Source organism: Mesorhizobium sp. A623, from assembly GCF_054489405.1.
On the sequence record NZ_JBTMXB010000002.1, the window covers coordinates 227,311 to 336,733 of the forward strand.

General features: G+C 61.7%; 113 protein-coding genes, 1 tRNA gene and 1 pseudogene (2 of these 115 running past the window's edge). 53 read left to right on the forward strand and 62 right to left on the reverse strand.

The genetic code is table 11. The features are described 5' to 3' along the window. From ACX3P1_RS03335 to ACX3P1_RS03345, 3 genes are all read right to left on the reverse strand, one after another. A protein-coding gene (locus tag ACX3P1_RS03335) for a LysE family translocator (RefSeq protein ID WP_459078115.1) crosses the window boundary here: on the reverse strand, window positions 1-76 show its start. The gene continues 557 nt to the left of window position 1, outside the view; the window shows 76 of its 633 coding nt (coding positions 1-76); it begins with the start codon at window positions 74-76; the stop codon falls past the left edge of the window. A gap of 152 nt (window positions 77-228) precedes the next feature. Beyond that, the gene (locus tag ACX3P1_RS03340) at window positions 229-699 is read right to left on the reverse strand and encodes a MaoC family dehydratase (protein ID WP_459078116.1); all 471 of its coding nucleotides are present in this window, start codon (window positions 697-699) and stop codon (window positions 229-231) included. Continuing rightward, window positions 696-1,160: a MaoC family dehydratase gene (locus ACX3P1_RS03345; RefSeq protein WP_459078117.1), complete on the reverse strand. Its 465-nt coding sequence runs from the start codon at window positions 1,158-1,160 to the stop codon at window positions 696-698. The genes ACX3P1_RS03340 and ACX3P1_RS03345 overlap by 4 nt, the downstream gene beginning before the upstream one ends. Before the next feature lie 516 nt (window positions 1,161-1,676). Here ACX3P1_RS03345 and ACX3P1_RS03350 point away from each other — a divergent pair. Together ACX3P1_RS03350 and ACX3P1_RS03355 are read left to right on the forward strand one after the other, a co-directional pair. Then, the gene (locus ACX3P1_RS03350; protein WP_459078118.1) at window positions 1,677-3,740 is read left to right on the forward strand and encodes a putative bifunctional diguanylate cyclase/phosphodiesterase; all 2,064 of its coding nucleotides are present in this window, start codon (window positions 1,677-1,679) and stop codon (window positions 3,738-3,740) included. 259 nt (window positions 3,741-3,999) lie between these two features. After that, on the forward strand, window positions 4,000-4,440 hold the full coding sequence (locus ACX3P1_RS03355; protein ID WP_459078119.1) for a CopD family copper resistance protein: 441 nt from the start codon (window positions 4,000-4,002) through the stop codon (window positions 4,438-4,440). A 151-nt stretch (window positions 4,441-4,591) separates the two neighbouring features. Here the strand turns inward: ACX3P1_RS03355 and ychF are convergent, their stop codons facing one another. The 4 genes from ychF to ACX3P1_RS03375 all read right to left on the reverse strand — a co-directional run bounded on the left by ychF (window position 4,592) and on the right by ACX3P1_RS03375 (window position 8,663). Then, the gene (gene ychF / locus ACX3P1_RS03360; protein WP_459078120.1) at window positions 4,592-5,695 is read right to left on the reverse strand and encodes a redox-regulated ATPase YchF; all 1,104 of its coding nucleotides are present in this window, start codon (window positions 5,693-5,695) and stop codon (window positions 4,592-4,594) included. 86 nt (window positions 5,696-5,781) lie between these two features. Continuing rightward, on the reverse strand, window positions 5,782-6,525 hold the full coding sequence (gene pth, locus ACX3P1_RS03365) for an aminoacyl-tRNA hydrolase (protein WP_459078121.1): 744 nt from the start codon (window positions 6,523-6,525) through the stop codon (window positions 5,782-5,784). Between the two features lie 21 nt (window positions 6,526-6,546). Next, window positions 6,547-7,206 carry a 50S ribosomal protein L25/general stress protein Ctc gene (locus ACX3P1_RS03370; RefSeq protein WP_459078122.1) on the reverse strand — a complete coding sequence of 220 codons (660 nt, stop codon included), beginning with the start codon at window positions 7,204-7,206 and terminating at the stop codon, window positions 6,547-6,549. A 212-nt stretch (window positions 7,207-7,418) separates the two neighbouring features. Continuing rightward, window positions 7,419-8,663 carry an MFS transporter gene (locus ACX3P1_RS03375; RefSeq protein ID WP_459078123.1) on the reverse strand — a complete coding sequence of 415 codons (1,245 nt, stop codon included), beginning with the start codon at window positions 8,661-8,663 and terminating at the stop codon, window positions 7,419-7,421. Window positions 8,664-8,784: 121 nt separating this feature from the next. On the opposite strand from ACX3P1_RS03375, the gene ACX3P1_RS03380 reads away from it, so the two are divergent. After that, on the forward strand, window positions 8,785-9,600 hold the full coding sequence (locus tag ACX3P1_RS03380) for an AraC family transcriptional regulator (protein ID WP_459078124.1): 816 nt from the start codon (window positions 8,785-8,787) through the stop codon (window positions 9,598-9,600). 10 nt (window positions 9,601-9,610) lie between these two features. On the opposite strand, the gene ACX3P1_RS03385 is transcribed toward ACX3P1_RS03380, so the two are convergent. The 6 genes from ACX3P1_RS03385 to lgt all read right to left on the reverse strand — a co-directional run bounded on the left by ACX3P1_RS03385 (window position 9,611) and on the right by lgt (window position 15,302). After that, window positions 9,611-10,546: a ribose-phosphate pyrophosphokinase gene (locus ACX3P1_RS03385; RefSeq protein ID WP_459078125.1), complete on the reverse strand. Its 936-nt coding sequence runs from the start codon at window positions 10,544-10,546 to the stop codon at window positions 9,611-9,613. 123 nt (window positions 10,547-10,669) lie between these two features. Continuing rightward, the gene (locus ACX3P1_RS03390; RefSeq protein ID WP_459078126.1) at window positions 10,670-11,266 is read right to left on the reverse strand and encodes a hypothetical protein; all 597 of its coding nucleotides are present in this window, start codon (window positions 11,264-11,266) and stop codon (window positions 10,670-10,672) included. Window positions 11,267-11,318: 52 nt separating this feature from the next. Beyond that, window positions 11,319-12,470, reverse strand: coding sequence for a M24 family metallopeptidase (locus ACX3P1_RS03395; protein ID WP_459078127.1), 1,152 nt, complete (start codon window positions 12,468-12,470; stop codon window positions 11,319-11,321). Continuing rightward, entirely contained in the window at window positions 12,470-13,264 is a 795-nt protein-coding gene (gene pgeF, locus ACX3P1_RS03400) for a peptidoglycan editing factor PgeF (protein WP_459078128.1), read from the reverse strand. The genes ACX3P1_RS03395 and pgeF overlap by 1 nt, the downstream gene beginning before the upstream one ends. A 104-nt stretch (window positions 13,265-13,368) precedes the next feature. Next, a complete protein-coding gene (locus ACX3P1_RS03405; RefSeq protein WP_459078129.1) occupies window positions 13,369-14,451 on the reverse strand; it encodes a class I SAM-dependent methyltransferase in 1,083 nt (360 codons plus the stop codon). Then, the gene (lgt, locus tag ACX3P1_RS03410) at window positions 14,448-15,302 is read right to left on the reverse strand and encodes a prolipoprotein diacylglyceryl transferase (RefSeq protein WP_459078130.1); all 855 of its coding nucleotides are present in this window, start codon (window positions 15,300-15,302) and stop codon (window positions 14,448-14,450) included. The genes ACX3P1_RS03405 and lgt overlap by 4 nt, the downstream gene beginning before the upstream one ends. A gap of 130 nt (window positions 15,303-15,432) precedes the next feature. Here lgt and ACX3P1_RS03415 point away from each other — a divergent pair, with 130 nt between their 5' ends. The 3 genes from ACX3P1_RS03415 (at window position 15,433) to ACX3P1_RS03425 (ending at window position 16,904) form a co-directional block, all read left to right on the forward strand. After that, window positions 15,433-15,729 carry an accessory factor UbiK family protein gene (locus ACX3P1_RS03415; RefSeq protein ID WP_459078131.1) on the forward strand — a complete coding sequence of 99 codons (297 nt, stop codon included), beginning with the start codon at window positions 15,433-15,435 and terminating at the stop codon, window positions 15,727-15,729. Window positions 15,730-16,037: 308 nt separating this feature from the next. Then, on the forward strand, window positions 16,038-16,538 hold the full coding sequence (locus ACX3P1_RS03420) for a type III secretion system chaperone family protein (protein WP_459078132.1): 501 nt from the start codon (window positions 16,038-16,040) through the stop codon (window positions 16,536-16,538). Between the two features lie 6 nt (window positions 16,539-16,544). After that, window positions 16,545-16,904: a tRNA-binding protein gene (locus tag ACX3P1_RS03425; RefSeq protein ID WP_459078133.1), complete on the forward strand. Its 360-nt coding sequence runs from the start codon at window positions 16,545-16,547 to the stop codon at window positions 16,902-16,904. Between the two features lie 15 nt (window positions 16,905-16,919). Here the strand turns inward: ACX3P1_RS03425 and ACX3P1_RS03430 are convergent, their stop codons facing one another. From ACX3P1_RS03430 to ACX3P1_RS03440, 3 genes are all read right to left on the reverse strand, one after another. Continuing rightward, on the reverse strand, window positions 16,920-18,335 hold the full coding sequence (locus ACX3P1_RS03430) for an ATP-binding protein (RefSeq protein WP_459078134.1): 1,416 nt from the start codon (window positions 18,333-18,335) through the stop codon (window positions 16,920-16,922). A gap of 65 nt (window positions 18,336-18,400) precedes the next feature. Further along, window positions 18,401-19,120 (reverse strand): response regulator, encoded by a 720-nt coding sequence (locus tag ACX3P1_RS03435; protein ID WP_459078136.1) that lies wholly within the window; start codon window positions 19,118-19,120, stop codon window positions 18,401-18,403. After that, window positions 19,107-19,640, reverse strand: a complete 534-nt coding sequence (locus tag ACX3P1_RS03440) for a MarR family winged helix-turn-helix transcriptional regulator (RefSeq protein WP_459078137.1) — start codon at window positions 19,638-19,640, stop codon at window positions 19,107-19,109. Before ACX3P1_RS03440 ends, ACX3P1_RS03435 begins: the two co-directional genes overlap by 14 nt. A gap of 246 nt (window positions 19,641-19,886) precedes the next feature. Between ACX3P1_RS03440 and ACX3P1_RS03445 the strand changes: the two genes are divergently transcribed. From ACX3P1_RS03445 to ACX3P1_RS03455, 3 genes are all read left to right on the forward strand, one after another. Next, complete coding sequence (locus ACX3P1_RS03445) at window positions 19,887-20,780, forward strand: branched-chain amino acid aminotransferase (RefSeq protein ID WP_459078138.1); 894 nt, start codon at window positions 19,887-19,889, stop codon at window positions 20,778-20,780. A gap of 139 nt (window positions 20,781-20,919) precedes the next feature. Continuing rightward, window positions 20,920-21,228 carry a hypothetical protein gene (locus tag ACX3P1_RS03450; protein WP_459078139.1) on the forward strand — a complete coding sequence of 103 codons (309 nt, stop codon included), beginning with the start codon at window positions 20,920-20,922 and terminating at the stop codon, window positions 21,226-21,228. Between the two features lie 82 nt (window positions 21,229-21,310). Then, window positions 21,311-21,952: an MBL fold metallo-hydrolase gene (locus ACX3P1_RS03455; RefSeq protein WP_459078140.1), complete on the forward strand. Its 642-nt coding sequence runs from the start codon at window positions 21,311-21,313 to the stop codon at window positions 21,950-21,952. A 255-nt stretch (window positions 21,953-22,207) separates the two neighbouring features. Here ACX3P1_RS03455 and ACX3P1_RS03460 read toward each other — a convergent pair whose 3' ends face one another. From ACX3P1_RS03460 to gnd, 4 genes are all read right to left on the reverse strand, one after another. Then, window positions 22,208-22,612 carry a BA14K family protein gene (locus ACX3P1_RS03460; protein WP_459078141.1) on the reverse strand — a complete coding sequence of 135 codons (405 nt, stop codon included), beginning with the start codon at window positions 22,610-22,612 and terminating at the stop codon, window positions 22,208-22,210. 171 nt (window positions 22,613-22,783) lie between these two features. Then, the gene (locus ACX3P1_RS03465; protein WP_378223319.1) at window positions 22,784-22,996 is read right to left on the reverse strand and encodes a cold-shock protein; all 213 of its coding nucleotides are present in this window, start codon (window positions 22,994-22,996) and stop codon (window positions 22,784-22,786) included. 289 nt (window positions 22,997-23,285) lie between these two features. After that, a complete protein-coding gene (locus tag ACX3P1_RS03470; protein ID WP_459078142.1) occupies window positions 23,286-23,498 on the reverse strand; it encodes a cold-shock protein in 213 nt (70 codons plus the stop codon). Between the two features lie 368 nt (window positions 23,499-23,866). Then, window positions 23,867-24,883, reverse strand: coding sequence for a phosphogluconate dehydrogenase (NAD(+)-dependent, decarboxylating) (gnd, locus tag ACX3P1_RS03475; RefSeq protein WP_459078143.1), 1,017 nt, complete (start codon window positions 24,881-24,883; stop codon window positions 23,867-23,869). A gap of 299 nt (window positions 24,884-25,182) precedes the next feature. Here gnd and ACX3P1_RS03480 point away from each other — a divergent pair, with 299 nt between their 5' ends. Beyond that, the gene (locus tag ACX3P1_RS03480) at window positions 25,183-26,802 is read left to right on the forward strand and encodes a tetratricopeptide repeat-containing sulfotransferase family protein (protein ID WP_459078254.1); all 1,620 of its coding nucleotides are present in this window, start codon (window positions 25,183-25,185) and stop codon (window positions 26,800-26,802) included. Window positions 26,803-26,815: 13 nt separating this feature from the next. On the opposite strand, the gene ACX3P1_RS03485 is transcribed toward ACX3P1_RS03480, so the two are convergent. Both ACX3P1_RS03485 and ACX3P1_RS03490 read right to left on the reverse strand, forming a co-directional pair. Further along, window positions 26,816-27,169, reverse strand: coding sequence for a DUF1428 domain-containing protein (locus ACX3P1_RS03485; protein ID WP_459078144.1), 354 nt, complete (start codon window positions 27,167-27,169; stop codon window positions 26,816-26,818). 22 nt (window positions 27,170-27,191) lie between these two features. Continuing rightward, window positions 27,192-27,629 carry a VOC family protein gene (locus ACX3P1_RS03490; protein ID WP_459078145.1) on the reverse strand — a complete coding sequence of 146 codons (438 nt, stop codon included), beginning with the start codon at window positions 27,627-27,629 and terminating at the stop codon, window positions 27,192-27,194. A gap of 195 nt (window positions 27,630-27,824) precedes the next feature. On the opposite strand from ACX3P1_RS03490, the gene ACX3P1_RS03495 reads away from it, so the two are divergent. Continuing rightward, a complete protein-coding gene (locus tag ACX3P1_RS03495; protein ID WP_459078146.1) occupies window positions 27,825-29,090 on the forward strand; it encodes a Glu/Leu/Phe/Val family dehydrogenase in 1,266 nt (421 codons plus the stop codon). A 53-nt stretch (window positions 29,091-29,143) separates the two neighbouring features. Here the strand turns inward: ACX3P1_RS03495 and uvrB are convergent, their stop codons facing one another. Both uvrB and ACX3P1_RS03505 read right to left on the reverse strand, forming a co-directional pair. Next, window positions 29,144-32,170, reverse strand: coding sequence for an excinuclease ABC subunit UvrB (gene uvrB, locus ACX3P1_RS03500; RefSeq protein WP_459078147.1), 3,027 nt, complete (start codon window positions 32,168-32,170; stop codon window positions 29,144-29,146). Window positions 32,171-32,278: 108 nt separating this feature from the next. Beyond that, the gene (locus ACX3P1_RS03505; protein WP_459078148.1) at window positions 32,279-32,536 is read right to left on the reverse strand and encodes a SemiSWEET family sugar transporter; all 258 of its coding nucleotides are present in this window, start codon (window positions 32,534-32,536) and stop codon (window positions 32,279-32,281) included. A 205-nt stretch (window positions 32,537-32,741) separates the two neighbouring features. Between ACX3P1_RS03505 and ACX3P1_RS03510 the strand changes: the two genes are divergently transcribed. After that, on the forward strand, window positions 32,742-33,662 hold the full coding sequence (locus ACX3P1_RS03510; protein ID WP_459078149.1) for a diacylglycerol/lipid kinase family protein: 921 nt from the start codon (window positions 32,742-32,744) through the stop codon (window positions 33,660-33,662). Window positions 33,663-33,868: 206 nt separating this feature from the next. Here the strand turns inward: ACX3P1_RS03510 and ACX3P1_RS03515 are convergent, their stop codons facing one another. Continuing rightward, entirely contained in the window at window positions 33,869-35,080 is a 1,212-nt protein-coding gene (locus ACX3P1_RS03515; protein ID WP_459078150.1) for a mandelate racemase/muconate lactonizing enzyme family protein, read from the reverse strand. Beyond that, window positions 35,077-36,693, reverse strand: a complete 1,617-nt coding sequence (locus tag ACX3P1_RS03520) for a GMC family oxidoreductase (RefSeq protein WP_459078151.1) — start codon at window positions 36,691-36,693, stop codon at window positions 35,077-35,079. Before ACX3P1_RS03520 ends, ACX3P1_RS03515 begins: the two co-directional genes overlap by 4 nt. Before the next feature lie 166 nt (window positions 36,694-36,859). On the opposite strand from ACX3P1_RS03520, the gene ACX3P1_RS03525 reads away from it, so the two are divergent. Continuing rightward, the gene (locus ACX3P1_RS03525) at window positions 36,860-37,255 is read left to right on the forward strand and encodes an acyl-CoA thioesterase (protein WP_459078152.1); all 396 of its coding nucleotides are present in this window, start codon (window positions 36,860-36,862) and stop codon (window positions 37,253-37,255) included. Between the two features lie 6 nt (window positions 37,256-37,261). Here ACX3P1_RS03525 and ACX3P1_RS03530 read toward each other — a convergent pair whose 3' ends face one another. Continuing rightward, entirely contained in the window at window positions 37,262-37,633 is a 372-nt protein-coding gene (locus ACX3P1_RS03530; protein ID WP_459078153.1) for a winged helix-turn-helix transcriptional regulator, read from the reverse strand. An 88-nt stretch (window positions 37,634-37,721) separates the two neighbouring features. On the opposite strand from ACX3P1_RS03530, the gene ACX3P1_RS03535 reads away from it, so the two are divergent. Next, entirely contained in the window at window positions 37,722-38,321 is a 600-nt protein-coding gene (locus tag ACX3P1_RS03535) for an NADPH-dependent FMN reductase (protein ID WP_459078154.1), read from the forward strand. A gap of 189 nt (window positions 38,322-38,510) precedes the next feature. Here the strand turns inward: ACX3P1_RS03535 and ACX3P1_RS03540 are convergent, their stop codons facing one another. The 6 genes from ACX3P1_RS03540 to ACX3P1_RS03565 form a co-directional block, all read right to left on the reverse strand. Continuing rightward, window positions 38,511-39,824 carry a hemolysin family protein gene (locus ACX3P1_RS03540; RefSeq protein WP_459078155.1) on the reverse strand — a complete coding sequence of 438 codons (1,314 nt, stop codon included), beginning with the start codon at window positions 39,822-39,824 and terminating at the stop codon, window positions 38,511-38,513. 54 nt (window positions 39,825-39,878) lie between these two features. Continuing rightward, a complete protein-coding gene (locus ACX3P1_RS03545; RefSeq protein ID WP_459078156.1) occupies window positions 39,879-40,583 on the reverse strand; it encodes an LssY C-terminal domain-containing protein in 705 nt (234 codons plus the stop codon). Window positions 40,584-40,608: 25 nt separating this feature from the next. Then, window positions 40,609-41,415: an extensin-like domain-containing protein gene (locus ACX3P1_RS03550; protein ID WP_459078157.1), complete on the reverse strand. Its 807-nt coding sequence runs from the start codon at window positions 41,413-41,415 to the stop codon at window positions 40,609-40,611. A 118-nt stretch (window positions 41,416-41,533) separates the two neighbouring features. Further along, on the reverse strand, window positions 41,534-42,415 hold the full coding sequence (locus ACX3P1_RS03555) for an extensin-like domain-containing protein (RefSeq protein WP_459078158.1): 882 nt from the start codon (window positions 42,413-42,415) through the stop codon (window positions 41,534-41,536). A gap of 68 nt (window positions 42,416-42,483) precedes the next feature. Continuing rightward, a complete protein-coding gene (locus ACX3P1_RS03560) occupies window positions 42,484-43,194 on the reverse strand; it encodes an MOSC domain-containing protein (RefSeq protein ID WP_459078159.1) in 711 nt (236 codons plus the stop codon). After that, complete coding sequence (locus tag ACX3P1_RS03565; protein WP_459078160.1) at window positions 43,184-43,609, reverse strand: DUF3775 domain-containing protein; 426 nt, start codon at window positions 43,607-43,609, stop codon at window positions 43,184-43,186. Before ACX3P1_RS03565 ends, ACX3P1_RS03560 begins: the two co-directional genes overlap by 11 nt. A 144-nt stretch (window positions 43,610-43,753) precedes the next feature. Here ACX3P1_RS03565 and ACX3P1_RS03570 point away from each other — a divergent pair, with 144 nt between their 5' ends. The 3 genes from ACX3P1_RS03570 (at window position 43,754) to ACX3P1_RS03580 (ending at window position 45,867) form a co-directional block, all read left to right on the forward strand. Next, window positions 43,754-44,104, forward strand: coding sequence for a DMT family protein (locus ACX3P1_RS03570; protein WP_459078161.1), 351 nt, complete (start codon window positions 43,754-43,756; stop codon window positions 44,102-44,104). Window positions 44,105-44,280: 176 nt separating this feature from the next. Continuing rightward, entirely contained in the window at window positions 44,281-44,754 is a 474-nt protein-coding gene (greA, locus tag ACX3P1_RS03575; RefSeq protein WP_459078162.1) for a transcription elongation factor GreA, read from the forward strand. 33 nt (window positions 44,755-44,787) lie between these two features. Continuing rightward, the gene (locus ACX3P1_RS03580) at window positions 44,788-45,867 is read left to right on the forward strand and encodes a glycosyltransferase family 4 protein (protein WP_459078163.1); all 1,080 of its coding nucleotides are present in this window, start codon (window positions 44,788-44,790) and stop codon (window positions 45,865-45,867) included. A gap of 36 nt (window positions 45,868-45,903) precedes the next feature. Here the strand turns inward: ACX3P1_RS03580 and ACX3P1_RS03585 are convergent, their stop codons facing one another. Beyond that, window positions 45,904-46,383: an Lrp/AsnC family transcriptional regulator gene (locus tag ACX3P1_RS03585; RefSeq protein WP_459078164.1), complete on the reverse strand. Its 480-nt coding sequence runs from the start codon at window positions 46,381-46,383 to the stop codon at window positions 45,904-45,906. Window positions 46,384-46,607: 224 nt separating this feature from the next. On the opposite strand from ACX3P1_RS03585, the gene trxB reads away from it, so the two are divergent. Both trxB and ACX3P1_RS03595 read left to right on the forward strand, forming a co-directional pair. Continuing rightward, the gene (gene trxB, locus ACX3P1_RS03590; RefSeq protein WP_459078165.1) at window positions 46,608-47,582 is read left to right on the forward strand and encodes a thioredoxin-disulfide reductase; all 975 of its coding nucleotides are present in this window, start codon (window positions 46,608-46,610) and stop codon (window positions 47,580-47,582) included. 53 nt (window positions 47,583-47,635) lie between these two features. Then, window positions 47,636-48,532, forward strand: coding sequence for a LysR family transcriptional regulator (locus tag ACX3P1_RS03595; RefSeq protein WP_459078166.1), 897 nt, complete (start codon window positions 47,636-47,638; stop codon window positions 48,530-48,532). Between the two features lie 857 nt (window positions 48,533-49,389). Here the strand turns inward: ACX3P1_RS03595 and ACX3P1_RS03600 are convergent. Continuing rightward, a complete protein-coding gene (locus ACX3P1_RS03600) occupies window positions 49,390-51,441 on the reverse strand; it encodes an elongation factor G (protein WP_459078167.1) in 2,052 nt (683 codons plus the stop codon). 182 nt (window positions 51,442-51,623) lie between these two features. On the opposite strand from ACX3P1_RS03600, the gene ACX3P1_RS03605 reads away from it, so the two are divergent. Both ACX3P1_RS03605 and ACX3P1_RS03610 read left to right on the forward strand, forming a co-directional pair. Continuing rightward, on the forward strand, window positions 51,624-52,022 hold the full coding sequence (locus ACX3P1_RS03605; RefSeq protein ID WP_459078168.1) for a (R)-mandelonitrile lyase: 399 nt from the start codon (window positions 51,624-51,626) through the stop codon (window positions 52,020-52,022). Window positions 52,023-52,043: 21 nt separating this feature from the next. Next, window positions 52,044-52,913 carry a dienelactone hydrolase family protein gene (locus ACX3P1_RS03610; RefSeq protein ID WP_459078169.1) on the forward strand — a complete coding sequence of 290 codons (870 nt, stop codon included), beginning with the start codon at window positions 52,044-52,046 and terminating at the stop codon, window positions 52,911-52,913. A 100-nt stretch (window positions 52,914-53,013) separates the two neighbouring features. Here the strand turns inward: ACX3P1_RS03610 and ACX3P1_RS03615 are convergent, their stop codons facing one another. Then, the gene (locus ACX3P1_RS03615; RefSeq protein WP_459078170.1) at window positions 53,014-54,216 is read right to left on the reverse strand and encodes a pyridoxal phosphate-dependent aminotransferase; all 1,203 of its coding nucleotides are present in this window, start codon (window positions 54,214-54,216) and stop codon (window positions 53,014-53,016) included. Between the two features lie 200 nt (window positions 54,217-54,416). Here ACX3P1_RS03615 and ACX3P1_RS03620 point away from each other — a divergent pair, with 200 nt between their 5' ends. The 3 genes from ACX3P1_RS03620 (at window position 54,417) to ACX3P1_RS03630 (ending at window position 56,874) form a co-directional block, all read left to right on the forward strand. Further along, window positions 54,417-55,316 (forward strand): EAL domain-containing protein, encoded by a 900-nt coding sequence (locus ACX3P1_RS03620; RefSeq protein WP_459078171.1) that lies wholly within the window; start codon window positions 54,417-54,419, stop codon window positions 55,314-55,316. Continuing rightward, on the forward strand, window positions 55,313-56,185 hold the full coding sequence (locus tag ACX3P1_RS03625; protein ID WP_459078172.1) for an EAL domain-containing protein: 873 nt from the start codon (window positions 55,313-55,315) through the stop codon (window positions 56,183-56,185). Before ACX3P1_RS03620 ends, ACX3P1_RS03625 begins: the two co-directional genes overlap by 4 nt. Window positions 56,186-56,259: 74 nt before the next feature. After that, entirely contained in the window at window positions 56,260-56,874 is a 615-nt protein-coding gene (locus tag ACX3P1_RS03630) for a glutathione S-transferase family protein (RefSeq protein ID WP_459078173.1), read from the forward strand. 246 nt (window positions 56,875-57,120) lie between these two features. On the opposite strand, the gene ACX3P1_RS03635 is transcribed toward ACX3P1_RS03630, so the two are convergent. Next, entirely contained in the window at window positions 57,121-57,333 is a 213-nt protein-coding gene (locus ACX3P1_RS03635; protein WP_112396569.1) for a cold-shock protein, read from the reverse strand. A 286-nt stretch (window positions 57,334-57,619) separates the two neighbouring features. Between ACX3P1_RS03635 and ACX3P1_RS03640 the strand changes: the two genes are divergently transcribed. Next, on the forward strand, window positions 57,620-57,943 hold the full coding sequence (locus ACX3P1_RS03640; RefSeq protein ID WP_459078174.1) for a hypothetical protein: 324 nt from the start codon (window positions 57,620-57,622) through the stop codon (window positions 57,941-57,943). A gap of 39 nt (window positions 57,944-57,982) precedes the next feature. Here ACX3P1_RS03640 and ACX3P1_RS03645 read toward each other — a convergent pair whose 3' ends face one another. Further along, window positions 57,983-58,558 carry a methylated-DNA--[protein]-cysteine S-methyltransferase gene (locus ACX3P1_RS03645; RefSeq protein ID WP_459078175.1) on the reverse strand — a complete coding sequence of 192 codons (576 nt, stop codon included), beginning with the start codon at window positions 58,556-58,558 and terminating at the stop codon, window positions 57,983-57,985. Between the two features lie 170 nt (window positions 58,559-58,728). Between ACX3P1_RS03645 and ACX3P1_RS03650 the strand changes: the two genes are divergently transcribed. Continuing rightward, on the forward strand, window positions 58,729-59,451 hold the full coding sequence (locus ACX3P1_RS03650) for a transglycosylase SLT domain-containing protein (RefSeq protein ID WP_459078176.1): 723 nt from the start codon (window positions 58,729-58,731) through the stop codon (window positions 59,449-59,451). 562 nt (window positions 59,452-60,013) lie between these two features. Here the strand turns inward: ACX3P1_RS03650 and ACX3P1_RS03655 are convergent. The 4 genes from ACX3P1_RS03655 to ACX3P1_RS03670 form a co-directional block, all read right to left on the reverse strand. After that, window positions 60,014-60,469 carry a TIGR02391 family protein gene (locus tag ACX3P1_RS03655; RefSeq protein WP_459078177.1) on the reverse strand — a complete coding sequence of 152 codons (456 nt, stop codon included), beginning with the start codon at window positions 60,467-60,469 and terminating at the stop codon, window positions 60,014-60,016. Window positions 60,470-60,545: 76 nt separating this feature from the next. Further along, complete coding sequence (locus ACX3P1_RS03660; RefSeq protein WP_459078178.1) at window positions 60,546-61,235, reverse strand: hypothetical protein; 690 nt, start codon at window positions 61,233-61,235, stop codon at window positions 60,546-60,548. Between the two features lie 515 nt (window positions 61,236-61,750). Continuing rightward, window positions 61,751-65,248, reverse strand: a complete 3,498-nt coding sequence (gene carB / locus ACX3P1_RS03665) for a carbamoyl-phosphate synthase large subunit (protein ID WP_459078179.1) — start codon at window positions 65,246-65,248, stop codon at window positions 61,751-61,753. A 213-nt stretch (window positions 65,249-65,461) separates the two neighbouring features. After that, complete coding sequence (locus ACX3P1_RS03670; RefSeq protein ID WP_459078180.1) at window positions 65,462-65,809, reverse strand: ArsR/SmtB family transcription factor; 348 nt, start codon at window positions 65,807-65,809, stop codon at window positions 65,462-65,464. Between the two features lie 142 nt (window positions 65,810-65,951). Here ACX3P1_RS03670 and ACX3P1_RS03675 point away from each other — a divergent pair, with 142 nt between their 5' ends. Both ACX3P1_RS03675 and ACX3P1_RS03680 read left to right on the forward strand, forming a co-directional pair. Beyond that, window positions 65,952-66,188: a hypothetical protein gene (locus ACX3P1_RS03675; RefSeq protein WP_459078181.1), complete on the forward strand. Its 237-nt coding sequence runs from the start codon at window positions 65,952-65,954 to the stop codon at window positions 66,186-66,188. 405 nt (window positions 66,189-66,593) lie between these two features. Further along, window positions 66,594-67,772, forward strand: coding sequence for an MFS transporter (locus tag ACX3P1_RS03680; RefSeq protein WP_459078182.1), 1,179 nt, complete (start codon window positions 66,594-66,596; stop codon window positions 67,770-67,772). 80 nt (window positions 67,773-67,852) lie between these two features. Here ACX3P1_RS03680 and ACX3P1_RS03685 read toward each other — a convergent pair whose 3' ends face one another. Then, entirely contained in the window at window positions 67,853-68,452 is a 600-nt protein-coding gene (locus ACX3P1_RS03685) for a TetR/AcrR family transcriptional regulator (protein WP_459078183.1), read from the reverse strand. Between the two features lie 131 nt (window positions 68,453-68,583). Here ACX3P1_RS03685 and ACX3P1_RS03690 point away from each other — a divergent pair, with 131 nt between their 5' ends. Beyond that, window positions 68,584-68,859 carry a hypothetical protein gene (locus ACX3P1_RS03690; RefSeq protein WP_459078184.1) on the forward strand — a complete coding sequence of 92 codons (276 nt, stop codon included), beginning with the start codon at window positions 68,584-68,586 and terminating at the stop codon, window positions 68,857-68,859. A 67-nt stretch (window positions 68,860-68,926) separates the two neighbouring features. On the opposite strand, the gene ACX3P1_RS03695 is transcribed toward ACX3P1_RS03690, so the two are convergent. Both ACX3P1_RS03695 and ACX3P1_RS03700 read right to left on the reverse strand, forming a co-directional pair. Continuing rightward, window positions 68,927-69,532 carry a dihydrofolate reductase family protein gene (locus tag ACX3P1_RS03695; protein ID WP_459078185.1) on the reverse strand — a complete coding sequence of 202 codons (606 nt, stop codon included), beginning with the start codon at window positions 69,530-69,532 and terminating at the stop codon, window positions 68,927-68,929. 87 nt (window positions 69,533-69,619) lie between these two features. Further along, on the reverse strand, window positions 69,620-70,987 hold the full coding sequence (locus ACX3P1_RS03700; protein ID WP_459078186.1) for an Nramp family divalent metal transporter: 1,368 nt from the start codon (window positions 70,985-70,987) through the stop codon (window positions 69,620-69,622). A gap of 279 nt (window positions 70,988-71,266) precedes the next feature. Here ACX3P1_RS03700 and mntR point away from each other — a divergent pair, with 279 nt between their 5' ends. The 5 genes from mntR (at window position 71,267) to ACX3P1_RS03725 (ending at window position 75,656) form a co-directional block, all read left to right on the forward strand. Next, window positions 71,267-71,719: a manganese-binding transcriptional regulator MntR gene (gene mntR, locus ACX3P1_RS03705; protein WP_459078187.1), complete on the forward strand. Its 453-nt coding sequence runs from the start codon at window positions 71,267-71,269 to the stop codon at window positions 71,717-71,719. Window positions 71,720-71,807: 88 nt separating this feature from the next. Continuing rightward, entirely contained in the window at window positions 71,808-71,996 is a 189-nt protein-coding gene (locus ACX3P1_RS03710; RefSeq protein ID WP_459078188.1) for a hypothetical protein, read from the forward strand. A 213-nt stretch (window positions 71,997-72,209) separates the two neighbouring features. Beyond that, window positions 72,210-73,139 carry a KPN_02809 family neutral zinc metallopeptidase gene (ypfJ, locus tag ACX3P1_RS03715; protein ID WP_459078189.1) on the forward strand — a complete coding sequence of 310 codons (930 nt, stop codon included), beginning with the start codon at window positions 72,210-72,212 and terminating at the stop codon, window positions 73,137-73,139. Window positions 73,140-73,381: 242 nt separating this feature from the next. Beyond that, window positions 73,382-74,986 (forward strand): TadE/TadG family type IV pilus assembly protein, encoded by a 1,605-nt coding sequence (locus ACX3P1_RS03720; RefSeq protein ID WP_459078190.1) that lies wholly within the window; start codon window positions 73,382-73,384, stop codon window positions 74,984-74,986. Window positions 74,987-75,281: 295 nt separating this feature from the next. Beyond that, window positions 75,282-75,656, forward strand: coding sequence for a hypothetical protein (locus tag ACX3P1_RS03725; RefSeq protein ID WP_459078191.1), 375 nt, complete (start codon window positions 75,282-75,284; stop codon window positions 75,654-75,656). 131 nt (window positions 75,657-75,787) lie between these two features. Here the strand turns inward: ACX3P1_RS03725 and carA are convergent, their stop codons facing one another. Together carA and ACX3P1_RS03735 are read right to left on the reverse strand one after the other, a co-directional pair. Further along, complete coding sequence (carA, locus tag ACX3P1_RS03730) at window positions 75,788-76,978, reverse strand: glutamine-hydrolyzing carbamoyl-phosphate synthase small subunit (protein ID WP_459078192.1); 1,191 nt, start codon at window positions 76,976-76,978, stop codon at window positions 75,788-75,790. Window positions 76,979-77,178: 200 nt separating this feature from the next. Further along, window positions 77,179-77,622, reverse strand: a complete 444-nt coding sequence (locus ACX3P1_RS03735) for an SRPBCC family protein (RefSeq protein ID WP_459078193.1) — start codon at window positions 77,620-77,622, stop codon at window positions 77,179-77,181. 263 nt (window positions 77,623-77,885) lie between these two features. Here ACX3P1_RS03735 and ACX3P1_RS03740 point away from each other — a divergent pair, with 263 nt between their 5' ends. The 3 genes from ACX3P1_RS03740 (at window position 77,886) to ACX3P1_RS03750 (ending at window position 79,274) form a co-directional block, all read left to right on the forward strand. Then, complete coding sequence (locus tag ACX3P1_RS03740) at window positions 77,886-78,335, forward strand: GatB/YqeY domain-containing protein (protein WP_459078194.1); 450 nt, start codon at window positions 77,886-77,888, stop codon at window positions 78,333-78,335. 66 nt (window positions 78,336-78,401) lie between these two features. After that, window positions 78,402-78,755, forward strand: a complete 354-nt coding sequence (locus tag ACX3P1_RS03745; protein WP_459078256.1) for a DUF1801 domain-containing protein — start codon at window positions 78,402-78,404, stop codon at window positions 78,753-78,755. A gap of 51 nt (window positions 78,756-78,806) precedes the next feature. Beyond that, complete coding sequence (locus ACX3P1_RS03750; RefSeq protein ID WP_459078195.1) at window positions 78,807-79,274, forward strand: pyridoxamine 5'-phosphate oxidase family protein; 468 nt, start codon at window positions 78,807-78,809, stop codon at window positions 79,272-79,274. A gap of 28 nt (window positions 79,275-79,302) precedes the next feature. Here the strand turns inward: ACX3P1_RS03750 and ACX3P1_RS03755 are convergent, their stop codons facing one another. Then, window positions 79,303-79,770, reverse strand: a complete 468-nt coding sequence (locus ACX3P1_RS03755; RefSeq protein ID WP_459078196.1) for a DUF1801 domain-containing protein — start codon at window positions 79,768-79,770, stop codon at window positions 79,303-79,305. A 278-nt stretch (window positions 79,771-80,048) separates the two neighbouring features. Between ACX3P1_RS03755 and ACX3P1_RS03760 the strand changes: the two genes are divergently transcribed. Continuing rightward, window positions 80,049-80,813: a sulfite exporter TauE/SafE family protein gene (locus tag ACX3P1_RS03760; RefSeq protein ID WP_459078197.1), complete on the forward strand. Its 765-nt coding sequence runs from the start codon at window positions 80,049-80,051 to the stop codon at window positions 80,811-80,813. Window positions 80,814-80,867: 54 nt separating this feature from the next. Here ACX3P1_RS03760 and ACX3P1_RS03765 read toward each other — a convergent pair whose 3' ends face one another. Beyond that, entirely contained in the window at window positions 80,868-81,296 is a 429-nt protein-coding gene (locus ACX3P1_RS03765; protein WP_459078198.1) for a bleomycin resistance protein, read from the reverse strand. A gap of 8 nt (window positions 81,297-81,304) precedes the next feature. Then, window positions 81,305-82,969, reverse strand: a complete 1,665-nt coding sequence (locus ACX3P1_RS03770) for a Na/Pi cotransporter family protein (protein WP_459078199.1) — start codon at window positions 82,967-82,969, stop codon at window positions 81,305-81,307. 445 nt (window positions 82,970-83,414) lie between these two features. On the opposite strand from ACX3P1_RS03770, the gene ACX3P1_RS03775 reads away from it, so the two are divergent. The 8 genes from ACX3P1_RS03775 to ACX3P1_RS03810 all read left to right on the forward strand — a co-directional run bounded on the left by ACX3P1_RS03775 (window position 83,415) and on the right by ACX3P1_RS03810 (window position 92,192). Continuing rightward, the gene (locus ACX3P1_RS03775) at window positions 83,415-83,903 is read left to right on the forward strand and encodes an RcnB family protein (RefSeq protein ID WP_459078200.1); all 489 of its coding nucleotides are present in this window, start codon (window positions 83,415-83,417) and stop codon (window positions 83,901-83,903) included. A gap of 138 nt (window positions 83,904-84,041) precedes the next feature. Then, window positions 84,042-86,024 (forward strand): DNA primase, encoded by a 1,983-nt coding sequence (gene dnaG, locus ACX3P1_RS03780; RefSeq protein WP_459078201.1) that lies wholly within the window; start codon window positions 84,042-84,044, stop codon window positions 86,022-86,024. Window positions 86,025-86,340: 316 nt separating this feature from the next. Next, window positions 86,341-88,362, forward strand: coding sequence for an RNA polymerase sigma factor RpoD (gene rpoD, locus ACX3P1_RS03785; RefSeq protein ID WP_459078202.1), 2,022 nt, complete (start codon window positions 86,341-86,343; stop codon window positions 88,360-88,362). Between the two features lie 225 nt (window positions 88,363-88,587). Next, complete coding sequence (locus ACX3P1_RS03790; protein WP_459078203.1) at window positions 88,588-88,881, forward strand: GYD domain-containing protein; 294 nt, start codon at window positions 88,588-88,590, stop codon at window positions 88,879-88,881. A 202-nt stretch (window positions 88,882-89,083) separates the two neighbouring features. Next, the gene (locus tag ACX3P1_RS03795) at window positions 89,084-89,758 is read left to right on the forward strand and encodes a PadR family transcriptional regulator (protein WP_459078204.1); all 675 of its coding nucleotides are present in this window, start codon (window positions 89,084-89,086) and stop codon (window positions 89,756-89,758) included. A gap of 185 nt (window positions 89,759-89,943) precedes the next feature. Next, the gene (locus tag ACX3P1_RS03800) at window positions 89,944-90,795 is read left to right on the forward strand and encodes a DUF1194 domain-containing protein (RefSeq protein WP_459078205.1); all 852 of its coding nucleotides are present in this window, start codon (window positions 89,944-89,946) and stop codon (window positions 90,793-90,795) included. 120 nt (window positions 90,796-90,915) lie between these two features. Then, on the forward strand, window positions 90,916-91,209 hold the full coding sequence (locus ACX3P1_RS03805) for an HlyU family transcriptional regulator (RefSeq protein WP_459078206.1): 294 nt from the start codon (window positions 90,916-90,918) through the stop codon (window positions 91,207-91,209). Window positions 91,210-91,325: 116 nt separating this feature from the next. After that, on the forward strand, window positions 91,326-92,192 hold the full coding sequence (locus ACX3P1_RS03810; protein WP_459078207.1) for an SDR family oxidoreductase: 867 nt from the start codon (window positions 91,326-91,328) through the stop codon (window positions 92,190-92,192). Window positions 92,193-92,387: 195 nt separating this feature from the next. On the opposite strand, the gene ACX3P1_RS03815 is transcribed toward ACX3P1_RS03810, so the two are convergent. Then, a complete protein-coding gene (locus ACX3P1_RS03815; RefSeq protein ID WP_459078208.1) occupies window positions 92,388-94,250 on the reverse strand; it encodes an OmpA family protein in 1,863 nt (620 codons plus the stop codon). Window positions 94,251-94,481: 231 nt separating this feature from the next. Here ACX3P1_RS03815 and ACX3P1_RS03820 point away from each other — a divergent pair, with 231 nt between their 5' ends. After that, window positions 94,482-94,889 carry a YcgN family cysteine cluster protein gene (locus ACX3P1_RS03820; RefSeq protein WP_459078209.1) on the forward strand — a complete coding sequence of 136 codons (408 nt, stop codon included), beginning with the start codon at window positions 94,482-94,484 and terminating at the stop codon, window positions 94,887-94,889. 135 nt (window positions 94,890-95,024) lie between these two features. Then, complete coding sequence (locus ACX3P1_RS03825) at window positions 95,025-95,405, forward strand: hypothetical protein (protein WP_459078210.1); 381 nt, start codon at window positions 95,025-95,027, stop codon at window positions 95,403-95,405. 112 nt (window positions 95,406-95,517) lie between these two features. Here ACX3P1_RS03825 and ACX3P1_RS03830 read toward each other — a convergent pair whose 3' ends face one another. Next, window positions 95,518-96,228: an SIMPL domain-containing protein gene (locus tag ACX3P1_RS03830; RefSeq protein WP_459078211.1), complete on the reverse strand. Its 711-nt coding sequence runs from the start codon at window positions 96,226-96,228 to the stop codon at window positions 95,518-95,520. Between the two features lie 237 nt (window positions 96,229-96,465). Between ACX3P1_RS03830 and ACX3P1_RS03835 the strand changes: the two genes are divergently transcribed. Further along, window positions 96,466-96,541, forward strand: a tRNA-Ile gene (locus tag ACX3P1_RS03835). A 1,465-nt stretch (window positions 96,542-98,006) separates the two neighbouring features. Here ACX3P1_RS03835 and ACX3P1_RS03840 read toward each other — a convergent pair. The 3 genes and pseudogenes from ACX3P1_RS03840 to ACX3P1_RS03850 all read right to left on the reverse strand — a co-directional run. Next, window positions 98,007-98,283: pseudogene (locus ACX3P1_RS03840) on the reverse strand (chromate transporter); the annotation flags it as partial. A 669-nt stretch (window positions 98,284-98,952) separates the two neighbouring features. Further along, window positions 98,953-99,192 (reverse strand): helix-turn-helix transcriptional regulator, encoded by a 240-nt coding sequence (locus tag ACX3P1_RS03845; RefSeq protein ID WP_459078212.1) that lies wholly within the window; start codon window positions 99,190-99,192, stop codon window positions 98,953-98,955. A gap of 140 nt (window positions 99,193-99,332) precedes the next feature. Continuing rightward, window positions 99,333-99,590, reverse strand: coding sequence for a helix-turn-helix domain-containing protein (locus ACX3P1_RS03850; protein ID WP_459078214.1), 258 nt, complete (start codon window positions 99,588-99,590; stop codon window positions 99,333-99,335). Window positions 99,591-99,818: 228 nt separating this feature from the next. On the opposite strand from ACX3P1_RS03850, the gene ACX3P1_RS03855 reads away from it, so the two are divergent. The 3 genes from ACX3P1_RS03855 to ACX3P1_RS03865 all read left to right on the forward strand — a co-directional run bounded on the left by ACX3P1_RS03855 (window position 99,819) and on the right by ACX3P1_RS03865 (window position 102,920). Then, complete coding sequence (locus ACX3P1_RS03855; RefSeq protein ID WP_459078215.1) at window positions 99,819-100,178, forward strand: DUF6634 family protein; 360 nt, start codon at window positions 99,819-99,821, stop codon at window positions 100,176-100,178. Between the two features lies 1 nt (window position 100,179). After that, complete coding sequence (locus ACX3P1_RS03860; protein ID WP_459078216.1) at window positions 100,180-102,168, forward strand: AAA family ATPase; 1,989 nt, start codon at window positions 100,180-100,182, stop codon at window positions 102,166-102,168. A gap of 68 nt (window positions 102,169-102,236) precedes the next feature. Then, the gene (locus ACX3P1_RS03865; RefSeq protein ID WP_459078257.1) at window positions 102,237-102,920 is read left to right on the forward strand and encodes an ATP-dependent metallopeptidase FtsH/Yme1/Tma family protein; all 684 of its coding nucleotides are present in this window, start codon (window positions 102,237-102,239) and stop codon (window positions 102,918-102,920) included. A 461-nt stretch (window positions 102,921-103,381) separates the two neighbouring features. Here ACX3P1_RS03865 and ACX3P1_RS03870 read toward each other — a convergent pair whose 3' ends face one another. From ACX3P1_RS03870 to ACX3P1_RS03895, 6 genes are all read right to left on the reverse strand, one after another. After that, window positions 103,382-104,314, reverse strand: coding sequence for a DUF2865 domain-containing protein (locus ACX3P1_RS03870; RefSeq protein ID WP_459078258.1), 933 nt, complete (start codon window positions 104,312-104,314; stop codon window positions 103,382-103,384). A 4-nt stretch (window positions 104,315-104,318) separates the two neighbouring features. Next, a complete protein-coding gene (locus tag ACX3P1_RS03875) occupies window positions 104,319-104,624 on the reverse strand; it encodes a hypothetical protein (RefSeq protein WP_459078217.1) in 306 nt (101 codons plus the stop codon). A gap of 12 nt (window positions 104,625-104,636) precedes the next feature. Further along, a complete protein-coding gene (locus tag ACX3P1_RS03880; protein ID WP_459078259.1) occupies window positions 104,637-105,074 on the reverse strand; it encodes an SH3 domain-containing protein in 438 nt (145 codons plus the stop codon). A 71-nt stretch (window positions 105,075-105,145) separates the two neighbouring features. Beyond that, complete coding sequence (locus tag ACX3P1_RS03885) at window positions 105,146-105,586, reverse strand: DUF3597 domain-containing protein (RefSeq protein WP_459078218.1); 441 nt, start codon at window positions 105,584-105,586, stop codon at window positions 105,146-105,148. Window positions 105,587-105,625: 39 nt separating this feature from the next. Then, window positions 105,626-105,928 carry a hypothetical protein gene (locus ACX3P1_RS03890; RefSeq protein ID WP_459078219.1) on the reverse strand — a complete coding sequence of 101 codons (303 nt, stop codon included), beginning with the start codon at window positions 105,926-105,928 and terminating at the stop codon, window positions 105,626-105,628. A 41-nt stretch (window positions 105,929-105,969) separates the two neighbouring features. Beyond that, on the reverse strand, window positions 105,970-108,351 hold the full coding sequence (locus ACX3P1_RS03895; RefSeq protein ID WP_459078220.1) for an autotransporter family protein: 2,382 nt from the start codon (window positions 108,349-108,351) through the stop codon (window positions 105,970-105,972). Between ACX3P1_RS03895 and ACX3P1_RS03900 the strand changes: the two genes are divergently transcribed. After that, window positions 108,310-108,558: a hypothetical protein gene (locus tag ACX3P1_RS03900; protein WP_459078221.1), complete on the forward strand. Its 249-nt coding sequence runs from the start codon at window positions 108,310-108,312 to the stop codon at window positions 108,556-108,558. The genes ACX3P1_RS03895 and ACX3P1_RS03900 overlap by 42 nt on opposite strands. 630 nt (window positions 108,559-109,188) lie before the next feature. Here ACX3P1_RS03900 and ACX3P1_RS03905 read toward each other — a convergent pair. Beyond that, window positions 109,189-109,423, reverse strand: partial view of an SDR family oxidoreductase gene (locus ACX3P1_RS03905; RefSeq protein ID WP_459078222.1) — the 3' end only. Its footprint extends 626 nt past the window's final position; only the last 235 of its 861 coding nucleotides appear in the window; the start codon falls outside the window, past its right edge; the stop codon is at window positions 109,189-109,191.

Consider the following 109,423-nt stretch of genomic DNA (forward strand, 5'->3'; position numbering starts at 1 on the left):
AGAACATGTCCATTCCCGGCACGGCGATGATGCCGACCAGCAGGAGGAGATAAAGCCAGAGCGCGGTAGGGTCCATTGCCGTTCCTGTGAGTGGTGTGTCGTGAGGAATGCACACCACGGATGGCGCACGCCACCCGATAACAGATGCCTGCTGACATCGTGGCGTCAGGGGATGTGGCTTTGGCCGCTATTGCTGCCGGCAAGCGCGGAGGCCGGGAACGGTCGCGCCTACCGCGCCTTGACCAGCACCGCGCTCTCGAATTCGATCACCTTGTCGCCGGTGGAATCGAAGGCTTCGGCGCGGATGGTCAAGAGCCGCCAGCCGGGACGCGAGGCGAGGGCACGGTGGGCAAGCCCGGTGCGGGTAAAGGTCACGGTTTCGCCCGCATAGACCGGCTTTAGCCATTTCAGGTTCCTGAAGCCGGGCGAGGGGCCGAATTCGGGCCTTGCGCCGGGTCCCGCCCAACGCCCGCCGTCGGTGGCGGCAGGCGTTGCCAGGTTGTGCCGCATCCAGGTTGCGGCGGTGTGCCAGCCGGAAGCGCACAGGCCGCCGAGAACGGTTCCCTTGGCGGCTTCCTCGTCGAGGTGGAATATGTGCGGGTCGTATTTCCTGGCGAATGCCTTGATCTCGTCTGGCTCGAATTTATGCGAGCCAAGCGTCGTGGTGACGCCGATGCCGAAGAAGTCGTCGAGGCTCATGACAAGGCCGCCTCTCGCGTCAGAAACATGCCGGCGTTTTCAAGTTCGAAAACACAATCGCCGCGTTGGTTGAAGAGTTCCGCGCGCATGTTGACGAAGCCGAGTTGCGGTTTCGACCGGGACAGCCGCTTGCCCAGAACCGTGCAGCGGCCGCTAAGCATGTCGCCGGCAAGAACCGGCCTTTTCCACTTCACCTGATCGATACCGGGCGACCCCTGCGAAGTCGAATCAACGAGAATGCCGTCATACATCAGGCGCATGAACATGGCGCAGGTATGCCAGCCGGATGCCGAAAGACCGCCGAGGAGGCTGTTTCGGCCCGCTTCCTCGTCCAGATGCATCGGCTGGGGATCGAACTCCGAGGCGAATGCGACGATTTCGGCCGCCGTGACCTGCTTGCTGCCGAGATCGATCGAGGCGCCCTCGATGAAATCTTCATAGGCCCATCTCTTGGCCGCCATGGTCGATTTTCCCGTTCAAACTTGTACGGTTTACCATGGACCGGGCAGCGGAACCGCGCAACCCGGATGTGCCGGCGCTACCGCTTGCGGCGGCGGCGGCGGTTCCGCACTCCGTTGCCATTCCGGATTATCCCCGGCGTCGTCGAGGGTCGATCGTGCGGCGCACCGAATCGAAAAGATTAGTGTTGTTTCGACGTCATTTGGCGATGAAATGCGACGAGATCAGGTGTTGAACTTTATTCATATCGTTTCCAGCACTTTCAACCATTCGCCGTCGCTTGCATAAGTAGCGGTATTCGCTTGGCTATTCGTCGCAAGCGTCTACCCCTCATCCTATCCGTGCTGACCATTTTCCGGGCGCCAGCACTATGGTTTCCCGTTCCGGGTTTTTCCTTGGTCGAACCACAATAGGCGGGAAGCAGAACCCAGCAACCCGAGGTGTTTCAATCGGGTTAGGAGTTCGTTTCATATTTCGGAGTTACCGTACATTCGGGGTTTGTACTGAAAGGGCGGGATTTGTTCAAAGTCGTTTCATGTCTTGCTTACGAGCATGACTATTCGTTCGTCGTGGTCGCCGCGATCGTATGCGTCGCCAGCGCGGTCATGACCATCCGGCTTTTCGACCGCGCCCGGCGGTTGTCCAACGAGGCGCGCCTGTCGTGGATCATGCTGTCGGCCATGGCCTGCGGCGCGGCGATCTGGACGACGCATTTCGTGGCGATGCTGGGGTACCGGCTGCCGATGGATCACGCCTTCGATCCGGTTCTGACATTCGCATCGCTGTTGTTTGCCATCGCCTTCAGCGCCGGGGGCCTTTTCCTGGCCACCAGCGCAACCAAGGGCGTGCCGGGAGAATGCGGTGGCGTCGTCATCGGACTTGGCGTCGTCGCCATGCATTTTACCGGGATGGCGGGACTGGAAGTGGCGGGCCGCATCCAGTGGGACTGGACGCTGGTGACCGTATCGGTGGTGTTTGCGGTCTGCTTTGGAATGGCGACCACCCATATTCTCGCCAGGCACAGCTTCAGGTTCAGCCGGCCACTGGCGATGGGCCTGCTCGTGCTCGCTATCTGCACCATGCATTTTACGGCCATGGGCGCTGCAACGCTGGTGCCCGACCCTTCTGTTTTCGTTGAAGCCCGCACGATATCCAGTGAGTTCCTCGCCGTGCTCGTGCTTGCCGCAATGGCGATCATTGCCGGCCTCGCGCTCTACATCATAGATTCGCGTTCGCAGCGCGAACTCCTCGACGGTTTCCGGCACGCGGCGCTGCACGATGCGCTGACCGGGCTGCCCAACCGCGCCTTTCTGTCGGCCCACCTGCCCGGTATTCTGGAGCAGGACCACGCGAGCGGCATGCAGACCGCCGTGCTAGTCCTCGACCTGGATCGCTTCAAGGAAATCAACGACGTCCATGGGCACCATACCGGCGATTTCCTGTTGCAGGATTTTGCCCAGCGTTTCACGCGGCTTCTGGTCAAGGGCGAAATGATCGCCCGCGTCGGTGGCGACGAGTTCATCGCCGTCAAGCGGCAGGTCCGGGCGAAGGCGGAGGTGGACCAGTTTGCGCGGCGCCTCGCCGCCTGTGTGCTTGAGCCCCTGTTCCACAACGCCAGCACCTTGACCGTCGGTGCCAGCATCGGCGTCAGCCTGTCTCCGGGCGATTGTCGCGATGCGGAAGAACTGATAGGCGCTGCCGACCTTGCCATGTACCGGGCCAAGCGCGCGCTCGGCGACAAGGTACGCTACTACGAGCCGTCGATGGACGAAGGCCGGCGCGAGCGCAGCGCCCTTGCCATGGAGCTGCGCCACGCGATCGAGCGCGACGAACTGGAACTTTATTACCAACCCCAACTCGACGTTCAGTCGGGCCTGGTGAGCGGCTACGAAGCGCTGCTTCGCTGGCACCATCGCAAGCGCGGCATCATCTCGCCCGCCGAATTCATTCCTATCGCCGAAGAAACCGGCTTGATCATTCCGATCGGAGAATGGGTGCTGAAGACCGCTTGCGCGGAAGTGGCGGGCTGGGCGAAACCTTACAGGATCGCCGTCAATATCGCATCGGCGCAGCTTACCCAGGCCAATCTGCCTAAAATCGTGCATGAGACGCTGCTGGCGACCGGATTGCACGCTTCAAGGCTGGAACTCGAAATCACAGAGGCCAGCATCATAGAGGATCGCGAGCGGACGCTACATGTCATCCATCAGCTCAAGGCGCTTGGCGTGACCATCGCCATGGACGACTACGGAACGGGATATTCGTCCCTGTCGACCTTGCAGGTGTTTCCCTTCGACAAGGTCAAGATCGACCGCTCGTTCATCGACGGACTGATCAGTGACCCGACTGCGACGGCCATCGTCAAGGCGACCATTCTGCTTGCATCCAGCCTCAAGATGGCGGTGCTGGCGGAAGGGGTCGAACGCCAGGAACAGGCCGATTTCCTGCTGGCCGAAGGCTGTACCGAAGTTCAGGGCTTTCTCTTTGGGCGACCGCTGCCCCTGCCGGCGATTGCCGGACTGGTGGGACGCAGCGAGGGCAAAGAATTCGCACCGCAATCGGCGGCCATCCGTGCCGCCTAATCGGGGCGGAGCGCTCACGCTTACGCCATATCGGGAACATCGCCCGACGTAGGCAGCGTTGTTGGCGGGCCGTACTCGCCGATATCCGGGTTGGCTTCACGGCTCCGGGCGATCATGCCGGCATGTTTGTCAGCCTAAGCGGATAACGGGCGCGCTCATTGCGGGCCCCTTGTTGCATCTACACTGGTTCTACATTGCGGATTCGCAAAGGGCGCTGCATCGCAGCGGTGCATGGTCATGGCTGAAAGAGTTGATCGCCATGAGCCAATTTCTCCTTGTCACCCTGCACCTGTTCGCCGCCATCATGTTTGCCGGCACCGTCTTTTTCGAGATTCTGATCCTCGAAGGTGTCCGCAAGCCGGTTGGGCGCGACGTGATGCGTACGGTGGAGACCGCGATCGGCAAGCGTGCCCGACGCCTGATGCCGTTTGTCATCCTGGCGCTCTATGGCGCCGGCATCGGCATGGCATGGCAGTACCGTGATGTTCTGGCGCATCCCTTCGACAGCAGCTTTGCAACGCTGCTCTCGATCAAGATTGCCCTGGCGCTTAGCGTGCTCGTCCACTTCATCACGGCCGTGACGCTCGGCGCGCGCGGCAAGCTCAAATCACGGCATGTCAAATTCATCCACGTAAGCGTGTTCTGCCATGTGGTGCTGATCGTCTTTCTGGCGAAGGCAATGTTCTACGTCTCTTGGTGAAGCGGCCCCGGCTTGCCTTCTCTGGCAAATCGTTCATGATGGCGTATCTGCTTCCCCTGACGCCGGATGTACGCGCAGGGTGAGGCACCGAGGCCGGCCAGCGCGCCGGCCTTACCGTTTCCGGGTCTTTCGACGATCGAACGCGAGAAAATCAGGTGTTGAACCTGAACAGCAGCACATCGCCATCCTGCACGACATATTCCTTGCCTTCGTCGCGCGCCTTGCCGGCCTCCTTTGCGGCGACTTCGCCGCCGAGCGTGGTGAAGTCGTCATAGGCGATGGTCTGGGCGCGGATGAAGCCGCGCTCGAAATCGGTGTGGATGACGCCCGCCGCCTGTGGCGCCTTGGTGCCGCGCTCGATTGTCCAGGCGCGCGTTTCCTTGGGACCGACGGTGAAATAGGTGATCAAATGGAGCAGGGCGTAGCCCTCTCGGATCAGCCTGTCGAGGCCCGGTTCTTCCAGGCCGAGATCGGCCAGGAATTCCTGCGCCTCATCGTCGGGAAGCTGCGCCACTTCGGCCTCGATGGCGGCCGAGATGATCACGGTGCCGGCGCCCTGTGCCGTCGCCATCTGCTCGACGGCGCGCGTGTGCTCGTTGCCGGTGGCGGCGTCCGCCTCCGAGACGTTGCAGACATAGAGAACGGGATGCGAGGTGAGGAGGTTCAGTTCGCGCAGGATCGCGAGGTCTTCCGGCGCGATGTCATTCAGCATGACGCGGGCCGGCTTGCCGTCGTTCAGCAGCGCCAGGGCCTGCTCCATGACCGGCAGGACGGTCAGCGCTTCCTTGTCCTTGCTGGCGGCACGCTTGCGGAACTGCACGATGCGCCGCTCGAGGCTTTCGAGATCGGACAGCATCAGTTCGGTCTCGACGGTCTCGGCGTCGGCGACCGGATCGATCTTGCCCTCGACATGGGTGATGTCGTCATCCTCGAAGCAGCGCAGCACGTGGACGATGGCGTCGACTTCGCGGATGTTGGCGAGGAACTGGTTGCCGAGGCCTTCGCCCTTGGAAGCGCCGCGCACCAGCCCGGCGATATCGACGAAGGAGATGCGGGTCGGGATGATTTCTTTCGACTTGCCGGTTTCGGCCAGCTTTTTCAGGCGCGGATCGGGCACCGCGACCTCGCCGGTGTTTGGCTCGATAGTGCAGAAAGGATAGTTGGCGGCCTGCGCCGCCGCCGTCCTGGTCAGCGCATTGAACAGCGTGGACTTGCCGACGTTGGGCAGCCCAACGATGCCGCATTTGAAACCCATGGTCTGTGGTCCTAACGGAAAGCGATAATTTGGATCAGGCTATGGGCGAAAGGGCCGACCATCGTCAACCCCTTCGACCTGCCCGGTCATTCCTTGTTGCCGAACAGTTTTTTCAGCATGGCGGCCATCGGTCCGCTTTCCGGCAGCTTGGCCGGCGGCTGCGAAGGGCGCGCCTGACGGATATGGCTTTGAGCGCCGGCGGGCTTGGCCGGTTTCGGCGCCTTCGGCGGCGGCGTGTCGTGCGTGCCGGTCGGCTGGAGCTTGTCGCGGAGCGCGAGCGTCACGCGGTTCATGTAGCTGTTGTCGTCGCCCTTGGCGAGCAGCGGGGCGTCGTCTGCGATGGCGTCGAGCAGCACCTCCAGCCATTCGCGGTCGGCCTTGGCGAAATCGCCGAGCACATGGCCCTGCACCATTTCCTTGACGCCCGGATGGCCGACGCCGATGCGCACGCGGCGGTACTCCTTGCCGATATGCTGGTCGATGGAGCGGATGCCGTTGTGCCCGCCCGCCCCGCCACCGACCTTGACGCGCAGCTTGCCGGCGGCAAGGTCGATCTCGTCATAAAAGACCGTCACAGCGGACGGGTCGAGCTTGTAGAAGCGCAGCGCCTCTCCGACCGACTGGCCGGAAAGGTTCATGAAGGTTTGCGGCTTGATGAGGATGATCTTTTCGCCGCCGAGATTGCCCTCGGCGATCAGGCCGCGGAATTTCTTCGTCCAGGGCGAAAAGGAATGGCGGCGGGCGATAGCGTCCGCCGCCATGAAGCCGGCATTGTGCCGGTTGTTGGCGTATTGCGCGCCCGGATTGCCGAGTCCTGCGAAAAGCAGCATCGTCGTCTCCGGGCGACGAGGTTATTTCGCTTCTTTTTCCGCTGCCGACTCGGCAGTGGCGGCGGCAGCGACTGCCGCATCGGCTGCTTCATCCGCTCCGGACTTCTGCGCCGACGATCCGGTAATGGTCGCGATGGTGAAGTCGCGATCCGAAATCACCGGCTTCATGTTCGCAGGCAGCTTCACGGAAGAAATGTGCAGCGATATACCGATCTCCGTCCCATCGAGGTCAACGGTGATGAAGTCGGGGATAGCGTCGGCCGGGCAATTGAACTCGACCTCGTGGCGCACCACGTTGAGCACGCCGCCGCGCTTGATGCCGGGCGACTTCTCTTCGTTGATGAAGCGGACCGGCACGTTGACGTTGACGAGGGTGTTCTTGCCGACGCGCAGGAAGTCGACATGCATCGGGAAATCCCGGACAGGATCGAGCTGGTAGTCCTTGGGCAGAACCTGAATCTTCTTGCCGTCGACATCGATCGTGGCAATCGTGGTCAGGAAGGCGCCACCGTGGATCTTGTAGTAGACGTCCTTGTAGGACAGGGCGATCGCCAGGGGAGGCTGCTTGTCGCCATAGATGACTGCTGGTACTTTACCGTCGCGACGAACTGCACGGGCGGACCCCTTACCGACCTGTTCGCGTGCTTCGGCCTTGAGCTCATAAGAAGCGGCTTGGCTCATGGCATTTCCTTTCAAGGTTATTTGGAGCGTTCTCGGGCGGCGGACCGGGGCCGGAAACGTCGAAAGCCGCCACGGTTCGGCATGACGGATCATGCACATGAAAGTTCATGCACCGGGCGACATTCCCCCGCATTGCCTCCAAGGGTGTCTATGCGGGTGGCGGTTCTATAACGGAAGGCCGGTTGCGGTGCAAGCGCGGCCTGCACGGCGTATCAGGCGGTCTTTTTCGCTTCCTTCATATTGGGCAGGAAGATCGTCAGCAGGCCGAGAAAAGGCAGGTAGGAACAGATCCGGAAGACGAAGTCGATGCCCTTCATGTCGGCCACGATGCCGAGCAGCGCCGCCGCGATGCCGCCGACGCCGAAGGCGAGACCGAAGAAGATGCCGCCAATCATGCCGACGCGGCCGGGCACCAGTTCCTGCGCGAACACCACGATGTTGGAGAAGGCGGACGACATGATGAGCCCGATCAGGATGGTCAGGATGACGGTCCATTCGAAATTCGCATAGGGCAGGGCCAGCGTGAACGGCAGCACGCCGACGATCGAAAACCAGATCATCGCCTTTTGCCCGTAGCGGTCGCCGAAGGGGCCGCCGAGCAGGATGCCCAACGCGGAAGCGCCCATGAATACGAACAGCAGGATCTGGGACATCTGCATCGAGACGCCGAACCGTTCGATGACGTAGAAGGTATAGTAACTGGTCAGGCTGGCGATATAGGCGTTCTTGGTAAGCACCAGAAGGGTCAGGACAGCCAATGCCCAGCCCACTCTGCTTCTTGAGAAGGGCGAGACGAAGGCTGCGGCCTTGCTGTTCTTCATGGCCGTGCGCAAGCGTGCGTACCAGCCGCTGACACGCCACAGGACGAGAATGCCGATCAACGATCCGACGGCGAACCAGGCGATGCTGGTCTGGCCGAAGGGAACGACGATGAAGGCGGCGAGCAGCGGCCCCGCCGCCTGGCCGGCATTGCCGCCGACCTGGAACAAGGACTGGGCGAGGCCGTGCTTGCCGCCCGACGCCAGCCGCGCGATACGCGAGGATTCGGGGTGGAACACGGCCGAGCCGATGCCGATGAATGAAGCGCCGACCAAAAGCAGCCAATAGTGCCCGGCATAGGCAAGAACGACCAGGCCGATCAGCGACGAGGCCATGCCGTAGGGCAACGAATAGGGCATCGGCTTCTTGTCGGTCACGATGCCGACCACCGGCTGCAGCATCGACGCCGTCATCTGGAAGGTGAAGGTCAACAGGCCGATCTGCCAGAAGTCGAGGCCGTAATTGTCTTTCAGCAGCGGATAGATGGCCGACAGCAGCGACTGCATGATGTCGTTGATGCCGTGACAAAGGCTCACCGCCAGAATGACGGACAGCGCCGTCACCCGTGCCGGGGCGTGGCTGCTTGGTGTGGCGGTGGCGTCGGTCAAGGCAAACTCCCGATCATGGCAATGAGGCATGATGCAGCGCGCTTATAATCCTGTTGAGTGACGACTTCTTTCGTGGTTTGGTCCAATAGTTTCGCGTGTGGGCCATCCGATATGCTACTTTGCGACCATGAAGCACTCTAAGCTGAATTCCATGCCGGACATCGCCGCCGCCGATCTGGAGCGATGGCATCGCGAGAGGCTGGAATGGCTCGAGCGGATTCGCGGCCCCATCGTGGCCCTGCCGACCGAATATCCGAACGGCTACCATGTACCCGAGCATCGCCACAGCCGCGGCCAGCTTCTCTATGCGCCGACGGGCGTTGTCCTGGTGCAGACGCGGATTGGCCGCTGGATGGTGCCTCCCGACCATGCGATGTGGATTCCGGCGGGCATAACGCATTCGGTCGATATGCTCGGAGCCATCAGCATGCGTTCCATCTATGTGGCTCCCGGCGCCGTTGACGGCCTGCCGCCCATGGTGCGCGTGGTGGGCGTAACCGACCTGATGCGCAGCCTCATTGCGGAGGCTGTGCTGCTGCCTGTCGATCAGCCGCTGGAAGGCCGGGCCGGCTTGCTGATGAGCCTCTTGCTGCATGAAATCCCGAACCTGCCGGAAATGCCGCTGGGCCTGCCATTTCCCACGGATGCCAGGCTGGTTTCGCTGTGCCGGCGCTTCATCGCGGCCCCGTCGCCGCATGCGACCATCGACGAATGGGCGGACATGGCTGGCATGAGCCGCCGGTCGTTTACGCGGCTGTTCCATCGCCAGACGGGTTTGTCGCTGTCGACCTGGCGTCAGCAGGCGTGCCTGTTCGCGGCGCTGCCGCGGCTGGCGGCCGGCGAACCGATCACCCGCGTGGCGTTCGATCTCGGCTATGACAGCGTGCCGGCCTTCACCACGATGTTCAAGCGCATGCTGGGCACATCGCCGCGCAGCTATCTGCGCGGAGCGCGCGATGCGGCCTGACCGAAACGGTTCAATCGAACAGGCTGGAGACGGATTCTTCGGTTGCCGTGCGTGAAATCGCTTCGCCGAGGAGGTCGGAGATGGACACGACGCGGATATTGGCGGCGTCGAGCACGGCCTGGCTCGGCCGAATGGAATCGGTGATGACCAGTTCCTGCAATCTGGAGCCGGCGATGCGGGCGACCGCGCCGCCCGAAAGCACGCCATGGGTGATATAAGCGGTAACGCTCGAGGCGCCCTTTTCCAGCAGCGCGTCGGCGGCGTTGCACAGCGTGCCGCCCGAATCGACGATGTCGTCGAACAGCAGGCAATCCTTGCCGTCGACCGCGCCGATGACGTTCATGACTTCCGATTCGCCCGGCCGTTCGCGCCGCTTGTCGACGATGGCAAGCTGGCCGTCGATGCGCTTGGCCAGCGCGCGGGCGCGAACCACGCCGCCAACGTCGGGCGACACCACCATGACGTTGTGGATCTGCTTGTATTTCGCCTTCACGTCGCGAGCCATGACCGGCACGGAAAACAGATTGTCGGTCGGGATATCGAAGAAGCCCTGGATCTGCCCGGCATGCAGGTCGAGCGTCATGACGCGGTTGGCGCCGGCGCGGGCAATCATGTTGGCGACCAGCTTGGCCGAGATGGGCGTGCGGCCGGAAGCGCGGCGGTCCTGCCTGGCATAGCCGAAATAGGGAATCACCGCCGTGATGCGCCTTGCCGAGGAGCGCATGAAGGCATCGATCATGATGAGCATTTCCATCAGGTGATCGTTGGTCGGGAAAGACGTCGACTGGAGGATGAAGACATCCTCGCCGCGCACGTTTTCCTGGATTTCCACGAAGATTTCCTCGTCAGCGAAACGCCGGACACTGGCCTTGCCGAGAGGAATGTTGAGATAGCGGGCGACTGCTTCGGCCAGCACTCTGTTGGAATTGCCCGCGAAGAGTTTCATTCGTCGTTCCTGGAAGGGATTTTATCGGGCTTTTAGTCGCCTTGTCCGGTATTGCAAGGGTTGAGAGCCGGATTCAGCCGGCTATCTCAAAAAAACCGTTATCCCAAGGGGATTCGCGGTGGATTAGTTGGAAGACGTCTCCTGACCGGCACGGCTGGAGATCCACGCGGCAAGCTGCTCGACCGTCGAGTCGGCGACGGCCTGCATGGTCGCGGGCGGAACGGCCGGCCAGCCTTCGGCTCCCTTCACGGAAGGCGCCTTCTGCTGGCCATTGATGCGGTGCAGGCGGTTGCCGGCTGGATCATAGACGTCCCAGACATAGATGACAGTGGTGTCCGATCCTTCCGACACGACCGAGAAATAGCCCTTGAGCATGAGGGTTGGCGCTTGCCCTCCGGCGCTGCCGGCCAGCGTGATGCCGCGTTCGCGCGCGCGCAGGGCCAGCCTTTCCGTCAGCGGGGTGGCGGCCTCGACCGTCGCGCCGACGATGGGCGCGATCTGCAGCCGGGTCCTGGCGAGAGCGGCGGCGCTTTGCGCCGGCGAAACCGTCGAGGTGGGCGGCGGCGTGGCCGGAACCGAAAGATCGTTGCCTTGAACGGCTGACGTTGCCTGCGTCGCCGGTTTGATCGCCGACGGGTCGAGGACTTCATTGGCGCGGGTGCAGCCGCAAAGGACGGCTGCCATCAGCAACAACAGGGCTGTCGAATGTGGTCGCCTCATTGGCCGAAAACTCCCTGGCGCTGTCTTGCCCTTTCGCGAATTCCCCACGGGTTCACTGCACGATCAAGTCGAGATCATGGCGCGACAGCGGCTTCGGCTGTGTTTCCGTCGTCAGATAGGTGCGGCCGAGCGTCATTGCCGTTTCCGTTTCGGAGTCCATGATGATCATATGCGCGAAGAGCGTCATGTTCGGGGCGATCGGCTCGGGATTGCCCTGGTAGAACATCGGCATGTCCATCCAGGACGGCGTGAAGCGGGCTCCGACCGAGTAACCGCAGGCGTTCAGCCGGTGCTTGGTCAGACCGTGCGCCTCGAGCGCGCGCGCATGCGCGTCGAAAACGTCGCCGAAAGTGTTGCCGGGCGTCATTGCCTTCTCCACCGCAAGCAAAGCGGCGCGGGCGGCGTCGAACAATTCCTGATGGCGCTTGGAGACCTTGCCGGTCAAAATCGTGCGCATCATCGGGGCATGGTAGTGGTTGAAGACACCGGCCCATTCCAGTGTCAACTGGTCGTTCTTGTTGAGCTTGCGGCGGCCGGATTTGTAGCGGCAGAGCAGGGCGTCGACGCCGGAGCCGACGATGAACTCGTTGGCCGGGTAGTCGCCGCCGCCGGCAAGGATCGTGCCCTGCAACGCGGCGAGGATGGCGGCCTCGTCGCCGCCCTGTTTGATGAGCGGCAAGGCCGCGTCCAGCGCGTCGTCGGAGAGGCTCGCGGCCTTTTCCGCCTTGGCGACTTCGGCGGGGCTCTTGAACAGGCGCAGCCGGTTGACGATACCCGAAGCATCGGCGATCTGTCCGAATGTCTGCAAATGCTCATCGAGGCGACGGCCGTTGAAGGCGGTCAGCCCGTGGGTGTCGTATTCCACGCCGATCCGCTTGCCGAGCAGGTCGAGATCGTTGAGCAGGTTGCGCAGGTCGATGGCCGGATTTGCGCCGTCGCGGTCGGTCCACAGGACGATGTTCTCGATGATCGAGGTCTGGCGCGCCTGGCGCAAATCGGCCGAGCGGGTGAGCAGCACCATCGAGCCGTCCGCCTTGACCACCAGGCTTTGGAAGAAACAGAAGCCGAACGTGTCGTAGCCGGTCAGCCAGTACATGCTTTCCTGCGCAAACAGCAGCACGGCGTCGAGCTTCTTGTCGGCCATTTCGATCATCAGCCGGTCGCGCCGGGCGTCGAATTCGGAGCGCTCGAAATGCAGGGCCATTATTCTTTCTCCAAAACGATGACGGAAACCTGCCGCCCGTAATCCGGCTCGCCGCGATGTGTCCCGCGCCGATAGGAGTAAAAAAGGTCTTCCTCGGCATAGGTGCAGCGGCCAAGCCCCTGCGCCTGCACGCCCGCCTTCGCCAGACGGTCGACCGTATAGAGGTTGAGGTCGAACATCGAATGGCCGGGTTTTGCCGAGGGGGTGAAATAACGGGCGTTTTCCGCATCCGCCTCGATGAAACGGGCGACGAATTCCGGTCCGACCTCGTAGTTTTTCGGGCCGATGGAGGGGCCGAGCACGGCAACGATGCTGTCGCGCCGTGCGCCAAGGCCTTCCATGGCGGCAATGGTGTTTTCCAGCACGCCGGTGAACGCGCCCTTCCAGCCGGCATGGGCGGCGCCAATGATGCGGGCTGTTGCATCAGCAAACAACACCGGTCCGCAATCGGCGGTCGAAGCGCCGACCGCGATGCCCGGCCGGTCGGTGACGATGGCGTCGGCCTTGGGGCGCGGCCCGGCAAAGGGTTCACGCGCAACGATTACGTCGGGCGAGTGGAACTGGTGGGCGGTCAGGAAGTGGCTGGGCGCGACGCCCATCCATTCGGCCACGCGGCGTCGGTTTTCCGCCACCAGCGTTTGGTCGTCGCTGGAGCCTGTGCCGATGTTGAGGCCTTGGTAGATGCCTTCGGAGACGCCGCCAACCCGCGTGAAGTAACCGTGACGAATGCCACGGCCCTTCGCCTCGTCAAGCAGGGATGAACGGATCGGTTCCGGCTTGTTCTGATTCAGCATTGCCGCTTTGTTGTCTCCGCCGCCTGTTTCGTCAAGCGAAGTTTGGCCGGCCAGTCTGGTGGGCCCCGCGCGTGGTCGTCTGAATACCGAGCAAAACGCAATGATTATAACGGGAAGGGCGCGGTCGAGACGCCTGCCGGCAGGATTGCCAGAACCTTGAAAAGCTCACCCATGGCTTGCGGGCCGGCGAGGCGTTCGACCTCTTGCGCCAGCTTTTCGCGGCCTGCAGCGTCGGCCTTCGCCCCGAGACGGCCCGCGCGTTCAAGCAGGCCCATGCCGAGCAGGAATGCGCCTTGCGTCGTCAGGTGCGCGTCGAGCTGGTGCGTGCGTGCGATGGCGGCCAGGGCGGCGAAATCGACGTGGGAGGTCAGGTCGGCTTCGCCCGGACTGGCAAGAACGTCTTCATGCCGGTGCCGGCGCAAGGCTTGCAGCGTGTCGCCGATACCGGGGGTCAGATAACCATAGTCGATGAACAGGCCCGCGCCGCCATTGCCTTCTATGCGCTGCGTAATGGTCGTCATCAGCGCCGAGCGGGCCGGCGCAAGCTCGACGATAGCGCCTTGGCTCGCGTCGGCCGCGCCATCGGGCAGTAGCGACGGGTCGAGCGAGGCCGCACCCGCGAAGAAGGCCAGCTTTTCCTCGTCGTCGAGGCCGATCATGCGCTCGCGCCAGCCTTTCTGCGTGCGCACGAACTGTCGGATCGGAACCGCGTCGAACAATTCGTTGCCGACGATGAGGAGCGGTGTTTCCGGCAGGGATTCCACGGTTTCGTACCAGTCGGGCCTGGCTGCTGCGCCCGCCAGCGTCTTTTGTTGGATTTTGGCAAGGCGCGGGCTGGTTTCGATCATGGCGAAACTGGCGGCTTCGACGAAGCCGACATCCAGCCGCGACAGCGTGCGCAACATGTCCTTCATCAGCGTGCCGCGTCCGGGGCCGATTTCGGCGACGGTGACGGGCATCGGACGGCCGGCGGCCTGCCACGCCTGATACAGCCACACCGCCACCAGTTCGCCGAACATCTGGCTGATTTCAGGGGCTGTAATGAAATCCCCTTCGGTGCCGAACGGTTCGCGCGTGGTGTAGTAGCCATCGCGCGGATCGAACAGGCAAAGCGCCATGTATTCGCTGACGGGGATCGGTCCCAGCGCCGAAATCAGCTCGACGATACGCTGCTTGAGACGCGTCATGCCTGCCGGGGGGCTACCGCCGGCCTGGCGGTGGCCATGCACCAGATACCGAACAGCACCATCGGCAGGGAAAGCACCATGCCCATGGTCAGCCAGCCGGTGCCGAGCAGATAGCCGATCTGCTGGTCGGGCTCGCGGAAGAATTCCACGAAGATGCGCGACAGACCGTAGCCACAGATGAAGGCACCGCCGACGAAGCGCGGCGTCTTCAGCTTCAGGCGCGAATGGGTAAGGAAGCGCAGCACCAGAAACAGCACCAACCCTTCGAGCAAGGCTTCGTAGATCTGGCTGGGGTGGCGCGCAAAAGGCCCGCCATTGGGAAAGACCACCGCCCAGGGGGCATCGGAAAGCCTTCCCCAAAGCTCGGAGTTGATGAAGTTGGCCAGCCGCACCAGGCCAAGCCCGACCGGCACGCCGGCGGCGACGACGTCGAGCAGCGACCATGTGTGGATTTTTCGCGACCGCGCAAACAGCACCATGGCCAAGACGGTGCCCAAAAGACCGCCGTGGAACGACATGCCGCCCTGCCAGACCGCGAAGATGTCGAGCGGGTTGGCGATGTAGCGCGGCAGATCATAGAAAAGCACGTAGCCGGTGCGCCCGCCCAGCACCACGCCGATGGCCGCCCAGACGATGAAATCGTCAAGGTCCATGGGTTTCATCGGCAGGACGCCGTTCGCCCACAATTTCGGATTGGTGACGAGGCGCTTTGCGTACCACCATGCGAACAGGATGCCGACGATGTAGCCGACACCATACCAGTGGATCGCCAGCGGCCCGAGATGGACGATGACGGGGTCGATATTGGGAAAGGGCAGAGCCGCAAGCGGCAGGAGCAGATAGTCGCTCAACAGGGTTCTCCTGATTGCGGTCTTGTTTCGCGCCGGACCATGCGGCAGGGATTCGGCATCGTCAAGGCGAGGAGTTCTTGCAATCCATCTCGTAGGCAACTACGTCAATTCGACCAAGCGAGGTGATGCCATGTCGAACGGACCGAACCGCATTCTTGATGAATTCGCCAAGTTGATGACCGATGCTGCCGGTGCCGCGCAAGGGGTGCGGCGCGAGGTCGAGACGGCTTTTCGCGGGCAGGCGGAGCGCATTTTGAACACGATGGATGTCGTTCAGCGCGAGGAATTCGAAGCGGCGCGCGACATGGCGGCGAAGGCCCGCGAGGAAAATGCGCGGCTGAGCGCCCGCATCGATGCGCTTGAGGCACGGCTTGCAGCCGTTTCCGACGCCCCGGCGGCCTCGCCGAAGCGTCCCGCCAAAAAATAAACGTTAAACTTTTCCACAAAGCCAGACCTTGAAAAAGCGCTTTGCCGTGAATCCCTTACCGGCATTGCATGAATCTGCGTGACAGCGACTTTCCACATGCGAATGACGCGGTGTGAAAAAATAGGCTGGTCACGCGACTCCCGATCAATAGACTGAATTTGTTGCATGATTCGGAAACGAGTCAGGCAGCGGGCGATGGGGCCGGGGTTTTGTGTCGAGCGATCCTGATCGTCTGGGTTCAAGACAAGATTTGTTCGTGTGCGTTGCGCGGAGCGCGCGGTGACGTTCAAGAACGACAGGAAGCATTCATGGAACTTCTCGAACTCGAAGTCTCGCGCGACATCCATCCGGTCGACGTGATCGAGCAGGTGGCGCACAACAACGACTGGTCGTTCGAGCGCGCCGGTGACGACGAGATTTCCATATCGGTTGTCGGAAGCTGGGCCGAATATCAGGTTTCCTTTTCATGGATGGAGGATTTCGAGGCGCTGCACCTGGCCTGCGCCTTCGACATCAAGGTTCCCGAGAGCCGCGCGCTGGAAGTGATGCGGCTATTGTCGCTGATCAACGAGCAGATGCTGTTTGGCCATTTCGACCTGTGGGAGCAGGAAGGCGCGATCATGTTCCGGCAGTCGCTGCTGCTTGCCGGCGGCGTCGAGCCGTCGAGCCAGCAGGTCGAGGTGCTGCTGTCGTCGGCGCTGGAAGCCTGCGAGTGCTATTTCCAGGCGTTCCAGTTCGTCGTCTGGTCGGGAACGTCCGCCAAGGATGCGCTGGCCGGCGTTCTGTTCGAAACACTCGGCAATGCCTGAAACACGATGAGTTCGAACAGCGCCCGCAAGCCCGAGATCGGTTTTTCGGATTTCGACAAGGTCGATATCCGCGCCGGCACGATCGTGGAAGCCGAACCGTTTCCCGAAGCCCGCAAGCCGGCGATCAAGCTGAAGATCGATTTCGGCCCGGTTATCGGGGTGAAGAAGTCGTCGGCGCAGATCACCAAATATTATGCGCCCGAGACGCTGGTCGGCAGACAAGTGTTTGCCGTGGTGAATTTCCCCCCGCGCCAGATCGGGCCGTTCATGTCGGAAGTGCTGACGCTGGGCTTTCCCGATGATGAGGGGGCCGTCGTGCTCGGCGCCATCGAGCGTAAAGTGCCGGACGGCGGCCGGCTGTTCTAAGTTTCCCTATTATTGTCAGGCCGGTATCTTGATTACGGCGCGCAGGCCGCCGAGCGGGCTTTCGTCCAGGGTCACGTCGCCGCCATGGCTGCGGGCGATGTCGCGGGCAATGGCCAGGCCAAGCCCGGTGCCGCTGGCATCGAGGTTTCGGGCCTCATCCAGCCGCACGAACGGCTTGAACACTTCCTCGCGCTTACCCAGCGGAATGCCGGGACCGTCGTCGTCGATGGTGATGGTCAGCATGCCGCGCCGATGGACCGCGTAAATCTCGACTGCCTTGGCATAGCGGAAGGCGTTGCCCACGACATTGGACAAAAGGCGCGCGAAAGCGTTTGGCCGCACCTGCACGTCGCTGTTGCCCTCCATCTTCGTTGAAAGCTTGCGGCGGCGAAAGGCTGCTTCTTCGGCCAGTTTCTGGAAACAGGCGTTGAGATCGAAATGCCCGGTGTCTTCGGCAGCTTCGCCGCGCGCGAACGCCAGATAGCCGTCCAGCATCGACTGCATGTCGTCGATATCCTGGTTCAGCGCCTCAATGTCGGCCTTCCTGCCGCCGGCCAGCGCCAGTTGAAGCTTGAAACGGGTGAGAATGGTTCTCAAATCGTGGCTTACGCCGGTCAGCATGGCCGTGCGCTGCTCGATCTGCCGCTCGATGCGCTCGCGCATCTGGATGAAGGCAAAGCCGGCCCGGCGTACCTCCTCGGCGCCGCGCGGCCGGAAATCGCGCGGCATCGGCTGCCCCTTGCCGAAACTTTCGGCGGCGGCGGCCAACGTCAGGATCGGCCTGATCTGGTTGCGCAGGAAGGGAATGGCGATCATCAGCAGCACGACGGAGGTGCCGACCATCCACAGCAGGAAGACCTGCATGTTCGAGGCATAGGCCTGGCTGCGGCGCACGAAGACGCGCAGCACCTTGTTTTCCAGTTGGACGCGGACTTCGATGATGTTGGAGTTGCCGACGGTGTCGATCCAGAAGGGCCGGTTGATCTGGCGGGTTATTTCCGACGACAGCGGCTCGTCCAGGATGGAAAAGAACGGTTTTGGCCCGGGCGGCGGCAGCGGGTCCGGCGGCAGGAGATCGACTTTCAACTGCATCCGGTCCTGCGCGATGCGGATGATGTTGGCATAGTCGAGGTCGTGCGGATAGGTCTCGACCAGGTCGACGATGGCGGCGATGTCACGCACGACCGATTGCGACAAAAGCAGCGTCACGGTCTGCCAGTTGCGCTCCATGAAGACGAAGGCGACGACCGATTGCAGCAGGAACATCGGCGCGATGACGATGATCAGCGAGCGGGCATAGAGCCGCTTGGGCATGTAGAGCGAGACAAGCCGCCAGAAGCGGTGCCAGCCGCGGCGGAACGGTCTTGGAAGCCGTCGGTGATGCGTGGGCGGCGTGCTGTTTCCCGGCCGCTCCAACTCACTGGTCGCCATGGGCTACGACTCGCCTTCGGCCATCGGGGAAAGGCCGGCCGACTGCATTCTATTCCACACTCGGGCTATTCCACACTCAGGCGATAGCCGATACCGCGAACGGTCTGCAGCCAGACAGGATTGGCGGGGTCACGCTCGATCTTGCGGCGCAGGCGGTTGATCTGGACGTCGATCGTGCGCTCGCCGACCTCCGAATCGTCGCCGACCAGTTCATGGCGCGGAATGGTTTCGCCGGCGCGCGCGGCGAATATGGCCAGGATTTCCTGTTCGCGGTCGGTCAGCTTGAGAACCTCGCCGCCGCGCTTCAATTCGCGCTTGGCGAGATGGAACGTGTAGGGGCCGAAGACCAGTTGCTCGAGCTTGGTCGAGGAAGGCGGCCCGCCACGCCGCAGGATGTTGTTGACGCGCAGGATCAATTCGCGCGGGTCGAAAGGCTTTGGCAGATAGTCGTCCGCGCCGGCGGAAAGGCCGGTTACGCGGCTGTCGGTCTCCGACAGCGCGGTCAGCATGAGGATAGGCACGTCCTTTTCCGCCCGCAGCGATTTCGTGAGTTCGACGCCGTTTTCGCCCGGCATCATCACATCCAGCACCAGGAGGTCGAAATCCAGCCCGCGCAATTTGCGCCTGGCTTCGTCCGCATTGCCGGCGACCGTGACGCGGAAGCCGTTTTCGCTCAAAAATTGCTTCAGCAGGTTGCGGATGCGGGTATCGTCGTCGATCACCAGCAGATGCGGTGCATCGTCATCGGGCGCCGCCGATCGATCCAGGGTGTCATTCGTCTCCATGGCTGCATCCTGACGTGTTTGCGGGCACAATGTCGATCTGCGCCCGGAGTTCCGGATTGACCATTCCCTTCAGGAAATGCTCGATCGAAGCGCGATCGGATTGTCCCAGTCCTTCCAGTGCTGCATGGATACGGCTTGACTGTGGTCTTGCCAAGGCCAAGGCCAGCTTGCGCCCCTTCTCGGTCGGATAGAGTTCGCGCTGGCGGCGGTCGCGCGGACCCTGCACCTGCACGATATGGCCGGTATCGATCAACTGCTTGAGCACGCGCGCCAGCGACTGCTTGGTGATTTTCAGGACATCGAGCAATTCCGCGACGGTCAGGCCCGGCCGGCGATTGACGAAATGCAACACCCGGTGATGGGCGCGGCCGAAGTCGTAGTCGGCCAGGATCACGTCCGGGTCGGACGTGAAATCGCGATAGGCGAAGAAGAACAGCTCGATGAGGGCGAAGTCGATGCCGTCCTCGTTGCCGATCGCGGTCTTGATCGCTGCGGAACTGGGGTGGCTGGTTTCGGGCATGGCTGTCCTGAGTTGGGTCCCATAAATACGTCAGCACTATTGACATAGTTTTAGGCGGCTGATAATTTTTGGCAAGCTTTTGGGTCGATAGCGAACGAAAAGACATAGCAAGGCGGTTTTTCCGAAACTTCCTGAGTTTGCCACACTTCGGTTATCGGCCTAATTTCATGGTTTCGGCGCTTATCGCGAGCGAGAAGAGAGTTTCAACCCTTACAGGAAGGCGGGCAGAGCCCGCGGGAGGTTAGCATGGCATCCGTTCCCTTCGACCAGCTTGACGGCTATATCTGGATGAATGGTGAATTCGTCAAATGGGCCGACGCGAAGGTCCATGTGCTGACCCACGGTCTTCACTATGCCAGTTCCGTGTTCGAGGGCGAACGGGCTTACGGCGGCGAGATTTTCAAGCTGACGGAGCACACCGAGCGGCTGCATGAATCGGCGCGCATCCTCGGCTTCAAAATTCCTTACTCGGTTGCCGAGATCGACGACGCCTGCCGGACACTGCTGAAGAAGCAGGGTTTCAAGGACGGCTATGTCCGCCCGATCGCCTGGCGTGGGAGCGAGCAGATGGGCGTTGCCGCACAAAACAGCCGCATCAACCTGGCCATCGCTATCTGGCAATGGCCGAGCTATTTCGATCCGGCGCAGAAGCTGAAGGGCATCCGCCTCGACATCGCCGAATATTGCCGGCCCGATCCGCGCACCATTCCCTCGAAAGCCAAGGCTGCCGGTCTCTACATGATCTGCACCATCTCCAAGCACGCCGCCGAGGCCAAGGGCTATGCCGACGCGATGATGCTCGACTGGCGCGGCCGGGTCGCGGAAGCGACGGGCGCCAACATCTTCTTCGTCAAGGACGGCAAGATCCATACGCCGACGCCCGACTGTTTCCTCGACGGCATCACGCGCCGCACCGTCATCGGCCTGGCCAAAGACCGCGGCCTGGAAGTGATCGAACGCGCCATCCTGCCGGAGGAACTGGAAGGTTTCGAGCAGTGCTTCCTTACCGGGACGGCGGCCGAAGTGACGCCAGTTGCCGAGATCGGCCCGTACCGATTCGAGGTCGGCGAGATCGCCAAATCGTTGATGGAGGCCTATTCGGCGGCCGTACAGCCCAAGCATGCGATTGCCGCGGAATAGCTGAAACGCCAGTTTTCTGTGCAACAGGGGCGGTTTTCGAGCCGCCCCTTTTATTTCAGCATTTGCGCATTTGACTTTCGCCGAATTCGCGCCTGATGATGCGGTGGCCTTGAGGCTGGCTAGAGAGGGACTAACAATTATGGAAACACTTCTTCCGATCATTGTTCAGGTAGTTACAGGTATCATAGGCGGGCAGGCCGTCGGAGCGGCGGTCAAGCAGGCGGCGATGGGCCAGCTTCCCAAACTTCTCAGCGGCGCTATCGGCGGCGTTGGCGGTGCTGCCATTCTCGGCAGCCTGCTTGGTGGTGGCATCGATCCGGCAGCAGCTTCGGCAGCCGTGGAAGGGGTGGGCAGCGCGCTCAACCTCAACAATATCGTTGGCGGCGTTGGCGGCGGCGCGATCCTGACCGGTATCGTCGGTGCCGTCATGAACGCGATGAAGAAGTAGATTTTCAGGACGCTTTACGTTCAAACCTTGATGGGCGGCTTCGGCCGCCCATTTTGTTGAAAACGACGACGGAAGAAAAGCCATGGGCCAACTCAACGCCATCATCGTCCCGGTGACGCCGTTCCAGCAGAATTGTGCGATCCTGTTCGATTCAGACGACAAGGTCGGCGTCGTGGTCGATCCCGGCGGCGACGTGGAGAACATCCTTGCGGCGCTGAAAGAGAACGGCATCACGGCAGAGGCCATCTGGATCACGCATGGCCATATCGATCACGCCGGCGGCGCCATGGCGCTGAAGGACGCGCTCGGCGTCGACATCGTCGGTCCGCACGAGGCCGACCTGCCGCTGCTCTCCAATCTCGAAGCCCAGGCGCAGCGTTTTGGCCTGACCGGCGCGGTGCGCAACTGCGTGCCGGACCGGTTTCTCACCGAAGGGGAGGTCGTTTCTTTCGGCCAGCATGTATTCGAGGTGCTTCATTGTCCGGGGCATGCGCCGGGCCATGTGGTTTTCTACAACCGCGCGGCCAAGTTCGCCCATGTCGGCGACGTGCTGTTTCGCGGATCGGTCGGGCGCACCGATCTACCGGGCGGCGACCACGCCGCGCTCATCCACTCGATCAAGGAAAAGCTGCTGCCACTCGGCGATGACATCGGCTTCCTGTGCGGCCATGGGCCGGGTGGCCGTTTCGGCGATGAACGGCGTACGAATCCGTTTCTGGTGTGAGAGTTTACACACTTTAGAAGCATCCCCACCGCCGTCATCCTCGGCCTTGTGCCGAGGATCTGCCGACCCTACTCAAATGGCTGAAAATAACCGATTATTCGGCGACGTGCACAGATGCTTGGGACAAGCCCAAGCATGACGGCGAGAGAGGTCACCGCCCGCCTGACGGTAGCCCCGGCGTCTACCGGCAAGGTGCGCGCTGCCGTGGGGCGGCGGCGTTTATCGGCGAGTTGCGCGCCCCGTAAGGCGACGCTGTCAGTTGGCGGTGCAGAAATGTTCCTGCCCGTCATAGCCGACGAATGTGCCGCTGCGTGCGTCGAAGCTGCGATAGCGGTTCGAGCAATAGCGAACCCATTCGCGCGTCCACGGCTCCACGGCATAGTCGCTCCGGTAAATGACCCGTGGGCGCACACGCACGTAACGGCGCTGTTCGTAATAGTCGTCGCCGTAATAGCCGTCATCATAGGCAGGGCCGGGATTGGCGAGCGCGCCGCCAATCAGGGCGCCGGCTGCAAGGCCTAGCACGCCGGCCGCTACGGCGTCGCCGGAACGATGGTTATGCCGATGCCGCCAGTCGCCGGCATTGGCCGCGGGCAGGGCCGCCAGCGTCATTGCGGCAACGGCGGCAGACAAAATCGTGGTCTTGAAAATCCTGTTCATGACGATCTCCTTCGTGTCGGTCCGCTCGCGGTCGAGGGTCGCGGGGCCGTTCTGAAGCAGATAACTACAATTCCGTGGCTGAACGGTGGCTGAACAGACCGGCGCTTGCGCCAAAACACCCGATCGCAAAGGGCATCGGCCCAAAAAGGTATCCAACTTTAAAATGGCTCGTCAGCCGATGGTGAGGTTGACCGCCTTGGGGCCTTTGCCGCGCTTGTCCGGCTCGGTGTCGAAGGTCACCTTTTGCCCATCCTCAAGTCCGGGAAGCCCCGATGCCTGTACGGCAGATATGTGGACGAATACGTCCTTTTCCCCGTCATCCGGCGTGATGAAGCCGAAGCCTTTGGCGTGATTGAAGAATTTGACGGTGCCGGTCTGCGGCATGGGAATCTCCTCTGATCCCGACAGGTCCATCTTGGGCAATCTCATGCCCTATGCGGAAATTTGTCCTTTATTTTCCGGCTATCGGCAAGCAAAATCTTTGGGTGCCCGGCATGAAATGCTTCAGAGCATCGGACCGAAAAGTGGCGACGGTTTTCGGATTGTTCCGATGCTCCATCATGGCGGGAGCGTCCTTTGTGTGTTCAAGCGGGCGCACGGCGCTCCAACGAAAAAGGCGCGATGGAGGGCCATCGCGCCTTCAAATTCGTGGGATCGCAATCGGGACGATCGATTATTCCGCGCGCAGATTTACCGCCTTCGGACCCTTGCCCATGCGATCGGGCTCGACGTCGAAGGTTACCTTCTGGCCGTCGACCAGCGTGCGCAGGCCGGAGGCTTCGATTGCCGAGATGTGGACGAACACATCCTTGGCGCCGTCGTCTGGCGTGATGAATCCGAAGCCTTTTGTGGCGTTGAAGAATTTAACGGTGCCGGTCTGGGCCATTTGGGGAAACTCCTTCACCCGTTCAGTCATTGCTCCTGCCGCCGCCTGTCGCCGGTAGCAGGTTCCGGTAGTTGCATTGGCGGTCATGCATTCGCGCACGTTAAAACCCCCCGCCAAAAAACGGGGCCGTCAGAGATTCACAATATCGGGGAAAGGTCGCGCCAAACGTTCCAGTCTCCGGGTCCGCAAATGCCCGAACGCGAAATTTATGACACGGAAATGTGAGACTTGCAAGATAGCGCGCACCTGTGGCGTGCTTCGGGACGAATGCCCGCAAGCTACCTCTATAGCCGGCTGGCCGAAAGGTCATCGGCCAACTGGCGCCAAAGCATGGGTGCAGGCAAACACCGAGGGGCCGGCACCCGTGCCTATTTTGCGTCCTTTGGCTTTTCCACGTGCCCGCCGAAGGCGAGGCGCATGGCCGACAGCATCTTGTCGGCGAATTCGGATTCGCCGCGCGAGGCGAAGCGGTCGAACAGGGCCGACGCCAGCACCGGGGCCGGCACGCCGGTGTCGATCGCGGCCTTGAGCGTCCAGCGCCCTTCGCCCGAATCCGATACCCGCCCGCCGAATTTAGTCAGGGCGGAATCTTCCTTCAGCGCGCCCGCCGTCAGGTCGAGCAGCCATGAGCCGATGACGCTGCCATGGCGCCAGACTTCGGCGACGGCAGCGAGGTCGATGTCGAACTTGTAGTATTGCGGCTCATCCAGCGGCGTCGTTTCGGCGTCGGCGGTGCGCGTTTCAGCGCCGGCATTAGCGGATTTCAGGATGTTCAGGCCTTCCGCATAAGCGGCCATGACGCCATATTCGATGCCGTTATGAACCATTTTTACGAAGTGGCCGGCACCGCTCGGGCCGCAGTGCAGGTAGCCGAGCGGCGCGGTGCCTGCACCGGCCCCAGTCGAACCCGCCGCCGTATCCGGATCGGGGGCGAGGGTGGCGAATACCGAATCCAGATGCTGGACCGCCGTTTTCGGCCCGCCGATCATCAGGCAGTAGCCGCGGTCCAGACCCCAGACGCCGCCGCTGGTGCCGACATCGACATAATTGATGCCCTTGGGGTCCAGCTTTGCCGCCTGATCGACGGCGTCGCGATAGTTCGAGTTGCCGCCGTCGACGATGATGTCGCCCTTTTCCATCAAGGCGGCAAGTTTTTCGACATTCTGCCCGGTGATGGCAGCCGGCAGCATCAGCCAGGCAGTGCGCGGCTTTTTCAGCTTCTGCACAAACTCTTCCATCGAGGCGGCGGCAAACGCGCCTTCCTTGGCGAGTGCCGCCACAGAGGCCGCGTTGATGTCGTAGACGACGCATTCATGGCCGTCGCGCAGCAGCCGGCGCACCATGTTGGCGCCCATCCTGCCAAGCCCGATCATTCCGATTTGCATGGTTTTGTCCCTGTCTGTTGGCGGGAGCACGGCCGCGAGCGGTCCTGTGCACTCCTTTTCCGACATATGGCCACGGTTGGGAAGAACCGATTGGGATCGACTTGTGACAGTGTCGTGATCGCGCCGGTGTGGTTGCGCTGAAGGGACCGGCCCATTATTACGCTTGGCAAACGGCAAGAAATGGCAGGTTCATCATCAACAGGGCATTGAGACGACGGGACGGGGCCAAGGCAGGCGGCGGATCGGGTTCCGGCCAGCCGCCGCGCGGCAATCTGGACCAGCATGTCCGCCAAGCCCTGATGCACCATCAGGCAGGCAGGGTGCAGGAGGCCGAGGCGCTCTACCGGCAGGTGCTCTCAGTCAAGGCCGATCATGCGGCGGCACTGCATTTCCTCGGGCTTTTGCTGCATCAGGGTGGGCGGAGTCAGGAAGGCCTTCCGTTGATCGAGAAGTCGATCAGGGCGGAGCCGAAGAGCCCGGATTTCCTGAACAATTTAGGCACCGTGCTTCGCGATCTTGGCCACGGCCAGCCGGCGCTGGAGCATTTCCGCAAGGCCGTCGCGCTCAAGCCGGACCATGGCGCGGGGCGTGACAATCTCGGCTTCCTGCAAAAGGACATGGGGCAGTTTTTAGCGGCGGAAGAGACGTTTCGCGGCACGATGGGGCGCAATCCCTTTTATATGCGCGCGCGTGTCGGGCTGGCCGAGACGCTGCAGGAACTGGGCCGGCTGGGCGAGGCTATCGCCGTCTTTCGCGAGGCGCTGTCGATCCGCCCGAATGATGCCGAAGTGCTGCACGGGCTTGGCGTCGGGCTGATGGAGAAGGGCGACCTGACAGAGGCGGCGGAAATGTTGCGGCGCGCGCTGGCGGTTGCGCCAAAGCAGGCCAAGTCGTGGCTGATGTTGAGCCAGGTCAGCCGGCAGCGCGAAGCCGATGCCGAACTTGCCGCCGTCCAGGCGCTGCATGGGCAGGTCGAGACCGGCAGCTTCGACCGGATGCAGCTTTCCTTCGGGCTGGGCAAGCGCAACGACGATCTGAAGGCCTATGAGCGCGCTTTCGATTATTTCGCCGAGGCCAATACGATCCGCCGCAAGGGCATAGCCTATGACGGCGACAGGACGCGTGCCGAATTTGCCGCGATGAAAAAGACCTTCGACGCCGCGTTCTTCGAAAAGCACCAGCCGAGCGCGATCAGCGACGATACGCCGATCTTTGTCGTCGGCATGCCGCGTTCAGGCACGACGTTGGTCGAGCAGATCATCGCCAGCCATCCGCAGGTTTTTGGCGCGGGCGAGTTGACCATCCTGAAGACGGCGGTGGGCAAGGGATTTCCGCTCGACATGAAGGGCGGGTTTCCGGCCGGCATCCGCGACCTGCCCGACAAGGTCTTCTCGAACGCGGGCCAGGACTATCTGGACATGCTGCACAAGCGCTATCCCGGCTACAGGCACGTGACCGACAAGATGCCGGGCAACTTCCTGCTGATCGGCTTCCTCCATTTGATGCTGCCCAAGGCCAGGATCGTCCACTGCGCGCGTAACCCGGTGGCGACGTGTCTGTCGATCTACAAGACGTTCTTCCGTGGCGACGGCCATCTCTACAGCTACGATCTTGGCGAACTGGCCGATTTCCACAATATCTATGCGGACATGATGGCGCATTGGCATGCGGTGCTGCCGGGCGTGGTGCACGATGTGCGCTACGAGGATTTCGTTGCCGACCAGGAAGGGCAGACGCGCGCGCTGATCGCCTATCTCGGCCTGCCGTGGAGCGATGCCTGCCTGAATTTCCACGAAAGCGATCGCGCGGTGCGCACCGCGTCGGCGGCGCAAGTGCGCCAGCCAATGTATCAGGGCTCGGTCGATCTCTGGAAACGCTATGGCGACAAGCTGAAACCGTTGATCGACCGGCTGGGGTGAGGGCTGCCGTCCGCTACAGCCCCATGAACGGCTTGAAGCCGCCGAAGATCATGCGCTTGCCGTCGAACGGCATGTTTTCCATGCCGGGCTGCATGCGGGGATCGGCCATGACCTTGGCCATGACGGCGTCGCGGCTCTCACGCGATTCGTAGACGATCCAGGAAAAGGCGACGACCTCGTCGTCCTTGGCCTGCACGGAACGCGGAAACGAGGTCAGTTCGCCATAGGGAACATCGTCGCCGATGCATTCCACATAAGCCAGTGCGCCATGTTCCTTCCAGACCGTGCCGGCCAGATGGGCGAGATCCTTGTAGGCATCGAGCTTTGCCTTCGAAACGGGAACGACGAAACCATCGACATAGGCCATTGTTGTCTCCTTCGGTTGGGTTTCAGGCGGCATTCACGGGGGCGTTCATGGCCCAGTCGACGCCGAACGGATCGCGTAGCGAGCCCCAGCGGTCACCCCAGAACATGATGGCGAGCGGCGTCGTCACTTCGCAGCCGGCATCGACCGCGCGCTTCCACCAGAGGTCGATCTCGCTCTCCTTGAGATGCAGTTGCAGCGTATAGCCTTGCGGTTTCAGCGCCGGGTGGCCGTGCTCGGGGTAGCCGTCCGACAGCATCAGCGTGGAACCGTTGACATGGAGATGGACGTGCATGGTCCGCCCCTGTTCGTCGGGCGGAAACATGAAGACCGTTTCAGCGCCGAAAGCCCTGCCGTAGAATTCGGCGGCCTTCAGCGCGCCGCTCACCGAAATATAGGGCGTCATGCCGCCAAGCACTTTCGCGGGGGCTGGCTGGTCGGCTTGCCGTATCGTGTCGTTCATTGCTGTATCCTCCAGATGTACATGACACGCCAAGGACGAACGGAGGCGGCGCGTTCCTACAACGCAGGAGATTTTTTGGTCCGGCATTGGGTCGGATGCGTCTGGTTCGAGCGCTCTATGCCGTTTTAACCATTGCGCATGCGGGGCCTACAAATTATGCAGGCCCGTATCCCACACTCATTCTCAGAGGGTTCCATGACAGAAGTCAGTCTTCTCGACCACGCGCTTGTCCGGTTGGACGAGGCCGCCGCCCATCTCAATATCGACGCGGATGTGATCGAGAAACTGAAATACCCGCGAGAAACGACCAAAGTGCGGCTGATGATCCGCATGGATGACGGATCGCGTAAATCCTTCATCGCCTGGCGCTGCCGCTATGATGACACGCGCGGCCCGACCAAGGGCGGCATCCGCTTTCATCCGGACGCCACCGAAGACGAGGTCGAGACGCTGGCGTTCTGGATGACCTTCAAATGCGCGGTGATGAACCTGCCCTATGGCGGCGGCAAGGGCGCCGTACAGGTCGACCCTCGCCAGCTTTCCAAGGCTGAACTGGAGCGGCTGTCGCGTTCCTATATCCAGGCTTTCTCGCGCATCATCGGCCCGGATCGCGATATTCCCGCGCCCGACGTCTACACCAACGCGATGATCATGGGTTGGATGGAAGACGAATATTCGCAGATCGTCGGCCAGTCTTCGCCGGCCGTCATTACCGGCAAGCCGATTGCGCTCGGCGGTTCGCTCGGCCGCGGCGACGCCACGGCGCGCGGCGGCTATTACCTGGTGCGCCATCTGGCCAGCGATCTCGGCCTTGGCGACAATATGCGCGCTGCCATTCAGGGCTTCGGCAATGCGGGGCAGCATATGGCCCGCCTGCTGGTCGCGGACGGGCACAAGATCGTCGCCGTCTCGGATTCGGAAGGCGGCGTGTATTCGCCCGTCGGGCTTCACGTCGACCTTTTGCTGGAAGCCAAGGCGCAAGGGCGCTCGGTCGTCTCGACCATCGGGCAGGGCGGCCACGAGCATCTCGCAGCCGGCACGCTGGTCGGCGTCGATTGCGATCTCCTGGTGCCCGCCGCGCTGGAAAACATGATCCATGAAGGCAATGCCGCCACGGTCAAGGCCAAGCTGATCCTCGAACTTGCCAACGGCCCGCTGACTTCGGAAGCGGACGAAATCCTCGCCAAGAAGGGCGTCGTCGTGCTGCCGGACATTCTGGCGAATGCGGGCGGCGTGACCGTTTCCTATTTCGAATGGGTGCAGAACCGTCAGGGCTTCTACTGGACGCTCGAGGAAATCCACGGCCGGCTGCGCACCATCATGGAACGCGAAGGCCGCGCCGTCTGGGACCTGTCGCGCGAAAAGGGGATTTCGGCGCGCACCGCCGCCTATGTCCACGCGCTGGGCCGGCTGGCCGAGGCCATCGAAGCGCACGGCACGCAGAATTTCTTCGTAAGCTGAAGAATTCTTACACCCGCACGAGCCTTCGTGCGGGTGTGCTTTTCCCGACAAATCTATTTCCCCGGACGGCCGGTCTTGCCGGGGCGGCGTTTCTGCCGCGCTGCCTCGCCCGGATCCTCATAGGAACCGACGCCGACACGCTGGCGCACGATCGGCTTTACGTCTTCCGGCTTTGCTGGCTTCACGCCCTCTACCGGCTTTTCCGTGCGCCGCACGGTCATCTCATCCAGCGAGTTTTTCCTGAACAAGCTTTTGCCGCCTTCGGGAATCCCGAAATCCGAGCCATGCGCCTCGCTGGCCGATTGTTTCTTGAACAGCGAGCGTGAAACCGCGCCGGCCGGCGTTGGCATGTCCGTGCCCGGGCCCATATTGTCGAGATCGGGCTTGGCGAACAGGGACCTGCCGGTAGCGGCGCGTTGTTTCGTGCGCGCTTCCTGCGGCGATGGCGCGTTGTCGTCTACCGCCTTGTGGATGGCGCGGCCCTTGTTGTGCTTGCCTTTTTCACGGCCCGACACCGGGCTTTCCATATCGGCGTATTTGGCCAGCGGGTCGTCGGAAATGGCCATTTCCATCTCGCGCAGTCGCTTGATCTCGTCGCGGATGCGGGCTGCCTTCTCGAAGTCGAGATTGGTAGCGGCATCACGCATCTGCTTTTCCATCGCCTCCAGATGGGCTTTCAGATTGTTGCCCATCATCGCGCCGGCGCTGTCGGTGAACTGCGAGATGTCGGCGCGGACATGGTCCTTCTCGTAAACCGAATCCAGAATGTCGGAGATGCGCGACTTGACCGATTCCGGCGTGATGCCGTTGGCGGTGTTCCATTCGACCTGCTTTTCGCGGCGGCGGTTGGTTTCCGCCATCGCCCGCTCCATCGAACCGGTGACCTTGTCGGCGTAGAGGATGACCTTGCCGTCGACGTTTCTGGCGGCGCGGCCGATGGTCTGGATCAGCGAGGTTTCGGAGCGCAAAAACCCTTCCTTGTCGGCGTCGAGAATGGCGACGAAGCCGCATTCGGGAATATCCAGCCCCTCGCGTAAAAGATTGATGCCGACCAGCACGTCAAACGCGCCTAATCTCAAGTCGCGTAAAATTTCGATGCGCTCCAGCGTGTCGATATCGGAGTGCATGTAGCGAACGCGCACGCCCTGCTCGTGCAGATATTCGGTGAGATCCTCGGCCATGCGCTTGGTCAGCACCGTCACCAGCGTGCGGTAGCCCTTGGCCGTCGTTTCGCGGATTTCGCCGACCACGTCGTCGACCTGCGCCTTGGCGGGGCGCACTTCGACCGGTGGGTCGATCAGGCCGGTCGGGCGAATGACCTGCTCGGCGAAGACGCCGCCGGCCTGTTCCATCTCCCAGCCGCCGGGCGTGGCCGAAACCGCCACCGAAAGCGGGCGCATGGCATCCCACTCCTCGAAGCGCAGCGGGCGGTTGTCCATGCAGGAGGGCAAGCGGAAGCCGTATTCGGCCAGCGTCGCCTTGCGCCGAAAGTCGCCGCGATACATGCCGCCGATCTGCGGGATGGTGACGTGGCTTTCGTCGACGAAGACCAGCGCGTTATCGGGAATGTACTCGAACAACGTCGGCGGCGGATCGCCCGGCGAACGGCCGGTGAGATAGCGCGAATAGTTCTCGATGCCGGCGCAGGAGCCGGTCGCTTCCAGCATTTCCAGGTCGAAGCGGGTGCGCTGCTCCAGCCGCTGCGCTTCCAGAAGACGGCCAGCCTTTTCAAGCTCTTGCAGCCGTTGCTTGAGTTCCGCCTTGATCGACTTCGTGGCCTGATTCAAGGTCGGGCGCGGCGTCACATAGTGCGAGTTGGCGTAGATTTTTACGCTTTTCAGTTCGCCAGTCTTCTGGCCGGTGAGCGGGTCGAATTCGATGATGGACTCGATCTCGTCGCCGAACAGCGAGATGCGCCAGGCGCGGTCTTCAAGGTGGGCCGGGAAGATTTCGATAGTATCGCCGCGCACGCGGAACGAGCCGCGCACGAAGTTGATGTCCTGCCGCTTGTATTGCTGGGCGACGAGGTCGGCGAGCAGCGCGCGCTGGTCGAGCCGGTCGCCGATCTGCATCTGGAAGGTCATCGCCGTATAGGTTTCGACCGAGCCGATACCGTAGATGCAGGACACGGACGCCACGATGATGACGTCGTCGCGCTCCAGCAGCGAGCGCGTGGCCGAGTGGCGCATGCGGTCGATCTGCTCGTTGATCGAGCTTTCTTTTTCGATGAACGTGTCGGTGCGCGGGACGTAGGCTTCCGGCTGGTAATAGTCGTAGTAGGAGACGAAATACTCGACCGCGTTTTCCGGGAAGAATTTCTTGAACTCGGCATAAAGCTGCGCGGCCAGCGTCTTGTTGGGCGCGAGGATCAGCGCCGGGCGCTGCGTTTCCTCGATCACCTTGGCCATGGTGAAGGTCTTGCCGGAGCCGGTGACGCCGAGCAGCACCTGGGTGCGGTCGTCATTGGCGATGCCTTCGACCAGATCCTTGATCGCGGTCGGCTGGTCGCCGGCGGGCTCGAAGTCGGACACCATCTTGATGGCGATGCCGCCTTCGGATTTCTCGGGGCGGGCAGGCCGGTGCGGTGTCCACAACACGCCGTCCTTGTGCAGCGGGTTGCCCGATTCGATCAGCGCCGACAGCGCTGCCACGGTGGCGGTGACGCCGCCGGAGGCCATGGTTTCGGCATCTTCCAGGGAAATGTCGAGGCCGGCGACAGGATTGAGACCGGCGGCGGTGCGTTCCCGCGCCGATGCCGCCCCGCCCATCGAGGTGCCGCGCGAACTGCGCGAGGGGGATGACGAGCGTTCGGGGACTTTTTTAGAGGGCTTTGGCGATTTGCCGGTGTCTGCCTTGGGTGCACGCCCTTCGTTTTCCGCTTCCCGTTCAATCCGCTCGGCCCAATCGGCGATCGAGCCGGACAGCGGCGTGCCCGAAAATTCCGCCTGCGGGGCTTCGGCAAAACCCTTGCGCTCCAGCGGTTCGGACGCGTCGTGGAAATCCGTCATCGTGCTGCGCCGCTTGGGCGAAGCTGCGCGGTCGTCGTTCGCCGGCGTTTTGGTATCGGGAGATTTGGCCATGGCCTGAATATGGGTGGAGTCCGCCGAAATGGAAAGTGGGCATCGGGTCCGGCGCGGCCGCCCATGGCACATCCTGACAGAAGGTTGTCAGGAGCCGGTTCGCCGTTCTCAGCCGAAGCGCAGTTTCAGGCCGACGATCACGACGATGAACAGGAACGTTACCGCGTTGGAGAGGACTACCGGCAGCGAGCCGATGGCAAGGCCGTAGACGATCCACAGGAAGACACCGGTGGCGAGTGCTGCGGTAGTGACCAGCGAGATATCGCGTGCCTGGCGTTCGCGCAGAATTTTCACGATCTGCGGCAGCCATGCGAGCGTGGTTATGACGGCTGCAATCGAGCCGACGACTTCGAAGAGGGGGTGCAAGGTGGTCGCTTTCCAATGCGCACGGTGCGCAATCCGCGCTATGCCAGATTTGTCCATTTCTGTGAAGCGGGCGGATGGCTGGACCAAGAACAAAGGCAAAAGCATTGCCTCTGGCTGCGTACGATTTGTGCTTGCGGGCGCGCCGTGGCCACGCTTCAATGGCCGGCAGCCGGATTCGGGGAAGGGCTCTTGCTTGAAGGTAGGCGTGATCTTGAATCCCGTCGCCGGGGGCGGCGGGCTAAAGCGAAACTGGCCGGAAGTGGCTGCCGCGCTCATCCGGCATTTCGGTGCGTTCGAACTGCATGAGACGCAAGGCTCGGGCGACGCCGCCCGGCTGGCTTTCGACCTTTCGGCCGAAGGGTTCGATCTGGTGATCGCGGCCGGCGGCGACGGCACCGCCAGCGAAGCGGCGGACGGGTTGCTGCAGGCGTCGATTGAAGGCCGGGGCACGGCGGCATTGGCCTTGTTGCCCTGCGGCACCGGCATCGATTTCGCGCGTGGCCTTGGCCTGTCTGGCGATCTCGAAGCCTCGCTCAAGCAGATAGAAGAAGCGAAGGGCCGCCGGATCGATGCCGGCCGCATCTCCTATGTCAGCGACGACGGCGCGCTGGCCAGCCGGCATTTCATCAACATCGCCAGCCTCGGCCTTTCAGGCGCAACCGACCGCGCCGTCAACGCCGACAAGCGCAAGGGCAGGGTTTCCGCCAAGGCGCTGTTCTTCTGGCGCACCGTGTTCGAGTTCATCCGCTACCGTTTCCAGAGCGTGCGCATCACCATCGATGACGGCGAGCCGGTCGAGGCGAAAATGGCGCTGGTGGCGGTCGCCAATGGCCGCTTCTTCGGCGGTGGCATGATGATCGCGCCCGACGCCCTGCTTGACGACGGCCAGTTCGACATCGTCATCCTGCGCGCGGCCAGCAAGCTGAAGCTGATCCAGGATATCCGCCTGCTCTATGGCGGCCGGCACCGCGATCATCCTTCCATCACCATTTTGCGCGGACGAAAGGTGGTGGTCGAACCTGTCGGCGAAGGGGACAGCGCGCTGGTCGACATAGACGGGGAATCGCCGGGGCGCATTCCCGCGACATTCGAGATTCTGCCGGGGGCGCTGAGGTTGAGATGTTGATTCGGGTGTTTGCTGTAGCTCGTTGATTTTCAGCTATATTTCCCGTCATTCGCGGCCGCGTGAGCGACCGTAGGGAGTGGAGCGTGTCGGGAATCCATGCCTCGACATTGACAGGTAACGGCATGGGTCCCGGACAGCCTCGCCATCGCTACGCTCCGACGCTGGCTTCCGGGATGACGGTGGTCGGGTATTTCACCGCCTACCCATCACGGCATCAGCGGGTCCTGCATCATCTCCAGATGCAGCGCCTTGCCGTCATAGGGATGCGCCTCGCAGACCGCCTCGTCCAGTTCGACGCCGAGGCCGGGTTCCTTCGACGGGATGACGTTACCGTCCTGCCATTCGATTTTTTTCCTGAGCAGCGTGGCATGGAAACCGTCCCACTGCTTCAGCGATTCCAGGATGAGGAAATTCGGCAGCGTCACCGCAAGCTGGATGTTGGCGGCGCCGACGATGGGGCCGCAATAGCAATGCGGGGCGATCTGGATGTGATAGGCCTCGGCCATCGCCGCAATCTTCTTGGTTTCCAGAATGCCGCCGGAGCGGCCTAGGTCGGGCTGCAGAATCGCCGCCGCGCGGTTCTCGATAATTCGGGCGAATTCGAACTTGGTGGTCAGGCGTTCACCGGTGGCGATGGGGATGCGCGTTCCGCGCGCCACTTGCGCCATCACTTCGGGCATGTCCGGCGGCACCGGTTCCTCGAACCATAGCGGATCATAGGGCTCGATCGCCGCCGCCATGCGCAGCGCGCCCGACGCCGTGAACTGGCCATGCGTGCCGAACAGGATGTCGGCTCTGGTGCCGACCGCCTCGCGGATCGCCTTCATCATGCGCGCCGACAGGTCGATGTCGGCAAGGCGCGGCTGGTGGCCGTCGAAGGCGGTGTAGGGACCGGCGGGGTCCAGCTTTACGGCGGTAAAACCCTGCTCGACGTAGCGGACCGCGCATTCGGCAGCGAGGTCGGGGTGGTTGTAGACATTCTTGCCTGAAACATCCTCGGTATGGACGCTGCCGCTGTGCGGGTAGAGATAGGTGTAGGTGCGCAGTTTCTCGTGCACCTGCCCGCCCAGCAATTGATAGACCGGTTTGCCTGCTTCCTTGCCGATGATGTCCCAGCAGGCAATTTCGAGCGCGGAAAAGCAGCCCATGGCGGAAACGTCGGGGCGCTGCGTGAAGCCGGACGAGTAGCAGCGGCGGAAGAAGGTTTCGATGTCGTGCGGGTCGCGGCCGACCAGATAGCGCTCGGCCATGTCCTCGATCATGCGGGCGGTGACATGGGCCGAGAAGGTGGCGTTATAGGCCTCGCCATAACCGACGACGCCGCCATCGGTGGTCAGCTTGACGAATATGAAATACTTGCCGCCGATGCCGGGGGGCGGGTTGCCGACGACGAAGGTTTTTACGTCGGTGATTTTCATGTCTGATCCTCCAGAACCATTTCCGCGCCTTTCCAGCCGGTCATGGTCGATGCGGCGTTGGTGTTGCCGGAGATATTGTCCGGAAAGATCGAGGCGTCGATGATGCGCAGGCCGGAAAGCCCGTGCACCTTCAGGCGCGGGTCGACCACGGCGCGCGAAGCGTTCGGCCCCATGCGGCAGGTCGAGACCGGGTGATAGACCGTTCCCGAACGGCGGCGGAAGTCTTGAATCAAATCGGCGTCCGAAGTGGTTGAAGGGCCTGGCAGAATTTCCTCGACGATATTTTCCGCCATGGCCGGCATCGAGGCGATTTTCCGCACGAATTTTACCGCCGCCAGCATCTCGGCCACGTCATGCTCGGTCGAGTAGGCATTGGCGACGATCTTGGGATAATCGTGCGGATTATTCGTGCGGATCATGATCTCGCCGCGGCTCGACGGGCGGCAATTGGACAGGCCGATGGAAAAGCCGGGCCATGGGTCGGGGGTCAGGATCGGGCGCTCGCCGCTCTTGGGGATGACGGTGGAAAACGCCTGGAAGTAAAGCTGCATGTTCGGCCGCGCTAGCGCCGGATCGGTGCGGAAGAAGCCGCCGGCATTGTTCATCGACAGCGACAGCGGGCCGGAGCGCAGCAGAAGGTACTGCATGCCGACCGCCAGCTTGCCCCACCATGGTCGCAGGATCTGGTTCAGCGTCGCCGTGCGGCCCTTGTAGGTGTAGTTGATGCCGACATGGTCCTGAAGGTTCGCGCCGACATTTTGGTTGGCGTGGACGACGGGAATGCCCAACCCTTGCAGCAGTTCTGCCGGGCCGATGCCGGAAAGTTGCAGCAATTGCGGCGTGTTGATCGACCCGCCCGAGACGATGATCTCGCGGCCGGCGCGGGCGCTTTTCGTTTCGCCGTTCTGCTCATATTCGACGCCGACCGCGCGAGTCCCCTCGAACAGGATTTTCGTCGCCAGCGCGTTCGTCTCGACGCGGACGTTCCCGCGCTTCATCGCCGGACGCAGGAAGGCGCGCGCAGCCGACATGCGACGGCCGTTGCGGGTCGATATCTGGTAGATGCCGACGCCTTCCTGGGAAGCGCCGTTGAAATCGGGGTTGAGCGGCAGGCCGACCTGCTGCGCCGCCGCCAGATAGAGCTTGCTCAGCGGGTGGACCGCAGCCGTGCAGTCGGTGACGTGGAGCGGGCCGCCGACCCCGCGCCATTGGTCGGCACCGGCCTGGTTGTCCTCGATCGCCTTGAACGCCGGCAGCACATCGTCATAGCCCCAGCCCGGATTGCCGGCCGCCGCCCAAGCATCGAAATCGTCGCGTGCGCCCCTGATCCAGACCATGGCGTTAATCGAACTCGAGCCGCCCAGCAATTTTCCGCGCGGCCAGTGATCGGCGTTACCGGCAAGGCCGGGGTCCTGCTCGGTCTTGTAGTTCCAGTTCACGGCCGGGTCGAAGAAGGTTTTTCCATAGCCGAGCGGCATCTGGACGAAGAAGCGGCGGTCTGTGCCGCCGGCCTCCAGCACGAGCACGGAAAAGCGGCCGGATGCCGACAGCCGCTCGGCCGCGACCGATCCGGCCGAGCCGGAGCCGACGACGATGAAATCATAGGTCTGCATGGTTGAGGGGCGCTCCAGAGTCCTGCCGCCACCCTAGCCACCGCGCCTTGGCCGCGTCACTGTGTCATCGGCGTTCTCTGTGAAAAAAGCGACCGGCAAACGCGTTGACGGCTTCTTGCCATGGCGGTACGCCGTAGTTGGAACACCGATGTCGAGGGGAAGCCGAATGGTCCGATATGCCGACGGGAGGCCGCATGGCGAACTGACGCTGCGAACGCTGGCCATGCCTTCGGACGCCAATGCGGCCGGCGACATTTTTGGCGGCTGGGTGATGGCGCAGATGGATCTGGCCTGCGGCATCCGCGCCGCCGAGCGGGCGAGGGGCCGGGTGGTGACGGCGGCGGTCAAGGAAATGGCCTTCGCCAAGGCGATGAAGATCGGCGACACGCTGTGCATCTACACGCATGTGGAGCGCGTCGGCCGCACGTCGATCACGCTGAAGGTGGAGGCGTGGGCGCAGCGCTACCTTTCAGACCTGATGGAAAAGGTCACCCATGCGGATTTCGTCATGGTGGCGCTGGACAAGGACGGCAAACCGGTGCCGGTACCGCCCGAAAACTGAGCGGACCTACGCGGCCGCCGCACCGTCGAAGCGTTCGCGCGCTTGCCGCACACGAGCGGTATTGATGCGCGCCCATTCTCCTAAGGCACTGACGGGAACCAGCAATTCATGGCCGAGATCGGTTAGCTCATAATCGACTCGCGGCGGAATCGTCGGGAAAACCGTGCGCGTGACAAAGCCGTCGCGCTCCAGGGCGCGCAGCGTCGTCGTCAGCATTTTTTGTGAAATACCGCCGACAGCGGCGCGCAATTCGTTGAAGCGCATCGAGCCGTCGCCAAGCTTGCCGACGACCAGAACCGTCCATTTGTCGCCGACCCGTTGCAGGATTTCGGAAACGGCGCGGCAGTCTTCGGTGTTGTGCAGGTGCCTAGGTTTCAAAAAGGTGCCTCCTTGCGCTCAAAATTCCCAGTCACCTATATAGCGCCAGTATCCAATCTATACCAGTACCCCGAATAGGAGACTTCGAATGTCCAAGCCCAAGATCGGCATCATCGTCGGTTCGACCCGTGCAAGCCGGTTCGCCGACAAGCCAACCGAATGGATTGCCAACATCGCCAAGGCGCACACCGATCTCGATTTCGAGGTGGTGGATTTGCGCGACTATCCGATGCCTTTCTTCGAAGAGGCGACCTCGCCCGCCTGGGCGCCGTCGCAGAACGAAGTAGCCCAGCGCTGGCAGAAGAAGGTCGACGAACTCGACGGCTATATCTTCATCACCGCCGAATATAATCGCGGGCCGACGGCCGTTCTCAAGAACGCGATCGACTATGCCTACAACGAATGGAACAACAAGCCTGCGGCCTTCGTCGGCTATGGCGGCGTCGGTGCCGCCCGCGCCATCGAGCAGCTTCGCCTGCACGCGGTCGAAATGCAGATGGCCCCGACCCGCGCCGGCGTCCACATCCTGATGCCCGATTTCGTCGCCGTGTTGCAGCAGGGCAAGAAGCTCGAGGAAATCGAGCATCTCAACCAGAGCGCCACCGCCATGCTGAACCAGCTGGCGTGGTGGGCCAAGGCGTTGAAGACGGCACGCGACGCCGACGCCCGCACGGCGCAGGCCGCCTGAGCGTCGGACCGACCTGTATCTGGAAAGGGCGTTCTACGGCACCTCGGATCGGTGTCAAAGTGCCGCGCCCATCGTCATCCTCGGGCTTGTCCCGAGGATCTACGCACGTTGAAGAAAAAATAGCTGCCAGTTTTCCGAGTCGGCAGATCCTCGGGACAAGCCCGAGGATGACGGTCGCTTTTCTATTGCCTAACGCCCGGCGTCGCGGTTCTCGCTGGCGATACGGGTGGCAATGAGCTTGTCGATGCGGCGGCCGTCCAGGTCGACCACTTCGAAGCGCCAGCCTTGCGCGTCGACCGTCTCGCCGGTTGCGGGCAAATGGTGCATGTGCGCCAGCACATAGCCGGCAACCGTTTCGTAGTCGCGGTGTTCCGGCAGATCGATGCCCAGCGTGTCGGCCATCTCGTCGGCCTGCATGTAGCCGGCCAGCAGCCACGAGCCGTCCTCGCGCTTGACGGCGTTTTCCTTCTCGTCGCCGGCATCGAGATCGGCCCGGAACACGCCGGTGATGGCTTCCAGAATGTCGGCCGGCGTGACGATGCCTTCGAAATGGCCGTACTCGTCATGGACGAGCGCCATCGGCACGTCGCTTTCCTTGAGCTTGGCCAGCACGTCCAGCGCATCCGCCTGGTCGTGGACGATGGGCGCGGCGCGGACATGCCGGCGCAGGTCGAAGCTGCGCCCTGCAAGGGCCGCTGCCAAGAGGTCGCGGGTCTGCACCACGCCGACCATGGCGTCGACGCCGCCGTCGGAGGCCGGCAGGCGCGAGTGCTGGGTTTCCATCAGCAGCTTGCGGGTCGCGGCTTCGTCCGTGCCAAGATCGATCCAGTCGACCTCGGTCCGGGGCGTCATCACCGCGCGCACGGCGCGGTCGCCGAGCCGCATGACGCCGGCAATCATGCGCCGCTCGTCGGATTCGATGGTGCCGTGATGCTCGGCCTCTGCGACCAGCATCTTGATTTCCTCGTCGGTGACTTTTTCCTCGCTTTCGCCCCTCTGGCCGAGCAACCACAAAAGCCCGCGGCCGGAAATATCGAGCAGCCACACCAGCGGGGCGGCTACCCTGGCGATCATCGCCATGGCCGGCGCGACGCGGGATGCGACCCTTTCGGGGTCGCGTAGCGCGATCTGCTTGGGTACCAGTTCACCCGCGATCAGCGAGAAATAGGTGATGACGGCGACGACGATGCCGACCCCGGTCGGGTCTGCGACGCTGTCGCTGACACCGAACGACCGCAGGAAGATGGAAAGCCTCAGGCCAAGCGTTGCGCCGGAAAACGCGCCCGACAGGACGCCGACCAGCGTGATGCCGATCTGCACCGAGGACAGGAATTTGCCGGGGTCGGAGCCAAGGTCGAGCGCGACCGCGGCGCCGTTCACGCCGCGGTCGGTCATCGCCTTGAGCCTTGCCGGCCGCGACGAGACGATGGCAAGTTCCGACATCGACAGCAGGCCGTTGACGCAGATGAGGACCACCACGATGGCGATTTCGACATAAAGCATCGGCGGTCAATAGCATTACATGTGCCCCTTCGAAAGGAGCAGCGCGACCGAAACCTAATTTGCCCGCAGCAGGCCGATCAGCGCCATGCCGTCGGTGTAATAAGGGTCGCCGCCGCCATTTCGACCGGCTTTTGTCGGGCCGATGCCCTCGATCTCGCTCGTCGAGAGCAGCATGCCGGCGTCGGACAGGTCGGCCATCAGCAGGTCGCGCTCGGCGTCGATGTCGGGGCCGATATGATGGGTGATGGCGCCGGTGTCGTGGCTGAGGCCGACGCCACGGTCGAAACTGGCGGAGCCGAGCCAGAGCGGACGCCCGTCGTCGCCGGCATCACCGGTCTGCCACAGGCGCACATGGTGGCGCTGATCGGCGCTGTTGCCGATAGGTTTTTCGAAGGCGAGGTCTTGCTGACGGCCCTCGAACAGCAACCGGCTTACCGGCGCATCCGGATAAGGACGATCGAACAGGACGCTTTCGCCGATCTCGATGGCGGTCCTCAGCGTCACCGCGTCGGCGGTGTCCCATCTGGCAACGCCAAAGGCATGGATGACTTCCGCCTTGGTGCCGACGAGACCGACATTGATCGGGTCGCCGGCGATGCCTTGCGGCGTGCGCGTCAGCATTTGCGAGGGCCGCGGACCATGCAGGAAACTGCGCAGGGTCCAGAATTCCGGCGCAACCAGATAGGCGATGGCGACATAGGCGGCGCAAAATGCCGCCGTCCAGATCATCGTACGCCGTTTCAGACTGCGTCGGCCCATGAAAACCCGATGAATTCAGGCCCGCCTAGCGGCAGGCGCGGTAGCCGCTCTTGCGGTTCTTGATGTCGAAATGGAAATGGTTGCGGTGGTCGTAATTGTAGCCGGGGCCAAGCACGGTGGTGAAATATTCGCAGCCATCGGCGCGCACGGTGTTGAGAAAGCCGCGCTGGCGGAAGGAAAACAGGCCGGGCTTGCGCACGTCGATCGTGTCGCCATTGTTCAACTCGATGCTCATGACGTCGAGCGCGTTGCCCTTGCCGTGCTCGGACAGGGTGCGTTCGCCGGCGATCTTGCGGCAGGAATAGCTCGATCCCTGGTTGATCGCCTTGACGCCCGAAAAATACCGCAGGCGCGCCGAGGGAACGAGTTCCTTCTTCGTCCATCTGGCGAAACTAGCGGCCATGTCGCAGGTCAGCGTCGCTGCCGGTTTCATGGCGACGCTGCCGATGGCGGTGACTTTCACCGGGTTGTCGATGCCGCATTGGCCGCCACCGTGGATCGGCTCGACATCGGTGTAGACGACGCCCAGCCGCTTGAGGTCGTTGCGGCAGTCGATTTCGTCGGCGGCCATCGGCTCGGGGGCCATTGGCTCGGAGGGCAGTGTGGGATCGTCCATGCGTGGATAGGCGACCGTCATGTAGGGATCGGTGGGAGCCACCGTCTGCGCTTGCGGGTAGGCCGGCAGGGCCGCCGTCGTCGTGCCGACATCCACCGCCGGCTCCAGCGTCAGCACGTTGCCGGTCGTGCAGGCGGCGAGCGCCGCCAACGCCGTCAGGCCGCAAAGGCCGGCGGCCAGCATTCGCCCGCGCCGCGGTCGCGCCTTGCCTGCCATCTATCCATCTTCCTGTCCCATGATGGAACAGAGTCTACCTGCGAAGGGTAAAGGAAAAACCAGCGCCGAAATTCATGGCTGCGGCCAAATTGCGGCGGCTGGCTTACTGGCAACCAACCTACTGGCAGAAAGTGCCGCCGTTGCGGCGCGGCTCTAGGTCGAGGTGGAAATGCAGGGCGTGATCGGCATCGCTGCCAGGGCCGAGCACGGTCTTGAACGGGCCGCAGGCCGCCTTGCGCACTTCGTCCAGGAATTTCGCTTCTTTTTCAGGCGGCGACGGCTCGACCGCGATCTTCGTACCATCGGTCAGCGTGACGCTTGCGATATCGAGTGCGTTGCCGAAGGCATGCTCCGACATTTTCCGGCCGTTGTGGCGGGGCCGGCAGACATAGGCGGATGCCTGATTTATCGATTTCAGGCCAGCGCCGAACCGGGTCTTTGCCGCTGGCGTGACCGTTTCGGCCATGAAACGCGCTGCCGCTTCCGCCATCTGGCAATTCATCTCGGCCTCCGGCGCGATAGCAATAGCCGGACCCAGCGTCCTGACCGTCAGCGGATAGGGAATTGAACAGCCGATTACCGGGTCGCTTTCGGCCTTCTTGTCCTCGAACTCCACGCCAAGCGCGTTCAAGCGTTTCCGGCAGGCCACTTCTTCGTCTGGCATGGGTATCAGCGGGGCGGCGGTCGAACGTGGGTCGGGCGCTATCGGCTTCTTTTCGAGTTTTTTGGCCTCATCGGTGGGTTTTTCGGGAGCGACGGCATCTGCAGGTTTGGCTGGCGGAACGGGAATTTCGTCTGTTTCGACGGGCAAGGCCTGTTTTTCATCCTCTGCCGGAGCGATGGGCTTCTCGTCTGGAAGTGGTGTTTCGACCGCACGCTCGCTCATTTGAGGGATCGGCGCTTTCGGCGGCAGTTTCGGGGTTCCGGCCATGGCTGCGGTTCCGGCAAAAACACCGGCGGCGAGCAAAAGCGGCAGGGAAAGAACGCGGAACGATGTCATTTTTTCGCAACGGCGCGCCTGGGGGAATGGTTGCCGCGCGCTACCATCACGTTCGATGACGGCGTGTGTCAGGTGCGGCCGCGCAGCCTTTTTTCCCAGTTCTCGACCGATCCTGTTTCGAGGCGGCGCGTGGCGAGGTTGCGCCAGGAGGGGGCGAGTTCGGGCATCGCGGCCAGACCGGCAAGGGCGGTCAGATCGAGCGTACGGGTGTAGAGCAGGTCGATGAGGCGCGTTAACGGCCAGTGCGGCTGCGGCCGCTCCTCCAGCGTCAACGCATCGCCGGCCGAGGCTGTACCCTCACCGAGAACGCGATAGTACCAACCGGTCCTGCCAGTTTTTTGCACGCGGTACGCCATGTCGGGGCGCTCGAAACGCGCGTTCAGCCGCCAGCAGGGCTGGCGTCCCTGGCTGACCTGCAGCACGGCTTTGCCAAGCCGATAGATGTCGCCGATGCAGATGTCGCCTTCCGTCAGGCCGAAGGTCGAGATGTTTTCGCCGAAGGCGGCGGGTACCGCTTCGATGCCATCGGCTGCCCAAGCGGCATAGTGGTCGCGCGGATAGTGATGCAGGGCTTTTTCGGGGCCGCCATGGCTTTTGGTGTCGCCCTGATGGTCGCCCAGCAGTCCGACGGAGGTGACGTCCTGCGGTCCGTCCGCCCTGGCTTTGCGGATGCCGCTCGGTGCCCGTTGCGGCCCGAGCGGAGCAAGCTTCCCGATGAACAAGGCTTCTACGTCAACGCCTGTCGAGGCGGCCGGGTCGGTCGTAAAATCAAGCGCCAATCGTTTCCAGCCCTTCTTCCAGCCAGTCGGCAAGTTGCGGCAGGCCGAGCAGGTATTTCGCGGTGCGGCGGCGCGGGCGCTCGCGTGCGGCGGCAAGGGCGTCGGCCCATTCTAAGGCGGCGTAGTCGCCCCGGCCGACCCAGGCCAGCGCGATCAGTTCGGCCGCTTCGTCGACATTGAGGTCGCTGATGAGTTCGCGCAGTTCTTCTTCAGCCAGGTTTTCGGACTTTTCTTCCGCCAGGCCGCCATGATGATGCGTGTCGCGGCTGTTGCCGTCCAGTTCGACCTCGTGTTCGGCGCCGTCGGCGTAATCCTCGTTGACGGCGGCCGTCAGGCCTTTCGCCTTGAGGATGAACAGGCGCACGGTGTCAGGCCCTATCGAAAGCTCCCATTCCCGTTCGAGACGCTGCTGCACCGTCCTTCTCCGTACTGCCTGGCGGATGATAGCCTATTTGCCGGGCACGTCACGCATTCTTCGGTGAGCCGGCGGCGCGCCGATTGACAGCGCGCCGGCTTGCCGTGAAATGGCGTGTCCTCATCCAACGGAACTGGTTCGCATATGGCCGTGCTTTTGTCGCCCAAGGTTCTGCCCATCCTGATGCTCGTCGCTTCCAATGTGTTCATGACATTCGCGTGGTACGGCCACCTGAAATACAAGGCATCGCCGATCTATCTGGCGGTCGTCGTCAGCTGGATGATCGCCTTTTTCGAGTACTGGCTGGCCGTGCCGGCCAATCGTATCGGCAGCAGCGTCTATTCGGCGGCCGAACTGAAGACGATGCAGGAAGTCATCACGCTTTCAGTGTTCGCCGTGTTTTCGGTGTTCTACCTGAAGGAGGCGTTGACCTGGAACCATGCGCTGGGCTTTGCCCTTATTGCCGGCGGTGCGGCGTTGATTTTCAAAGGCTAAAGCGACCACCCGCACTTATTTTTTGGGAAGATGTTTTTTGGGCGTGAAAAGCAGGCAAACATAGCTATATTGGGTTGAATCCGAGGTGAGACGGTTTCGTTGGTTTGATCCGGCGGGCCGTTTTCTTTTTGTGTGACAACCCCATCTGGAAAGAATGGGCGGCAGGAAGGTAGGCCATGAATAAGGTCCCGATGACAGGCGAAGGCTTCGAATCGCTGAAGGAAGAACTGCGTTGGCGCCAGCAGGAGGAGCGGCCGCGCATCATCGAGGCCATCTCGGAAGCGCGCTCGCACGGCGATCTTTCCGAAAATGCCGAGTATCATGCCGCCAAGGAACAACAGAGCCTGAATGAAGGCCGCGTCGGCGAACTCGAGGATTTTATCGCGCGGGCCGAGGTTATCGACATTTCCAAGCTTGGCGGCGACAAGATCAAGTTCGGCGCGACCGTCGCCCTCGTTGACGAGGATACGGAAGAAAAGAAGACCTACAAGATCGTCGGCGACCAGGAAGCCGACGTGAAATTGGGCCGCATCTCCATTTCCTCGCCGATAGCGCGCGCGCTGATCGGCAAGGAAGTGGGAGACACCGTCGAGGTCAACGCGCCCGGCGGCGCGCGCGGCTACGAGGTCGTCAAGGTGCAGTTCATCTGAAACGATGGATCGCTGTCCGCACGCGGTGACGCCATGACCGTTTCGGCGGCGAGGCGTGCCGCCGTCGACATGAGCCGGATCGAGGTCGTCGCTCCCAATCTGAAGCGGCGGCTCTCGGGCGTCACCAGCACCATCATCCAGCTCGTTCCGCTGCAGGCGCTCAATTCGGGGATAGCCACGATCGGACCGGGGCTGCCCGACACCTTGCCGAAAATGCGCTGGTGGCAATTGCCGCTGCTGTGGAAGCGGCCGCTTTCGGGGCGCAAGCGCATCTGGCATGCGCGCCGCAATGTCGAGATGCTGGCCGGGCTGGTACTGAAGTCCGTGCTGCGCATGCCGCTCAAGCTTGTCTTTACCTCGGCCTCGCAACGCCACCACTCGCGCTGGACCCGTTTTCTGATCCAGCGGATGGATGCGATCATCGCCACCAGCCGCAAGACAGCGTCTTACCTGCTCGTGCCGAACACCGTCATCATGCACGGCATCGATACCGCGCGCTTCCATGTGCCGGCAGACAGGGCGGAGGCGGTGCGGTCCGTCGGCCTCGATCCGGCGCAACACTATGTCGGCTGCTTTGGCCGCGTCCGGCATCAAAAGGGCACCGATCTGTTTGTCGACGCGATGATCGATCTGTTGCCGCGCTATCCGGGGTGGTCGGCGGTCATAGCCGGCCGCGCCACCCAGCAGCATCAGGCCTATGAGGCGGAATTGCGCGAACGGGTGGAAAAGGCGGGTCTGGCAGATCACATCCTGTTCGTGGGCGAGCATACCGACATCGAGCGCTGGTATCGCGCGCTTTCGCTGTTTGTCGCGCCGCAGCGCTGGGAAGGTTTCGGGCTGACCCCGCTGGAGGCGATGGCCAGCGGCGTGCCGGTGGTGGCGACCGATGTCGGGGCGTTTTCCGAATTGATCGTCGACGGCGAAACCGGCGCGGTGACACCCGTTGGCGACAGTGCCGCGTTGAGCGAGGCGGCCGGGCGCTATCTGGCGGACACGGGCCTGCTGGCTGCCCATGGCGAAAACGGGCTCGCCCGCGTCAAAACCATGTTTCCGCTGCGCCGCGAGGCGGAGAGTATCGGCGGCGTCTATGAGGCGGTGTGGCGGAATCCCTGATCGAAGACCGGCCATTGTGGACCGGCGCGCGGGCTTTCAGGGCTTTTTGATTTCCACCAGGCCTTCATCCTTGACCTGGCGAATGGTCAGCGCGGTGCGCACCGTGTCGACATTGGCCGCCGAAGTCAGGACTTCGATGACAAAAGTCTGGAAAGCGCGCAAATCGCTGGCGACGCAATGCAGCAGAAAGTCGGATTCGCCCGAAACCATCCACGCATCGCGCACGATCGGCCAGCCGCGCGTGAGTTCGGCGAAGCTTTTCAACTCGGGGTCCGATTGGTGGTGCAGCCCGACCAGGCAGAAGGCGACCACGTCCATGCCCAGCGCCGGGGCATTGAGCAGCGCCCGATAGCCCCGGATGACGCCCGTTTCCTCCAGGTGCTTGACCCGCCGCAGGCAAGGCGGCGCGGAAATGCCGACGCGATGCGACAATTCCACATTGGTCATGCGCCCGTTGGCTTGCAGTTCGCGCAGGATTTTCCAGTCGATGGCGTCGAGATCGGCCTTGATCGGCATGGGGGCTTTCCGTTTTCGTGCGCAAGATTGTGTCGCGAGTTCGTCAATAAACCACTTTGCGGCGCGCGCCAGCCCTCCGATACGCGATTTTGAGAGCCGGGTCGCCAGCTTTCCGGGGACACTGTACCAAGCGTGCTTGCTGGCATGGCGGGCAGCACTTACATTACCGCTGAAACCAAAAATCGTTTTTCGCCGTCAACGGCTGCCCGGCAGAGGCTCCTTCCATGAACACCAAGCATGCGCCTGTTCTTATCATCGGTTCCGGCCCGGCCGGCTACACGGCGGCGATCTACGCCGCACGCGCCATGCTGAAGCCGATGCTGGTCGCCGGCCTGGAGCAGGGCGGGCAATTGATGATCACCACCGACGTGGAAAACTATCCCGGCTTCGGCGATCCGATCCAGGGGCCATGGCTGATGGGCGAGATGCTCAAGCAGGCCGAGAACGTCGGAACCGACATCGTCAACGACATCATCACCGAGGTTGATCTGGATGCGCGACCATTCCGCGCCAAGGGCGATTCCGGCACGCTCTACACCGCCGATGCGCTGATCATCGCCACCGGCGCGCAGGCGAAATGGCTGGGCATCCCGACCGAGCAGACCTTCATGGGCTTTGGCGTTTCGGCCTGCGCGACCTGCGACGGCTTCTTCTATCGCGGCAAGGATGTGGCGGTCGTTGGCGGCGGCAATTCGGCCGTGGAAGAGGCGCTTTACCTGTCCAATCTGGCCAAGAGCGTCACGGTTATCCACCGGCGCAGCGATTTCCGCGCGGAGCGCATCCTGCGGGAGCGTCTGCTCAAGAAGGAAAATGTCCGCGTCATCTGGGATACGGTGGTCGACGAGATTACCGGGCGGCCGGGCAAGGCACCGCTGCCGCCTTCGGTCGAGGGGCTGAAACTGCGCCATGTCGCGACCGGCCAGGAAACGCATCTGAAGGTGGATGGCGTGTTCGTGGCCATCGGCCATGCACCGGCGGTCAGCCTGTTCGAAGGCAAACTGAAGCAGAAGCCGAACGGCTATCTGTGGACGGCGCCCGATTCGACGCGTACCGACGTAGCGGGGGTTTTCGCCGCGGGCGACGTGACCGACGACATCTATCGCCAGGCGGTCACCGCAGCCGGTCTGGGCTGCATGGCGGCGCTGGAAGCGGAAAAATATCTTGCGGGCATAGAGGTTCATAGAGAAGCGGCGGAGTAGCCGTTCAATAGGCTGATTTATCGCACAGACGCCAAATCATAAGAGGGGAAACCATGGCGTTGGATTGGGACAAGCTACGCGTGTTTCACGCAGCGGCGGAGGCTGGGTCGTTTACCCATGCCGCGGAAATTCTGCGCCTGTCGCAATCGGCCATTTCCCGCCAGGTCAGCGCTCTGGAGCACGACGTTGGCGTGCCGTTGTTCAATCGGCACGCGCGCGGGCTGGTGCTGACCGAACAGGGCGAATTGCTCTACCGCACGGCGCACGATGTGCTGATGCAGCTTGAAAACGTCAAGACGCAGCTTTCCGAAACCACCGACAAGCCGTCCGGCACCTTGCGCGTAACCACGACGGTCGGCCTGGGCACCGGCTGGCTGACCGAGCGTGCGAAGGAGTTCTTCGAGCTTTACCCGGAAATCAACCTGCAACTCGTGTTCACCAACGAGGAACTGGATCTTACCATGCGCCAGGCGGACTGCGCCCTGCGCCTGCGCCAGCCGCAGCAGCCGGACCTGATCCAGCGTCGTCTCTTTACCGTGCATCTGCATGTCTTCGCGACGCAGTCCTATCTCGACAAGCACGGCACGCCGAAGTCGGTCGCCGATCTGGACAAGCACAGGATCATCACCTTCGGCGAGCCCGTGCCGCATTATCTCGCCGGCCTCAATGTGCTGGAAACCATCGGCCGCGCGTCGGGCTTCAAACGGGAGCCGGTGCTGCAGATCAACGACCTCATGTCCATCCGCCGAGCCGCCAAGCGTGGCGTCGGCATCGCCATGCTGCCCGACTATATGGCGGACAAGGACACAGGGATGGTGCCGGTCCTCCCGGAACTCGAAGGGCCGTCCTTCGATACGTTCTTCGTCTATCCCGAAGCCATGAAGAACCAGGCCAAGCTCAAGGCGTTTCGCGATTTTCTCTACGGCAAGGCGCGCAACTGGGCGTTTTGATCGCCTAGACGTGCCATAGAGCCGGCTTCCGAACCGGTCTCCTCTGAGTTGCGCTTGCGAAGTCCGCGCATCGATCACAGCCGGGCAGCGGGTATTTTTCACGAATACTAATCGATTTGGCTGGCCTTACCGCGGCAGGATGGGGGTTGTGCCACAGCCGGTCCCTTTTTGCATGTGTGCATTGCAAAATAGGTTATTGAATATTGAGCCGGGTACGAGCATATATGGGTCATCTCCTGGACGCGTTCTCCTCCCATTAGCGTCCTCGAGTGTTCCCCTCTGGAGGTTTAGCCCTAACGGGCGCTTCCATTCAACTCAGCCGGATCTCTTGATCCGGCTTTTTTGTTGCCGAAAATCTGTTCGGGTTCGAACCCGCTGCGTTTGCAGAGGGCGTAACGGTGACGTGTAACCCCCCGTAACGTTTCCCCTATCGTCGATTTGGTTTAGCCAGATAATAGGACGCGGTGTGAGCCGTTCGGAAGGTGGGGGCACCATTCGATCGGCTCGGGCTCAGGCAGCGACCGCGTCCAGCTTTTTTGCCGCGTGCCTAGATCGCAGTCCTTCTGGATCTAGCTCGTTGAGTGAGCATCGGAACAACCCGAAAACCGGATTCCGCTTTTCGGTCCGATGCTTTAGCGCCGGTATTTTCGGTGCGGCGGACCTGCCGTCCCTGCTCCCACGGAGACGGTCCGCAAGTAAAACGGCGCCCGATCGGTTCGGGCGCCGTTTTCGTTTTCCGCAGCACCCTAGAGCGGCGGACGCTCGGATAAACCCGCGCTCCCGCTCTATCCTTTTGTTTGAGCATCGGATTTTCCGAAAACCGGATTCCATTTTTCGGTCCGATGCTCTAGCAAGCGTCAGGCTGCCTTGCCGCTGGCGTTCATCGCTTCGTCGGCGAGGCGTCCGGTCAGTTCCGCCATATGGTCGAACGCCGCGCGATAGGTTGCCACCCCCGCGGTCGCCGAGCGAAGCTCGATGATCAGATCGCCGATGTCGGCCTGCGGCATGGTCGCTTCCACCACGTCCCAGCCCGGCCAGCCAGGTCGCGCATCGTAGCCGAGGATCTGGCCGCGCCGCTGCGGAATCAAGGCGATGATCCTGGCCGTGGCATCCGACGGGGTGACGATCTCGACCTTCATGATCGGCTCCAGCAGCACGGGCGAGCATTGCGCCATGCCTTCCTTCATGGCGAGCTTGGCCGCCATCTGGAACGCCATGTCGGAGGAATCGACGGCATGGTAGGAGCCGTCGGACAGGTTGACGGCGATGTCCACGACCGGGAAGCCGAGCGGGCCGGACTTCATGTAGTCGCGCACGCCCGTTTCGACCGACTGGATGTAGGTTTTCGGCACCGCGCCGCCGGTGATGGTGTCGGTGAACTCGAAGCCCGATCCGCGCGGCAGCGGCTTTATCTCCACGACGACGTCGCCGAACTGGCCATGGCCGCCCGACTGCTTCTTGTGGCGGCCGCGCTGCTGCACCGTTTTGCGGATCGTCTCGCGATAGGGAACGGCCGGCTGGTGGCCGTCGACCGCGATCTGGTTGCGCCCTTCCAGCCGCTCGCGCACGACGCGCAAATGCATTTCGCCATGCCCCGACAGCACCGTCTCGGCCGAATCCTGATTGTGGTGCAGGTTGAGCGAAGGATCCTCTTCCGCCAGCCGCTGGATGGCCGCCGACATCTTTACGTCGTCTTTGCGCTCTTTCGGGCGCAACGCAAAGGCATAGACGGGTTGCGGCGGGGCCAGTTCGATCGCCGGGGCAATGCCGGTCTTGGCGGTGGTCAGGGTCTGGCCTGTCCGCGCGCCTTCCAGCTTGCCCAACGCCACCGTATCGCCGGGCTTGGCCGAGGCCAGTTTCGTCTGGTCCTTGCCCAAAATCCGATAGATTCCCGATATTCTTGCGGTTTCGCCGTTCGGCAAGGTCAGTTCCATGCCGTCGGCGACCTGTCCGAACAGGATACGCGCTACCGAAAGCTTGCCGGCATGCGTCGTATGGATGGTCTTCATCACCTGGGCAATCGTCGCGTTGCCGTCGGGCAGGCCGAGGCGTTTTCGGGTCGCCTCGACATCGGGCGCGTCGTGCCGAATCGCCTTGAGCAGGCGCAGCACGCCGTTGCCTTTTTCGGCCGTGCCGATCAGCACCGGCGTTACCGATCCGTCACGCAGATCGGCGGCGAGGTCGTCGAAAATCTTGTCCTTCGGAGGCTCGATCTCTTCCAGCAACTGTTCCATCAGCTGGTCGTCATGGTCGGCCAGCGTCTCCAGCATGGAAAAGCGCGCCTCCAGTTCGCGTGCCTTCTCGTCGCCTGGGATTTCGGCGATCTCGCTCTCGGCATATTCGCGGTAGATGTAGGCGCGCTCCAGCGCGAGGTCGATCGAGCCAATGACGACATTGTCCTTGCGCAGCGGCACCTGCCGAAGCAGCAGCGGCGCGATGCTTGCCGGCTGCAGCATCTTCAGCGTATCGCGCACGCCGGCGACGGCCTTGTCGACCTTGTTGAGAAACAGGATGCGCGGGATGCCGAGATCGTCCAGCTTGCGCATGATGAGCTGAAGGGCCGGGATTTTCTTTTCATCGGCCTCGGCGACCACGACGGCCAGGTCGCAGGCAGCCAGCACCGGTTCGGCCTCGAACGAGAATTCGATGGAGCCCGGACAGTCAACGAAGGTCAGGCTCTCGCCCATGAATTCGGTGGTGGCAAACACGGCCTCGACGCTCATGGCGTGGGCGCGGGCTTCGGGCGAATGGTCGGAAACGGTGTTGCCGGAAGAAACTGGATTCTGGCGGGGAATAGTGCCCGTGCGGGCGAGAATGGCTTCGAGAAGGGTGGTCTTGCCGCTTGAAAAGGGACCGACGATGGCAATGCACTTCGGCCCCGAGCGTCTTCCTCCGGCGCGATTCTCCATGACTGACCTCCGCTCGGGCGTTTCCCCAAGGAGCGGCGGCCGGCCCGTTCGACCGTCGCGGGATTTCATTCCCTGCCTTCACGGCATCGTCACACGGGTTTGACATCGGGGCAAGGAAAATAGGTGACTATCGACTGCAACCGGCAGACAAAGGGGCACGCGAATTTGCAGGAGAACCCGAGATGAAGATCGTTCCCGTCGGCAGCGCAGCGAGCAGCATCGCGTCGGACAGCTATTTTACCGGCCGGGTCAGGATCGAGCCGATCATCGAGGCGCAAGCGCCGGCAAGGCTGCGGGCCGCTTGCGTCAGCTTCGAGCCGGGCGCGCGCACCGCCTGGCATACGCACCCCCTTGGCCAGACGCTTCATGTGACGGCGGGCGCGGGGCTTGTGCAGGTCTGGGGCGAAGCGATCCGCGAGATCAGGGCCGGCGATACGGTCTGGTTTTCGCCGGGCGAAAAACACTGGCACGGTGCCGCGCCGACAACGGCGATGACGCACATCGCCATGCAGGAAGCGCAGGACGGCAGCCCGGTCGACTGGCTGGAGAAGGTCAGCGACGAACAATATGGCGGGGCGTGAGGCGGAAGGAGTGACAAGCAAATGGCACATGCCAAGCCATTATTGCGCCTGCTCAAGAAAATCGCTTGCCTAGCCTGCCTTGGTCTCGCAAGCCAACTCTGCATCGCGCATGCAAGCGCCGACCAACAAGTGCAATTCGAAAGCGAGGCTGCGAAACCGACTCCGTTTCAGCAGCGCATTGCACAACAAAACGGCGAGGTACTGAAGACGGTTCCCGGTACATCGTTGCAGGGATATCTGACGCGACCTCAAGGTAACGGGCCGTTTGCCGCGATCGTACTTCTCCACGGGTGTGCGGGTATCCTCTCGGATGACAAGCAAACCTGGCCCGAGCGACTGTCCTCCTGGGGCTACGTCGTGCTCGTTGTCGACAGTTTCAGCACGCGCGGCATTCACGATACCTGCCATGGCCTGCTTGTTGACCGCGTATACGATGCCTACGGCGCTCTGGATTTCCTGTCAAAATACGGCTTTGTCGACCCTTCGCGTGTCGCGGTTTTGGGGTTCTCGGCTGGCGGGTTTGCAACGCTCGAGGCCGTGCAATTTGGTGGCGCCGAGCGGCTGATGGGGCATAAATTCAAGGCAGCGATTGCCTATTATCCGAATTGTTCGGTAGCGAGTGGCGACATGTCAGTCCCGACCTTGATCCTTGTCGGTGAACTTGACGACTGGAGTACGGTCAAGAAATGCCAGGGGATGATGGCCCAGCGCAGTGGCAAGGGAAGCTCCGTGCAGCTTAACGTCTACAAGGGTGCACGTCACGCATTTGATGCCCCGGAATTCAAGACTGGCATCGAGGCTTACGGGCACCGGGTGGAGTACAATGCCGCTGCCGCCGAGCAGTCCATAAGCGACGTACGTGCCTTTTTACACGAGGCGCTCGGCGACTAAGTCATCCCTTCCGTCGAAGGCGCTCCGGCGCCGCTTCATCTGGCAGAAAAAACCCGGCGCGAAGCCGGGCTTTTCGAATCTTTTCTTTGCGTTGCCGGCGTTACTTCAGGCTTGCCGTGAAACGCTGGATGCGGGTGCAGGCTTCTTCCAGCAGCGCCTCCGATGTGGCGTAGGAGATGCGGAAGTTGGGGCCGAGGCCGAACGCCCCGCCGAACACCACTGCCACGCCTTCGGCTTCCAGCAGTTCGGAGGCGAACGCCTCGTCCGTGTCGATGACCTTGCCGGCTTGCGTCTTCTTGCCGATCAGTTCGGCGCAGGACGGGTAAACATAGAACGCGCCTTCTGGCGAAGGGCAGGAAATGCCGCGCGCCTGGTTCAGCATCGACACGACGAGATCGCGGCGCGCCTGGAAGATCGCCTTGTTCTTGTGCACGAAATCCTGCGGCCCGTTTAGCGCTTCAACGGAAGCCCATTGCGCGATGGTGCAGGCGCCCGATGTCTGCTGGCCCTGGATCATGTCCATCGCCTTGATGAGCTGGACCGGCCCGGCGGCATAGCCGATGCGCCAGCCGGTCATGGCATAGGCTTTCGACACGCCGTTCATGGTCAGGGTGCGCTCGTAGAGTTTCGGCTCGACCTCGGCGATGGTCTTGAAGACGAAATCGCCATAGGTCAGGTGCTCATACATGTCGTCGGTCAGCGTCCAGACATGCGGATGCTTGAGCAGAACGTCGGCCAGCGCGCGCAACTCGGCCTCGGTATAGGCCGCGCCCGAAGGGTTGGACGGCGAGTTCATCAACAGCCACTTGGTTTTTGGCGTGATCGCCTTTTCCAGCGCCTCGGCCGTCAGCTTGAAGCCGTTGTCGATGGAGGTCTCGGCGAACACCGACGTGCCGCCGCAGATCGCCACCATTTCCGGGTAGCTGACCCAGTAGGGGCGGGGGATGATGACCTCGTCGCCGGGGTTCAGCGTCGCCATGAAGGCGTTGAATAGGATCTGCTTGCCGCCGGTGCCGACGATAGTCTGCTCGGGCTTGTAGTCGAGATTGTTCTCGCGCTTGAATTTCTTGGCGATCGCTTCGCGCAGCGGCGCGATGCCGGAGACCGGCGGGTATTTGGTCTCGCCGCGGCGGATCGCTTCGATGGCCGCGTTCTTGATGTTGTCGGGCGTATCGAAATCGGGCTCGCCGGCACCCAGGCCGATCACGTCGCGGCCCGCGTTTTTCAGCTCGCGCGCCTTTTGCGTGACCGCGATGGTCGCGGAAGGCTTTACGCGGGAAAGGGCGTCGGCGAGAAAGGCCATGGCTGATGTCTCCGATGGTGAACTTCGCAGCTTCCATGCTGCGGCGCATCTATTGTCGCATGATGCGGGCGAGTGCAAGCATTGTCCGCTAGCAAGGGGGCCAATCGCGCCGGAAAATGCCCGGTTTCGCGTTAACATACGCTAAAATATTGCGGGTTAGAGTTGAGGCAGCATTCCGTCAGTTCATGGAGCGGATATTCTTGCCGCGCAGCATCGGGCTTGCCCACATCATTCGGCAGGACGACGGCACATCCACCGGTGTCTGGGGCATCTATACGCTGAAAAGCGCGTTCCAGCCGATCTTCGCCTTCAAGGACGGCAAGCTGCCGCTCGCCGGCTTCGAGGGCTTGATACGGCCGTTCCGCGACGGGCAGATGCAGTCGCCGGCCGCATTCTTCAGCACCTGCCCGGCTGCCGACCGGCTGCATATCGAGGCGTTGACGCGCACGCTGCACCTGCTGAACGCCGCCGCCTGCCTGCCGGAGGAAGCGTCGGTCTTCATCAATTTCGATCCGTCCGTTTTCACCGATCGCACGATAGCCGACAACGCGTTGCGCGAGATGCGGCTGGTTCTGCATGAGGCCAGCATCGATCCGCGCCGCATCGTCTGCGAAGTCACCGAGCAGCGGTCGGCCTCGCAGGAAACGCTGTTCGATTTCGTCGCAGCGCTGAAGGCCAACGGCTTTCGCATTGCCGTCGACGATTACGGGGCCGACGATTCCGACATCAACCGGATACGGCAGCTCAAGCCCGATATCGTCAAGTTCGATGCACATTGGATAACCCAGCTCATGGAGTCGGGAGCCGGCTTCGCCCTTCTGGCCACGATGGTCTCGGAGTTCGAGGAGCAGGGCATCGAGACCCTTTTCGAAGGTATCGAGGAGGGATGGCAGCTCGAACTGGCCGAGAAATCCGGTGCATCCATGGTGCAGGGTTTTGTTCTGGCGCGGCCGCAGATCGTACCCAGCAACTTCCATATATTCAGCCAGGAGAAGCCGGCGGAAAGCCCGGCCACGCTGGACCAGGGACAGCCCCCCATTGCGCCGCGCCCCCGACTGGCAGGGCAGGCCAGAGCCTTCGGCCGGAGAACGCCATCATGACGAGCGGTCGCGAGCGGCGCAGAAATGTCGGCGATGCGATTTTTGCCGACGAGATCGGCATCGAATACGGCGTGCTTGGCAAATACCGGCTGCGCAGCGCTTATCAGCCGATTTTCGCGCCGCGAGCCGACCTTCTTGTTCCGGTGGCGGTCGAGGCTCTGGTCGAGCCTCATCTGGCCGGCAAGGTCGTCCCGCCGACCACCTTCTTCGGCGAACTGGCCCCGCCTGATCGTCTCTACGCGGAAACCATGTGCCGGGCGCTGCACCTGCGCAACTACCACAATATCGACGCCGTCGGGCTGGACCTGTTTTTCAACTACAACCCGCAGATCAACGACCATGCGGGCAGGGCGCTTGCCGAAATTCGCCTGATGGCCATGCATCTCGACGATCTGGGGATCGAACCGGGCATGCTTGTCTGCGAGATCACCGAACAGGCCGCGCCCGACGACAGGCTGCTTGGTAAGCTCGTTCACGAGATGCGGCGAAACGGCATGCGCGTCGCCGTCGACGATTTCGGCGCCGGGCACTCGACCATGGCGCGAATGAGCGTCGTCGAGCCGGATATCGTCAAGCTCGATGGCGCGTGGTTTGGCCAACTGTGCCTTAGCGAGGCGTCCGAGCGGCTTTTACGGCCGCTGGTGGCCGGTCTTCACGATCGCGGGATCAAGGTTCTGGTCGAAGGTATCGAAAACGCCCACCATCTGCGCACGGCTCTGGCAGGCGGCGTCGACATGCTGCAGGGCTTCTATCTGGGCCGGCCAGCACTGGCCGGCGCCATATTCGACGAAAAGCCGGTTGCCATCGAATCCCTGCTGGGCCTGGATGCCAAGATCCTGCCGTTCCAGCCGATCCATCAGCGGCGATGATGGTCGCACCAAGAAAAGTCACTGGATCAGGGTGCTTTTGAAGCGCAGTACATACCCTTCTCGAGGTGACGCCAATGACCGTGCTTTATGGAATGATCGACAGCGGCAATTGCTACAAGCCGCGGCTTTTGATGGCGAAACTCGGCGTTCCGTTCACTAATATCGAAGTGAGTTCCCACACCGGCGACACTCGCAAGCCCGATTACATCGCCAAGAACCCCAACGCCATGGTGCCGCTGCTGGAGTTGGACGACGGCCGGCGGATCGCCGAATCCAACGCGATCCTGCTCTATCTCGCCGAGGGTACCCGTTTTCTGCCCGCTGACCGATACCAGCGCGCCATGGCCTATCAGTGGCTATTTTTCGAGCAGTACAGCCATGAGCCCTATATCGCGGTGCGTAAAGCGCTGCTTACCTTTCCCGAAAGGGCCAGGGACGCGACGCCGGAACGGCTGGCGCTGACGCTGGACCGCGGCAACAAGGCGCTTGGCGTTATGGACCGGCATCTGGCCGGCAGCCGGTTTTTTGCAGGTGACGCGCTCAGCGTCGCCGACATCGCGCTCTACGCCTACACACATAGCGCGGCAGAGGGCGGCTTCCAGATCGACGCCTATCCGGCGGTCGCATCCTGGCTGAAGCGGGTCGAGGCCGATCCGGGCCATGTCCCGATCGACTGGCTGCCCAATTAACAGCACCTGAATCGCACAGCCGGGCCGGCATGATCGGGTCGGAAAAAAAGCAAATAAAAAGGCGGGATAAATCCCGCCTTCCCATTTCGGTAGCCTGACCGGGAGCTTTTTGACCGGGCCGGCAGCAATCTGCTGCGTCGGCTTGTCGGGTTCTTCATGCTCCGGCGCGCTTATCGCGCGACCGCCAGTACATCCGTGACTTGCCGCGCGCTTCGAGCTATCGCCCGGCGCGCGCCGTTTTCAAAATCAGGCTGCCTTGCTCAGAGATCCAGCGGACGACTTGCCAGTGCGGCGGTCCTGCTCGATCTCGAAGTTGATTTTCTGGCCTTCGACCAGGGTGGAGAGGCCAGCGCGCTCGACAGCGGAGATGTGGACGAAAACGTCCGCGCCGCCATTGTCAGGCTGGATGAAGCCGAAACCCTTGGTGGAATTAAACCACTTTACCGTTCCAGTTGCCATTATCGGTAGTCCTTCGTATTTGCTATGGTGTTGACGGGGCCTCGGCCCAGCCGGTTTCGTATCGAGATTTTGGAGATAGACGTCAGCAAACGCGAAGATCGCGAGGCCCGGATCGATCGGCCGAAATATCAATAGGTCCCATATAAAGGCCATGGATGTCAAATGCAAGAGCCTGAAGAAGTCGGCGCGTAATTCTCCTTGCGCCGAAACCGTTTGGCGTTCCATGCGTTTCCACATTCGGGATGCCTTGCGAGCAATTGGAGGAGGCCATGTTGTGGAGACAACCGTGAAGACCGTTTTGCTTGCCGTTGCGCTTTGTCTGGTTGCCGCCGACGCGCAGGCGATCTCGCGCCATGATCCGACCCGCATGAGTTGCGCCCAGGTGCAGGCGACAATCGCCAATGCGGGCGCGGTCATCCTGCGCTATCAGTCGCCCCACACGCCGGGCCTGCCGCTGTACGACCGCTATGTCAGCACCGACCGTTTCTGCGAACAGGGCGAGGTGCGCAGCCGCGCCTATGTGCCGAGCGCGGACCGGCAATCCTGTCAGGTCTTCAAATGCAAGCGGCCGGAATTCGAGCGCCGCCGGCGTCTGTGGATGGACGATTGACGTTCGGTTCGGCAACATTGCTTCGAAAGCGGCTGGGCTTCAAAACGCAAAAGCGGTTTGGGTTGCCGGTGGCGGGCCGACATGCACGCCTTCCAGTGTCAGCATCCTTTCCTTCGCGACCGAGCCGCCCGGCGCCGAAAAGCCGCCGATCTTGCCGCCGGCGGCGAGAATGCGGTGGCACGGGATGATCAGCGGCACCGGGTTCGAGCCAAGGGCCGCGCCCGTTTCGCGCGGCAGGCCGCCATGGCCGGCGCGCTTGGCCAATTCGCCGTAGGTGGTCGTCTCGCCAAAGCCAAGTTTTCGCGCCGCGTCGTAAATTGCCAGTCGGAAATCGTCGACGCCGGCAAGATCGACCGGTATTTTCGTAAAATCCACTTCCGCGCCGGAGGCATAGGCCTCGATCGCGGCGATCAGTTCGACAATCCATTGCGGCCGGTTCCGATCCGGGGTTGGAGCCACGCCGGCATGGCGAAGCACGCGCCGTTCGACCGCCTCGCGGCTTTTATCGGCGAGGAACAGCCGGTTGACGCCGCGCCCGCTCCACGCCAGCCCGATGAAGCCAAGCGCTGTTTCGAAAACGGCGTTGCCGGCGCCGGCAGGGGATTCGGTTTCCATGGCATGCTCCTTTTGCACGGGCGAATGGACCATAACGGGAACAATATCGCATCGGCCGGCCCGTTTATCCACCCGAAAACCGATGGAAGCGCCAAAGATTGCCGATCGAGGGGGGCTGGTGTAAGGAATTGGCGAAACGACATCCCGAAACAAACCGCCAAGGCGTCGCATTGCCTGCATCGAAAACCCTTTCCTGTATCGGCCTGATCGTGGCCGCAGCCGGCCTTGGCGGCTGCACCACGACCGCGACCAAGGCGAGTTTCACGCAAACAGCCAGCCTGGCGGGCGACGATGCCGGCTATCCGGCGCTGCCGGAAACCGTTGCCGTGCTGCCCGAAAGCGCCTTCGCCAATGCCGCGAGCAATGCCGACCTCGCCGCCCTTCCACCGCCGCTGCAGCCCGGCGAGCCGGTCGCTGCCGCGTCCGTGGCCATGGCATCCGCCGCGCCTGCTTTTGAGGCGGTCGGCTATGCCGCGCCTTCCAGCCCTGCGGAAGCGGGCGCGGGTTCGATCGACCGGCTGATTTCGAAATACGCCGCCATCTATGAAGTGCCGGAGGCGCTGGTGCGCCGCGTCGTCAAGCGCGAGAGCACGTTCAACCCGCGCGCCTATAATCGCGGCCATTGGGGGCTGATGCAGATCAAGCATGCCACCGCCAAGGGCATGGGCTATCTGGGGCCGGCAACGGGGCTGTTCGACGCCGAGACCAATTTGAAATACGCCGTGAAATATCTGCGCGGCGCGTGGCTGGTGGCCGACGGCGACGAGAACCGCGCCGACCGGCTCTACCAGCGCGGCTATTATTACGACGCCAAGCGCAAGGGCCTGCTGGAGGAAACCGGGCTGGGCGTCGACCGCAAGCGCCATCGCGCCAAGGTCGAGCCGCAAGCCTGACGTCGCCAGAAGGCGATTATCGCGCCGCGCCGCATTGCCTGGGGCCATCGTCAACCTCCCCGCATGGGTTTGCCTCCCGACCTGGCTTTGCCGGTCGAGGTCTTCAAGAAGTCCGGGAAGACGGGCGGTCGCGGGATCGCTCAGTCTAAAATTTTAATGCGATCTCGCGACCGCCCGTCCGGCTTTTTCTGTCTGCGTCCGGTCCGCTACGCTTTTTTGGGCATTGGCGCCCGAAAAGCTTGTGTGCTCGCTCCAGCACGCATGGGCCGTATTACCCACGGGTGACCCTCTGGCCGCAGCCTCCCCGGGCAATGGGCTTCGTGGACCCATAACCGGAGGCGCCGATCTCTCCCCGCTTCGAACGACTCCGGAGCGTTCCCGGCAGGAGAAACTGCGCGGGATTATGCGGGAGGGTGGAGAGGGTGTGGATAGAATTATTTTGCGGCGTAGTCGCTGCCCTACGATCGCAATCTCCGTGGTGTTATCCGGAATCTGCAACTGAAGCGAAGCGAAGATGCAATTGAAATAAATCGGCGTTCGTTGATTGCGAATTTTGAAGCCTTCATTTGGCTTTGCCAGCCACAAGTTCAGCCAACTTCACCTTGCGCAGTAGATGCTGAGCGAACACGATAAGCTCCAGCGCTAGCTCCGGCTCGTCGACCCAGCCGAATTCATGGGTAGTCGGGTTGCGAATTCCCAGCATCGCGCCAGAGTATAGGCGATGATAGCCTTTCTGCTCGTCTATTTCCGAGCTTGTTTCCATCTTTGACCATCGAAGGTGGGGAGAACCCGGCGCGAAAACCTGATCCATTAGCGTTGTGCCGTTTTGTGTGAGATGTGGCACTCGTTCGGAGATAAACTTATCCACTGCTTTGAATGCTTCAGCTACCGATAGATTGTAGTGCCCTGATACGAAAAGATCTGAAGATACACCCTGAATTTCCGGTTCCGTCACCAGCCGAGTGAACACGCTTGCCGGTTCAGACGCCTCTGCCGTTGGTGACGACAGCGCCAGCATTCGAGGTGCCGGAAGAGCAAGGATAGAGCGAGCCAAGCCTGTTTCGAGCAAATGTTCCTGAAGTCGTCGAACGCCATCAAGTATTCGGATTGTCATAGAGGTAACGTTTCATTGCCTTGAAAATTGACTCAATCTGCTCCGTGCCTGCGTCGGCACTAATATGGATCTGTACATTGAGGTTCAACGGGAACGCCTCAACGCCATCACGTCTATGAGAATTGTTTCCCCTATCTCCGCTGCGATCTAACGGCTTGGCATTAGAGGTCTTTCCAGGTTTTGTAGCGTCAGCCTGCTTGCGGGATCGGGGCGTGCCATCGTTCTGTGCTACCTTTGTTGAAACACGAGGGGGCTCATTTGGAGTGGGGCTGGATAGTAGAAGATAGGTGGCTGCTTTATTCCCAGCAGCTCCTTGGCCAAACCCCTCTCGCAGAAACCAAGATACCACTTTCTGCCGCTCAGCTTCGCCAGGCGGCGCAACTTGGATTAGGCCTTCCGGGTAGGTCGATTGAATGATTTGGCCCACTGCGTCGGTGTAGCTTTCATCGAGGCGCCATTTTTGGGCTAAGGGAGTGGCCTTGCCTTCTTCGGTGAGTAAGCCAACGTTTCGAAGCTCAAAAATATATGCACGTGCCGCAACTTCTTGGACATTAAGCTGAACGCCAAGCAAACGCTCATCTATAGTTGCATTCGGCGTTCGTTGGATAATGGATCTGACACCCCACCATACCGTGCTAGGGATTTGAGGGTATCGATTTTTTTCGGCCATGATTATCTCCTTCTCGTGAAGGGTGTCACATTTCTCCTAGCCTTAAAAGTAAATTAAAATGCAATTTAATTAACCTGTTACCTCAATCCTCATCGTTACTTTTTATCGTTAGTGAGATTTCCAATTGGTATTACTGATAGATGCCGACGACCGATTCGGTTGAAGCGCAATGGATTTGATTAAGCCTCAAAACGTATTTAGGGCGTAGGATGATATGCGATTCCGAAGATAGATGTGTGTTGCTTCCTAGTGCTAGGCAATTTATCGCCGCTAGGCCAAGAGCTTCCATCTTTTGCGGCAGTTCACAGGGCTGTGCAGGGTATCTTTACGCTGACCTTGCCTTCTCCCCTTGTGGGAGAAGGTGGATCGGCGCGCAGCGCTGAGACGGATGAGGGGTGTTGGAAGGAATGAGAGGTTGGCGCTCTGGCCGGCACCCCTCATCCGACCTCGCCTGCGCTGCGCTTGGCGCGACCACCTTCTCCCACAAGGGGAGAAGGAAGGGGCGGCGCTAGCCTTTACGCGAAATACTCTTGCAACGGCCGCACTTCCAGGTTTCCCGCCCGTAGCGCTGCAATCGCTTCCGCCACGGCGGCCGCACCCGACAGCGTGGTGTAATACGGCACCCTTTGCATCAGCGTTGCGCGGCGCAGCGATTTGGAGTCCGATACCGCGCCCTGGCCGTCCGTGGTGTTGAACACGATCTGCACCTGACGGTTGCGGATGGCGTCTTCGATGTGGGGGCGGCCTTCCAGCACCTTGTTGATCTTTTCGGCCTCGACGCCGTTTTCCTTGAGGAAGCGGGCGGTGCCCGAGGTGGCCAGCACCCGAAAACCCTGATCGGCGAGGCGTTTTACCGCCGGCAATATGCCTGCCTTGTCTTCGTCGCGCACCGATACGAACAGCGTGCCCGAGCGCGGCAGGTCGATGTTGGCGCCGAGCTGGCTCTTGGCGAAGGCCATGGCGAAATCGCGGTCCAGGCCCATCACCTCGCCGGTCGATTTCATCTCCGGCCCGAGCAGGATGTCGACGCCGGGGAAGCGGGCGAAGGGGAACACCGCTTCCTTGACCGCGATGTGGCCGGGATTGCGGGCGTCGGGCTTTGGGCCGTAATGGGCGAAGGCCTCGTCCAGGCTCTCGCCGGCCATGATGCGCGCCGCGATCTTCGCAATGGGACGGCCTATGGTCTTGGCCACGAACGGCACGGTGCGCGAGGCGCGCGGGTTCACCTCCAGCACGTAGACGACGCCATCCTTGATGGCGAACTGCACGTTCATCAGCCCGCCGACATTGAGCGCGCGGGCCATAGCGGCCGTTTGGCGTTCCAGTTCATCGACCAGATCGGACGGCAGCGAATGCACCGGCAGCGAGCAGGCGCTGTCGCCCGAATGGATTCCGGCTTCCTCGATATGCTCCAATATGCCGGAGATGTAGGTGTGCTTGCCATCGCACAGGCAGTCGACATCGACCTCGATCGCGCCCGACAGGTAAGTGTCGAACAGAAGCGGGTTCTTGCCCAGCAGCGTGTTGATCTGGCCGGTCTTGTCGTTGGGGTATTTCTGCTTGATGTCCTCGGGCACAAGGCCCGGCACGGTGTCGAGCAGGTAGGTCTGCAGCATCGCCTCGTGGTGGATGATCTGCATGGCGCGGCCGCCCAGAACGTAGGATGGGCGCACGACCAGCGGGAAGCCGAGTTCGCCGGCAACGGTGCGGGCCTGCTCGACCGACCAGGCGATGCCGTTCTTGGGCTGGGTGAGGCCGAGCTTGTGCAGGAGTTTTTGGAAGCGGTCGCGGTCTTCGGCCAGGTCGATCATGTCGGGTGAGGTGCCGAGGATCGGGATGCCGGCGGCTTCGAGCGCTGCCGCAAGCTTCAACGGCGTCTGGCCGCCGAACTGCACGATGACGCCGACAAGTTCGCCGGCCATCTGCTCGACGCGCAGGATTTCCAGCACGTCCTCGTCCGTCAGAGACTCGAAATAGAGCCGATCGGAGGTGTCGTAGTCGGTCGAGACCGTCTCCGGGTTGCAGTTGATCATGATCGATTCATAGCCGGCCTCGCGCAGCGCGAAGGAGGCGTGGCAGCAGCAATAGTCGAACTCGATACCCTGGCCGATGCGGTTGGGGCCGCCGCCGAGGATGACGACCTTTTTCCGCGACGAGACTTGCGCCTCGTCGGCCAGCGCGCCGGCAAACGGGGTTTCGTAGGTGGAATACATATAGGCGGTGGGCGAGGCGAACTCGGCGGCGCAGGTGTCGATGCGCTTGTAGACCGGATGCACGTCGAGCTTATTTCGCGCCTTTTGAATCGCTTGCGGCTCGCTCTTCGTCAAGGAGGCGAGGCGGGCGTCGGAAAAGCCCATGGCCTTGACCATGCGCAGATTGGCGGCGTCGGTGGGGATGCCGTGCTCGCGGATGCGCGCTTCCATGGCAAGGATGCCGTCGATCTGTTCGAGGAACCACGGATCGATCTTGCACATGGCATGCACGTCTTCCAGCGACGTGCCCATGCGGATCGCCTGCGCCACCATGCGCAGCCGGTCGGGCGTCGGCGTGCCAAGGGCGGCGCGGATGGCGTTGCGGTCGTCGGACTTGTCGCCGCCCTCGGGGCCGATGCCGGGGATCTCGATCTCGTCGAGGCCGTTGAGGCCAGTTTCCAGTCCGCGCAGCGCCTTTTGCAGGCTTTCCTGGAAGGTGCGGCCGATGGCCATGACCTCGCCGACCGACTTCATCGCGGTGGTCAGCGTGGTTCCCGCGCCGGGGAATTTCTCGAAGGCGAAGCGCGGGATTTTGGTCACGACATAGTCGATGGATGGTTCGAAGGAGGCCGGCGTGGCGCCGCCGGTGATGTCGTTTTCCAGCTCGTCCAGCGTGTAGCCGACGGCCAGCTTGGCGGCGATTTTCGCGATGGGGAAGCCGGTAGCTTTCGAGGCGAGCGCGGACGAGCGCGAGACGCGCGGGTTCATCTCGATGACGACGAGGCGGCCGTCTGCCGGGTTGACGGCGAACTGCACGTTGGAGCCTCCGGTCTCGACGCCGATCTCGCGCAGCACCTTGATCGAGGCGTTGCGCATCATCTGGTATTCCTTGTCGGTCAGCGTCAACGCCGGCGCGACGGTGATCGAATCGCCCGTATGCACGCCCATCGGGTCGATGTTTTCGATGGAGCAGACGATGATGCAGTTGTCTGCCTTGTCGCGCACGACCTCCATCTCGTACTCTTTCCAGCCGAGCACGCTCTCCTCGATGAGGACTTCGGTGGTCGGCGAGGCGTCGAGGCCGGACTGCACGATCTCGTAGAATTCGGCGCGGTTGTAGGCGATGCCGCCGCCGGTGCCGCCCATGGTGAAGGAGGGGCGGATGATGGCGGGCAGGCCGACCGCATCCAGCGCCTGGGCGGCAATGCCCATGGCGTGGCCGATATAGCGCTGCTTGCGGTCGCCCTCGCCGAGGTTCCAGCTTGTTTCCAGCGCGTCGAGGGCCGAATCCAGATCGGCGGGGTTTTTGGCCCTGAGCGCCTCGCGCTCGGCCTCATGCTTCTTGCGGTCGGCGTCCTTGACGGCGGAGGCGTTGGCCAGCATCGATTTCGGCGTTTCCAGGCCGATCTCGGCCATCGCCTCGCGAAACAGCGAGCGGTCCTCGGCCTTGTCGATGGCGTGCGCGTCCGCGCCGATCATCTCGACGCCGTAGCGTTCCAGCACGCCCATGCGGCGCAGCGACAAAGCAGTGTTGAGCGCGGTCTGGCCGCCCATGGTCGGCAGCAGCGCATCCGGGCGCTCGCGGGCGATGATCTTGGCCACGACTTCGGGCGTGATCGGCTCGATATAGGTGGCGTCGGCCAGTTCCGGGTCGGTCATGATGGTGGCCGGGTTGGAATTGACGAGGATGACGCGATAACCCTCTTCACGCAGCGCCTTGCAGGCCTGTGTGCCGGAATAGTCGAACTCGCAGGCCTGTCCAATGACGATGGGGCCGGCCCCGATGATCAGGATCGACTTGATGTCAGTGCGTTTTGGCATGGAATATCCGTTCGGCAGCGTTCGCGCAAAAACCCGGACGGGTATTTCTCCGTTTCGCGTGCTACGCGTCGCGGAGGCCGGCCGGCTTGCGCTCAACGATTGTGGTGTCAGGCTAAGTCCGCCTTATAGGGACACTCGCGCGGTTGTGTAACCCCCAAAAACGCCGAACGACACCTATTCAACGGGAACGCACAGCGTAAAGCCGGCGAACTGTCAAAGCTGGGGCGAACTGTCGTCTATCGAGGGCAGGGCCGCATCGTCGAAAGCGGCCGAAATCACGCTGTCGAGCAGGCCGGGAAAACGGCTTTCGAGGTCTTCGCGCCGCAAGGTGGTGAACTTGCTGGTGCCGACCGCCTTGGTCCTGGTGATGCCGGCCTCGCGCAGCTTGGCGAGGTGATAGCTGAGATTGGTCTTCGAGGTCAGGTCGAGGAACATCGAGCAGTTCATCGGCGTCTCGCGCCGCGCCAGTTCGCGCACTATCGCAAGCCGTGTCGGGTCGCCCAGGGCGACAAGCACGCTAGCAAGCGCGATCTGATCGGCAGGAGGGTGAGGCAGGTACATGCCTTCGAATTAAGCATAGTTGGAGCGTTTTTCAAACGAACGCTCTGTCCAGTCGTGTCTCAGTTTGAAATCTGAAACCGCGTCGCCGTTTGGCTAACCAGGTCCGGCTTCCTATATACTTAGTGTAAGCATAGGAGATTTCATGAGAGTAAAATACACAACCGTCGCAACTATGGCTCAAGATATTGGCGTCGCTCCACAGGCGTTCGGCGTTGCGTTGCGCAGCGCGAAATTTCCCCCGCGTAAAGTGAAGCAGGATTGGGAAGTGAAGATCGGCAGCGAAGAGCATTCGGCAATGCGGACTGTGCTCGTTTCGCTGCTGCGCCAGGGGCGCGGCTTATCCGACGAATCCAGGGGCCAGAATCGCGCCGCTGCGTGATCGGCAATCCGTCCGGATTATGCGGGAGGACGCCGTCGACGTGATTGTCGACGGCAAAGGCTCTGCCGCATAGGTGCTACAGCATGCCCCGAAACCGGGTCTCACTTTCGGGAGACATGCTCTAGCCGCTAGGCCAGCGATCTTGTGGCCGATGGACGGTCTTTGCGAGAAGATGGACGCCATTGCACCGAACCCCGGTCAGCGCGGATCTCACAACAAGTCCGCCACCGAAATTTCAAGCTGAGTCACACCCCGCTTTTTGTCACGTTTTGAACGCGCCCACCGCTGCCCGGCGGGTGCTGACACAGCGCTGTCAGCAGGTGTCTGTTATTTTCTCCTGGCCGCATTGAAACGGCGCCGGTTCATATCCAATTGTTCAAACATCTTTGAACTAAGGATACTCCCATGGACAAGCGACTTATCTGGCTGGCGGTCGGAGCGTTTACGATCTCGACCGAAGGTTTTGTCATTTCCAGCCTGCTTCCCGACATTGCCGCGGACGCCCATATCTCGGTTCCGCTGGCCGGTGTCCTCATCACCGCCTTCGCGCTCGCTTATGCGATCGGCGCGCCCATCCTCACCACCCTTACCGGCGACTGGGACCGGCGGCGCGTCATCCTGACGACGCTGGCGCTGTTCGTGCTCGGCAATATCGGGGCGGCGGTCAGTTCGTCGTTCGAACTGCTGCTTGCTTCGCGTATCGTCATGGCGCTGGCGGCCGGCCTGTTTGCGGCAACCGCGCAGGCAACGGCCGTGGCGCTGGTCGATCCGCACCATCGCGCAAGGGCGATTGCCGTCGTCGTCGGCGGCACGACGGTTGCGGTGGCGGTCGGCGCGCCGCTGGGAGCGCTGCTGGCGGCCTTCACCGGCTGGCGAGGCACGTTCTTTGCCATCGCCGGCACGAGCGCGCTGGTCTTCGCGATCCTGTGGTTCGGCCTGCCGCGCGGCATCTCCGGCACGCGCCTGCCGCTCAAGCGGCGGCTGGCGGCAGCGCTGGTTCCCGGCGTGCGGCCGATCCTTTTGACGACGCTGTTTGCGTTGACGGGCGCTTTCGCCGTTTTCTCCTACATTGCGCCGCTGGCTATCGAAGGGGCGGGGCTTGACCCGATCGCGCTACCCGGCATGCTGCTGGCGTTCGGCGTCGGCGCGATGATCGGCAATTTCGCCGGCGGGCAGGCGGCGGACCGATATGGTGCGACACGCACGGCGGCCTGGTCCCTGGGGCTCAGCGCCTTCTTCCTGGCCCTGACCTCGGCCATACCGGCGCTGCTGCCGCATGAAATGGCCGGTCCGGCGCTGATCGCCGTGATGGTGCCGTGGGGCATCGTCGGCTGGGCGTTTCCGCCTGCGCAGGCAAGCCGCATCGTCAAACTCGCGCCGGACTCCGCCCCGATCGTGCTGTCGTTGAACGGGTCGGCGCTCTATTTCGGCGTAGCCCTTGGCGCGGGCGTCGGCGGCCTCGTATTGCAGGTCGGAGCGCCGGTCGATCTTGGCGTGGCGGCGGCGCTGTTTCCGCTGGCGGGGCTGGGCGTCATGCTGGCTGAGGTGCGCGCCACCAGAGTTGCGACGGTGGCTGCGGAATAGAACGTGGGGGTGGCACAAAAGCCGCCCCCACCTCATCTTGTCCTGTCGGATACGAACGGTCTCTAAAGCGGATCGCGCCCTCAGGGCAGGGGCGCGGCGCATCCGTAGAGGATGGCTTCGCACATGCGGCGGTAGCGCTCCGGCAGCTTTTCGGGAGCAATCGGCGGCCGCGCCTGGTTGACCCCGCGTGCGCCGTCCGCCAGCGTTTGCGCCAGATCCTCGATCGTCGTCTGCTGCTTCAGCCGCAGCCGCAGCCGGCCGCTGGCCTGCAACTCGACCAGGATTTCGGCCAGTTGCCGCTGGAAGGCGGCGGCCCATTCCATCATGATATCGCCGCCGCGACGGAAGGCCTGTTCGTTGATCTCCAGCGCATGCGGGGAGGCGGCCAGCCTGCGGCGGGTGTCGCCATAGCGGGCGTCCATGATTACGCTTAGAACTTCGACGGCGCTGCCGCCGCGCTCCAGCACGATGCGCCCGGCGGCCATGCCCTTGCCGATCGCGCGCTCGTTGCCGACGCGAAGCGTGTGGCGGAAGGCTTCCTCCTTGTTGGAAAAATGGTGATAGAGCGCGCGCCGGGTGAAGCCGCAAGCGCGCGCAAGGCCGCTCATCGTTGCCTGCTCGTAGCCGACATCGAGAAATGCCTGGATTATCCGTTCGGCGAGGTCGTCGTTTGGCGCCATGGTTCACCACTTTCGAATTTATACATATTGCACAGATGTGTGTAATATGAGAAGGTTCTTTATCGCGGGCGGCATGATCCGTTGTTTGAAACGTGACCGGACTTGCGATCAACCCTGTAGAGGACATTCCCATGAAAATACTTGCAGCGACAACAATGGCGGCAACATTGCTGTGCTTTGCCAGTGTTCCGGCCGCCTGGGCCAATAGCGACGATGCGGCCTGGATCAGTCGCTGCGTTTCAGACAATAGCGACCAGAACCAGTCCGACGCGACCATCGCCACCTATTGTGCCTGCATGAACAACAAGATGTCTTCGAACGAGACGCGTTCGATCACCACTTGGGAAAAGAGCCATCCCAAGGCGCAGGAAGCCTGTTCCAAGGAGGCCCATTGGGTCGGAAACTAGGCCAAGCGGGGGCGGGTCGAGACCGGGTCGGTACCATTTCCAAATCGTGCGGCCCGATCGATTGGTCCTAGACGAACGAGCCGGTCTTGACTTCGCCCCCTCGCTCATAGGTCGCCATGATGACCCCGGTGTCAGAGGTCTGCGAACGTGTCTGCCGGAAGGAAGCCGGCATCGCCCCGTCGTCGAACAGGCGTTTGCCCTTGCCCAGCAGTACGGGAAAGATCAGCAAGGAAAACTGGTCGATCAGGTCTGCGGCAAACAGGGCGCGCGCAAGCTGGCCCGATCCCTGGATCAAAAGGTCAGGTCCATCCTGTTTTTTAAGGTCGCGCAGCGCCGGGACAATATCGGGGCCTAGCGGCACGCTGTTTTGCCATGCAAGCGTTTCGGGTGAGGAGGTCGCCACATATTTGGTCGCGGCGTTGAACGGATCGGCGATCGGGTGATCCTTGATGTCGGGCCAGTGGCCGGCAAAAATGTCATAGGTCTTGCGACCGAGCAGCAGGTCGTAGGGGTCGGAAAGAACCTCCATGATGAAGGCGCCGGTGGTATCGTCCGCGTAGGGCACGACCCAGCCGCCGAAGCTGAAGCCGCGGGACGGATCTTCCACCGGCCCGCCGGGCGCCTGCATGACGCCGTCGAGGCTGACGAATGTGGAAGCTTTGATCTTGCGCATGGTCTGTCCTCCGTGTGGGGTTATGCCCCAAGGACGCGCCAGACTACGCGCAGCCGACATTCCGTTCAGAATAACGCGAGCAAGCGATCAGCCGAAGCCGACGACCGTGTCGTAGAGCAGCTTGAAATTGAGGGCGAGGATGATGGCGGTGACGAGCCATGCCAGCCACGTCACGCCGCGCGGAATGGCGAAGTTGCCCATCTTTTCCTTGTCGGAAACGAACATCACCAGCGGGACGACCGCGAAGGGAAGCTGCATCGAAAGGATGACCTGGCTGAAAATCAGCAGTTCGGCGGTTCCCTTTTCGCCATAGAGCGCGGTGACGACGACGACGGGGATGATGGCCAGGCCGCGCGTCAGGAGGCGGCGCGCCCAGCGCGGAATGCGCAGCCGCAGAAAACCTTCCATGACGATCTGGCCGGCAAGCGTTGCCGTCACCGTCGAATTCAGGCCCGAGGCGAGCAGGGCGATGGCGAACAGGATGGAGGCGATGCCGAGGCCGAGCAGCGGCGACAGCAACTGGAACGCCTGGCCGATCTCGGCGACGTCCTCGTGGCCGGTGCCGTGGAAGGCGACGGCCGAGACGATCAGGATCGAGGCGTTGACGAACAGCGCCAGCATCAGGGCGATGGTGGAGTCCAATGTTGCCCATTTGATGGCGTCGCGCTTGCCGTGGTCGGTGCGCTCATAGGCGCGGGTCTGCACGATCGAGGAATGCAGATAGAGATTATGCGGCATCACGGTGGCGCCGATGATGCCGATGGCGATGTAGAGCATGGCCGGGTTGGTGGCGATCTCGGTCGAAGGCACGAACATCGAATGCAGGATCGAGCCGACCGGGGGCGCGGCAACGAAGATCTGCACCGCGAAACAGCCGAAGATGATGACGAGCAGCGCCACGACGAAGGCCTCGAGGTAGCGGAAGCCCTTGTTCATCAAGAGCAGAACCAGGAAGGCGTCGAGCGCGGTGAGCAGGGCGCCGCCGATGAGCGGGATGCCGAACAGGAGTTGCAAGGCGATGGCCGTGCCGATGACTTCCGCCAGGTCGCAGGCGATGATGGCGAGTTCGCAGGCGACCCACAGCACATAGGCGACGGGCTTGGGATAGTAGGCGCGGCAGGCCTGGGCGAGATCGCGGCCGGTGGCGATGCCGAGCCGGGCTGCCAGCGCCTGCAGGAGGATCGCCATCAGGTTCGACAGCATGACGACGAACAGGAGCGTGTAGCCGAACTGCGCGCCGCCGGCGAGGTCGGTCGCCCAGTTGCCGGGGTCCATGTAGCCGACCGAAACCATGTAACCGGGACCCATGAAGGCGAACAGGCGGCGCATCCAACTGCCCGTGCCGGGTACGGCCACGGTGGCGTTGACTTCGGACAGGCTCGGCATCTCGCCTTCCTGGCGGCGGAAGAAATGCCAGTCGGAGCGCTGTTGTGCGGTGAGTTCGGCGTCGGACATGGGATTCCTGCAGGAATGGCTGTTGTGTTCTCGCCTATTTATGCAAAGGCTCAACATTATGCAATAGGCTATATTTCATTGTGCGTGCTTTGAGACGGCGGGTTGGGCGGGTGCGGCGTGGGGCCGGTGGGGCACGCAAAACGGGGATGGCCAATAAACAGTCTCGAAAAATCGAAGCCCGTGCTATAAATGTTATGCGCCGTTGCAATCCAGCAGCGCATAGGATTGCTGCACCCATTCCGGCACGCCGATCATTCGAACCCTGACCGGAGAGGCACAATGGCACAGAAGAGCCGACCGATTTTCCGTGGCGAACCGCTGCCGGATGCCGAGGTTCATTCCGAAGGGTTCCGCCAGACCCGCGAGGCGCAGCGCAGCGCGCTGGTCGAGGATTATGTCGAACTGATCGCCGACCTGATCGAGGACGGCAACGAGGCGCGCCAGGTGGATATCGCGGCGCGTCTTGGCGTCGCGCAGCCGACGGTGGCAAAGATGCTGACGCGGCTTTGCGCCGAAGGGCTGGTTTCGCGAAAGCCGTATCGCGGCGTCTTCCTGACCGAAGCCGGGCGCAAGATGGCCGAGGAAAGCCGCATCCGCCACCAGACCGTCGAGGCGTTCCTGCGTTCCATCGGGGTCAGCGCGGAGACGGCGCGCATCGACGCCGAGGGAATCGAGCATCACGTCAGCGCCGAGACGCTAGCAGCGTTTCGAAAGGCCATGGCGGCAAACTGAGTGGATGCGGGCCTTCCATGGAACGGACGACGATGCGCGGCGTTGATGGTCCACGTCCGCGGCTGGCGCGGGCAGGTGGAGAACCGACATGGGCGTCCAACAGGCACCGACCGCAAAAGGCAAGGCGTCATCCAAGGGATTGATGGATGCGGCAGCCAAGAACGAACGCAAGACCGAGGCGGCAACCGGCAAGCCGCTGAAAAAGGGCGAAAAGCGCTTCGAGGAGCGTTCCAAGAGTTCTGACGGCAAGAGCGCCGGCACCAAGCAAAAAGATTGATCCCGTTTTTCCGCACGGAAAGCCGGGCTTTGCCAATCCGGGCGGCTGTCACGGCGATGGCTGCTGCCCGTTTTCGGTTCCGGATAACGACGCTTGGTCATGTTCAGGACGAAAAATGCTGTGACTCGGTCACGGCCTTCAGATAATCGTTGGTGAGTTGGACTGCCGCACCATGCGGGACGGTCGGCTGCGAAGCGCATAAGAGGAATTGCCATGCTCTGGAAGGGTCGTCGTCAGAGTGACAATATCGAGGACCAGCGCGGCCAGAGCGGCGGCGGGCTGCCGGGCGGCTTCGGACGCGGCGGACGCGGCCAGTTCCGCATTCCCATCGGCGGGCTCATGGGCGGCGGCGGCCTCAAGGGTATCGTCATCCTGGTCGTGCTGTATTTTATCTTGAAGGCGATCGGCATCGATCCGTCGATGCTGCTCGGCGGCGGCACGCCTGGCGACAATGGCGGCCAGACTACGCAGCAGAGCGTGGACGATACGGGCGCACCGGCAAACAATGACGAGATGAAGCAGTTCGTGGCGACCGTGCTGGCCGAGACCGAAGACGTATGGACCGGCATTTTCAAGGCCAACGGCCTGACCTATGAAGACCCCAAGCTGGTGATGTTTTCGGGGCAGATCAAGTCGGCCTGCGGCTTCGCCTCGTCGGCCTCGGGACCATTCTACTGCCCCGGCGATCACAAGGTCTATCTCGACACCGCCTTCTTCCAGCAACTGGCGCAGCAGTTCGGCGCGTCCGGCGATTTCGCGCAAGCCTATGTCGTCGCGCATGAAGTCGGCCACCATGTCCAGAACCTCACCGGCATCCTGCCCAAGTTCAACCAGATGCGGCAGGGTATGAGCGAGGCCGAAGCCAACCACATGTCGATGCAGGTGGAATTGCAGGCCGACTGCTTTGCCGGCGTGTGGGGTCACTTCACCGCGCAGAAGGGGATTCTAGAGCAGGGCGATATCGAGGAAGCGCTGAACGCCGCGCAGCAGATCGGCGACGACACGCTGCAGAAGAAGACGCAAGGCTATGTCGTGCCGGAAAGCTTCAACCACGGCACCTCGGCGCAACGCCAGAAATGGTTTTCCGCCGGCTTCAAGAGCGGCAAGCTGTCTGACTGTGACACGTTCAACAACCCGATCTGATGCATGTCGCCCGAAAGTGGGAACCGGTTTCGGGACAACGACATGCATCAAACCAAGGGCGTGAAGCGCACCGCATGAATTCAGGTGCGACGCGCTGTAGAGCATCGGGCCGGCGAGGTTAACCCCGGCGGCGCGGCAGTCGGATCGTTAACGGGATCGATAAAATCCCGTAACGTCGTTGAGCGATGTTGAAATAAATAACTGCTAGCCTCGCTGGATAAATTGCTGCGGGGGTAGCTATTATGCCTATTTCGACCGACTTTCTGCGGGATCAGCGTGGAAATTTCGCGCTCATTACCGCCTTTCTCGCCGTCCCATTGCTGATGAGCGTCGGCATGTCAGTGGATTATTCGACCATCTTGCGCACGCGTTCCAATTTGCAGAACACGCTGGATGCCGCGGTGCTGGCGGTAGCGCGTGAGGGCAAGGACGTCAGCGATGCCCGTGCCCGCGAGATCGCCGAGCTTTTCGTGGCGCAAAATTTTGCGGGCGAAGTCAGCGATCTTAAAGTAACGCATGTCGGAACCTCGTTCAGCGTGGACGGCCGGACCAAGGCCGACATCGCCTTCGGCCATTTGTTCGGATACGACGGCTGGACGGTCGCTGCGGCTTCTTCGGCCGATATTGCCTATTCCACCTACGAGGTCGGGCTGGTTCTCGACACCACCGGATCGATGGCCGGCGGCAAGCTGACTGCGATGAAGGATGCGGTGACCGGGTTGATCGACGATATGTCCAGCCAGGTGCAGGACAAGGACAAGCTCAAATTCGCGCTCGTCCCGTTTTCGTCCTTCGTCAATGTCGGGCCTGGGTTAGGCCCTTCCTTCGACACGGACGGCAAGCAGGTCCAGGGCACCGGCGCGGCGTGGCTTGACCTCAAGGGCGCCAACCCCATCAGCCAATCCGAACTTTCGGTGGGCGCCAGCCGCTTCCAGCTTTACAAGAATCTCGCCCGGAAATGGTCCGGCTGCGTCGAAACGCGCGAAGCGGGCGGCCGGGACTATGGCGTTTCAGACGCCGAAGCCGATCCGAGCAGGCCGGAAAGCCTGTTCGTGCCGGCTTTCGCCATCGATGAGCCCGACAGTTGGGGCTACCTCAACAGCTACATCAGTTCTCCGGCCAAGGTTCGCGACAATTCGGTGGCGCAAAAGCGCGCGCGATGGGCAAAATACGGTGTGACTTCCAACGCCACGACCGGGGCGCCGCGGCTGGATGGGTGGCTTCCGGCACTGGGCGGCGGGCACCCGACGCCGATCCAGATCAACACGCGCCATATGTCGGGCTACGGCGAAACCGGCCCCGGTTTCGGCTGCGTGAGCCAGCCCATCGTGGCGCTGTCCAACGATTATGCGACGCTGAAGTCGCGGGTGAATTCATTTACGGCGGAAGGCAACACCAACATCATGGAAGGTGTGGCCTGGGGCATGCGGGTGCTTTCGCCGGGCGAGCCGTTCGCGCAGGGCATCGACCCGAAAAAGGGCCACGTTGAAAAAATCCTGGTCGTTTTGACCGACGGCAGCAACACCTTCACCACGTCCAGCACCGATCTGAACTCGACCTATTCCAGCTTCGGCTATCTTGCCGATGGGCGGATCGACGCCGGGGGCAGCTACTCGATCAACAAGAGCATGAACGACAAGACGCAGGCCGCCTGCACGAATGCCAAGGCGCAGGGGATGGAAGTCTATACGATCCGGCTGGAGGAACCGGACGTTGCCACCGGCACCATGCTGCTGGAATGCGCCAGCAAGCCGGAAAATTACTTCGACGTGCCGTCGCGCTCGCAACTCGACGCGGCGTTCGAGAAGATCAAGGATCGCATCGCGACGGTGCGCATTTCATCGTGACGCTGCACTCCGATCGCTGCCCCTCCGATCGCTGCCTCTCCGATCGCTGAATGTCGATTGGTCCTACAGCGCATCGCACCTGAATGGATTCATGCGGCGCGCTTCAAGCCCTTGTCTTGATGCATGTCGTCGCCCCGAAACGGGTTCCCGCTTTCGGGGCGACCTACATTAGCTTCCGTCGAGCGGTCCACATTGTGGACATCGATTGATCACCAAATAACCCGACCAAGGACGGCTTCAGGTCTCATTGCCCCTGTGGGGTGCGGGGCGCGGGACCAACTTGAAAGGGATACCCATGCGCAAAGCTTTTCTTCTTGCAGCGAGCATCACTCTCATCGGCGCTTTCGCGGCGAATGCACAGGATTCATCGACCTCGCAATCACCGTCTCAACCCCCGGCGCAGCCACCGGCCTCCTCTGAGGCCGCGCCCCAAATTCAGCGCGTCAACGTGATCGATGTCAGTGAATTGCCTCAAGATACCCAGAAGCAGGTCGAGCAAATCGTGGCGCAGTCCACCGACGAGAGCCTGAAGCAGATGCAGAGCAGCATCGAGGCCACACCTCAGGCGAAGGCCGCGCTGGAAGCCAAGGGGGCGACATCGGCTCAGGTCGTGGCCACCAATTTGGGCACGGACGGAACGCTGACGCTGATTACCAAGAAAACCAGCTGACGGGCGCTGCCCCGAAAGGGCAGATCGCCTTCGGGACAACAGCTCCTTTGAGAACAGACGCGCGCCACGGGGTTTTGCCATGGCGCGCTTCGGCACGGCGCTCATCGACAGGTGCCGTGCCGCAGGTCGCGCTAGATCGCCGGCTCTTTTGCCGTCTCGCGGATGAGATCGACGAAGCGGCGGAAGAGATAGTGCGAATCCTGCGGGCCGGGTGAAGCTTCCGGGTGGTGCTGAACGGAGAACACCGGGCGTCCGGTCAAAGTCAGGCCGCAATTGGAGCCGTCGAACAGCGAGACGTGCGTTTCCTCGACACCTTCCGGCAGGCTGTTGCCATCGACGGCGAAGCCGTGGTTCATCGAGACGATCTCGACCTTGCCGGTGGTGTGGTCCTTGACCGGGTGGTTGGCGCCGTGGTGGCCCTGATGCATCTTTTCCGTCTTGCCGCCGAGCGCGATAGCCAGCATCTGGTGGCCGAGGCAGATGCCGAACACGGGGATGTCGGTTTTCAGCAGATCCTGGATGACGGGAACCGCATATTCGCCGGTGGCGGCCGGATCACCCGGTCCGTTGGACAGGAAGATGCCGTCGGGCTTCATGGCGAGGATTTCGTCCGCGCCGGTCTTGGCCGGCACCACCGTCACCTTGGCGCCGAGGCCGGCTAGCAGGCGAAGGATGTTGCGCTTGATGCCGTAGTCGATGGCAACGACATGCATGGTCGGCGCATTCTGCTCGCCAAAACCCTCGTTCCAGACCCAGGGGGTTTCACGCCACACGGACGACTGGCCGGAAGTGACCTCCTTGGCGAGATCAAGCCCGACAAGGCCCGACCACGCGGCAGCGCGGCGTTTCAAATCGTCCACGTCGAACCGGCCCTCGGGGTTGTGCGCGATAACGGCGTTGGGCATGCCTTTTTCGCGGATCAGCGCCGTCAGCGCGCGCGTGTCGATGCCGCAAAGGGCGACGATGCCGCGCTTCTTCAGCCAATGGTCGAGATGGTCGCTGGCGCGGTAGTTCGACGGATCGGTGACGTCGGCCTTGAACACCGCGCCGACCGCGCCGGCGCGCGCGACCGGGTTCAGGTCTTCGATGTCCTCGTCATTGGTGCCGATATTGCCGATATGCGGGAAGGTGAAGGTGACGATCTGGCCGGCATAGGAGGGATCGGTGAGGATTTCCTCATAGCCGGTCATCGCCGTGTTGAAGCACACTTCCGCGACCGCCGTGCCTACAGCCCCAAGCCCGCGTCCCTCGATCACCGTGCCGTCAGCAAGGACGAGCAGGGCGGTCGGGATTTCGGTGCTCCAGGGGGCGGTCGTGGCCATGCGGCTCTCCATCAACGGGCTGTGTTCGCTTTGTAACCAATCTGGTTGCAGTTCGCGCAGCAAAAGGCGCAGAGCGGCAGCGCCCCGCGTCATCGATGTAACCAGTGTGGTTGCAAGGTCTTCCCATAGGGGAAGGCGGGCGCAGGGTCAATCGTCGTGAAAGCGCGCCCGCCGCCGGGGCCGGTTCGTTGATCCCGGGCCTATTGCTGGATGTCGGGCTCGACAACCTTGGCCAGGTTGCGCAGCGATTCCTGCCAGCCGAGATAGCAGGCTTCGGGCGGAATGAGGTCTGGAATGCCGGCCTGCTCGATGTTCAACTCGGTGCCGACCGAGACCTTCTTGAAGGTCACCGTCACCTGCATCTCGCCGGGCAGGTTGGGGTCGTCGAACTTGTCGGTGTAGCGCAGGCGTTCGCCCGGTACGAGTTCAACATATTCGCCGCCGAACGAGTGGCTTTGGCCGGTCGTGAAGTTGCGGAAGGACATCTTGTGCGTGCCGCCGACTTTGGCCTCCAAATGATGGACGGTGCACAGGAAGCCGTTCGGCGGAAGCCATTTCGCCAGCGCATCGGCCTCAATGAAGGCGCGGTAGAGTTTTTCCGGCGTGGTCGTCAGGACGCGGTGAAGGCGGACGGTGCTGGGCATGTCGTTCATCCTTATGGCTGGCAGTTGCGTGGGCTTTGATCGTTGCTTACTTGATGGACGGTTGCGGTTTCGCGGGCGAGGCCTCGCAAACCCCGATCCATGCCGCAAGGACGCATGAAGGTCGTCCGACCCGACAATGGAGCGCGATTTTCTGCATAAAGCGACAATCCGGCCCAAGGTTCCAGTCCCGCCGCTTGAGATTTTGGCTGGAATGCCGTTTATCCGAACCGCAAGCACGCATCATAAGTCAAAGGAAACCGGCCATGCGCGAAAAGATCGCCGAAGAAGTCAAGACCGCGATGAAGGCGAGGGCCGCCGAGCGCCTGCCGACGCTGCGGCTGATCCAGTCCGCGATCAAGGATCGCGACATCGCCAATCGGGGCGTCGGCAAGGACCCGGCCAGCGACGACGACATCCTGCAGATCCTGGCCAAGATGGTGAAGCAGCGCGAGGAATCGGCCAAGGCGTTCGAGGATGGCGGGCGGCCCGAGCTTGCCGCCAAGGAGCGCGCGGAAATCGAAATCCTGCGCGATTTCCAGCCGACGCAGATGGACGATGCCGGCGTAGAGGCAGCCGCGCGCGAGGCAATCGCGACGACGGGTGCGGCATCGCCAAAGGACATGGGCAAGGTCATGGCCGCGCTCAAGGAAAAATACACCGGACAGATGGATTTTTCCAAGGCGAGCGCGCTCGTGAAGGGATTGCTGGGATAGGGGAACCGGACAGGAACGGCGGGACGACACGAAAGGTGAAACGACCATGGACGATCTCCTTCCCGACTGATCGACGCGCGGATCGAGCAGCTGGGCGACTGGCGGGGCAAGATGCTGGCCCATGTCCGCGCGCTCATCCAGAAGGCGGGCCCCGAAATTGTCGAGGAATGGAAGTGGCGGGGCGTTCCGGTGTGGTCCCACGGCGGGATCGTCTGCACCGGCGAAACCTACAAGAGCGTGGTGAAACTGACCTTCGCCAAAGGCGCTTCGCTGGATGATCCCTCGGGGTTGTTCAACGCCAGCCTCGACGGCAAGGTGCGGCGCGCCATCGATCTGCATGAGGGCGACGAAGTGGACGAGGGTGCTTTCAGGGCGCTGATCCAGGCTGCCGTGGCGCTGAACCGGCCAGCGGCGAAATGATCGCTTCCCCTTTCAGAGTTTGATGTCGGGCCGATAGATATGACCTTGGTCATGCCGCGAGAATTCGACCCGCAAGATGTGCTTGGCCGCCCGCTGATGGCCAATCTCGCGACCGTTTCCGCAGACGGCGCGCCGCGAAACGCGCCCGTGTGGTTCATCTGGGAGGACGAGGCGCTCTGGATGCTCGGCTCGGCGGACGGGAGCACCGTGCAACGGATCGAAAGGGAGCCGCGCTGCGCGGTGGAAATCGTCCACTTCGACAATGAGGCCGGTATCCTGCTGCATCTTGGCATGCGCGGTGTGGCCACCATCGAGCCTATGGCGCCGGATCGCTTCAGGCGGTTGCTTCACAAATATCTCGGCCCCGAAGCGGACTGGAACAGGTGGTTCATCGATCATGTGGCCGAGATCGACCATCCCAAAGGCCGCATGATCCGGCTTGCCCCGGACACCATGTTCACCAACAATGTGTCGTTCTTCCGCACCGGTCCCGACCTTGCCTGGCCGCCGATGCCGTAGGCCAGCCTGTCCGGCCCCATCGGCTGATCTACATGCGTTCGCCGGGCAGGCGGCTTGCCTGTTTTACCCAGGCGGAAAACTGCGCCTCGTCGATCTTGTCGCCTTCGTGGATATGGAAATAGCGCACCTTCGCCTGCTTGGAGGAAACCGGCGGCGGCGGGTCGAGTTCGGCTCCCCGAAAGAAGGCCACCTTGATGTACTTGTCGAAGCAGTGGAAGCTCAGGAACCAGCCATCGCCGTCGTTGCCGTACATGGGCGAGTTCCATTTGACCGCCTTAGACACGGTGGGCACGGCATTGGCGACCAGCGTGTCCACCTGCCGGCCGACCGCGCTTTTCCAGCCGGGCATCGCGGCGATGTAGGCCTGGACCGGGCCGTCGCCGTAGCCTTTTGCGATCTGCGGGTTGCCGCCGGACAGAAGAACCGGCTCCGTGGCCCCTGCGGTCCTTTCGCCTTTTGGAATGCTATCGTGCGGCGCGGGCTTCCTGTCGGGCATCGTGCTTTTTCCTCCCTGATTCATCCATTTGCGGATCGAGCACTAACAATGTGTCGTTCTTTCGTACCGGTCCGACCTCGCCTCACCGCCGGCGCGGTAGCCGCAAGGGGACGCCGCCCGACTGGCCGCACCCCCATTATCCCAGAGCGCAGAAATCGGAGGCCAGGCTGTCGCGTTGACCCGGATTTTCGCGTAAGCGGGCCTCGCGGCAATGCGGTGCGCCGCTCAGCGTAATCCTGTTTATTCTATCGATTTTTTACCGGGGCAGACCCAGATTCATGTTTGACGGTTTCTTGACGGGCGTTTCGTCCGCCCATTTAATTTTTGTGCTTGCCTCCGCCCTGGCGGCCGGTTTGGCGCGGGGCTTTTCGGGCTTCGGCGCGGCATTGGTTTTCGTTCCGCTGGCGAGCGCCGCGATCGGCCCCCAGGTCGCCGTGCCGCTGCTGGTGGTCGTCGACGGCATCATGACGCTCGGGCTGATCCCGGCCTCGTTCCGATTGGCGGATCGACGCAATGTCGTCATCATGACGCTCGGCGCTGTTATCGGTGTGCCGGTCGGCATCTTTCTTCTTACCAGCCTTAACCCGCTGACCATCCGTTGGGCGATTGTCATCCTTGTCGCCCTGCTGCTGGCGCTTCTGGTATCCGGCTGGCGTCATCACGGCCGGCCGAAGGCTCCGTTGACGGTTCTGGTCGGAGCGGTTTCAGGGCTGTTTTCGGGCGTGGCGCAGGTCGGCGGCCCGCCGGTGGTGGCCTATTGGCTGGGGGGTGCGACGCCCGCCACCGTCGCGCGCGCGAACATGATCCTGTATTTCGCCCTCTCGACGGTACTGACGGCAACCGGCTATTTCTGGAGCGATCTGATCACGGCCCAGGTGTTGTCGCTGGCGGTCGTTGCCGCGCCGCTCTACGGCGTTGGCGTGTGGTTTGGAAGCAAGATGTTCGGCATTGCCGATGAGCAGGTCTTCCGGCGCATCTGCTACCTGATGATCGCCTTTTCGGCTGTTTTCAGCATGCCGATCCTGGACGGAATTCTGCACTGAAATGAAAACAGGCGCCCCCGCGCAACTCTTCAGGTCGCGGATGGTGTCGCTGGGTTAGCCCACCGGCCGCTCGCCGACATCGCTGAAAAACCGCAACAGGTATCCGTCTGGATCGGCGACTACGAATTGACGGTTGCCCGTCTCTATATTTCCCTGTCGATACCAGCGCTCTTCCAAGGGGATATGAACAACCAGATCAGATTTCTGTACGTTCGAATACAGGTTGCTTACGTCCGATACCTCGATCTGGAGGTTCATGCCCCGGCCAAACGGGAACTCCATTGGCACGGAATGAAAGCGCCTTCCGGGTCCCGACAGTTCTTCGAGCATGATATGGGCAGCCTCTCGAATGAGATAGGCAAACCGTTCCTCGGGCCGAAGGTGGAGCACCCGAAAGCCGAGCACCTTGGTATAGGCTTCGACGGAACGGTCGAGGTCGCTGACGCCAAGTTCGGGGGTGATTGCCGGGGCAGAGGCTCCCATGTCTCGTTTCAGCTTGCCTTCAGGCGCGAGCCGCGCAGCAGGCCCTGTTCCTCCAGCACGGGGTAGGCCATCGAGGCGAGCAGCGAGTTGATCTGCTTGAGGTCGCGGATGGTGTCGAGGTGGATCGAGCTTGTCTCGATCGACTTCGCCGTGCCGTCGCGCAGGCGCAGGAAATGGCTCTGGCTGGTTTCCTTCTCGGTGTCGCGCAGGCGATCCTTTTCCAGCACGAGTTGCCGAGCGGTTTCCGGATCGCGTGACACCAGGACGTTGAAGGCCATGCGTGCATTGGCCAGCACCGAGGCATGGAAGCTGGACAACTCGCGCCAGCCTTCGGGCGTGAATTCGAGGCCTTTGTCCAGCTTTTTCTGCACATGCACCAGCATGTTGCGCACGATGATGTCGCCGACCTGCTCGAGCTTGACGCAGGCGCCGATAAGCTCCTGGCAACGCAGCGCCTCGTCCTCGGTCATGACGTTGCGGGTAACCTTGGCGAGGTAGATCTTGATGGCGGCGTGCTTCTTGTCGACGCGGTCGTCGAGGGAGGCCAGCGCCTTGATCTTGTCGTCGTCGGCGCTTTCGTAAAGCTCGATGATGCGTTTCAGCATGATCTCGACCGTCTCGCACACCCGCACCACTTCGCGCGTGGCGTTGGCCAGCGCCTGGCTTGGCGTGTCGAGGGCGGCGTCGTTCAGCGCGGAAAGCTCGGTCGCGGCGAAGGCGTCGACCGGTTCGGGCTTCGCGCCCAGCTTCACGATCCACTCCGAAGCGCGATAAACCACGCCTGCCAGCGGCAGGCCGGCCATCAGGATGATGACGTTGAAGAGAATGTGGGCGTTGACGATCTGGTCGGGCTCGGTCGCGCCAAGGAAGCCGACCGGCGGCTTGAAGGTCATGAACAGGATCAGGATGATGACCGAGCCGACGCCGCGCATCAGGAGGTTGCCGACCGGCACGACGCGCACGCTGGCGTCGGCGCTGCGGGTCAGCATGGGCGCGATGATCGAGGAGCCGAGATTGACGCCCAGTACCAGCACGATACCCAGTTCCGGCGGAATGAAGCCACGCCCGGCAAGGGCGGCCATCAACAGGATCGCTGCGATGCTCGACTGGAACAGCCAGGTGACGCCGGCGGCAAGCAGGAAGGCGGTGATCGGATCGCTTGAGAAATAGGTGATGATGACCGGCAGCATCTCGCTGTCGCGCAACGGCTCGGAGGCCTGGCCGATCATCTGCAGCGACAGCACCAGGAGGCCGATGCCGACCAGGATGCGGCCGATCTGACGCCAGTCGCGCCGCTCGGTGGCCATGAACATGACCGTGCCGGTGACGAGGCAGACGGGGACCAGCAGCGTCAGGTCGAAGGTGAGCAGCTTGGTGACCAGCGCCGAGCCGATTTCGGCGCCGCGCACGGCCAGCTGGCCGGCCGCCCCCGAAACGATGCCGGAGCCGGCGAAGGAGCCGACGAGAAGCGTGACGGCGGTGGAGCTTTGCAGCGCGATCGCCAGCCCCGTGCCGGCCAGCACCGCCATGAACGGGTTGCGCATGGTGTCGCGCAGGCGGTGGCGCAGGACGTCGCCATAAGCGCGCTCGACGCCGGTTTTCACCATGCGGGTGGCAAACAGCATCAGCGCTACCGCGCCGGCGAGATGGACGAGGACGACCGACCCGCTCATGCCGCCACCCCGACACATAAGGCGGCAGCGCGACACGGGCGTGGCGCGTGCGCGGCCTGATGCTGAGCGTTGTGGAAATTGCCGAACACGTTCATTCCTCGAATCGAAACCATATTAGCCGGATAATTTTTCCTCGTGCAGAAAAATGCAGGTCTGCCGGTGCAGATACAGATTTTCCATGGATCGTGCAAGTGTAGCGGGTTTCTCATAAGTCTAGGTAATGATTGCATAAATTCCAACCGTCCATTCCACGTCCGTTGTGTCGGCGGCGACGCCGGACGCGGGTGGCCGCAACAGGAAAAGCGATCAAAAAGCATCGTATCCCGCCGGGCCTGGCGGGCCTAAACCACTGGAAATCAGGCCAGGTGGTAAGGGCGGCAGCCGGTGGCATGGAGTAAACTCTATATTAGCTGCCATAACTATTTGAAACCATTACAAAAACGTAATGTTGCCGTTCAGCTTCGGTTCATCGTTCGGGCGCTACTTCATGGGCCATCAACAACGAAGGAGTTCCGCAATGAAACGTCTTGTTATGGCTGTAGTCGCCGCTTCTTTCCTCGCCGCTCCCATGGTCCAGGCTCAGGCCGCGCCGGTGATGGTGCCGGCAGTCTCGGCAAATACCGGTGTTGTCCAGATCGACTGGAAGAAACCTTCGCGCCAGGACGAGCGACGTTCCGACAATCGCCGCGATGACAACCGCCGGCATGTCGACAAGCGCAAGGTCGTCAAGAAGAAGGTCGTCGTGGAGCGTCGTTCAAATTGGAAGCGCGGCCAGCGTTATTCCGACTGGCGCCGCCATCAGCCGGTCCGCGACTATAGCCGTCGCGGCCTGAAGCGTCCGGGCCACGGCCAGGAGTGGATCCGGGTCGGCAACGACTATCTGCTGGTCGGCATCGCATCCGGCCTGATCGGCGCGATGATCGCCGGCCGCTAGGCCTGGTGCACTTTTAGATGGGAAGGCGGCTCGCAAGGGCCGCCTTTTTGGATTCGACCCTGTGGATACCGGGTATGGGCCGGATCGGGAGTCGTCTTGTTCGGCGAGGACGACTATATGGGAGGAAAAGAGTGTCCCATGCGCTTTCCGCCTGCCTTCCTTGATGAGATACGCGACCGTGTACCGATTTCCTCGGTCATTGGCGCACGCGTTTCGTGGGACCGGAAAAAGACCAACGCCCCGCGCGGCGATTATTGGGCGTGCTGTCCGTTCCACGGCGAAAAATCGCCGTCCTTTCACTGTGAGGACAAGAAGGGCCGCTATCACTGTTTCGGCTGCGGGGTTTCTGGCGATCATTTCAAATTCCTGACCGAACTCGACGGCTTGAATTTCCCCGAGGCCGTCGAGCGGATCGCCGAAATGGCCGGTGTCGCGCTGCCGGCGCGCGACGAGCAGGACGAAGTGCGCGAAAAGCAGCGCGCCAGCCTGACCGATGTGATGGAAATGGCGACGAGCTTCTTCGAGGAGCGGCTGCACTCGGCGGACGGCGCGAAAGCGCGCGCCTATTTGCGCGAGCGCGGGCTTTCGCCAGCGACGCAGGCCGCGTTCCGGCTCGGCTATTCGCCGGACAGCCGCAATGCGCTGAAGGAGTTTTTGGCCGGCAAGGGCGTCGGCAAGGACGACATCGAGGCCTGCGGGCTGGTGGTGTTCGGCGACGACATTCCGGTTTCCTACGATCGTTTTCGCGACCGGGTGATGTTCCCGATCCCGGATTCGCGCGGAAAGATCATCGCTTTTGGGGGCAGGGCGCTGTCGCCGGAGGTTTCGGCGAAATATCTGAACTCGCCGGAGACGGAACTCTTCCACAAGGGCAATGTGCTCTATAATTTCGTGCGCGCCCGCAAGGCGCTGGCCAAGGGCGGTGCGGTCATCGCCGTCGAAGGCTACATGGACGTCATCGCGCTGGCGCAGGCCGGTTTCGACAATGCGGTGGCGCCGCTCGGCACCGCACTGACCGAAAACCAGCTTGAACTCCTGTGGCGCATGTCGGGCGAGCCGGTGCTGTGCTTCGATGGCGACCAGGCCGGCTTGAAGGCGGCATGGCGCGCCGCCGACATGGTGCTGCCGGCGATCCAGCCCGGACGCACGGTGCGCTTCGCGCTGCTGCCGGAGGGCAAGGACCCGGACGATCTGGTCAAGGCCGACGGCCCGGACGCCTTTCGCGCGGTGCTTGCCGAGGCGCGACCCATGGCCGAACTGTTGTGGATGCGCGAAACGGCGGGCGGCGTCTTCGATACGCCGGAGCGCCGGGCGGAACTGGAAAAGCGGCTGCGCGAACTGACCGCCCGCATCCGCGACGAGAGCGTGCGCTTCCACTTTAATCAAGACATGCGCGAGCGTGTCCAAAGCTTCTTCGGCACGCAGCGCGGCAATCGCCAGCAGCGGTCCGGCGAATTCTTTGGCAACAGGGGCGGCGGCAAGGGCGGGCCAGCTCAAGGTGGCCAATTTGGGGGTGGCCAGTTCGCGGGTGGCCAATTCGCGCGCGGCGGGCAGGCCGGTGGCCGCGCCGCCATCACCGAAAGCCTTGGCCGGTCGGCGATGGTCAAGCGCTCGGGCGAACTGATGTCGGTGCGCGAGGCGACGATCATCGTGGCCCTGGTCAACCATCCGGCGCTGATCGACGAGAATTTCGCCCATGTCGAATTTCTGGACCTCGCCAATGCCGATCTTCGGCGGCTGCATGCCACGCTGCTGGATGCCATGGCGCACGATATGGCCAATGACCGCGACGCGGTGATCGCCACGATCGAGCGGGCCGGCTGCCGCGCCATATGGGAGCGTGCCGTCGGGCTGATCAAAAGGACGCGGCAATGGCCGGCGCTGGAAGCCGCAAGCCTCGACGACGCGCGCGACGCCTTCAGCCAGGCGCTCCACTTGCACCGCAGCGCGCGCACCTTACATAAGGAGCTGAAACAGGCCGAGAGCGCGCTCGCCACCGACCCCACCGACGAAAATTACCGGCATCTCATTGAGATACAGGCGCAATTTCGTGATGTGCAGGCAACCGAGGCCCTGATCGAGGGTTTCGGCGTTACGTCGGGGCGTACCGGGCGGGTTTGACGCGGGAAAGGACAAAGTCGGCAATTGATTCGCTTTTTTAACGCGAATCATGCGACAGGCGCTTGACCTTCCGAAGGAATGACGGAATCAGAACGATTCGAAATGTTCGTCTGGCCAAGCGTCAACGAAATACGCAGATGCAGGTACCGATCACTGGACGGATAACAAACCCGCCACAGATATCAGGGTTGATCTGGGCTTAACGAGATATGCCGTAGCAAGGCTAGTGAGCGCGACCGCTCGGCGGGCGCTCGGTGCAGACTTGGTTCGATAGGTTTCCTGGCTTGCCAGGACAGCCGTTTGGAGAAGAAAAAGAATGGCGACGAAGGAAAAGGAAGAGGTCGAGACCGAACGCGAGGGCACGACCGACGGCCCCCTGCTCGACCTATCCGACGATGCTGTCAAGAAGATGATCAAGGTCGCGAAGAAACGCGGCTATGTGACCATGGACGAGCTGAACGCGGTGCTGCCTTCGGAGGAAGTTACTTCCGAGCAGATCGAGGACACGATGGCGATGCTGTCCGACATGGGCATCAACGTGGTCGAGGACGACGAGCAGAACGAGGAAGCCGAGGCCAGCGAGACGAACGCCGACGCCGAGGAAGACGCCAACGAACTGGCCGAGCGGACCGGCACGGCCGTCGTTGCGGCCCCCGTCAAGAAAGAGCCGACCGACCGCACCGACGATCCGGTGCGCATGTATCTGCGCGAGATGGGTTCGGTCGAGCTGTTGTCGCGCGAGGGCGAAATCGCCATCGCCAAGCGCATCGAGGCCGGCCGCGAGACGATGATCGCAGGGCTTTGCGAAAGCCCGCTGACCTTCCAGGCCATCATCATCTGGCGCGACGAACTCAACGAATCGAAAATCCTGCTGCGCGAGATCATCGATCTCGAAGCGACCTATGCCGGACCGGAAGCCAAGCAGGCGCCGGTGGTCGAGCGGGTCGAAGAGCCCAAGGTTGACGACAAGTCGCGCCGTTCGCGCGCTGACGAGGAAGACGTCACCAACGTCACCGTCGATACGCGCGGCATCGGCGACGACGACGAAGAAGACGAGGACGAGGCCAGCCTGTCGCTGGCGGCGATGGAAGCCGAACTGCGTCCGCAGGTGATGGAGTTGCTCGACGTCATCGCCGACACCTACAAGAAGCTGCGCAAGCTGCAGGACCAGCAGGTCGAGAACCGTCTGGCGGCGGCGGGCACCCTTTCGCCGAGCCAGGACCGGCGGCTGAAGGAACTGAAAGACCAGTTGATCACGGCGGTGAAGTCGCTGTCGCTCAACAATGCGCGTATCGAAGCGCTGGTCGAGCAGCTTTACGACATCAACAAGCGGCTGGTGCAGAACGAAGGCAAGCTGTTGCGGCTGGCCGAAAGCTACGGCGTGCGCCGCGACGAATTCCTCAAGGAGTATGCCGGTTCCGAGCTTGATCCCAACTGGACGCGCTCGATCGGCAATCTGACCTCGCGCGGCTGGAAGGAATTCACCAAGAACGAGCGCGAGGCGATCAAGGAATTGCGCGCCGAAATCCAGAATCTCGCCACCGAGACGGCGATTTCGATCCTCGAATTCCGCAAGATCGTCAATCAGGTCCAAAAGGGCGAGCGCGAAGCGGCCATCGCCAAGAAGGAAATGGTCGAGGCCAATCTGCGCCTCGTCATTTCCATCGCCAAGAAATACACCAATCGCGGCCTGCAGTTCCTCGACCTGATCCAGGAAGGCAATATCGGCCTGATGAAGGCGGTGGACAAGTTCGAGTACCGGCGCGGCTACAAGTTCTCCACCTATGCTACGTGGTGGATCAGGCAGGCGATCACCCGTTCGATCGCCGACCAGGCGCGTACCATCCGCATTCCGGTGCACATGATCGAGACGATCAACAAGATCGTCCGGACTTCGCGCCAGATGCTGCACGAGATCGGCCGCGAGCCGACGCCGGAGGAACTGGCGGAAAAACTAGCCATGCCGCTCGAAAAAGTGCGCAAGGTTCTCAAGATCGCCAAGGAGCCGATTTCGCTCGAAACGCCGGTCGGCGACGAGGAGGATTCGCATCTCGGCGACTTCATCGAGGACAAGATGGCGATCCTGCCGATCGACGCGGCGATCCAGGCCAATCTGCGCGAGACCACCACGCGCGTTCTGGCTTCGCTCACCCCGCGCGAGGAGCGCGTGCTGCGCATGCGTTTCGGCATCGGCATGAACACCGACCATACGCTCGAAGAAGTCGGCCAGCAGTTTTCGGTGACGCGCGAGCGTATCCGCCAGATCGAGGCCAAGGCGCTGCGCAAGCTCAAGCATCCGAGCCGCTCGCGCAAGCTGCGGTCGTTCCTCGACAGCTGATCGACCGTTCAATCGAAAAAATCCCGGCTCAGACCGGGCTTTTTTTGTTTCCTGAGCCGCCGTGCGGCGAGGGCGGAAGATTCACCAAATGGAGGATGGCGCGGCACCCGGCAGCTCTGGCGCCGAGGCTTGCCCAGGTTCATAATCTCACGGGTGGAGGGCTGTTTTTCCGGCGCTGGATGCGTGCGGTCGGCATCGCATGGCGGCATCGGAGGGAGGTGAACCGTGACCACCTACATCATGCTTCTGAACTGGACCGATCAAGGTGTGAAGGCAGTGCGTGACTCACCCAAGCGGCTGGACGCGGCCAGGAAACAATTGGCCGATATGGGCGGCTCGTTCAGGGAATTCTATCTCACCATGGGCGAATACGACATGGTGGCGGTCTGCGAGGCGCCTGACGATGCTGTGGCTGCGCGCTTTGCGCTGCAACTCGGCACTGCGGGAAACATACGCTCGCGAACGCTCAAGGCATTTCCCGAAAATGCCTATCGCGAGGTGATCGCCTCGCTCGGCTGATCGTACAAACCCAGGCGGTGCGTTGGCAAAATGATTTTAGCGCGCCGCCGCAATCTGGATGGCGCATCTCCGGTGGCACCGGCGGGCATTCCGTTTGTCTGCGATTGGTCGGCCATGCGATGCATCGTAAGATATATCTTGACTCGGTAGCGGCGTGCGCCTACTTAAGATATATCGTAAGACATTACTCGAGGAGTTATCAATGCACGGACACAATCATTGCGAAGGACGCGGCGAGCGCTCCTTCCTTCATATGGCCGGCCGGTTCGGCGGGCGTGGCGGCGGTGGTGGTTTCGGCGGCTTTGGCGGCGGACGCGGCGGCAGGGGCGGGCCGGGCGACATGTTCCGCGCCGGCAAGATGCTGGCCGACGGCGACCTCAAGCTGATCACGTTGGCGCTGCTCGCGGAAACGCCGCGCCATGGCTACGACATCATCAAGGCGCTGGAGGAGAAATCCAGCGGCTTTTACGTCCCAAGCCCCGGCGTGGTCTATCCGACGCTGACCTTTCTCGAAGAGGCCGGTTACGCTGCCTCGGCTCCCGAGGGTGCGAAGAAGGTCTTCTCCATCACCGAAGATGGGCAAAAACACCTTGCCGAGAACCGCGACCTAGTGGAGCGCGTGCTGGAGCAGATCGAGCGGTTCGGCCGCAAGATGGCCAAGGCGCGCGAATGGTTCGGCTGGAACGACGACGGCGAGGAGCGCGGCCCGCGTGGCGGCGACCGTTCCGGCAACCGCGACGAGTTCCGCGCCGTGCGCCACCGGCTTCGCGCCGCCCTTGGCGAAATCGCCGATGCCCCGCCTGAAAAGCAGGCCGAGGCAATCGCCATCCTGAAAAAGGCGGTCGAGGCGATCGAAGCACTGTCGCCGCGGGATTGATGCGGGCACCGGGCGGGCAAAGATTGCCCGCCCGGTGGTTTTGATCGGGCGCGCATGCGAGGCGCCCCGCTAAACACCCCATGTCAAAACGGAGGCCGATTATTGGGGCGCGACACCCAGTGCATGGCCCGAGTCAGCTTTGCGTCCGGGGCTTTCCTATATGCTTTCCTTGTGTAGACTAGGGAATGCTCAGATGGCTTGCCCCCGTTCTCGTATTCGGCGTTTTATTTCCCGCGGGACACAGTTTTTCCCAGCCTCGCGAACCCGTCGATGTAGAACTGGTGCTGGCGGTAGACATTTCTGTCTCGATGACTGTCGAGGAACTGGAGATCCAGCGCGATGGCTATGCGGCTGCGCTGACAGATCCTGAAGTCGTGCGTGCCATCACTTCCGGCATGCATGGCAAGGTGGCGATAACCTATTTCGAATGGGCCGGCGTGACCTATCAGAAGGTCATCGTGCCGTGGACGCTGGTCGCCGGCCAGGCCGATGCGGAACATGTCGCGAAAACGATATCCGAACTGCCCGCCTGGCAACCGCGCCGGACTTCGATTTCAGGGGCGCTCCATTTCGGGGCGGACCTGCTGGCGCAAAGCCCGTTCAAGGGCATCAAGCGGATCATCGATGTTTCCAGCGACGGCGCGAACAATGAAGGGCCGGCGATGGCTCCGACGCGCGATGCCGTCGTGCGGCAGGGCATCACCATCAACGGTCTGCCGATCCTGTCGGGCGCTGCCCCGCAGATATACGACGTGCCGGAACTCGACCGCTATTTTGCCGAATGCGTCATGGGCGGACCCGGCGCTTTCGTCATATCGGTCAACGGCTGGAAGCAATTTCCGGAAGCGATACGCCGCAAGCTTCTGCTCGAACTGGTGCATGACAGGCTGCCCGATCCCGGCGGCGTGCCAAAAATCATCTTGGCCAAGGCAACGCAGCCTTATGATTGCATGATAGGCGAAAAGCGCTGGAAGCAGGACCTCCGGCACCATATGTACAATCCCGAGAATGAACCAGATCGCCGGAAAACGCCGTGAGGGCTTTCTGCGCTGCTGCCGCCCATGCGCGGTGACCCTTGCCCGCTTCTCGAATGACCTTTAGGAAATCATCGTGCCTTGCAAATTGCCGGGCAGGATATTTGCGTGTGGAGGTCGGCCATGTCTTTTTTCAAACGTCTGTTCGGTGGCGGATCGAGCGAGCCGGCGGCTGCCGGCCCCGGCGCGCCGGCAAAGCAGGTCGAGCACAAGGGCTTTACGATCAGCGCGACGCCGTTCAAGGCGGACGGGCAGTACCAGACTTCCGGCACCGTCTCGAAGGAGATCGACGGTGAGGTGAAGGAACACCGGTTCATTCGCGCCGACCGTTTTGCCGGCCTTGACGACGCGGTCGACGTGTCCATCCGCAAGGGTATGCAGATCGTCGACGAGCAGGGCGACCGGCTTTTCGGCTGAGACCGGCGGCCGCGCCCCGCGCGGTACGCAGCGTAACCTCCCTCGCGCCTAATAACGCTTGCATGCGGTGCGGGCCGAAGGCCACATTGGCATCTTTCCACGGAAGGATCGCGTCGATGTCGCTCAAAGGAAAAACCTTGTTTATCTCCGGCGGGTCGCGCGGCATCGGGCTGGCGATTGCGCTGAGGGCGGCGCGCGACGGCGCCAATGTCACCATTGCCGCCAAGACCGCCGAACCGAACCCGAAACTGCCCGGCACGATCTATTCGGCGGCACACGAGATCGAGCAGGCGGGCGGCAAGGCGCTGCCGGTGGTTTGCGACATTCGCGACGAGGCGCAGGTGGCCGAGGCGGTTGCGAAAACCGTCGAGAAATTCGGCGGCATCGACATTTGCATCAACAACGCCAGCGCCATCCAGCTTACCGGGACGCTGGAAACCGACATGAAGCGCTACGATCTGATGCACCAGATCAATACGCGCGGCACCTTCCTGGTTTCCAAAATGTGTATTCCGCACCTGAAGTTGGGGAAGAATCCTCATATTTTGAATCTGGCGCCGCCGCTCGACATGGAGGCAAAGTGGTTCAAGAACCATGTCGCCTATACGATGGCCAAGTTCGGCATGTCGATGTGCACGCTGGGGATGAGCGCCGAGTTCGCATCGGTTGGCATCGCCGTCAATTCGCTCTGGCCGATCACGGCAATCGATACGGCGGCGGTGCGCAATCTGCTGGGTGGCGCTTCGGTCGCCGCCATGAGCCGCTCGCCCGAAATCATGGCCGATGCCGCACATGCCATCCTGATGCGTCCGTCACGCGAGGCGACCGGCAATTTCTACATCGACGAGGAAGTTTTGCGCGCCGAAGGCGTCACCGATTTCTCGCACTATGCGCCCGGCGCGAAAGGTCCGCTGGTCGGAGATTTCTTCGTGCCGGACGAGGTCTTTGCCCGAACCGACACCAAGGTGAAGAGCATGTTCTGAAGCGATTGCCGGAAAAGCTGGATCCGGCTTTCCGTTCGTAATTGCGCCGACAAGAGTCGAAAAAAACCCCGCCGGCGAGGGGACCGGCGGGGCTTCTGTCCCGCTGGAGGCGGGACGGGGCAGGGAACGCCCACGAACTAATTTGGTGTGGGTGGTTCCGCGATTCAATGAGGACCACCGAATCGCGGATCCCGTCTATTGCGCGCTGGCGACCGGGGCCACCAGCGAAGTGATGCGGCGGATGGCGACGCGGCGGTTCTGCCGCTCGGGCGCATCCGTGCTCACCTTCAGGTAGCGCTCGCCATAGCCTTGCGTCGCCAGGTTTTCCGGCGGGATGCCGAAAGCGTTGGTCAAGGCCTCCGCCACCGCCTCGGCGCGCCGGTCCGACAGCGCCAGATTGGCATTGTCGGTTCCGACCGCGTCGGTGTGGCCCTCGATGAGGAAGGTTTCCGCCGGGTTCTTTTCCAGCAGCCGTTCCATGGCCGTCGCCACGCCCTCCAGTTTTTGCACTTCGCTGTCGGGGATCGAAGCCGAGCCGAACTCGAAGGTCAGCGTATCGAGATCGATGCGCCGGGCGATGTCGCGCACGCGCGCCGAGCGCTTGACCTCCTGAACCGAGTAGAGGCGCTGCACTTTCTCGACCGGCGGCTGTTCCAGGAACTCGTAGTAATCATCGGGGCTGTCCACCGATTCGGAGTCGAGGATGTAGCGGTTGCGCGGGATGGTCAGGCGCATGGGCGGCAGGTCGTCGCCGGGATCGCGCCATTCGCGGTCGTCGCCATAGTGGCTCTCGTCGACATAGTTCAGCACATATTCGCGGCCATCGGGTGTAATGCGCGAACGCTGGAGAATATCGCCGTGGCGGTTACGGATGGTGACGATCTGGTCGCCATTGCCGCGTTCGATCGTCTCGCGGGTGCGTCCGCGCGGCAGGTCTTCGTAGTAGACGTCCTTGGCGCCGTGGGTCATGCGCGGCCGCTCGTTGCTCTCCACCATGGCCTCGCCGCCAAGCTCGATGATGACGCGATCGCCGATCTCCTTCAAGACATCCACGCCATCACGACGGTCGCGGTCTCGCCGATCGGGCGCTTTTTCGCGGCGTTTGCCCTTTTCTTCCGTCACCGGCTCGATCTTCGTCGGCTGGATCGCCTGCTGGGCCGCCTTGTCGTCGGTAGGCGGCGGGCCTTGATCGACCTCTGGCGCCGGCGTTTCTGCCTGTTCGTTCTGGTTCGCCGGCTTTTCCCGCTCGCGCTTGCCGCCCTTGTCGTCGTTATCGCGCGGACGCCTGGCATCCTTCTGGCTGTCGAGGATTGGCGCGGCATTGGGATCGGCCGGGGCTTCGCCCTGAACTGGTTGCTTGCCCTCGGCAGGTGCCGTCTGCTCGCCGGTCACCGGCTTTTTGCTTTGCTCAGGCTTCGTCGCTTCGGGAGCAGGAGCGGGCGCTGGCGCCTTTTCCTGCTTCACCTCGGGCGCCGCTTCGTCGACCGGTGCGGGCTTGGCCTGCGGCGTCGGCGCGGTTTCTTCGGTCGGCGTTGGTGCCGGAGCCGCCTCTGGTGTTGGCGCGGGCTCTGGTGCAGGGGCTGGCTCGGCCTGTTTTTCCCGCTTCTTCTTGTGCGGCTTCTGTTCCTGTTCGACAGGCGCTGGCTTGGCTTGTGGCTGCGGTGCAACTTCCTCGGCTGGTGCCGGGACTACTTCCGGGGCAGGGGCTGGAGCCGGTTCGGCTTGCGGCTGTGGCTCGGGCGCAGCCTTCTTCTCGGGTTCGGGCGCAGGAGCGGCCTCTGGTGCCGGCTCGGGAGCGGGTGCCGCTTCGGGTTCCGGGGCAGGGGCCGGCTGTGCCTCTGGCTCGGGGGCCGCCTGCGGCTCTTGTGACTGGGCCTGTCTTGCCGCGCAGTCTTCCGCGCTTTCATTCTTTCTGCAGTTGTCCTGCGCAAGCAGGAGCGGAAGCGTCGAGATGTGTTGCGGCGCCTGCCTGTCTTGAAGCGGGAATGCGCCGAGCGGCGCGGATGCCATCAACAGCCCGAGGGCCGTGCCGGCCAGAATGCCTGGTTGGCGTTTCATGTTCTCTCTCCTTTGGTTCGTCATTCGGCAAACCGGTGGGAACGCCATTTGTTCCCGTTATTGGCGATGTGGACAAGCGAGGCGGCGATTGGCCGGCCATTTCAAGGCAAAATCGTGTTTCCTGGATCAAGCTGTGTGTCAGGGCGGCGGACTTGCTTGACCTGGCGGCGATGCGGGGCCACATCCCAGTCTATGGAAGAGCCATTCTGGAAAACCAAGACACTTGAGGAAATGAGCCCCGCCGAGTGGGAGTCGCTCTGCGACGGCTGCGGCAAATGCTGCCTGTCGAAGCTGGAGGACGAGGATACCGGCGAAATCTACTGGACCAGCGTCGGCTGCCGCCTTTTCGACGCGCAAAGCTGTCGCTGTTTTGACTATGCGAACCGGTTGGCGCGGGTGCCCGATTGCGTCGGGCTGACGCCCGCCAATGTGCGCACCATAAGCTGGCTGCCCGCCACCTGCGCCTATCGCCTGGTCGCGGAGGGGCGCGACCTCTACTGGTGGCACAGACTGGTTTCGGGCGACGCGCAGACGGTGCATCAAGCCGGTATCTCGATGATCGGCCGCGTTACCGCCAGCGAGGACGATCTTGCCGATGCAGACGACTATTTCGACCATATGCTGGAGGAAGAGCCATAGGCGGTGTGGAATTCATCGCCGCCGCCGCATGAACGACGAATGAACGCCCGGTTCGCGAAAGGTTCAGGCGCGGGGGCGCATGGTCCGGTCATCGCATGAAGGCGGCAATCGGGCCGGCTGCAAAGGAGATGAACGATGTTGAACACGATCAGGACCATGGCGCTTTCGGCGCTTGTCGGCTTCGGCACGTTGGCGGCAATGCCGGCGGTAGCCCAGGCGGATAGCATTTATCTTGGTTTCGGCGGCGGCAGCGGCCCCCGTGTCGGCGTTTATGAAGGAAGCCGCGACCACGGCATCCGACATGTGCGCCGCGACAGGCACGATGAGCGGAACCGCCACTGGCGCCGTGCCTGCTCATCCGACCGCGCGCTGGACAAGGCCGAGCGCATGGGTTTGCGCCGCGCCCGCGTCGTTGACAGAAGCCGCCGCACCGTCAAGGTCGCCGGCCTTAAGTACGGATCCCGCGTGACCGTGGTGTTCGGCAATGAGCGCGGCTGCCCGATCATCTATCGATAGACCCGCCAACCGATTTTTGGATAAACGACCCAAAAGAAAACCCCGGAGGCTGGCCTCCGGGGTTTTTCTGGTCAGGCGCAAATTCCCGGACTTCTGCCCGGTTTCAACGGCTTCACTTCAGTTCGAAGGTGACGTTGACCTGCACATTGTAGGCATTCTCGCCGGCCTCTACGGGAACGGATGCGCGGGCCGCATCGAAACTCTTGGCGCGCAGCGGCATGGGCGAGGGGGCAGTTGCCTGGTCGGTGATCTCCAGCACCCGACCGACCGACACGCCTGCGGCATCGGCCAGCGTCTTTGCCTTGGCGATGGCGTCGGCTACCGCGTTCTTGCGGGCTTCGGTGAGCGTTGCAGCCGGATTGTCGTTGGTGAAGGCAATGCCGCCGCCCTGGTTGACGCCGAGCGACACCGCCTTGTCGAGCACATCGCCGGTTTTGTCGATGTCGCGCACGCGCACCGAAAGCGTGTTCGTCACCTGATAGGCGACAAGTTCGGCGTCCTGGCTGCCGTCCGGTTTGTTGGTGTAGTTGTAGCGCGGGTTGATCTGGATGCCGGCGGTTTGCAAATCACGGTCGGCGATGCTGAAGGCTTTCATCGCCGCGATCACCGCCGCCATGGCGTCGTTGTTGGCGTCGAGCGCCGCACGCGCGGTCTTGGCCTCGCGCATGACGGAAAGCGACAGCAGCGCGATATCGGGCGCGACGGTCGCTTCGCCTTCGCCGGTCACGACAATGCGCGGCGTTTTTGCCGAATCGGCCGCAAAGGCCGCCGCCGGAAATGCGATCGCGGCTGCAAGCGCGAGCGGCAAACAAGGTCTGGTCATCGAAATCTCCAAAAATATTGCGAGGCCTGTGGGATTGGCGGGCTGGAGCGTCGACGCTCGGATAAATCCGAGTTGCCGCTCCATCTTTTTGTTCGAGCACCGGATCTTCCAAAAAACCGGTAAGCACGTTTCGGTCCGATGCCCTAGGGAACGAATGTGGACCGATTTAGGCGACTGTGGAAGGTTCTACGCTAAAGCCTTGTGCGGCGAAGCGAAAAACACTATCCAGCCCGCGTGGGGCCTGTAGCTCAATGGTTAGAGCCGGCGGCTCATAACCGCTTGGTTGGGGGTTCGAGTCCTCCCGGGCCCACCATTGCATTTTCTCTATGGAGTCAATACCTTAAGAAGGTGGCGCTTGCCGATTAGTTCGCCTTGCGCGATGGCTTACTCAGAAGGCAGGGGAGATGTAGGCACCGAAATAGGGACCGAATCTCCAACTATGGCCGTGATTGGCCGATATCCATTCGGTTTTCCCGACTTAATCCAGCGGAGTCCTGGCCGGAACAAGTGAGGCCGCACCCGGCAGCCGTGCCTCTGGGTATGAGCTCAAAGGCCTGGCTTGTGGTCTGTAAGCCAGTTCCAGATTTGGCGGAAGGTCCATGCATGCTTCCGGGGTGATAGCTCACACGGTGGCGGGAACATCTCGCGACGCACCAATCGCATCAGATGGCGGTGGCACCAGGGGATGCCCCAGCACTTCAGGTCACGGTAATAGATGTTTGGAATATCCCAATCTGTAGTCGGTGGAATTTGCATCTCTCTCCCCTTCCAATACGCCCGGTTTGCGCTGATTGGCCTCGTCTTCGACCCATGCCGTCGTGACAACAAGCTAGTTTTGGTGTCCTAAATATTGGACTCGCCGATAGACGCTAGTTCGCACGCAGAACCACCTCTGCCAGGATGGTCCTGAGGAAGCGACCTCCTTGCCGCTATGAAAATCACCGTAAGAGTAGCATGCATCTTCGTTGTTGGAAAGTCTTTATCGAATCATAGGTAGAAAACGATGTCATGATTATAATATGTTGTTGAATTTATCACGGTATCGTCGAAAAAAATGGAGAAATCGAATCCTTAATACACGTTTGACAAAAAGATGCGCTTAAAGAACCCATTGTTCTGCTTAAAGGATTGGATTGATAATCGATTATATCAAGGATATCGTCTTTATGGGATCGAAACCTGTGATTATAAACTTGCGCCAAAATTGACGGAGCAGGATTGGCGCTTTGTAGCGCGATGCAATGACAGGATTGAAGCGAGTGCACAGCATCCTGTTGCGCTCCGATCCGTTAAGAATTCAACGCCCTGACCTCTTCAAACTATCCTGGTTCTGATCGGAATCCCCGCAGTCTACTACATCGTCAAGGACTGGATCCTGCCGAAACAGATTGCCGTCGGCCAACCCGTGGCGGCGGACCAGCTATGGCTTGCCGATGATGCTGTGCTTACCGGGTGTCGAAATGCTTGCCGAAACAATCATGGAGTAGACACAGCGGAACCTCACGCTGATCCTCGATCAGACTACTGCTCCAAAGAACTGACTGTACGTGATCCCGTTTATGGACGAATCAGGCCCGGTGCGTTTCATTTTGCTCGGCACGTGCTCAGAGCACTACGCCTGACATGCGCCAGAGACCCCCCTAGCAGCGAGCAAGCGGGCGGGTCGGCAGCACGACAGCCTTTAATCTGAAGGTCGCCAGTCTGGAAGATCGAGGACCCTTGCCACCGCGCCGCTTCGTGGAAGAGAAAATGTGGCGCGAAGCAGACCGCGAGATTCCTAGCGAGCCGTGGCCGCGATAAGCTCCCATAAAACCTACGAACTGCACGACCACCATGGCCCGCACCAGGGGGCGTTTTCGCCATTGCCAATCCATCTAGCTCCTCACCCGGCTTGGAGCCAGCCATAGCTCTGGACGGCCTGCTGGGCCACGTAGGATAGTACTGCATAGTCCCCGCCAAACATCACATCGCCATCTTGCTGAAGAAGATCGCGATCTGGCTGAACACGTTGTCAGGTTCGAGGAAGATCAGGAGCACCGCAACAGGTCCAAGCCACAGGGTAAGCAAGATGGCCAAGATCCACAGCGACCGTCCGAGATTCGGGCGAGCGTGATACGGCGTTCCCTCTCCGAGCGCGGGGTCGCTCTCTGCGAATACAGAGAGGGCCGTTTCCCATGGCCGCCGCAGGCACGGAACTGTGGCGCTTCTGCCAGGCCCCCCAGATAGCCGATCGAGACTTCGTCGGTGGCGGTAGTGCGACGCCAACCGGGAGGCGAAAGCTCTTTGCCCGTGCTTGACCTAGCAAAATACGACATTTGCAGACCAATGAACGGCGAGGCTGTGTGATGGAGCTACCGAAGAGCAGTTTTCGCGGTCAGTCCGCAATGGGGTGTTCCGCCTCAGGCGTGACGGGGATGCCCGTCATCAGTACGACCATGGCCGAAGGCAGGCTTTGGCTGTCACCTTCGTTCTTTGACAAGGACGGCGGCTTGTCCGGCTTCCAAGGGTGATCGGGCCTTTGCGGAACTCGGCTGGCCGCGTGTGAACGAAGATCGCGGCCTTCTAGACAAGGTGATAATATCGAATTTTGCCTGCGTCGTCATTTGAACCGATGCGACTAGAATAAATGCGCCAATTGCCGTCATTCACACAGGGCGCTGTGGGAGGCTCGATCGAGACCAACCGGCCGCTCGAGCTCAAGTTATGTTATCGTCTAGGGTGACTTCACCGCCTCACGCCAACTAACCAGCGATACTGTTCTGTCGATTTCAAGATGTCGATCTTTTGCCGACCCAAGGCAGCCTGAACCTTTCTGACAGTACCGTGGGTTACTCTCTCATTGCCGCTTTCGATGCGCCAAATGGCTCCTCTACTTACTCCAGCTAGGTCGGCCAGTTGTTGCTGGGTCAAGCCGGAAAGCATCCGGCCAATCCACAGAGCCCTTAGATCCGGCAAATCCGACATGTCATCTCCGTGTTTCACATCACGAGAAAGGCGTCCAACGCATCTCGCAAAGTCTCCTCATGATTCCTCCCCCATCGTTCCTGAATTCAGAAGCGCAAATCCTTTCTCACGACAGGTCCCCTGGGCAGACTACGCTTCGGTCAGTTGCCGGTCGTTGACCTCCGCAACGCAATAGCTGGACCGTGCTCCGCGGACGAAGGCAAGAACACCACCCCAGCCTTTTCGAGCGCCCCTCGAACTTTGTCCACTGCGTCGAAGGCAACGCCCTTACCGCCCGCTTCGATGCGGACGATCGTCTGCCGTCCGACGCCCGCCCGTTTGGCCAGTTCTTCCTGGCTAAGCTCCAGCAGGGCCCTCGCTACCCGCATCATCCGGATCGTTTCAGAAAAGGAGTCCATACATCAGCAAGCGAGGTTCGGCATATTTTTGTCAACATTTGGTACATTCCAAATCAGATAATCGACACAAGGATTCGAATCAGGTACAGAATGACCATGTCGCTGTACGCGTGCGATTTCGTAGATCGAAGGCATGCGAATCGCGAGTGCCGAAAACTCGGTCGAGGTCACAGTATGTTGCCGCCAGGATCGTGCGCGGCATGGGACTTGGTAATAAGGGAGCCAAACATGTATCGCTTCGAAAATCAGATTCCGAATTTCGTTCTCGCGGCCATCCGCGCTGAAATCGACCGCTTCAAAAGTCTGGCGGCCGATATCGAGGTCGTCAGCACGAGCGCGTTGCCCCTCGATCAAATGCTCGCCAGGGCCCATCCAGATGCGCCAATTCTTGAAGATTGGAAATTCGCGTTCAGGCCAGCCCCCTGTCTCGCGGGGCTGTCGACAGGACATCCAATCCTTGTCGGCGAAGGACAGGAGATCGTGACCTCGGAAATCCACATTATCTCGGAAGAACTCGGGTGGGCGCGTTCGTATTCTCGCTGGTATCGACTTGGGCGACGCTTGGACGATAACACGGGGAATTGTTGACATGGCCGCCATGTCAGAAGCCGAGGTGTCAACATTTGACCGCCGGCTCGCACGGTATTTCCTGCATAGGCTTCGTCACGCTGCCCAGGATGCCGCGCTGGAACAGGCGATCAAAGTGGGAATCCTTGACCTCGAGGTAACGATCATCGATGGCCGCCGTGTCAAAACCTTCCAGCTTGGCCCGGCCGTTTACGACAAGAGCGAGGCCGAGGTCAGACGAATCCTTCACCGAATCCACCGACGTTCCGTCCGGCAACTCTGGGAATTTGGTTCAGACGAGGACGCGATCAACCTGCCTATTGATGTCGCCGAACCGTTAGATTCAGAAATTACGCCGGGCAGCGCGACAGTAAGTTCTTCCGGCCATAGCGATGGCGACAATCGGGTAGGTTCAGGGATTGGTGAACTGAGTGACGCCGCCGGATCTGCGCTATCGGTTGAGAAACTGGTTCGGATGGTGCGCCATTCTGCTGAATCCTTGCGCGCGCAAGACGTGGCAACACTCCTGCTTGTCGCTCAGGGCCTTGATCGCAATCCAATCCGTCTCAAAGAGGCGCTCCGCATCCTGGGCTTCCCACAGCCGGTAGTTGCGGTTTCTTGTGAGGTGGTTGGATTCGAAGACAGCTTTGTTAGCCTCCTTGAGCGAGGCATCATCCTGCCAGGCAAAGTCGCCGTGACGAACGGATTTAAGATTCGCCGGGGACGAGGAATGGGCTTTGCGCAAACCGGGGAGCCTCAATGGGAAGTGGTTTGTTTTGCGGGATGGCAGTGCATCGATGACGATGGGGAGATTGGCCAGGCAGCGCTGACGGGTTTACCCATACTCGGCGTTGCCGAGAAGCCCCATACGATGCCAAGCCAACTCCTCGCCGCAGCCGAACTTAATCTCGATTGCGGAGATCTGAACGCGGAGATTGTGAACGCAACAATCGAAGCGGTTCTGGATAGCCCCCCTGACGAATCCTTGGAACCTGAGGATTGCACGTTGCTCGGGCTTGCCGATCTGGCGACCGCAATCCGCCCCGGTGTTTTGCCATCGCGGGCAATCGCCGTCCTTCGCGAAATCGTAGAGGAAAGACGCAGTGCTGCCGGCGACGAAGAAACGGATGACTATACAGTCCATAAGCTATCAGACGAGAAAAAGCCCGCCCAGAATTCCACGGTAAAGAACGATCGCGGCAAGAATGTTGGCTCAGCCAGCGAAATCATTCTGCCTGTGGAACTGACGGGAGACGACGACAAGGATCGGTTCACCCTGCGTATCGAGACATTGTTCGGTTACGGCGAAGAAGCTCCCGAATGGGCGCTGGCGTTGAAAGACGATTTGGAGTTTTGGCGCGCCGGGACCCTTCGATGGGAAGATATGGTCACGAAGCTGCTTCTTTTCGGCCCTCCAGGAACGGGCAAGACGCAGTTTGCCAAGGCTTTGTGCAACACGCTCGAGGTTCCCCTGATTGCCACGTCGGTAACGACCTGGCTTGAGTGTGGCCATCTCGGCGACGTCCTGAAACGGATGTCGAAGGTTTTTGCCGAGGCCCAGGAACACAGTCCATCCATCCTGTTCATCGATGAAATCGACGGGATCGGCAGACGCGGACGGTCGCGAGATTATGACGACTACTGGACGAGCGTCGTCAACAAGGCGCTGGAATTGCTCGACGGAACGGTGAAATCCACCGGCGTCGTCATTGTCGGAGCGGCCAACAACCCAGGCGTCATCGACAAAGCGCTGCTGCGCTCGGGCCGGCTCGAGACCCATATTGAAATCCCACGACCGGATACAGCGGCGCTCATCGGCATCCTTCGTCATCATTTGCAGAATGATCTCGACGCGATCGTTGTCAGTGCTCCGGTGACTGTGAGGGGTGGCATGCAGGAGGCCGCGCCAAACGTCAGGGAACGGTCGGATAACAAACGAAAGCGCAGGCGGAACGCCAAACGAACATCGTGGAAGGGGCACGAGTTCATCGGAAACGGAAGCTCGTCATGAATTCTCCCGCGATTGACCCGTCTGCCGCAAACGGCGTTCTTCGCTATCTCGCCCGAAAAGCCAACGGTATGACCGGTGCCGACGTCGAACGTGTGGTGAGGCAAGCCCGCCAGAAAGCCCGTCGCGAGAAGCGCCCGTTCAGCTTTGCCGACATTGAAGCAATCCTTGTCTCGTCGAAACTCGAAAGATCGGATCATTTAAGGTTTCGGCTCGCTGTCCACGAAGCCGGCCATGCGGTCGCGCGCATCCGGCTGGAACTCGGCACCATTACAATGATTACAATCGACGCCTCTGAAGGAGGCTATGTCGCCGGGGCCACCGAGGAAAGTTACGAAAAAACGGAAGAACTGCTGACAGGAATTCTGGTTTATTCGCTGGCTGGACGAGCGGCCGAACAGGAACTGCTCGGGTCGATCACAGCATGCGCCGGTGGTGACGATACCAGTGATCTCGCCTTGGCAACCCGCGTTGCATTCGACATGGAAACCAAGCTCGGCTTCGCACAAGAATGGCCATTGCTATATCGCAGTATGGAAGATCGATCCTCGGTGCTTTCCCAAAACCGGGAACTGGCGGCGCGCGTACATGCACGGCTGGACAATGCCTACGAAACCGCCCGCAAGCTGGTGGTGCGCCGTCGGCCTGCGGTCGAATTCGTGGCAGGCGAACTGCTGATGCACGACACCCTGGAGGGGTCACAACTCGAGGCAGTTATCGCACAGGTCTGGAAAATGGTTGGCGATCCGCCTTGATTTTTGCGGATCATTTCGAAAATTAAACGTCATTTTTGACAGCGATGGAACACGTGTTTAGGTTGCCCGTTCATTCCCGTCTGCCCATGGTGGCAGTGTCATATAGATGGATCTATGCGACCAGCTTGGGTTCCAAAATCTTCCTGTGCCTGCTGTGATCGGTGCAAGCTCCCGGCCACGGTCCGGATTCTGGTGCAGCCATTCGCCTATGTCTGTCCAACCTGCTTGGAAAGCGGACTTGGCCTTGGCGAGTTCCGTGAAGGCGATCGCTCGCCAAAATCAGAGATTGGTGTGACCGGAGACAACATATAGTCGGACCAAGTAGAGTAGCGTTACAGATCGGCAGCAGACGCTCGATCGCTCTCGTTCCGCCAATGCTATCACTCACGGCATTTCTTTTTGCGCTGTCTGCTGAAGACCACACCAATTTCGCGTTCCGACATTAGCAATACGCGAGAGCACTACCGCAGCTTGATCAACGTCTCGACAGTGTTGGCTAGGCTGCCCCTCTGTTTCTCCCGATTACTGATTTCACGAAATCTGATTTTTTCATCGGGCAAAAACGTAGGACCGACGACGCGGACTTTTCGATGGACGCTTTCCACGTCCGCTTCTGTTTTGTAAGCGGAGGTCAAAAGCTCATCTTGTTGCCCCGGTCTGAATGTCGGGGCCGGAATAATAGCATTTTTCAGGTTTCCAGGCGTGACGGTTCGAGCCTTAAGCTCTTTGACGCGGGCAAAATAACGCGACCAATTGCAGGCCTCAAACTCATTGGCTTGATAGCGAAAAGCCGTGGGAAGTTCCCGATACGGCGTTTTTGTTTCAACCGAAAGCATCTCTTCGGTCTCGAGTTCTGGGTCCTCAAGCACGTAAAGCGCCATGGTGGGCTCTTCACAAATGAAGCGGCACTGATCGACGGCGATCTCGGGATAGTTCTTTCTGGCGAATTGCGATTTGGGTGCCGGGAAGAAATACCCGTCTGAGGGCCGCACACAATAGAAGATGGTATCACCCGCGTATTTCGGGCCGGAGCGCCTGGGAGTGTCCGGTTTGATCAACCGCTCCTTCTGGTCAGGATGTGATCGGGTAGCGGTTTCGCATCCGAGCGCCTTGTATCTTGCTCTCAATGACGCTCCACCACCGCCTTGCGCGGCCGCTAGTTCGCGCTCAGCGTCCGCACGCTGCCTGGCGCTGCTTCGGCAAGCGTTGAAGAAGCCTCCCGCGGCCGCCTTTTCGGCTGTGCACGATCGTTTTCTCTCGATCGCCCGAATTGCGGCGATCTGCCGGCGAATTTGGGCTATTTGGGAGGTTGAAACGCCGGCTTTTACTCGCATTTGGCTTCTGATTGCAGAACAGCTATCCGCCAATGCTGCTCCCGAGCCGGCAAGCAGCACCAAGCTAATAATCGAAACCACGATCCATATTCGGCGCATGAGACAGACCCGCCCTTTGCTTGGGAGAAGCGTTGAGGGGTTGGTCTCTCGAAGAGGCCGGCGACGTTTTAGAGGGTGAAGACATCCGCAAAATTGCGTCGGGGTCGATGTCGACGATCATTGCCGCGAGCGCCAATTGCAAATAGCGTGGGCAGGTGGGGCTATTGAGCGATCGCAGGGCGGTGATCGACAACCCCAATTCCTTCGCGATCTCACGATCCGTCATGGAAAGGCGTGTGGCGACATGCGGCAGGAGGGCGTGAGGTTTCATCAGATCCCTCCATCAACGCGGTTGCGGCCGAGGGCGGGGGCGGTGATGAGGTGGCCGTGGCCGATTTGGCTTCCAATGCGGCGGTCGCGGCCGATGGGGTTTCAAATACGGTGGTCGCGGGCGATGATACGTTATGATCGGTAGTCTGATGCGAGGGCCGACAAAGATCAGCGGTCGACGGCGATTTTGATAAACCGCCTGAAGGTAGTTGCTGGAAGCCCAACCGCGCCGGCCGGCAAAGCTCACATCGCACCAGTTATAGCCGCTGAGGCATCCACGAATGGTAATGCCAGCTCCCGCCGGTATGGTCGCGATCCGCCCATATTCGGTGCCCGGTCCGGACCGCATATTCACGTTTCCGGTGGCGTAGCCATTGGCCGCTTTGGCCAGCGAGGGAGCCGAGATTCCAAAAAGAAGAGCAAAAGCGACAGCAATTATTTTTGACCGCATCGTCGTCAATCCTTGTCTCGCTGCCGCTCACGAGCGAGGACAGCACCTATCTAGCACTTCGCAATGTCCATTCAGTTCTTGAGATCGTCGGGGATTTTACCGCCGTTTTCGGCAAGATTCTGCATCAGCGCCTTGTGAAGCCAGGCGTTCATCTTGGCTGAATCACCGGTGTCGCCGGCATAGTTCAGTTCCTTTGCCAGCTCTTTTCGGGCACTCAAGCTGCTGTCGAGATCGAGCGCCTTCATCAGGTCGACGATGGAAGTCTTCCAGTTCAGCTTTTGGCCCGTAGCCTTTACAGCCTGATCCAGAATGGCGGAAACATCGATCTCTGCCTGCGGCGAGTTTGGTGCGGAAGGGACTGGTGCTGCGGGGGCCGCAGGCGCGGCAGGAATTGCCGCTGCGGAGCCGATAACGACGTTCGGCTTGGGCGATGCACTCTGCTGGCCGGCGGGCATATCGCTTGCCGTGGCCCTGCCGAATATCGCACCCTTGATCTTGTCAAAAATTCCCATTTCCAAAACTCCAACGTCAGTTTGGATCAGATCGGCAGGTCATGCCCGCGCCATCAGCTTGTTCTTGATGAAGCCCACGACGATTTGAAGGATGGCACCGGCGACACCGCCGCCGACAACTTGACTAGCCAAGGTGGCAATATCGAAGCCTGATGCTGCACCTGTCGCCGCAGCACTTGTTGCTCCGCCCATGAGAGCGCCGAGCAACTGCCCGCCGCCGACGCCACCGATCGCACCGGCAATGAGATTTCCGGTGTTTCCGAGATCCGAGCCTTTGACGACCTTACCGCCGGCCGCTCCGCCAATGAGACCGCCGATAAGTTGTCCGATAATGGCTTCCATAACAGTCTCTCCAGGTTTTGTGATCCGATGATCTCAGCGGATTACCACTTCACGTTGAGCCCGAGATTGCCTTCCCAGGTGCGGGTCTTTTCGCCACCGAGATTGGTCGTGTAGTCGGCAGTTGCAAAAAGGCTCAGATCCTTCGTCAGGCTGGCGACGATGCCGCCGCCGATTTCGAGCGATGTACCCTTGGTCTCCGTGACGATCGGATCGTTGGCGAAGCGAACCGTCTGTTCGGCGGAAAAGTCATGCCAGATATTGGCCTTGAGATAGGGCTGCAGCGTCCCGCTGCCGGTTTCGAATTTGCCCTGCAGTCTGACGCCGAGCCGGCCCCTGACCGCGTCGTCGCCGTCGAAGGTGACGGTCGAGAAGCGGTCCGCCTGATCGTCAAGCGACAGGTGGTTCCAGATGATCTGGCCTTGCGGCTCGAGCGTCCATTGGTCGTTCAACACAATGGGATATCCGCCTTCGAGCGACGCCGTCACCGCGCTTCCGCCGATGTCGATGGACTGGCCGGCTTTCGAGGAGACATCGCCATCGAACCAGGTGCCCATCACAACGCCGTCCAGATACCAGCCGCTGGGACCGATATGGGTCCAATATCCGCCGAAGCTGGTTCCGCTGAAATCGAGATCGCCGACCGCAAGATTGTTCCAGCCGAGCGCCTGCCCGCGTATGTCGCCGCTCATATGGGCATAGCCGACGAACAGGCCGAAGCGATCGATATGGCCATTGTCGGTTTCTCGGCCGAACAGGTCCTGACCGGCCTGGAAACCGAAGACATTGCCACCGAAGCTCGGGTCGACCGTGCCGCTCCAGTTCATCTCGGTGTCCTGGCCGAAAACACGGCCCCAAGTCGCCGGCAGATAGCCGCCTGCTCCGTTGAGCAGGATCTGCTCGCCGCGCCGTTCATGGAAGGTGCCGAGCGTCGAAAACGCCATATGGCTCGCGACCATCGGCACGACGGAATAGGTGGGCACTTCGATGCGATAGAGCGGCACGACATCGGCGACAACGGGTGTCGCGCCGGCCGTCGAAGGCGTGGCGGCGGAACCGGGAAGCGACGGCGGCGTGATCGATGGTGTAGGCGGCGGGGGCGGCGGATCCGCCGGCTTGGCCGCGGCCGGAGCCGGTGGCGCTTCCGGTTCCGGCGCACTGGCAGCGATCGGAGGGGTGCTGTCCACGGGGTCCGTGGTCGCGTCGCCTTCCGATGGCAACGGAACGGGAGGTAATTCCGATGGTGGAGGTGGCGGCACGATTACCGGTTCCTCCGGAGGCACCTCCGCCGTTGCAGGCGGCGCTACCGGATCAGGTGCGGCTGCCGGTTCCGAACCCGCTACGATTGTCGAACGCAAATACCAGTTTTCTTCTGTATTGGCCGAAACGCCGCCCTTGAAGAGGTAATATTCGTATGCGCCGGCAGCGACGCGGTTGTTGAGGGCGAAGGCACCGCTATCGGTCGTAGCCCCGCTGGTAGCCTCTACGACCCTGATGCCGTCCTGCGTCGTGACATCGCCGCCGCCTCCGGCATTGAAGACGGCGAGGCCGGTTGTGCCACTGGCCGTGCCGCCGTCGATCACCAACTTGTCGGAAGCCGAGGAATCGTCGCCGAGAACGGTGTTCAGCAGCACCTCGCCGCCTTGGCCCATATAATTGCCGTGGACCGTGAACGTATCATTCGCGCCACCGTTGCCATTGGTCAGGTCGATGCGCCCCGCATTGACGACGTTGGCAAATTGCGTGCCGTCGAAGGCGGAGACAGCGCCGTTCTGGCCGCCGCCAAAAATCGTGCTGGCGGCATCGACGGAAAGGGTTCCGGTCCCCGTCCCGCTGTCGCCCAGCGTCAGCGTGCCGTCAAAGACAAGTTGACTGTCGTTGGTGAGGTCGATCGTCTCCCAACTGTCGAAACGCGTGACATTGTCCGTCTTGACGTTATCGAAGGTGAGGGCGTCCGTGCCGGTGCCACCGGTGATCTGCGGCGTTGCCCCTATATTGGCGTCGGTCAGATTGCTGAGCGATGCCGTGTCGTCGTCACCGCCAAGGTCGACCAGGCCGTAGATGATGCCGCCGCCGTCCCAGGTGAACGTGTCGTTGCCGACGCTCAACCGTACCTCGCCGCCAATCGTGCCGCCTGTGACAGTCACGCTGTCGGTGCCACCGCTGACGCTGATATTGCCGCCGATCGTGCCGTTGGACAGGATTATGGTGTCATCGCCGAAACCGGCGACGAGATTCTTGTCGATCGTGCCGCCAGACATGATGAAAGTGTTGTCAGCGAGCTTCATGTTGACGCGCCCGATGCGGCCGCCGGTCATCACAGCATAATCGCCATCGTCGAAGGCATCGACGATGCGCCCATCCGACATGAAGAAAGTATCGAAATGACCACCCTGGTTGAGCTTGCCGATCTGGCCACCGGTCATGATGAAATCATCGACGCCGTCGCCTTGCTGGACTTCGCCGATAATCTCGCCGGAATGAATTTCGATTGTGTCCACGCCGGGGCCAAAAGTGACATCACCGTCGATCGTGCCTGTGCCGCCAACGGGCATCGTCAGCGAATTGTCGCCATTCAGGTCGGAAACATCGCCTATGTGTATTCCGCTATCGCAGACGAAAGTGTCGTTTAGGGGTGTGGGAACCAGGGCGCAGTCTGCATAAGCTGGGTTGGAGGAGAGAAAGATAATTCCTGAAATCAGGGCGGTACCGGACAAAAGGAGCTTGGCCCGGACAGTGGTGGTACGATGCCGCATCGCCCTCCCTCTCGTATGCAAATGTTCAGCTCGCGTGCTGAAAATGAAATCCCTTCAAGCCCCGGCGGAATAAACGCACGTCAAAGGTCTCATGGCAATCACAAAGTTAACTTGGTTTCGCCACTTTGTATCCAGCGCGATCAAAGCGCGATGTAACCAAGAAATAAGGTTACTCAATCATATATGTTAGGATATTCTTATAAAGTTGCGCATTATGTTCCATCCAAGCGAGATTTGAGCCGCTCAATTTCCAGCTCATCGCGAATGAAGCCGTCAAATGCTTGCTGTAAGGCGGGGTTACGGGCGACCGAGGATTGCATTATTGCGCCCCGAATTTGATTCACGAGCGCGTGGCAGTGCGCCATCTCCTGAAATGAAAGCCTTGCAACCGACGAGAGGCAGGGGAGGGCCTGTTTTCCCGTGACCTAAGACCCCACTCGGCCCAATCTTCGCGCTGTATGACCCCTCCAGACGCGACAGATTCTTGCGCGACGGTCGATTCTGGCCTCAACCCTGATGCGCGGAGTAGAATCCCCGATGGTCTTCAAGAAACTCGGATAGCGATTTCGGCCGTCTTCCAAGGAGCTTTGCAATGTCTGGTGAGGGGGCGTTGTCATTGTCGCTGTATGCAGAGGCGATATGGGCGAGGTCGAAGGCCCGCCAGTCTGGCATTCCCGTCGCCCGAAGGCGGTTCTCGTATTCTTCGGGTGCAACTGCCTCATACTTCACCGGACGACCCGCA

Bases quoted from the DNA above. Each gene is read 5' to 3' on its own strand.
- ACX3P1_RS03340 (WP_459078116.1), bottom strand. From the start codon at position 699: ATGAGCCTCGACGACTTCTTCGGCATCGGCGTCACCACGACGCTTGGC.
- ACX3P1_RS03345 (WP_459078117.1), bottom strand. From the start codon at position 1,160: ATGGCGGCCAAGAGATGGGCCTATGAAGATTTCATCGAGGGCGCCTCG.
- ACX3P1_RS03355 (WP_459078119.1), top strand. From the start codon at position 4,000: ATGAGCCAATTTCTCCTTGTCACCCTGCACCTGTTCGCCGCCATCATG.
- ychF (WP_459078120.1), bottom strand. From the start codon at position 5,695: ATGGGTTTCAAATGCGGCATCGTTGGGCTGCCCAACGTCGGCAAGTCC.
- pth (WP_459078121.1), bottom strand. From the start codon at position 6,525: ATGCTGCTTTTCGCAGGACTCGGCAATCCGGGCGCGCAATACGCCAAC.
- ACX3P1_RS03370 (WP_459078122.1), bottom strand. From the start codon at position 7,206: ATGAGCCAAGCCGCTTCTTATGAGCTCAAGGCCGAAGCACGCGAACAG.
- ACX3P1_RS03375 (WP_459078123.1), bottom strand. From the start codon at position 8,663: ATGCCTCATTGCCATGATCGGGAGTTTGCCTTGACCGACGCCACCGCC.
- ACX3P1_RS03380 (WP_459078124.1), top strand. From the start codon at position 8,785: ATGCCGGACATCGCCGCCGCCGATCTGGAGCGATGGCATCGCGAGAGG.
- ACX3P1_RS03385 (WP_459078125.1), bottom strand. From the start codon at position 10,546: ATGAAACTCTTCGCGGGCAATTCCAACAGAGTGCTGGCCGAAGCAGTC.
- ACX3P1_RS03390 (WP_459078126.1), bottom strand. From the start codon at position 11,266: ATGAGGCGACCACATTCGACAGCCCTGTTGTTGCTGATGGCAGCCGTC.
- ACX3P1_RS03395 (WP_459078127.1), bottom strand. From the start codon at position 12,470: ATGGCCCTGCATTTCGAGCGCTCCGAATTCGACGCCCGGCGCGACCGG.
- pgeF (WP_459078128.1), bottom strand. From the start codon at position 13,264: ATGCTGAATCAGAACAAGCCGGAACCGATCCGTTCATCCCTGCTTGAC.
- ACX3P1_RS03405 (WP_459078129.1), bottom strand. From the start codon at position 14,451: ATGACGCGTCTCAAGCAGCGTATCGTCGAGCTGATTTCGGCGCTGGGA.
- ACX3P1_RS03415 (WP_459078131.1), top strand. From the start codon at position 15,433: ATGTCGAACGGACCGAACCGCATTCTTGATGAATTCGCCAAGTTGATG.
- ACX3P1_RS03420 (WP_459078132.1), top strand. From the start codon at position 16,038: ATGGAACTTCTCGAACTCGAAGTCTCGCGCGACATCCATCCGGTCGAC.
- ACX3P1_RS03425 (WP_459078133.1), top strand. From the start codon at position 16,545: ATGAGTTCGAACAGCGCCCGCAAGCCCGAGATCGGTTTTTCGGATTTC.
- ACX3P1_RS03430 (WP_459078134.1), bottom strand. From the start codon at position 18,335: ATGGCGACCAGTGAGTTGGAGCGGCCGGGAAACAGCACGCCGCCCACG.
- ACX3P1_RS03435 (WP_459078136.1), bottom strand. From the start codon at position 19,120: ATGGAGACGAATGACACCCTGGATCGATCGGCGGCGCCCGATGACGAT.
- ACX3P1_RS03440 (WP_459078137.1), bottom strand. From the start codon at position 19,640: ATGCCCGAAACCAGCCACCCCAGTTCCGCAGCGATCAAGACCGCGATC.
- ACX3P1_RS03445 (WP_459078138.1), top strand. From the start codon at position 19,887: ATGGCATCCGTTCCCTTCGACCAGCTTGACGGCTATATCTGGATGAAT.
- ACX3P1_RS03450 (WP_459078139.1), top strand. From the start codon at position 20,920: ATGGAAACACTTCTTCCGATCATTGTTCAGGTAGTTACAGGTATCATA.
- ACX3P1_RS03455 (WP_459078140.1), top strand. From the start codon at position 21,311: ATGGGCCAACTCAACGCCATCATCGTCCCGGTGACGCCGTTCCAGCAG.
- ACX3P1_RS03460 (WP_459078141.1), bottom strand. From the start codon at position 22,612: ATGAACAGGATTTTCAAGACCACGATTTTGTCTGCCGCCGTTGCCGCA.
- ACX3P1_RS03465 (WP_378223319.1), bottom strand. From the start codon at position 22,996: ATGCCGCAGACCGGCACCGTCAAATTCTTCAATCACGCCAAAGGCTTC.
- ACX3P1_RS03470 (WP_459078142.1), bottom strand. From the start codon at position 23,498: ATGGCCCAGACCGGCACCGTTAAATTCTTCAACGCCACAAAAGGCTTC.
- gnd (WP_459078143.1), bottom strand. From the start codon at position 24,883: ATGCAAATCGGAATGATCGGGCTTGGCAGGATGGGCGCCAACATGGTG.
- ACX3P1_RS03480 (WP_459078254.1), top strand. From the start codon at position 25,183: ATGCACCATCAGGCAGGCAGGGTGCAGGAGGCCGAGGCGCTCTACCGG.
- ACX3P1_RS03485 (WP_459078144.1), bottom strand. From the start codon at position 27,169: ATGGCCTATGTCGATGGTTTCGTCGTTCCCGTTTCGAAGGCAAAGCTC.
- ACX3P1_RS03490 (WP_459078145.1), bottom strand. From the start codon at position 27,629: ATGAACGACACGATACGGCAAGCCGACCAGCCAGCCCCCGCGAAAGTG.
- ACX3P1_RS03495 (WP_459078146.1), top strand. From the start codon at position 27,825: ATGACAGAAGTCAGTCTTCTCGACCACGCGCTTGTCCGGTTGGACGAG.
- uvrB (WP_459078147.1), bottom strand. From the start codon at position 32,170: ATGGCCAAATCTCCCGATACCAAAACGCCGGCGAACGACGACCGCGCA.
- ACX3P1_RS03515 (WP_459078150.1), bottom strand. From the start codon at position 35,080: ATGAAAATCACCGACGTAAAAACCTTCGTCGTCGGCAACCCGCCCCCC.
- ACX3P1_RS03520 (WP_459078151.1), bottom strand. From the start codon at position 36,693: ATGCAGACCTATGATTTCATCGTCGTCGGCTCCGGCTCGGCCGGATCG.
- ACX3P1_RS03525 (WP_459078152.1), top strand. From the start codon at position 36,860: ATGGTCCGATATGCCGACGGGAGGCCGCATGGCGAACTGACGCTGCGA.
- ACX3P1_RS03535 (WP_459078154.1), top strand. From the start codon at position 37,722: ATGTCCAAGCCCAAGATCGGCATCATCGTCGGTTCGACCCGTGCAAGC.
- ACX3P1_RS03540 (WP_459078155.1), bottom strand. From the start codon at position 39,824: ATGCTTTATGTCGAAATCGCCATCGTGGTGGTCCTCATCTGCGTCAAC.
- ACX3P1_RS03545 (WP_459078156.1), bottom strand. From the start codon at position 40,583: ATGGGCCGACGCAGTCTGAAACGGCGTACGATGATCTGGACGGCGGCA.
- ACX3P1_RS03550 (WP_459078157.1), bottom strand. From the start codon at position 41,415: ATGGCAGGCAAGGCGCGACCGCGGCGCGGGCGAATGCTGGCCGCCGGC.
- ACX3P1_RS03555 (WP_459078158.1), bottom strand. From the start codon at position 42,415: ATGACATCGTTCCGCGTTCTTTCCCTGCCGCTTTTGCTCGCCGCCGGT.
- ACX3P1_RS03570 (WP_459078161.1), top strand. From the start codon at position 43,754: ATGGCCGTGCTTTTGTCGCCCAAGGTTCTGCCCATCCTGATGCTCGTC.
- greA (WP_459078162.1), top strand. From the start codon at position 44,281: ATGAATAAGGTCCCGATGACAGGCGAAGGCTTCGAATCGCTGAAGGAA.
- ACX3P1_RS03580 (WP_459078163.1), top strand. From the start codon at position 44,788: ATGACCGTTTCGGCGGCGAGGCGTGCCGCCGTCGACATGAGCCGGATC.
- ACX3P1_RS03585 (WP_459078164.1), bottom strand. From the start codon at position 46,383: ATGCCGATCAAGGCCGATCTCGACGCCATCGACTGGAAAATCCTGCGC.
- trxB (WP_459078165.1), top strand. From the start codon at position 46,608: ATGAACACCAAGCATGCGCCTGTTCTTATCATCGGTTCCGGCCCGGCC.
- ACX3P1_RS03595 (WP_459078166.1), top strand. From the start codon at position 47,636: ATGGCGTTGGATTGGGACAAGCTACGCGTGTTTCACGCAGCGGCGGAG.
- ACX3P1_RS03600 (WP_459078167.1), bottom strand. From the start codon at position 51,441: ATGGAGAATCGCGCCGGAGGAAGACGCTCGGGGCCGAAGTGCATTGCC.
- ACX3P1_RS03605 (WP_459078168.1), top strand. From the start codon at position 51,624: ATGAAGATCGTTCCCGTCGGCAGCGCAGCGAGCAGCATCGCGTCGGAC.
- ACX3P1_RS03610 (WP_459078169.1), top strand. From the start codon at position 52,044: ATGGCACATGCCAAGCCATTATTGCGCCTGCTCAAGAAAATCGCTTGC.
- ACX3P1_RS03615 (WP_459078170.1), bottom strand. From the start codon at position 54,216: ATGGCCTTTCTCGCCGACGCCCTTTCCCGCGTAAAGCCTTCCGCGACC.
- ACX3P1_RS03625 (WP_459078172.1), top strand. From the start codon at position 55,313: ATGACGAGCGGTCGCGAGCGGCGCAGAAATGTCGGCGATGCGATTTTT.
- ACX3P1_RS03630 (WP_459078173.1), top strand. From the start codon at position 56,260: ATGACCGTGCTTTATGGAATGATCGACAGCGGCAATTGCTACAAGCCG.
- ACX3P1_RS03635 (WP_112396569.1), bottom strand. From the start codon at position 57,333: ATGGCAACTGGAACGGTAAAGTGGTTTAATTCCACCAAGGGTTTCGGC.
- ACX3P1_RS03645 (WP_459078175.1), bottom strand. From the start codon at position 58,558: ATGGAAACCGAATCCCCTGCCGGCGCCGGCAACGCCGTTTTCGAAACA.
- ACX3P1_RS03655 (WP_459078177.1), bottom strand. From the start codon at position 60,469: ATGCTGGCGCTGTCGTCACCAACGGCAGAGGCGTCTGAACCGGCAAGC.
- ACX3P1_RS03660 (WP_459078178.1), bottom strand. From the start codon at position 61,235: ATGGCCGAAAAAAATCGATACCCTCAAATCCCTAGCACGGTATGGTGG.
- carB (WP_459078179.1), bottom strand. From the start codon at position 65,248: ATGCCAAAACGCACTGACATCAAGTCGATCCTGATCATCGGGGCCGGC.
- ACX3P1_RS03670 (WP_459078180.1), bottom strand. From the start codon at position 65,809: ATGTACCTGCCTCACCCTCCTGCCGATCAGATCGCGCTTGCTAGCGTG.
- ACX3P1_RS03675 (WP_459078181.1), top strand. From the start codon at position 65,952: ATGAGAGTAAAATACACAACCGTCGCAACTATGGCTCAAGATATTGGC.
- ACX3P1_RS03680 (WP_459078182.1), top strand. From the start codon at position 66,594: ATGGACAAGCGACTTATCTGGCTGGCGGTCGGAGCGTTTACGATCTCG.
- ACX3P1_RS03685 (WP_459078183.1), bottom strand. From the start codon at position 68,452: ATGGCGCCAAACGACGACCTCGCCGAACGGATAATCCAGGCATTTCTC.
- ACX3P1_RS03690 (WP_459078184.1), top strand. From the start codon at position 68,584: ATGAAAATACTTGCAGCGACAACAATGGCGGCAACATTGCTGTGCTTT.
- ACX3P1_RS03695 (WP_459078185.1), bottom strand. From the start codon at position 69,532: ATGCGCAAGATCAAAGCTTCCACATTCGTCAGCCTCGACGGCGTCATG.
- ACX3P1_RS03700 (WP_459078186.1), bottom strand. From the start codon at position 70,987: ATGTCCGACGCCGAACTCACCGCACAACAGCGCTCCGACTGGCATTTC.
- mntR (WP_459078187.1), top strand. From the start codon at position 71,267: ATGGCACAGAAGAGCCGACCGATTTTCCGTGGCGAACCGCTGCCGGAT.
- ACX3P1_RS03710 (WP_459078188.1), top strand. From the start codon at position 71,808: ATGGGCGTCCAACAGGCACCGACCGCAAAAGGCAAGGCGTCATCCAAG.
- ypfJ (WP_459078189.1), top strand. From the start codon at position 72,210: ATGCTCTGGAAGGGTCGTCGTCAGAGTGACAATATCGAGGACCAGCGC.
- ACX3P1_RS03720 (WP_459078190.1), top strand. From the start codon at position 73,382: ATGCCTATTTCGACCGACTTTCTGCGGGATCAGCGTGGAAATTTCGCG.
- ACX3P1_RS03725 (WP_459078191.1), top strand. From the start codon at position 75,282: ATGCGCAAAGCTTTTCTTCTTGCAGCGAGCATCACTCTCATCGGCGCT.
- carA (WP_459078192.1), bottom strand. From the start codon at position 76,978: ATGGCCACGACCGCCCCCTGGAGCACCGAAATCCCGACCGCCCTGCTC.
- ACX3P1_RS03735 (WP_459078193.1), bottom strand. From the start codon at position 77,622: ATGCCCAGCACCGTCCGCCTTCACCGCGTCCTGACGACCACGCCGGAA.
- ACX3P1_RS03740 (WP_459078194.1), top strand. From the start codon at position 77,886: ATGCGCGAAAAGATCGCCGAAGAAGTCAAGACCGCGATGAAGGCGAGG.
- ACX3P1_RS03750 (WP_459078195.1), top strand. From the start codon at position 78,807: ATGCCGCGAGAATTCGACCCGCAAGATGTGCTTGGCCGCCCGCTGATG.
- ACX3P1_RS03755 (WP_459078196.1), bottom strand. From the start codon at position 79,770: ATGCCCGACAGGAAGCCCGCGCCGCACGATAGCATTCCAAAAGGCGAA.
- ACX3P1_RS03760 (WP_459078197.1), top strand. From the start codon at position 80,049: ATGTTTGACGGTTTCTTGACGGGCGTTTCGTCCGCCCATTTAATTTTT.
- ACX3P1_RS03765 (WP_459078198.1), bottom strand. From the start codon at position 81,296: ATGGGAGCCTCTGCCCCGGCAATCACCCCCGAACTTGGCGTCAGCGAC.
- ACX3P1_RS03770 (WP_459078199.1), bottom strand. From the start codon at position 82,969: ATGAGCGGGTCGGTCGTCCTCGTCCATCTCGCCGGCGCGGTAGCGCTG.
- ACX3P1_RS03775 (WP_459078200.1), top strand. From the start codon at position 83,415: ATGTTGCCGTTCAGCTTCGGTTCATCGTTCGGGCGCTACTTCATGGGC.
- dnaG (WP_459078201.1), top strand. From the start codon at position 84,042: ATGCGCTTTCCGCCTGCCTTCCTTGATGAGATACGCGACCGTGTACCG.
- rpoD (WP_459078202.1), top strand. From the start codon at position 86,341: ATGGCGACGAAGGAAAAGGAAGAGGTCGAGACCGAACGCGAGGGCACG.
- ACX3P1_RS03795 (WP_459078204.1), top strand. From the start codon at position 89,084: ATGCACGGACACAATCATTGCGAAGGACGCGGCGAGCGCTCCTTCCTT.
- ACX3P1_RS03800 (WP_459078205.1), top strand. From the start codon at position 89,944: ATGCTCAGATGGCTTGCCCCCGTTCTCGTATTCGGCGTTTTATTTCCC.
- ACX3P1_RS03805 (WP_459078206.1), top strand. From the start codon at position 90,916: ATGTCTTTTTTCAAACGTCTGTTCGGTGGCGGATCGAGCGAGCCGGCG.
- ACX3P1_RS03810 (WP_459078207.1), top strand. From the start codon at position 91,326: ATGTCGCTCAAAGGAAAAACCTTGTTTATCTCCGGCGGGTCGCGCGGC.
- ACX3P1_RS03815 (WP_459078208.1), bottom strand. From the start codon at position 94,250: ATGAAACGCCAACCAGGCATTCTGGCCGGCACGGCCCTCGGGCTGTTG.
- ACX3P1_RS03820 (WP_459078209.1), top strand. From the start codon at position 94,482: ATGAGCCCCGCCGAGTGGGAGTCGCTCTGCGACGGCTGCGGCAAATGC.
- ACX3P1_RS03825 (WP_459078210.1), top strand. From the start codon at position 95,025: ATGTTGAACACGATCAGGACCATGGCGCTTTCGGCGCTTGTCGGCTTC.
- ACX3P1_RS03830 (WP_459078211.1), bottom strand. From the start codon at position 96,228: ATGACCAGACCTTGTTTGCCGCTCGCGCTTGCAGCCGCGATCGCATTT.
- ACX3P1_RS03845 (WP_459078212.1), bottom strand. From the start codon at position 99,192: ATGTCGGATTTGCCGGATCTAAGGGCTCTGTGGATTGGCCGGATGCTT.
- ACX3P1_RS03850 (WP_459078214.1), bottom strand. From the start codon at position 99,590: ATGGACTCCTTTTCTGAAACGATCCGGATGATGCGGGTAGCGAGGGCC.
- ACX3P1_RS03855 (WP_459078215.1), top strand. From the start codon at position 99,819: ATGTATCGCTTCGAAAATCAGATTCCGAATTTCGTTCTCGCGGCCATC.
- ACX3P1_RS03860 (WP_459078216.1), top strand. From the start codon at position 100,180: ATGGCCGCCATGTCAGAAGCCGAGGTGTCAACATTTGACCGCCGGCTC.
- ACX3P1_RS03865 (WP_459078257.1), top strand. From the start codon at position 102,237: ATGACCGGTGCCGACGTCGAACGTGTGGTGAGGCAAGCCCGCCAGAAA.
- ACX3P1_RS03875 (WP_459078217.1), bottom strand. From the start codon at position 104,624: ATGAAACCTCACGCCCTCCTGCCGCATGTCGCCACACGCCTTTCCATG.
- ACX3P1_RS03880 (WP_459078259.1), bottom strand. From the start codon at position 105,074: ATGCGGTCAAAAATAATTGCTGTCGCTTTTGCTCTTCTTTTTGGAATC.
- ACX3P1_RS03885 (WP_459078218.1), bottom strand. From the start codon at position 105,586: ATGGGAATTTTTGACAAGATCAAGGGTGCGATATTCGGCAGGGCCACG.
- ACX3P1_RS03890 (WP_459078219.1), bottom strand. From the start codon at position 105,928: ATGGAAGCCATTATCGGACAACTTATCGGCGGTCTCATTGGCGGAGCG.
- ACX3P1_RS03900 (WP_459078221.1), top strand. From the start codon at position 108,310: ATGACCACCCTGGTTGAGCTTGCCGATCTGGCCACCGGTCATGATGAA.
- ACX3P1_RS03895 (WP_459078220.1), bottom strand. From the start codon at position 108,351: ATGACCGGTGGCCAGATCGGCAAGCTCAACCAGGGTGGTCATTTCGAT.